This window comes from Streptosporangium sp. G12, from assembly GCF_052983175.1.
Genome location: NZ_JBRIQO010000005.1, coordinates 227,206 through 342,548, shown reverse-complemented (window position 1 = coordinate 342,548; position 115,343 = coordinate 227,206). Strand labels below are relative to the sequence as shown.

Here is a 115,343-nt window from a genome sequence, read left to right as displayed (position 1 = left end):
GCGTTCCCCGCCGGGATCTGGCCGCGAGTGGCGAACGCCGGGAACCGTGAGTGATGAACCTCCGGGAACCGCGGGCGGAGGATCCGGGCACCGCGACAGGCGAACCCCATTAGTTGGGAAAGAAACCCGGACAATTTGGACATGGGTAAGGGCTTACCGTTAGGGTTCGTGCAAGATGGCGCCAGTGGAAGCGGGAGACGGGGCACCGGTGTCAGGGGCGTGAGGGAATCGAAAATGATTGTGCTCATCGTGATGGTGGAGGTGCTGCTGGTGCTCGCGGCCTTCGCGGCGGTGTACAGGCTCACCCGCTACCGGAGCAGGCCGATGCGCCCGGAGGACCACCGCACACCCGGCACCCGTGCCGACCCCGATGACCAGGCGCCGCGGACCCGCGGGAGGTGACGGGCGCGAGCGGGCGCCACGCGTACCGCGGCGCCGCGCTCTCACGGGTGGACCCGCCGCGGGCGGCGGCACCAAGCCCCCGCACGGGAGGTGGTGTCGCGCTCCCGCGGGTGGATCACCAGCTCTGGTGGAGCGGCATACCCTCGGTGTAGCCGGACGAGCTCTGCACGCCGACCACCGCCCGCTCGTGGAACTCCTCCAGGGTGGAGGCGCCCGCGTAGGTGCACGAGGAGCGCAGGCCGGCCACGATGGCGTCGATCTGGTCCTCGACGCTGGGCATCGCCGGATCGAGATACATCCTGGAGGTGGAGATCCCCTCTTCGAACAGTGCCTTGCGCGCCCGGTCGAAGGGGGAGTCCTCGGCCGTGCGCAGCCGTACCGCGCGGGCCGAGGCCATGCCGAAGTTCTCCTTGTACTTGCGCCCGTCGGCGGAGGTGCGGGTGTCGCCGGGCGACTCGTAGGTGCCCGCGAACCACGAGCCGATCATCACGTTGGACGCCCCCGCGGCCAGGGCCAGGGCCACGTCCCGGGGGTGGCGGACACCGCCGTCGGCCCACACGTGGCGGCCCAGTCTGCGGGCCTCGGCGGCGCACTCCAGCACGGCGGAGAACTGCGGGCGGCCCACGCCGGTCATCATCCGGGTGGTGCACATGGCGCCCGGGCCGACGCCGACCTTCAGGATGTCCGCTCCGGCCTCGACGAGATCCCGCACGCCCTCGGCGGTGACGACGTTGCCCGCCGCGACGGGCACGTCGGGGCCGAGCGCCCGGACCGCCCTCAGGGCACTGATCATCTTCTCCTGGTGGCCGTGGGCGGTGTCCACGACCAGGCAGTCCACCCCGGCGTCGAGGATCTCCTTGGCCTTGGCGGCCACGTCGCCGTTGACCCCGACGGCCGCCGCGACGCGGAGCCTGCCGGAGTCGTCGACGGCGGGCCGGTACAGGGTGGCGCGCAGCGCGCCCGTCCTGGTCAGGATGCCGACCAGCCTGCCCTCCGCGTCCACGACCGGGGCGAGCCGGTGGCGGCCCCCGTGGAGGCGGTCGAAGGCCTCGCGCGGGTCGAGCCCGGCGGGCAGCGTGAGCAGGTGATCGGACATCACCTGGGACAGCTGGGTGTACATGTCCACGCCGGAACAGTCGCTCTCGGTGACCACGCCGGCCGGGCGGTTGTCCCAGTCGACGATGATGATCGCGCCGTGGGCCCGCTTGGGCAGCAGGTTGAGCGCCTCGCCGACGGTGTCGTGCGGGGTGAGCGTCAGCGGAGTGTCGTGGACCAGGTCGCGCTTCTTGACCCAGTCGACGACGTCGGCGACCACGTCGATCGGGATGTCCTGCGGGATCACGGTGATCCCGCCCCGCCGCGCGACGGTCTCGGCCATCCGCCGTCCCGCCACCGCCGTCATGTTGGCGACCACGACGGGGATGGTGGTTCCGGTGCCGTCCCGGCTGGAGAGGTCGACGGCGAGCCGTGAGCCGACGGAGGAGAGCGACGGGACCATGAAAACGTCGCTGTAGGTCAGGTCGTAGGCCGGTGCCATCTCATTGAGAAATCTCACGTTGATCCACCTTATCCCGTGAATTGCCAAAGATGAGCGTTCCCCTTTTCCGCTTCTTCGAAGAGGACCGGCAGGTCGGGCCGGAGGCTAAGATCCGGTTTGCGCGAATAAGTGGATGGCCATGAGGAGGCATTGTGATCGTGGTTGATCGGCCCGAGATGCTCGTCGTAGGTCATGCCGTACGGACGTCGAACGCCGACGAGGCGGAGCCGGGCCGGGGGAGGCTCGGCGCGCTCTGGGCGCGGGCGGGATCCCCGGGGGCCTTCGCCCACGTGCCGGGACGGGTCGACGAGAACATCTACGCGGTGCTCACCGACTATGAGAGTGATCATCACGGTGCCTACACCCAGATCGTCGGGGTCGCCGTGCGCAGCGCCGCGGCGCTGCCCGAGGGCATGGTGGCGGTACGGGTGCCCGGGGTGCCGTCGTTGAAGATCGAGGCCCGCGGGCCGATGCCGGGCGTCCTGCTGGAGGCGTGGCAGCAGCTGTGGAAGCACACCGAGTCGGGAGGCACCCCGCCGAGGGCCTTCACCACCGACGTGGAGGTGCACCACCCGGGAGGCGCCGACATCTACGCGGCGGTGCTGTCCCCGATGCGCTGAGCGGGACCGTTCCCGGCGCCCCGGGCCGGGCCGGCCGGTGTGCGGGGAGGGCTCCGGTACGGCCCCCGTGGCCGCACCGGGGCCCTCCCGTGTCCCGGCGCCCCGGGACCTCGCCGCCGCGCGGCTCCCTTCGCCGGACCGCCCGCCGGGGCGGGCTCAGGCGTCGTCGCCGGGCGGGTCGGGCAGCCGCCAGCCGGAGACGACCAGCGGAAGCATGAAGTGCGTCAGTCCCAGGGCGAGCGTCAGGGAAACGATCGCGTCCGCCGGCATGGAGTAGTCGGGGCCCCGGGAACTGCCCGCCACGAGGGCCGTGACGTAGAGGGCGACCAGGATGCCCGACGTGATCCGGTGCGAGATGGCGACGGCCCGCAGGCGCTCGCCCACCTGGCGCTCGTCCAGGTCCCGCTCGGACAGCTCGACGACACCACGGGTCGCGATGTTGAGCAGCGAGATCGCCGGTATGCAGAGGACCAGGCTGATCGCGAGGAGCGTGAAGTCGGACAGCTCGTCGCCGTCACCTGGCGCGTCGGCCCAGGAGACGGCGACGTCCGCCCACAGGAGCGCCAGCGCGAGGACCACCACCGAGGCGATCAGCCGCCTGCGGCCCCGGGTGGCGTACCAGCCGGGCAGGACGTCGTGCTGCATGATCTCGGCCCGGCTCTGGCGCCGGAGTTCTTTCCACGTGCTCATCGGATACCTCCGGGGGAGACCCGGCCCGCCGGCCGGGGAGGGAGTCAACCGGCCTGGTCGCTGCCGAGCCGGGGGAACGGTTTGAGGGAGAACACGACTTCCAGCGGCACCTCGAAGTGCTCGGCGATCCGCATGGCGAGGAACAGGCTCGGGCTGTACTCGCCGCGCTCCAGGTAGCCGATCGTCTGGTAGTGGACTCCCAGCGCGGCCGCCAGGTCCTTGCGTGAGATCCCGCGCTCGGCTCTCAGCACCGAGATCCGGTTGTAGATGTCTTCCGCTGGCATTCCGGCGCCCCCCTGCTCAGGAGAGCCGCGCGGCCGGTCGCGGGGACGGGGTGCGGATACGTGATGCAGTACTCATGTGAATGAATGTAGTACATCTACTACATATGAATCAACATGTACAACGAAAAGAGGTACGCCTACGGTAGGTGTATCCCTCGTGAGCAGGCCGGTTGGAGCGGGGAAGCCGATCGGGCACGGGAGATCGGGCCCGGGAAAGGAGCCGGGCCGCCCGGCCGTCGTCACCATCCGCACGACCTCCACCACCGCACCACCGGCCGGCGGCCCCGGCGGCACAGCGGCCGCCGGGCAGGAAAGAGAACGAGTCGAGCGACCGGTCCCTCAGCGATGGCATCGCGCGACGTCTCGACTCCTCCGAGCCGGGCTCGGAGTGAAATGTCTAATTGTCGGCGTGCATCGGTAAGGTCCCGGCCATGATCACTTGCCTGCGGGCGCACCCCCTCGCCCACGCCGTCGCGCCGCTCACCCCGTGCCCCTGCGGTCTCGAGGCGGTGGCGGCATGAGCCCGTGGAACGAGGTCCTCGCCCGCATCGAGGCGGAGAACGACGAGTGCCTGGCGGAGGTCCTGAACGGCCTCGGCGACGCGGACCGGCGCGAGGTGGCCGCCCGGCTGCCCGACCACCTGGCCGAGCGGTTCGCCGACGATGTCGTCAACCGGTTGCGCGTGCAGGAGCTGACCTCCGGTTACCGGCTCGCCGGCGCGGCCTGCATGGGCGGGGCCGCCCAGGTGGCGGCCTGGTTGAACCGCGGGGAGCTGCGCGTGACGCGTCACCACGAGCGCGACGCCGCGACCGTCATGTCCGTGTTGCGGTGCCGTCCCGAGGCGTGGCGGCGAGACCTCGCCGTGCGGCTGGTGCAGCGGTTGCGCCCGCCGGCGGGTACGACCTGGTGGCGGCTGCAGGGCCTGCCGGGTTGGGACCTGGCCGCCGCGCTGGTGATCGAGACCGGCGTCGAGCCGCCCGGCAGCGACCCGTTCACCGCGGGCTGGGCGTGGCGGATGGTCGCGCGGAGGCGTGAGGGCCACGGGCGGCCGGTCCTGGCCGCCGACCCGTTGCTCGACCACCTGGTCCCACGCCTGTTCCACGCCCAGGGCGTGGCCGCCGCGCTCACCGCGAGCGAGAGCACGGAGCCCGGCCGGGCGGCGAGTCCGGGCATCGCCGGCGAGCTGGCCGCCCTCGCCCAGGCGGGACGGCTCTCGCGGCAGGCGCTGGTCGCCGGGTGCGCGAGCCGGTTCATGGCAGGTGGCGAGGCCGCGGACATCGCCCCGTTCGTGAAATTGTGGCGGCTCCTGGAAACCACGGTGGCCGACGTCCCGGTGCTCGATTTCGTCCGTCTTCTTCCGTCCGGGTCCTCGTCGTTCGTGCAGCTCGCCGTGGACGAGCTGCACCGGGCCGAGGCCGCCGGAGCGCTGGGGGACGAGTTGTTCGCCGAGGCGATCGGCGCGCTGGTGTTCCGGCCGGAGAAGAAACACGTCGCGACGGCCGTGAAGTGGCTCGCGAAGGCGCCCGCGTCCAGGGGCGGTGCGGCGGCGGCCGCGCTGGCCACCGTGTTCGACGTGGAGACCCCGGCCCTGCGCGAACGCGCGGTGCGGCTGGCCGTCAAGTTGGCCCCGCACATGGACGACGCGGCCCGGGAGGCCGTCCGCGAGGCGGCGAGCCGCCTGCCCGCCGAACCACGCGACCGCGTGGCCGCAGCCTTCGGCGCGGTTGCGGCGGTGGCGGAGCCGCAACCGGCCGCCGTCCCGGTGCTCGTCGCGCCGCCGCCGCCCGCCCTCGCGCCGCCCATCACCGCGGTGGCCGACCTGGCCGGCGGGCTCGACACGGTGGGCTGGCCCGACGATCCCGGCCAGTACGAGCGCGTCCTCGCCGCCCTGGTCGAGCTGACGCACCGCGACCGTGACGGGGTCCTGGCCGTTCTGGAGCCGAAGTGGCGCGAACGCTGGGGACAGACCAACGTCCACGCCTACGCGGACTTCACCAGTGATCGCGATCCCCGTTTCCTGCTGAACCGCTGCGTGCTGGCCCTGACCTTGCCCGATGTCAGCCGCGAGCTCACCGCCGCGCTGGCCGAGCGCGCCGACCCGAGCTATGACTTCATCCTCGATCTGCTGCCTCAGCGTCTGGTCCAGCAGCGCCTGCGCGAGGTCGTGTCCCTGTTCGAACGCGGCGCGACGATCCCCGTGCTGCTGGCCACCCCGACCGCCGCCACCGGGCATCTCGACGCCGAGACCCTGATCGACCGCATGGAGCGGCTGGGCGACACCGAACCGCTCGAAGCCGACTTCCAGCAGGCGCTGTTGCGGCTGCCACGGCACGTGGACGAGTCCTTGCCGGTCCGGGCGGAGAAGTTACCCACGCGGGCGGGGCGGCGGCTCGCCGACTGGCTGCGCGCCGGCGTAATGCCCGATCCGGTGGTGCACTGCGAGGTGACGCAGGCACCGAGGGCCTTTTACTCCGGTCCCTCCCCGTACGAGGTGCACATCCGGGCCGTGCCGTCAGAAGGCCTGCCCGCCTGGCTGCACGACCTGTGCGCGGTGCGGCCCGCCAACGGATACGCCGCCTACCCCGACGAGGTGGTGTGGTGGCCGACGATCATGCCGTCCCATCGCGAGGTCATGGCCGCGTACATGGTGCAGTGCCTGCCCTGGATCGCCGTCCGCGGCGGCTCCCGCGTGGACGCCGTGGCGGCTCTGGCTCACGGCGACGGCCCGGTGGGCAGGGCGACCGCGATCACCATCGCCGCCTGCCTGGCTCACCCCCGGCCCGCCCAGCGTGCCGCCGCCGCCGAGGCGCTGATCACCCTGGCGGTACGCGAGCAGCTTCCGGCCTCGGACCTCGGCTGGGCCGTCGCGATGCTGGTCCGCGCCGAGCGCATCACGCTCAAACGGATCACGGCGGCACTGGCCGACCTGGTCGCGGCCGGGGCGCACGCCGAGATCTGGCAGGCCCTCGCCGTGACCGTCCGGCTCCTGCTGCCGACGGAGGCGGGCGAAAGGACGCGGAACGGGCTGGGCGAGCTGCTGGGCGTCGCCGCCCGGGCGGCTTTCCTGGCAGGGGCGCGTGGCGAGATCCCGGGGCTGGCGGAGCTGGCGGCACGCAAGGGGTCGAGCCTCGTCCTCCAGGAGGCTCGCCGTCTGCACGAAGCGATCTCCTCGGGAAAGGCGCCCATCTGATCCGGAACCGCACAGCAGGGGTCGGCCGCGGCCCGGAGGGCGCGCTCATCGAGACCAGGCTCCGCGCCGCCGGCATCCACACAGACCGGATTCATGGGCCGGATTCCCGCTGACCGTGCCGTGCTCCGGTCCTCCGGCACGACGACCGGCCGGATGCCTGCTCACGGACACCGCCGGAGCGACCGCACGGCGTCACGCCGGGAGTGCCGCCCACGGCCCGGCCCCGCCGGGGTTCAGCCCTCCTGCCTCCACAGGGGCTCGGGAACCTCGAAGCCGACGTCCTGGCCCCACCGGTTGCGGTAGCTCACCTCGTGCGCCGGGCGGCGGGGCGCGACGCCCCAGCGCCCGGTGGGATAGCCGAAGGTGACCGTACAGGCCAGGGTCCAGCCCTTGTCCTCGGGCACGCCGAGCACCCGCAGCGTCTCCTCGGCGTGGAAGATGCCGAGCACGCTGGTCAGCGCACTGCCCACCCCGTGGGCGCGGGCGGCCAGCTGCGCGCTCCACACCGAGGGGAAGATCGAGCCGCCGGACGGGTCGTTGCGGACGAACGCGAACAGCAGCAGCGGATAGCCCTCGAAGTGGTCGGCCAGGTGTTTGGCCGACTTCAGGACGTTGAGCGTCCGCGTGTCGCCCTCGGCCTCGGCCTTCTCGCGCATCGGCCGGTAGTGGCCCTCGAAGAGCCGCCCGAGCGCGTCCCGGTAGAGAGGGCCGAGCCGCTCCTTCACCGCGAGGTCGTCCACCAGCAGGAAGCGCCAGCTCTGCACGTTGCCGCCGCTGGGCGCGCGGACCGCGGCGTCCAGGATGCTCCGCTGGACCTCCTCGGGGATCGGGTCCGGCTTGACCCTGCGCATCGCCCTGGTCGTGTAGAGGGCCTCGAAAACGTCCATTCCCACCGGCCCGCCCGCGGCCCCGGTGCCCTCGGTGCCCTCGGTGCCCTCGGTGCCCTCGGTGCCCGCCGGCCCGTCCTCGGTCCTCATGTCCCGCGTGCCCTCCATACCTGCCGTGCCCTCCATACCTGTCGTGCCTGTCGTGCTCTCCGTCGCCTTCGTGTTCGCGAGACCGCCGCCCGCCGCCCCCCTGTCCGCCTCGCCGCCCATCAGGCCAGCACCCCGGCCTCGCGCAGCCGCGTAGCGGTCTCGTCGGGCAGCCCCCAGGAGGACAGGTCCGCCAGCCGGGTGGCGGGGGAGAGGTCCTGCTCGGGCACGCCGAGCAGTCGCGGCGCGGGCGCGGGCTGCCTGACCCCGCCGACCTCGACGAACATGCCCCTGGCCTTGTTGTGCGGGTGGTCCGCGGCCTCGCCCCCCTCCAGCACGGGGGAGACGCAGGCGTCCGTGCCGTCGAACACCGCCTCCCACTCGGCGCGGGTCCTGGACCTGAACGCCTCGGCCAGCCGCTCGCGGAGCGCGGGCCACTGCGACCTGTCGTCGCGGTCGGGCAGGTCCTCCAGGCCCATCAGGGTGGTCATCTCGTTCCAGAACTGAGGTTCCAGCGCCCCGACGGCCACGTACCGGCCGTCGGCGGTCTCGTAGGTGTCGTACATCGGCGCGCCGGTGTCGAGCAGGTTCGTGCCGCGCGGGCCCCAGCCGCCGGTCTGCACGCCGTGGTGGAACATCGCGAACAACGTCGCCGCGCCGTCCACCATGGCGGCGTCGATCACCCGCCCCTCGCCGGTCCGCTCCCGCTCGATCAGCGCCAGCAGCACGCCGTACGCGAGCATGAGACCGCCCCCGGCGAAGTCGCCGAGGATGTTGATCGGCGGGGTGGGGGGCTCGCCCGCGCGGCCCAGCATCGACAGCACGCCGGAGACGGCGATGTAGTCGATGTCGTGCCCGGCGGTCGTCGCGAGCGGTCCGTCCTGGCCCCAGCCGGTCATCCGCCCGTAGATCAGGCGCGGGTTGACCGCGTGCAGGTCGGCCGGGCCGATGCCGAGGCGCTCGGCGACGCCCGGCCGGAAGACCTCGACGACCACGTCGGCGTGGCGGGCCAGCTCCTTGAACGCGGCCACCCCCTCGGGGGACTTCAGATCCAGGCCGACCGTCCGTTTGCCCCGGTCCATCACGTCGGGGCGCGGCCTGTCCCCGGTCCTGGCGACGACGCTCGCGCGCTCGACGCGCAGCACCTCGGCCCCGTGGTCGGCCAGCATCATCCCGGCGAAGGGCCCGGGGGCCAGCCCCGCCAGTTCGAGCACGCGGACTCCGGCCAGCGGGCCCTTCCTGGTCACGTGCTCCATCGACATTCTCCTCGGGTGCGTTCCGGGTCTCGTCGGTACGGCGTGCCCAGGCGATCACCTGGTTGCGAGCACTGCCGCCCTCCCGCCCAAGTAGAACAACATTCGGCTTTCTGTGGCAAGACACATCGCGAGGAGTCGCGTGGCGCCCGCGCGCGTATGGGAAACTTGCGCCCTCTCCGAATGGGACCTAGGGGTTTTGCGATGACATATCCGCACAGTGAACGGGTGGTCGCTGGGCGCTATCGACTGCTGCGGGAACTCGGCAGGGGCGGGATGGGCGTCGTCTGGGAGGGCTACGACATCCTCCTCAACCGCTCGGTCGCCGTGAAGGAAGTGCTCCTACCGCCCAACCTCTCCCCGGCCGAGCACCAGGTCCAGCTGACCCGCACCTCCCGCGAGGCCAGGACGGCGGCCAGGCTCAACCACCGCGGCATCGTGGCGATCTACGACGTGGCGGAGCAGGACGGCCGCCCCTGGATCGTGATGGAGCTGGTCAGGGCCCGCGGGCTGGACGAGGTCGGCCTGCTGCCGGTGCGCCAGGTCGCCGACATCGGCCGCCAGGTCCTGTCGGCCCTGCGCGCGGCCCACGAGGCCGGGATCCTGCACCGCGACGTCAAGCCGAGCAACATCCTGCTGGACGCCGAGGGCCGCGCCGTGCTCTCCGACTTCGGCATCGCCGTCATCGAGGGCGACACCTCGCTCACCCAGACCGGCATGGTGACGGGCTCACCGAGCTTCCTGCCGCCCGAGCGCGCCACCGGGGTCGACGCCGGCCCCTGGTCCGACCTGTGGGCCCTCGGCGCCACCCTCTACGCGGCCCTGGTCGGCCAGGGGCCCTTCGAGCGCCGTGACGCCATCTCCACCCTCGGCGCGCTCCTCACCGAGGAGCCCGACTTCGGCGTGGTGCCCCTGGAGATGCGAGCGGTGCTCACCGGCATGCTCCAGCGGGAGCCCGCCCACCGGCTGACCGCGCAGCAGGCCGACGCCATGCTGGCGGAGGTCATCGACGACCCGTCGGCCGCCGCCCGCCGTACCGGGGAGACCGCCGTCCGCCAGGGGCGAGGGACCGGGGGCCACCGTACGGGAGGGGCCCCGAGCCGTACCGAGGAGAACTTCGGCCGCATCGGTAAGACCTCCCACCGCACCGGGGAGCGGGAAAGGCGCGAGACCAGGAATTCGGCCGTGCCCGGTCGCCGCGGCGGAGGGCGGCTCCCGCTGATCGTGGGGGCCGTCGTCCTGCTGGCGGCCGGAGGCGCCGCGGCGGCCGTGGCGATGTCGCAGCCCGAACAGCGGCCGGTGGCGCGCTCCGCGCCCACCGTCGCGGAGGCCACGCCGGAGCCGGTGGAGGAGACCGAGCCGGCGACCCCGACCCCCACTCCGACCCCCACCCCCACCAGGACCAGGACGGCCGCGTCCGCCGGAGGGCTGAAGACGTGGCGGGCCCGGCCTCCGGAGAACTGGTCGATCAAATACCCGGCCGGATGGAACGGCGACTGGGCGGCCGAGACGGGCTACACCCAATGGCTGCGCCGCGACGGGGCCGCCCACCTGTCGGTGGAGCCGCTGGAGGGAATCCCCGAGGGCCTGGACTCGCTTCGCGAGACCATCAGGGAGAACGTGGCCCAGTGGAGCGAGATCGACTTCGAGGACACGGCCGAGATCCCTCTCGCCTACGGCGCCGGGCTCCAGTGGGAGTTCACCTGGACCATGAAGGACAGCGGCGGAGCCCCCTGGGCCGAGGCCGGGGTGACCTACCGCGAGGTGCGGCGGTTCATCGAGGTGGGCGACTCGGTCATGGTGCTCAGCTGGACCACTCACGACGCCGACTGGGTGGCCCAGCAGGCGCTCATGACCCGCGTGTTCGACAGCTTCCACCCCCGCGGAGGTGAGTGACATGAACCGAAGGCGCTCGGACCGCGTGCTCGGCGGTCTTCACCCCGTGGAGGCGAACAGCACGCCCTGGAAGGTGCTCGCGCTGCCGCCCCTCCCCGAGGAGGCGTTGCGCAACCTGCTCGGCTCGCTCGGCGACCGGGTCGCCGTGTCGGTTCCCGCGGCCCGCGACCGGGAGTCGCTGCTCGCCGCCCTCGGCGGCGCCGAGATCGTGGTCGGCGACTGGAGCGGCGGGCTCGCCCTGGACGCCGAGGCCGTCCGGGCCGCGCCGGACCTGACGTTCGTCCAGCAGCCCTCCGTGGGCGTGGACGGCCACGATCTCGGCGCGCTCGCCGAGGCGGGCGTGCCGCTGGCCAACACCGCGGGGGTGAGCGCGATCGGGGTGGCCGAGTGGTGCCTCGCCGCCGCGCTCGCGCTGTCGCGGCGGCTGCTCGACGCCGACGCCGCGGTCCGCGCGGGACGCTGGCCGCAGCTGGACCTCGGACCCGCCGAGCTGTACGGCTCGCGCGTCGGCATCGTCGGGTTCGGCCCGATCGGCGAGGCCGCCGCCCGGATGTTCGCCGCCCACGGATGCGAGGTCTCCTACTGGACCCGCACGCCGCGCGAGGTGCCCTACACCTACCGGCAGATCGGCGATCTCGTCGCGAGCTCCCACGTGCTCGTCCTGGTCGTCCCGCTGACGGAGGAGACCAGAAGGCTGATCGACCCGTCCCTGATGCCCGCGGGCTCGCTGCTCGTCAACGCGGCGAGGGGGCAGGTGGTCGACTCGGCGGCGCTGCTTTCGGCCCTGGAGTCGGGGCACCTGGGCGGCGCCGCGCTCGACGTCTTCGACACCGAGCCGCTGCCGCAGGACGACCCGCTGCGCGGCAGTCCGAGGGTCCTGCTCTCGCCGCACGTGGCCGGGGTGACCCCTCAGTCGACCGGTCGTCTGATCCGGTGCGTGCTGGACAACCTGGAGGCGGCGATCGAGGGCCGACCTGTGGCGAATGTGGTCAACGGGGTTGATGCGGTGGTCGGCCGAAGATCGTAAGAAGGACGGTCGTAGAGTTTTCCCGTGTTTAACGCGCCCTGCCTGGCTCCGGAGACATCCGAGTTATAACGTGCCTAGGGGCGATCTTTCCAACGAGGTCATGGGGGTGATCACCGTGCGGCAGATGACGGGGATGTCTGCGCACCGGCAAGCGGTGGAGCAGATCAGGGAGTCCTACGCCGCCATCCCGGGAGACGCGGTGCCCCGGCTCTCCAAGGCCACCACCAACCTGTTCCGGTTCAGGGACGGCGCCCGGTCGGCGAAGCTGTCGGCCAGGGACCTGGACCAGGTCATCGAGGTCGACCCGGTGACGATGACCGCCGAGGTCCAGGGGATGACGACCTATGAGAACCTGGTGGACGCCACGCTCGCCCACGGGTTCATGCCGTACGTCGTGCCGCAGCTGAAGACGATCACGCTGGGCGGGGCGGTGACGGGGCTCGGCATCGAGTCCACCAGCTTCAGGGAGGGGCTGCCGCACGAGTCGGTGGAGGAGATGGAGATCCTCACCGGCGACGGCAGGATCGTGGTGGCCCGTGACGACAACGAGCACCGGGACCTGTTCCGGGCGTTCCCCAACTCCTACGGCACGCTCGGCTACGCCCTCCGGATCCGGATCAAGCTCAAACCCGTCCAGCCGTACGTCAGGCTGACCCACATCCCGTTCGGCGACGCCGACAAGTGCATGCTCGCGATGCGCGAGATCTGCGAGCGCGGCGAGTACGAGGGCGAGCGCGTCGACTTCGTGGACGGCACGTTCTTCGGCCCCGGGGAGCTCTACATCACGGTGGGCCGCTTCGCCGAGCGCGCCCCGTACCTCTCCGACTACACCGGGATGCGCATCTACTACCGGTCGATCCAGACCAGGACCCGCGACTGGCTGACCGTCCGCGACTACCTGTGGCGCTGGGACACCGACTGGTTCTGGTGCTCGCGCGCCTTCGGCGTGCAGACCGCGCTGGTGCGGTCCCTGATGCCGCGCAAGTGGATGCGCTCGGACGTCTACCGCAGGCTCGTCGGCCTCGACCGCAAGTACGGGGTGATCGCCAGGGTCGACCGCTGGCGCGACCTGCCCGTGCAGGAGTCGGTCATCCAGGACATCGAGGTGCCCGTCGAGCGCGGTGCCGAGTTCCTGGAGTTCTTCCACGACAAGGTCGGGATGGCGCCGGTCTGGATGTGCCCGCTGAGGTCCACCGGCGAGTGGCCGCTCTACCCGCTGGAGCCGGGACGGCTCTACGTCAACTTCGGCTTCTGGGGAACGGTCCCACTTCCCAGGGGGCAGTTCGACGGTTACCACAACCGTTTGATCGAGAACCGGGTCCACGAGCTGGAGGGGCATAAATCGCTGTACTCCACTTCGTTCTACCCGGAGGATGAATTCTGGCGGTTTTATAACGGAACCGCCTACTGGCCGGTCAAGCGGGCATACGACGGGGGTGGCCGGTTGCTCGACCTCTACGACAAGTGTGTTCGGGGGCGTTAAGAGAGGCTGATTCTGTGTTGCTCGCAGAGATCTTCGAGAAGGTCATGGGGCCCGAGGCGGACGTGCGCTTCGTCGCCTACGACGGAAGCAAGGCCGGACCGGCCGGCGCCGACATCAGTGTCGAGGTGAAGACCCCGGCGGCCGTCGCGTACCTGGCGCAGGCCCCCGGAGAGCTGGGTCTGGCCAGGGCGTACGTGTCCGGTCACCTCGACGTCGACGGGGACATGTACACCCTGCTGTCCCGAATGTGGTCGCTCACCGTCAACGACATCCCGGTCGGGCAGAAGCTCGCGGCCATCCGAGCCCTCGGGGTCCGCCCGCTGCTGACGCGGATGCCGCCGCCTCCGCAGGAGGTGCGGCGCAGCATGCTCGCCCGGATGGGCAGCAGGCACGCCAAGCAGCGCGACGCCGAGGCCATCCACCACCACTACGACGTCTCCAACAAGTTCTACTCGTGGGTGCTCGGCCCCTCCATGGCCTACACCTGCGCGGTCTTCCCCGAGCAGGAGTCCACGCTGGAGGAGGCGCAGCTCACCAAGTTCGAGCTCGTCGCCCGCAAGCTGGACCTCAAGCCCGGCATGAGGCTGCTGGACGTCGGCTGCGGCTGGGGCGGAATGGTCATCCACGCCGCCCGCGAGTACGGCGTGAAGGCGCTGGGGGTCACCCTCTCGCGCCAGCAGGCCGAGTGGGCGCAGAAGGCCATCGCGGAGGCCGGCCTCGGCGAGCTCGCCGAGGTCCGCCACATGGACTACCGCGACGTGCCGGAGACCGGCTTCGACGCCGTCAGCTCGATCGGCCTGACCGAGCACATCGGCAAGGACCAGCTGCCCTTCTACTTCCGCTTCCTGTACGACAAGCTCGTCCCCGGCGGGCGGCTGCTCAACCACTGCATCACCCGCCCGACGGGCACGGAGAAGACCCTCAACGCCGGCGGCTTCATCAACCGCTACGTCTTCCCCGACGGGGAGCTGGAGTCGGTCGGTTACCTGGCCCGCCAGATCGAGGACACCGGTTTCGAGATCCGCCACGAGGAGAACCTGCGCGAGCACTACGCGCAGACCCTCCGCTTCTGGTGCGCCAACCTCGACGCCCACTGGGACGAGGCGGTCAAGGAGGTCGGCGAGGGCACGGCGCGGGTCTGGCGCCTCTACATGGCGGCCTGCGTGGTCGGCTTCGAACGCAACAAGATCCAGCTCCACCAGGTCCTCGGGGTGAAGCTCAACGCCGACGGCACGGCCGGTCTCCCGCTCCGCCCCTCGCTCGACTGGCCCTGACGCCCGGAACACGCTCACGCGGGGAGCCCCCGCGCGGGAGACGCTCGTACGGGATGTTCCTCTACGAGAATCCGCGCGGGCGCTCACGCGAACGCGTTCCCACCGGACCGTACGGCCCCTGCCGCGGACACCTCGGGGCCGGGTTCCGGCGGCATGCCGCGCCGTCCGGAACCCGGCCCCGCCGCCGTGGCCTCATCGGCCGGGCGGATACGGGCCCCTCAGCGGAGCTCGCGCTTGAGGATCTTCCCGGTCGCGGTCATCGGAAGCGCGTCGCGGAACTCGACGATCCGCGGATACTTGTACCCCGCCATGTTCTCCTTGCCCCAGGCGATCAGCTCGTCCTCGGTGACCGTCGCGCCGGGGGTGCGGATGACGTACGCCTTGACCTCCTCGCCGTGCGAGTCGTGGGCGACCCCGACCACCGCCGCGAGGGAGACCTCGGGGTGGGTGATCAGGACCTCCTCGAGCTCGCGCGGGTAGACGTTGAAGCCACCCCGGATGATCATGTCCTTGGCGCGGTCGATGATGGAGTAGTAGCCGTCGGCGTCGCGGGTGGCGATGTCGCCGGTGCGGAACCAGCCGTTCCGCATGACCTCGGCGGTCGCCTCGGGCCGGTTGTAATAGCCCTTCATCACGTTGTGCCCGCGGATCGCGATCTCGCCGGGACCCTCGCCCTCGATCGTCTTCCAGTCGTTGTCGATCAGTTTCATCTCCACGCCCCAGATCGGCGTGCCGATCGTGCCGGGCTTGGTGGGCCTGCCGAGCTGGTTGAAGCTGGCCACCGGGGAGGTCTCCGACAGGCCGTACCCCTCCAGGATGCCGATCCCGAAGGTCTTCTCGAAGTCCTTGAGCACCTCGACGGGGGAGGAGGCGCCACCGGCGGCCGCGATCCTGAGAGAGGTGGGCACCTCGTCGCCGTCGGTGTGGATCTTCGTCAGCATGGCCCAGTACATGGTCGGCACGCCCGCGAACAGCGTGATGTTCTCGGCGCGCATCAGCTCCAGGGCCGGGCCCGGCTCGAAGCGCGGCAGGAGCACGACGGTCGCCTGGCGCCGGAACCCGGCGTTCATGACGACGGTCTGGCCGAAGGAGTGGAACAGCGGCAGCACCGCCAGGTAGGCGTCACCGCCCTCGGTGCGGGGGAACATCTCGTCGGAGACCATGGCGTTGAGCAGCATGTTCTGGTGGCTGAGCTCGGCGCCCTTGGGCTGGCCCGTGGTGCCGCTGGTGTACAGGATCACCGCGGTGTCGTCGGGCGAGGTCTGCACGGTCTCGAACTCGCCGGACACGCCGTCCAGCGCGGCCCACAGCGTCTCCCCGTACTCGGACTCGGTGGCGAACGCGGTGGCGGGCAGCACGAAGAAGTGTTCGGCGGAGGACCCCTCGAAGCCGGCTTTGCCCCGCTCGCCCAGTGGCAACTCGGGAGTGCCCTCGAAGCAGAACAACGCCTTGGCCTGGGAGTCCTCCAGGTGGTAGGCGATCTCCCTGGACTGCAGCAACACGTTGAGCGGCACGACCGTGGCGCCGGCCTTGAGGATCCCGTAGTAGACGAACGGGAAGTAGGGCAGGTTGGGGCAGGCCAGCGCCACCTTGTCGCCCTTGCCGATCCCGCGGGAGACCAGCAGGTTGGCAACCTGGTTCGCGACGGTGTTGACCAGGGAGTACGGCAGCCGCAGGTCACCGAAGACCAGTGCGGTGCGGTCGGGGGCCTCCCTGGCGCTGTCCTCCAGTGCGATCGACAGGTTGAGCATCGTACGTCCTCCTCCGAGCAAGCTCTGACCCGCTCATACTGGCAGTCCGAGATACCGACCGGTAGGTAACACGATGACAAATTGACGGGCAAACCGCGGGGGAGTAAGCAGATAAGAGCGCGCTTACGGGGAGGCGAGCTGGCCGACTGTGCGATGAAAGGTCAGTGAGCGTGGAGTACGACTACGTCATCGTGGGCGCGGGGTCAGCGGGATGTGTGCTGGCCAACCGTCTTTCCGCCGACCCCGGCACGAGGGTCGCCCTCATCGAGGCGGGCGGTTCCGACCGGAAGCTGGAGGTTCGGATGCCGGCCGGCTTCTCCAAGCTGTTCAAGACCGAGCGCGACTGGGACTTCACCACCGCCAAGCAGCCCGAGCTGTCCGGCAGGGAACTCTACTGGCCGCGCGGCCGGATGCTCGGCGGATCCTCCTCGATGAACGCCCAGATGTGGGTGCGCGGGCACCGCGCCGACTACGACGGATGGAACGTGCCGGGCTGGTCCTACGAGGAGGTCCTCCCGTACTTCCGCAGGGTCGAGCGCCGCGCCGGCTCCAACCGCGGCGGCGTGTACGGCACGGAGGGCCCGATCCACATCTCGGAGCTGCGCTCCCCGAACCCCGCCACCGCGCTCTTCCTGCGGGCCTGTGAGGAACTGGGCATCGCCCGCCTGGAGGAGCTGAACGGCCCCTCCAACGAGGGCTGCTCGCCGACCCCCGTCACCCAGCGCAGGGGCCGTCGCTGGAGCTCCGCGGACGCCTACCTCGCACCCGCGGCCAGGCGGCCCAACCTCACCGTGCTCACCTCCTCACGCGTACGCCGGGTGCTCGTCGAGGACGGGCGCGCGACCGGGGTGGAGTACGGCGGCGACGGCGACGGCGACGTCGGCGGTGACGGCACCGCGGTGGCGCGGGCGCGCGGGGAGGTCATCCTGTCGGCCGGGGCGATCGGCTCACCGCACCTGCTGATGCTGTCGGGGGTCGGTCCGGCGGACGAGTTGCGGTCCGCGGGTGTCGAGCCGGTCCACGAGCTGCCCGGGGTCGGCGCCAACCTCCAGGACCACCTCGCGTCGGGCGTCTTCCTGCACTGCCTCAAGCCGATCACCCTCGCCGGCGCCGAGTCGACCGCCAACCTGCTCCGCTTCCTGGCCGGCGGCCGAGGCATGCTCACCTCCAACATCGGCGAGGCCGTGGCGTTCATCCGCACCTCCGAGGAGGAGCCCGCCCCCGACATCGAGCTGATCTTCGCTCCCGGCTCCTTCGTCAACCACGGCCTCACCCCGCCGCCCGGCCACGGCCTGACCATCGCCTCGATCCTGCTGCGGCCGGAGAGCCGCGGCCGCCTCTCGCTGGACGGCCGGGACGTCGTGATCGACCCCGGCTACCTGACGGCGGAGGCCGACGTCCGGCGGCAGGTCGCCGGGCTGCGGAAGGCGAGGGAGCTGTTCACCACCGAGGCGCTCCGGCCGCTCGCGGGGCCGCCGATGGACCCGTACTGGGACCCGAGGACCGAGGAGGAGCTCGTCCGCTGGATCCGCGAGCGCAGCGAGACCCTCTACCATCCGGTCGGCACCTGCCGGATGGGCGACGATCCCGGGTCGGTGGTGGACCCCGCCCTGCGGGTCCGAGGGATCGCCGGCCTGCGGGTGGCCGACGCCTCGGTCATGCCGCTCATCACCCGGGGACACACCCACGCGCCCACCGTCATGATCGCCGAAAGGGCCGCCGACCTCATCGCCGCCGGCCACTGACGGCCGGGCCATCGGATCGCGTGATCGCGAGGCCGGGAGGCCGCCGTGGCCGCCGAGGGGCCGCGTGGGCGGATCGGCTTGGCCAGGTCGTGGCCTTCCTTTCGCGGGGTGCCAGGGAGGAGCATGTTCCCAGACCGGGCGCTTCCCGCATCGGGAGCGCTCCGGGAAGGTCGACGATCTCGTTCCGAGCTGGTTGAGCCGAGGGTCCTGTGGCAGGATCCATGAAAACAGAATGCGGTTCTAGTGGAGGCTGGCGTGACGGTTTCACTCGCGGACATCGATCTGTCGGACATCTCCTTCTGGGAGCGGCCGATGGCCGAGCGGGAGGCCGCCTTCGCAGTGCTCCGCGCGCAGCCGGGCCCCATCCTGTTCGCCGAGCCCGAGATCCCCTTCGCCCCGCTCGGCCCCGGCTACTACGCCCTGGTGCGGCACGCGGACATCATCGAGGCCAGCCGCCACCCCGACGTCTTCTCCTCGGGCCGGGGGGCGACGTCCATCCAGGACCTCGGCCCCGAGTTCGGCGAGTACTTCGGTTCGATGATCAATATGGACGATCCCCGGCACGCGCGGCTGCGCAGAATCGTGTCCCGGGCGTTCACCCCGAAGATGATCAAGCAGTTCGAGGTCGACGTCGACGCCGCGGCCGTGCGGATCGTGGACGACCTGATCGCGAAGGGGCCCGGCTGTGACTTCGTGACCGAGGTGGCCGCCAAGCTGCCCCTGAAGATCATCTGCGACATGATGGGCATCGGTCCCGAGCACTACCAGGCGGTCTTCGACGCCACGAGCATCATCCTGTCGGGCGGCGACCCCGAGTTCATCGCCGACGTCAGCCGTGCGGCCGAGTTGCTCCTCGGTGCGGGGCAGGGACTCCAGAACCTCGTCATCTCCCTGGCCGCCGAGGGGGGAGACAACCTCATCACCGCTCTGACCAGTGCCAACATCGACGGTGAGAAGCTGACGATGCAGGAGCTCGGCTCGTTCTTCATCCTGCTGGTGGTGGCGGGCAACGAGACCACCCGCAACGCCGTCTCCCACGGCCTGCACCTGTTCACCGAGCACCCCGGCCAGCGGGAGCTGCTGCTCCAGGACCTCGACGGGCGCCTGCCCGGTGCCGTCGAGGAGATCGTCCGCCTCGCCTCGCCCGTCGCCTGGATGCGCCGCAGCCTCACCCGCGACCACGAGATGAACGGCCACCTCTACCGCGCGGGGGAGAAGGTCCTGCTGTACTACTGGGCCGCCAACCGCGACGAGAGCGTCTTCACCGACCCGCACCGCTTCGACATCCGGCGTACCGAGGGGCCGCACGTCGGCTTCGGCGGCCCGGGACCGCACTTCTGCCTGGGCGCCCACCTCGCCCGCCGCGAGATCACCGTCATGTTCCGCGAGTTGTTCACCCGCCTGCCCGGAATCCGTTCCGTGGGGGAGCCCGACCGTCTGCGTTCCAGCTTCATCAACGGCATCAAGCATCTTGACTGCGACTTCTGAGCGCCGCCAGGGGGCCTTGCGTTGACGCGAGCGTTTGGTTTCCCAAATTCTGGGAGAGCCGCCAGGGGGCCTCGCATTGACGCAAGCGTTTGCTTTCCCAAATTCCGGGAGAGCCGCCAGGGGGCCTCGCATTGACGCAAGCGTTTGCTTTCCCAAAGGATGGGCGCCATGAACGTGACGCCAGCCGAGCGGAAGCCGATCGTCTCCGCCGGCGACTTCGACCTGTCGGACCACGACTTCTGGTCCAGGCCCATGCCGGAGCGGGAGCACGCCTTCCGGCTGCTGAGGGAGCTGGAGCGTCCCGTTTTCTACCAGGAGATGGAGAACCCGCTGATCCCGCGAGGGCCCGGCTACCACGCGCTGGTCAAGCACGCCGACATCCTGGAGGCCAGCCGCACTCCCGAGGTGTTCTGCTCGGGAGACGGCGGGGCCACCAACATCCTCGACATGCCCGCCGAGTTCGCCGAGTACTTCGGTTCGATGATCAATATGGACGATCCCCGGCACGCGCGGCTGCGCAGGATCGTGTCCCGGGCGTTCACCCCGAAGATGATCAAGCAGTTCGAGGTCGACGTCGACGCCGCGGCCGTGCGGATCGTGGACGACCTGATCGCGAAGGGGCCCGGCTGTGACTTCGTGACCGAGGTGGCCGCCAAGCTGCCCCTGAAGATCATCTGCGACATGATGGGGATACCGGAGACGGACTACCGCGCTGTCTTCGACAGATCCAACATCATCCTCGGAGGCTTCGACCCCGAGTACGTCGGCCTCGACATGAACACCGTCGCGGAGAGGCTGCTGACCGCAGGGATGGAGCTCCAGCAGCTCGTCCAGGACCTCGCCGCGCACCGGGCGGAACATCCCACGACCGACCTCACCTCGTCGCTGGTCAACGCCAACATCGACGGTGAGAAGCTGACGATGCAGGAGCTCGGCTCGTTCTTCATCCTGCTGGTGGTGGCGGGCAACGAGACCACCCGCAACGCCATCTCCCACGGCCTGCGCCTGTTCACCGAGCATCCCGGCCAGCGGGAGTTGCTGCTCCAGGACCTCGACGGGCGCCTGCCCGGTGCCGTCGAGGAGATCGTCCGCCTCGCCTCACCGGTCAACTACATGCGCAGGAAGGTCACCCGCGACCACGAGATGAACGGCCACCTCTACCGCGCGGGGGAGAAGGTCGTGTTCTACTACTGGGCCGCCAACCGCGACGAGACCGTCTTCACCGACCCGCTCCGCTTCGACATCACCCGCAGTCCCAACCCCCACATCGGCTTCGGCGGCCCGGGACCGCACTTCTGCCTGGGCGCCCACCTCGCCCGCCGCGAGATCACCGTCATGTTCCGCGAGTTGCTCCGCCGCGTCCCGCGGATCGAGGGCGGCGCTCCCGAACGGCTCCACTCCAGCTTCATCAACGGGATCAAGCGGATGGAGTGCACCTTCTAAGTCGTTCGCGGCTTTCGGGAATCCCTACGGAGTGGTCACTGCCCCGCCGCGCGGATCGACTTGAAGACGGTGTTGATGTCGGGGAGCAATTCCTTCCTGCTGTCCGGCACCGACATGTAGACGATCGAGGGCAGATCGGCGCCGGTGCTCACCGCCGCCACGACCATGGTCGTCTTCGAGTCGCCCGAGGTGATCTCGTACGCCGCGAGCTGGCCGGGCAGGCCGTTCACCGACAGGGTCTGCTGGGCGGTCTTACGGGCGGTGTTGCCCTCGGGGAAGAACTTGTTGCGCCCGTTGGAGGCCACCGCGTTGATCACCGGTGCGAGGTTCTCCGGCGAGGTGTACTTGCTCTTCAGGCGCGGGGAGAGCGGGCCCGACATCAGCTGCGCGAACTGGGTCTTGCCCGTGGAGTCCGTACCCGCCGGGAGATACTGACGGGTCGTGAAGCCGTAGGAGGCGGGCATGCCGGGACGCTGGTCCTGCCGCCAGGGGGCGCCGAGCCGTGCCAGGGTGATCCCCGCCTGCTGGTCGGTGAGCGTGCCGGCCACCGGCGACGCGTCGCCGGTGAAGCGCGGCAGGCGGCCGATGGCGGCGGGCTTGGCCGGCTTCTTGGTGACCGCCGCGGAGGGCTTGGGATCGGGGGCGATCTCCTCGCCGCCGGCCAGCGGCCCGGCCAGGAACGCCCAGAGCACCGCGCCGAGCAGCGCGATGACCACGGACCCGGCCAGCGCGAAGATCCAGACCGGCCGTCCCCGCTCGCCGAGCTCGTCCTCGTCCTCGATGGCCTGGTAGTTGTCGCCGAAGACCGTGTTCCACAGCTCCTGCTGGCGCTCGGGCGGAGGTGTCTTCGGGCCGCTGATCTGGCCCGCGGTGACGAACGGCTTGTTCGGGTCGGAGGGGTCGCGGCTCAGGTGATGGCCGGGCTGGCCCGGATGCCCAGGCTGGCCGGGGTGACCCCCATGTCCGGACTGGCCCGGGTGGCCCGGGTGGCCGGGCTGGGGCTGGGACGGCCCGGGGCCGGCTCCGGGATGAACGGGGGCCTGGGGGGCGGGTGCGCCGGAGGCCGCCGCGTTCGCGGCCTGGGCCCACATGGCGGGGGTGTCCGGCACGCCGTAGCTGCGCCGCGCGTTTCCGGTGCCGTCGCCGTTCGGGGTGCCGTTCGGGGCGCCGGCCTCAGGTGAGGCGCCCCCGAAAGGGGGACCACCGGGGGCGACGCCGGAAGGGGCGCCCTGGGCGTTTCCCTGAGCGGCGCCGGGATGGGCGCTCCCGAAGGGAACGGCCGGAGCGTCGGTGCCCGCCCAGGAGGGGGAGAACGCCGAGGTCTGCGCCTCGGCGGGACCCGCGTTCCCCGAGGAGAGGGCCGGAGGCCACGCGCCACCGCCCGCCGGGGCCGCGGGTGGCCAGGGGGCGTTCTCCGCCGGCGCGGGTGAGGGCGGCCACCCGCCGTTCTCCGTCGGCTGTGCCGGAGGCCAGGCGGGGGCGTCGTTTCCCGGGGCGGCGGCCTGCCACGTCTCGCCCGCCGGCGCATCGGAACCCTGCCGGCGCGCGTCCCCCTGCGGGCTCGACGCCTGTGCCCAGCCGTTGTTCTGCGGGCTGGTCGCCTGTGCCCAGCCGTTGGCCTGCGGGCTCTGCGCACGGCTGTCGTCGTGGGGCGTGGCGCTGGGCCGGCCGTCGTTGGTCGGTGTGCCGGCCTGCGCCCAGCCGTTGGAAGAGCCGGCCTGGAGGGCGGAGGTGGGCTGAGCGTTGCCGTCCTGTGGCGGCGTGGACTGCGGCCATCCGTTGTTCGGGGAGGACGGGTGGTGGCCGTCGCCGTCGGCCTGCGGGCCCGAGGCCTGCGCCCAGCCGTCCTGTGCGGAGGCGGGCTGCGGCCATCCGTTGCCGGGGGAGGTCTGGTGCGAGCCGTCGGTGCCCTGCGGGCCGGAGGCCTGTGCCCAGCCGTCACCTTGAGCGTTTGATCCCTGAGCGCCCGATCCCTGCGGGCCGGAGGCCTGTGCCCAGCCGTCGCTCTGGGGGGTGGTCGCCTGCGCCCAGCCGTCGTTGCGCGGGCTGGACGCCTGTGCCCAGCCGTCCTGTGCGGAGGCGGATTGCGGCCATCCGTTGCCGGGGGAGGTCTGGTGCGAGCCGTCGGTGCCCTGCGGGCCGGAGGCCTGGGACCAGCCGTCGCCCTGAGTGCCTGATCCCTGCGGGCCGGAGGCCTGGGACCAGCCGTCACCCTGGGGGGCGGACGCCTGCGCCCAGCCGTCGTTGCGCGGGCTGAAAGCCTCCGACCAGCTGTCGCTCCGGGGGTTCGACGCCTGTGCCCAGCCGTCGGCCTGCGGGCGCTGCGTGCGGCCGTCGTCGTGGGACGGGGGGCTCTGAGGCCGGCCGCCGGGGGGATCCGCCGGGGAGGCGGCGGGGCGCTGCCCCTCGCCGCCGGGTGAGGTCTGCCACGAGGAGCCGTTGCCGCCCTGCGACTCGTCCTGCGGGCGGGGGAGCCGAGGGCCGGTACCGAGGGGGTCGTTCGTCCACGAGGGCGACGGCTCGGCAGCCTCCGGCCATGCCGGAGGCAGGTGGGACTGGCTGGACTGCTCCGAGGCCATGCTTTCCTTACCTCCCGCGCGGGTGCCCGAATTAGGCGTATTGGGCATGGTCTCACGTGAGACGGGGGGGCTCGCAGGGAAACCGGAGAACGCCCCCCTGAACTGGAGTCCGGTGGGGTCGGTCGGCGGATCCTGCATGGGCAGGCCGACCTCCATCGGATCCGGGCCCTGCCCCGGCTCTGCTGAATGTGCCACGGTTAGAAGAGTAAACGTGAGAGACATACGAGGTCACAACAGGCCGCATAGCCATCGGGTCTCGTTGCCCCGCGAGTACGGGAACCCCATTCTGCCGACCTGGCCGGATCCTGTCCCCCGCTTGCCGCGATCGGCCCTGTTTTCCCTGGCCATGAATACGCCTTGCGGGCTGCGATAGTCTTGGTCTATGCGTGCCGCGACCCTGCTTATCGGGCCGCATCGGCTCTCCCGTCCCTGAGCGCCCTGCCGATGCGGCTGCCCTCCGCGTGAGCGGGGGGTTTTTGCATTGGGCCGGACGGGTCAGACCATCCACGCAGACACACCCCGAGGAAACCGACGTGAGCGAGCGAGCCGACATGCAGAGCGACGAGCAGCACTATGACCCGCAGGCCCTGCAGGTCAAGTGGCAGCGCAGGTGGGAGGAACTGGACCCCTTCCGGGCCTCCGACGACCCCGCCGACCCGCGTGAGCGGCGCTACATGCTCGACATGTTCTCCTACCCCTCGGGCGACCTGCACATGGGACACGCCGAGGTGTTCGCCCTGGGCGACGTCATCTCCCGCTACTGGGTCCAGCGCGGCTACAACGTGCTGCACCCCGTCGGCTGGGACTCCTTCGGCCTGCCCGCCGAGAACGCCGCGATCAAGCACGACGCGCACCCGGCGGAGTGGACCTACGCCAACATCGAGACCCAGGCCAACTCCTACCGGCGCTACGCGATCTCCTTCGACTGGTCCCGCCGCCTGCACACCAGCGACACCTCGTACTACAAGTGGACCCAGTGGCTGTTCAACCGCTTCTTCGAGCGCGGCCTGGCCTACCGCAAGGGCGGCCTGGTCAACTGGTGCCCGAACGACCAGACCGTGCTGGCCAACGAGCAGGTCAAGGACGGCAGGTGCGAGCGCTGCGGCGCCGAGGTCGTCCGCCGCGAGCTGACCCAGTGGTATTTCAAGATCACTGATTACGCCGACCGGCTGCTGGACGACATGGCCCTGCTGGAGGGCGGCTGGTCCGAGCGGGTGCTGACCATGCAGCGCAACTGGATCGGCCGGTCCGAGGGCGCCGACGTCAACTTCGTGATCGAGGGCCGCGACGAGCCGGTCACCGTCTACACCACCCGTCCCGACACCCTGTACGGCGCCACCTTCTTCGTGGTCGCCCCGGACGCGCCGCTGGCCGAGGAGATCGTCACCGACGACCGGCGCGAGGCGTTCGAGGCCTACCGGGTCGAGGTCTCCAAGCTGTCCGACATCGACCGGCTGTCCACCGAGAAGGAGAAGACCGGCGTCTTCCTGGGCCGGTACGCCATCAACCCGGTCAACGGCGAGCGCATGCCGGTCTGGGCGGCCGACTACGTGCTGTCCGACTACGGCCACGGCGCCATCATGGCCGTGCCCGCGCACGACCAGCGCGACCTGGACTTCGCCCGCGCCTTCGACCTGCCGGTACGGGTGGTCGTGCACACCGGCCTGGCCGATCCGGGCGAGACCGGCGTCGCCACCTCCGGTGACGGCGCGATGGTCAACTCCGGCCCGCTGGACGGCCTGGCCAAGGCCGAGGCGATCCGGAAGATCATTGAGGTGCTGAGCGAGCGGGGCACCGGACGGTTCACGGTCAACTTCCGGCTGCGCGACTGGCTGCTGTCCCGCCAGCGCTTCTGGGGCTGCCCGATCCCGATCATCCACTGCGCCGACTGCGGCGAGGTCCCCGTCCCCGACGACCAGCTGCCCGTCACCCTGCCCGACATGCGCGGCGAGGCCCTGGCACCCAAGGGCGTCTCCCCGCTGGCCTCGGCCGAGGACTGGGTGAACGTCTCCTGTCCCAAGTGCGGCGGCCCGGCCAAGCGCGACACCGACACGATGGACACCTTCGTCGACTCCTCGTGGTACTTCCTGCGCTACGTCGACCCGGCGTACGAGGACGGCCCGTTCGACGTCGAGCGCGTCCGCAGGTGGGGTCCGATCGACCAGTACATCGGCGGCGTCGAGCACGCCGTGCTGCACCTGCTGTACGCCAGGTTCTTCACCAAGGTCCTGCACGACATGGGGATGATCGACTTCGTCGAGCCCTTCACCCGCCTGCTGAACCAGGGGCAGGTCATCAACCAGGGCAAGGCGATGTCCAAGTCGCTGGGCAACGGCGTCGACCTGGGCCAGCAGATCGACGCCTACGGTGTCGACGCGGTCAGGCTGACCGTCGTCTTCGCTGGGCCGCCCGAGGAGGACATCGACTGGGCCGACGTCTCCCCGGCGGCGTCGCAGAAGTTCCTGGCCCGCGCGTTCCGGGTGATGGCCGAGGCCGGCGCGGCCTCGGCGCCCGGGGTGGACGTCACCGCCGGAGACCTGAACCTGCGCAAGGTCGTCCACCACACCATCGACGAGGTCACCAAGCTGGTCGACTCCCACCGCTTCAACGTCGCGGTGGCCCGCATGATGGAGCTGACGAGCGCGGCCCGCAAGGCCATCGACTCCGGGCCCGGCGCCGCCGACCCGGCGGTCAGGGAGGCCGCCGAGACCCTGGCGGTCATGCTGTCCCTGGTCGCGCCGTACGCGGCGGAGGAGGGCTGGGAGCGGCTGGGGCACTCCGCCTCGGTCGCCACCGCGGGCTGGCCGGTCGCCGATCCGGCACTGCTGGTCCAGGAGTCGGTCACCTGCGTCGTCCAGGTCGCGGGCAAGGTGCGCGACCGGCTGGAGGTCTCCCCGGAGATCTCCGAGGCGGACCTGGAGGCGCTGGCCCTGGCGTCGGAGAAGGTTCGGTCCTTCCTGTCCGGGGAGCCGCGAAAGGTGATCGTCCGCGCGCCCAAGCTGGTCAACATCGTCCCCTAGGCGGCCGGGGAAGCCCTGAGAACGCCGGATGGGCGGTATCCCGTGTCGGGACACCGCCCATCCGGCGTGTCGCGCGTCCTCCGGCGTGTCGCGTGGAGGCCGGAGGCGCGTGGTATGGAACTCGCCTCGGGACGACGTGTTTCGAAACTCGCTCAGCAGGCGCGGAGAAGAACGGTCCGGAGCTCGCCCCGGAACGCTCGCGTCAGAGCTTGCGGAGGACCGCGACGACCTTGCCGAGCACGGTGGCCTCGTCACCCGGGATCGGGTCGTAGTTGGGGTTGTGCGGGACCAGCCAGACATGGCCGTCTCTGCGCTTGAAGGTCTTGACCGTGGCCTCACCGTCGATCATCGCCGCGACCACGTCGCCGTTGTCGGCGACCGGCTGCTGGCGTACGACCACCCAGTCGCCGTTGGCGATGGCGGCCTCGATCATCGAGTCACCGGTCACCTGGAGGAGGAAGAGGGTGCCCTCGCCGACAAGCTGCTTGGGCAGGGCGAAGACGTCCTCGATGCTCTCCTCGGCGAGGATGGGACCACCGGCGGCGATCCGGCCCACCAGGGGGACGTAGGCGGCGGTCGGGCGGCTGACCGGGGCCTCGTCCTCGCCGGAGTCGGGATCCACCCACAGCACGGGCTCGCCGGGAAGGCGGACCTCCAGGGCGCGGGGGCGGTGCGGATCACGCCGCAGGTAGCCCTTGCGTTGCAAAGCCGTCAGCTGGTGCGACACGCTGGAGGTGCTGGTGAGCTGCACCGCCTCACCGATCTCCCGCATGGACGGCGGGTAACCGCGCTGCTGCACGGAATCGCGGATCACCTCAAGGATCTTCCGCTGCCTGGGGGTGAGGCCAAGGGAGTCACGCCTTCGCACCGCCAGGTCGCTGGCGGCCGAACCGTTCTCGTTGTGCTGGCTCATACGAACTCCTCGCCTCCCGGTCTGTATTTAACACGTCGCACACAGCGACCATACCTCGGCCGAAGATCATATTCAAACAATTGTTCGAATGTCCTCGAAATCGGCGACGCCGTGGTGTACAACATCGTACGGGAGTTCGATCGACATCGTGTTCGATTCGCCGATCTTTCTTCGACATGTGTTCGGCCAGGTCGAGGGGATGGGGGTCACCATGAAACCGACCACGACGACACCGCGATCCAGGACCGTGCCGGCATCCCGGGCGGCGCGGCGCTCACCGGAGGCGCCGCGCCTGCGGCTCGTGCCGCCCCCGCGACCGGAGCCGGAGCCGGAGGTCGCGCGAAGGTCCGAGGCGGGGCCCGGGCCGGGGTCCGGGCGGGGGTCGGCGCCGGTGTCGGGACCGCTGCCGGGGCCGCGCCCCGGCCGTGGGCCGGGGCGGAGGTCCGGGCAGGGCCTCGAGCGGGTGTCCGAGCGGGCGTCTGGGCGCGAATCCGGACAGGCGGCCGCCCGTGAGCCGGGGCGGAGGTCCGGGCAGGGGTCCCGGCCGGGGGCCGAGCGGCTGTCCGGGCGTGAATCCGGGCAGGGGTCCGGCCGGGAGTCCGGGCGGTCGTCCGGGCGCGAGCGGAGACGGCGACCCGGTCGCGAGCCGGGCCGGAGGCCTGGCCGTGAGCCGGAGCGGGGGCTCGGGAGCGGATCCGGGCCGAGGAGGGCGCCGGGATCGGCGGTGGCGCCCGTGGTGCGGGCCCGCCGTTCCGGCGTCGCCCGTCCGTCGTCCGTCCGGCGGCCACTCCGGCTCACCAGGCGTGGAAGGATTGTGGCGGTGACGGTGCTCGCGCTCCTCACCCTGGGGGTGCTCTGGATCGGCGGGCGCATCGACATGGCCTCGGCGGGCGGGCGACCGGACCTTGAGGGCCTTCCCCGGATCACGGTGCACGCGGGCGACACGCTGTGGGAGATCGCGGACGCGTTGACGGAGGAGGCCGACGCCGGCCCGATGGTCCGTCGTGTCATGGACCTGAACGGGCTGTCCGGCTCGACGGTCCGGCCGGGGACCCGGCTCTATCTCCCCGAGGGCCTCGTCCGCTGAGGCCCGGGAGGGCCTGTCCCCGAGGTGGACCCCCGAGGTGGGGGAGGGGCGGCGGCGTACGTGGGGGAGGGGTCCGAGAGGGCGGTCGGCGGGCGGGGAGGGGGAGTGCGGGGTGTCTCGCCTGACAGATCGCCCGGGGCGTTTGTGAGGGAAGAGGTGCCCGGGACGAGAGGGGTCTCGCCCGGGTGGCGACACGCCGGGATGTGACGGCTGATCAGCGACTTCGTCCGGCAAGGTCGTTTCAACTTGCGTTCATGGTCGCGCACTTCTACGGTTGGACCACAACATCTAGTGGCTGCATCGCAACCCTTCACCACAGATTGTGTTTCCATTACCGCACCTCGACTATTCGAAGGTGTGTGCGCGAGCGTCTGGGCGTGCGCGTGGTGGGTAGGTGAAGTGGGTCGGCCGCTTCGGTAGTCAAGGAGGCGACACGCGTGCATTGTCCGTTCTGTCGCCATCTCGACACGCGAGTCATCGACAGCCGGGCCACCGAGGACGGTGGGGCCATCCGCCGCAGGCGCACGTGCTCCGAATGCGGGCGCAGGTTCACCACGCAGGAGACCGTCCTGCTCATGGTGAGCAAGCGCAGCGGTGTGACGGAGCCGTTCTTCAGGGACAAGGTGATCGCCGGGGTCCGGCGGGCCTGCCAGGGGCGGTCCGTCAGCGAGGACTCCCTGGCGCAGCTGGGCCAGCGGGTCGAGGAGAGCATCCGGGCCACCGGGTGCGCCGAGATCGCGGCCCACGAGGTCGGGCTGGCCATCCTGGGCCCGCTCCGCGAGCTGGACGAGGTGGCGTACCTGCGGTTCGCCTCCGTCTACCGGGGGTTCGAGACCCTGGCCGACTTCGAGGCGGAGATCGAGCGGCTCCGGGCGGAGCGCTCCACCGAGCAGGACTGATGCAGACCCCGGGCGCCGGGGGTGAGGCGGCGCGTTGATGTGGTCCGATTCGAGGGTTCTGCGGAGCCCCAGGAGGGGGAAGTCATGACGGAGACTGTCGGCGCGGTGACACGTGGGGGCAAGAGGCCGCGCAAGGGCCTGAAGATGAAGCGCATCTTCACCACGCCAGGCGTGCATCCCTATGACGAGCTGACCTGGGAGCGCCGCGACGTCGTCATGACCAACTGGCGCGACGGCTCGATCAACTTCGAGCAGCGCGGCGTCGAGTTCCCCCAGTCGTGGTCGGTCAACGCCGCCAACATCGTGACCACCAAGTACTTCCGCGGCGCGGTCGGCACCCCGCAGCGGGAGTGGAGCCTCAAGCAGCTGGTCGACCGGGTGGTGGGCGTCTACACGCGTACGGCGGTCGAGCACGGCTACTTCGCCACCGACGAGGACGCCGAGATCTTCGACCACGAGCTCAAGCACGCTCTGGTCAACCAGGTCTTCAGCTTCAACTCGCCCGTCTGGTTCAACGTCGGCACCGCGTCGCCGCAGCAGGTCAGCGCCTGCTTCATCCTGGCCGTCGACGACCAGATGGAGTCGATCCTCGACTGGTACAAGGAAGAGGGCGTGATCTTCAAGGGAGGTTCGGGCTCCGGCGTCAACCTCTCCCGGATCCGTTCCTCCAAGGAGCTGCTCTCCAGCGGCGGCACCGCCAGCGGCCCGGTCTCCTTCATGCGCGGCGCGGACGCCTCCGCGGGCACCATCAAGTCCGGGGGCGCCACCCGCCGCGCCGCCAAGATGGTCGTCCTCGACGTCGACCACCCCGACATCGAGGAGTTCGTCGAGACCAAGGCGCGCGAGGAGGACAAGATCCGCGCCCTCCGCGACGCCGGGTTCGACATGGACCTGGGCGGCAAGGACATCGTCTCCGTCCAGTACCAGAACGCCAACAACTCCGTGCGCGTCTCCGACGAGTTCATGCGCGCGGTGGAGAACGGCGAGGAGTTCGGCCTGCGCGCCCGCCTCACCGGCGAGGTCATCGAGAAGATCGACGCCAGAGAGCTGTTCCGCAAGATGGGCAAGGCCGCCTGGGAGTGCGCCGACCCCGGCCTCCAGTACGACGACACGATCAACGACTGGCACACCAGCCCGGAGACGGGCCGCATCACCGCCAGCAACCCCTGCTCGGAATACCTGCACCTGGACAACTCCTCGTGCAACCTGGCGAGCATCAACCTGCTGAAGTTCCTGAAGGACGACGACACCTTCGACATCGCGAACTTCGTGAAGATCACCGAGCTGGTCATCACCGCGATGGACGTCTCCATCACCTTCGCCGACTTCCCGACCGAGAAGATCGACGAGACCACCCGCGCCTACCGCCAGCTGGGCATCGGCTACGCCAACCTCGGCGCGCTGCTCATGGCCACCGGCCACGCCTACGACTCCGACGGCGGCCGGGCGGTCGCCGGGGCCATCACCTCGCTGATGACCGGCGTCTCCTACCGCCGCAGCGCCGAGCTGGCCGCGGTCGTGGGTCCGTACGACGGCTACGCCCGCAACGCCGACGCGCACAAGCGGGTCATGCGCAAGCACAACGACGCGAACGACGCCCTGCGCACGTTCGACGAGATCGACGGGGCCATCCACCGCGAGGCCTCCAAGCAGTGGAACGAGTGCCTGCGGCTCGGCGACAGGAACGGCTACCGCAACGCCCAGGCCTCGCTCCTCGCCCCGACCGGCACCATCGGCCTGATGATGGACTGCGACACCACCGGCATCGAGCCCGACCTCGCCCTGGTCAAGTTCAAGAAGCTCGTCGGCGGCGGCTCCATGCAGATCGTCAACCAGACGATCCCCCGCGCGCTGCGGCGGCTGGGCTACCAGGAGGAGCAGGTCGAGGCGATCGTCGAGTTCATCGCCGAGCACGGCCACGTCGTCGACGCCCCCGGCCTGCGGCGCGAGCACTACGAGGTGTTCGACTGCGCCATGGGCGAGCGCGCGATCGCCCCGATGGGCCACGTCCGCATGATGGCCGCGGCCCAGCCGTTCCTGTCCGGAGCCATCTCCAAGACGGTCAACCTTCCCGAGTCCGCGACGATCGAGGACATCGAGCAGGTCTACATGGAGGGCTGGAAGCTCGGCCTGAAGGCCCTGGCCGTCTACCGCGACAACTGCAAGGTCGGCCAGCCCCTCTCGGCCTCGGGCAAGAAGACCGAGGAGAAGGAGACGCCCGCCGAGCCGGCGATCCAGGTCGTGGAGATCAGCCGCCCGACCCGCCGCCGGATGCCGAACCAGCGCCCCAGCACCACCACCCGCTTCACCGTGGGAGGCGCCAAGGGCTACATGACCGCCTCGTCCTACCCCGACGACGGCCTCGGTGAGGTCTTCCTGAAGATGTCCAAGCAGGGTTCGACCCTCGCGGGCGTCATGGACGCGTTCTCGGTGGCCATCTCCATCGGCCTGCAGTACGGGGTGCCGCTGGAGACGTACGTCGGCAAGTTCGTCAACATGCGTTTCGACCCGGCCGGCATGACCGACGACCCGGACGTCCGCATCGCCGCCTCGGTGATGGACTACATCTTCCGCCGCCTGGCCCTGGACCACCTGCCCTACGACGACCGCGCGGCCCTCGGGATCTTCTCCGCCTCCGAGCGCGCCGCCCAGCAGCGCGGTGAGGACCCGGCCCCGATCCACACCGACGAGGTCATCGCCGAACTCGCCACCTCGGCCCCCATCGAGCCGGCCCCCGCCGAGGAGCCGCGGTCCCGCCCCGAGGCGGTACCCGTGGAGACCCCGCGTCGCACCGGCTCCCTGGAGTCCCACCAGGGCCGCACCGCCGACGCGCCGCTCTGCATGACCTGCGGCACCAAGATGCGCCCGGCCGGCAGCTGCTACGTCTGCGAGGGCTGCGGCTCCACCAGCGGCTGCAGCTGATAATGGGCAAAGTTGTGGCAGATGCATCACTTGGTGTCTCTCGCTGCGGCATGTAATCCCTGATCGGAAGGGGCGTCAGCCTTGTGCTGGCGCCCCTAACTCTTGGGATCGGCTTCGTTCTGAGTCGTGTGGAGAAAACGCGCAACCGGCGAAGCGGGCGCGCCTGCAGGCCAAGGGCACCAGGTCCGCCAAGCGGCTCCTGAAGGCCCGCCGCCGCAAGGAGTCCCGCTTCGCCCGGAACGTCAACCATGTGATCAGCAAGCATCTGGTCGGCAAGGCCAAAGACACCCGGATGGGGATCGCCCTCGAAGACCTCGAGGGGATCCGCGAACGGGTAACGGTTCGTAAGGCTCAGCGTGCCGACCACCACTCGTGGGCGTTCCGCCGGTTCCGCACGTTCGTGACCTACAAGGCCGCCATCGCCGGCGTGCCCGTGCGTCTGGTCGACCCCCGCGATACCTCCCGCACCTGCCATCGGTGCGGGCACTGCGACAAACGTAATCGTCCCAACCGGGACGACTTCACGTGTCTCGGCCGCGGGTTCGCCGGCCCCGCCGACCACAACGCTGCGATCAACATCGGTCGCAGGGCAGTGAGTCACGCTGCCGACGACGCGGCCTGACCCGTGCACCCCATGCACGGTGAGGAGCTGCGAACTCGGCTCTTCAGGGCTGAGAAGCTGACAGGCGGTAGACCCGGCGGGCGGTGGCGGCGAAGACGTTCTGGACGACCTGGGCTGATCGGCCGGCGAGGACCTCCTGCCAGGTGGAGACCAGGGCGGGCAGGTCGGTCCAGATCTTCTCGATCGGGAAGTTGCTCCCCCACATGCAGCGGTGCGAGCCGAAGGCCTCCAGGCAGGTGTCCGCGACCGTCCCGATCAGTGAGCGGTCCACGCGGTGCACGAACGTGCCCTGGCCGGTGAGCTTCACCACGACGTTGGGCCGCTCGGCGAGCAGTCTCAGGCCGCGTTTCCACTCCGCCACCCGGGACACCTCGAAGTCGTCGAGCATCCCCGCGTGGACCAGGACGAACGTGATGTCGGGGAAGTCGTCGACGAAGCTCGCGGCGTCGGCCATCTGCCCGGCGAACACCTGGAGTTCGAACAGCCAGCCGAGGTCGGCGAGCGAGGCGATGTTGCGGCGGAAGACGGGATCCTTCATGCGGTCGGGGGCGGAGGCGAAACGGAACTCCGGCCGCTCGTGCCAGTGCAGCTGCAGCCGGGTGCCCCTCATGAGCGGGGTGAGCGCGGCCTGGCGGCGCATCACGTCGGCCGCGCCCTCGTCGAAGAGGTCGGCGGACCCGATCACGGCCGTGGGCCAGCCGGTCTCGGCGTGCGTCTCGCGCAGCCAGCGCACCTCGTCCAGGGAGCGGTCGAGCGGCCAGTTGGCCTGCACGTAGACCGCGGAGGTGATGCCGCAGGCGGTGGCCTCCTCGACGTACTCCGACACCGGGTAGTCGCGGCGGATCGATTCGTAGGGGCCGAAGATGCGCGGGATCATCTCGCCCTGGAGCCAGGGCAGGTCGGCGGCGCGCCAGATGTGGTGGTGCGCGTCGACGATCCCGGCGGGAGCCGGACTGGCGGTGGTGTCGTTCATCGGGTACCTCCGGCGTGGGGACCCCCGGCTTCGGCCCCGCGCAGGGGCCTGTCCGTGGGGGCTGTCATGAGCGGGCTCCCGCAGGGCGTGGAGTGGAGCGCGGAGTGGCCCACCGCCTGGCCGCCGCGCGCCGGGGGCCGGACAGGACCGCGGGGAGGCGGCGGACCTCCGCGAGGGCGGTGGGCAGGTCTCGTACGCCGCCGAGGTGGTCGAGGTGGGGGAGGAGGGCGGCCACGGCGCGCGTGACCGGGCTGTAGGCGGGAGAGCACGCCAGCGGTGACCACCAGACGAGCCGGTGACCCAGCCGGGACAGGCGGGCGGTCGCGCGGACCATGGGGACGTGGTCGCCGCGTTCGAGCCCGTCGGACAGCACGATCACGAGCGCGCCCCTCGCGAGCGCCACGAACCGCGGAACGCCCAGGAACTCCCGCAGCGCCGCCCCGATCGCGGTGCCGCCGTCGGCGTCCGTCACCCGCTCGGACACCGCTCGCAGCGCCCGGCCCGTGTGGGGGTACGACAGCGCGGAGGTGATCCTGGTGAGCCGGGTGCCGAAGGTGAAGACCTCGGTGCGGGCCGGTGCCGCGCGCAGTGCCGTGTGCGCCAGGCGGAGCAGGTCGGGGGTGTGCCGCCGCAGCGAGCCCGAGACGTCGACCAGGATGAGCACGCGGCGCGGGCGCGGGGGGCGGGCACGCCGGCGCAGCTCGATGATCTCCCCGTCGTGGCGGTGCGCCCGCCGCCAGGCGTGCCGCACGTCCAGCCGGTCGCCGGTCCGCGCCGGGCGCCGCCGCCTCGACGGGGTCGAGGGCAGCACGGCGGGCCAGGCGGCCTCCAGGGCCCGGGTGACCGAACGCCACCGGTCGCCGGCCGCGTCGAAGTCCCGCCTGCCGTACGTGCTGAGCGTGCTGGCCTCGACCCCGTCGCCGGGCAGCACCTCCCGCGGGGCGGGGTCGTCCTCGCCGGGTCCCTGGGGGGAGGGGACGTCGCTCTCCCCGGCGGGCGGCGGTGGCAGGGCGTCCGCGAGGCCGCCCTGCCGGAACCACGCGGCGAAGACCCGGTCGAACGCGGCGAGCTCCTCGATGTCGTGCAGCAGGGTGATCCGGGCGTACCAGTACAGGGCGGTCAGGTCGCGCGGCGGTGACTCGCCGACGACCCGCAGCAGGTCGGCCTGTTTCGGCAGTGCGGTGGTCACGCCCGCGGCGCGCAGCGCGGACAGGAACCCCCACACGTGACCGGCCGCGAGGACGGCGGGTTCGCCGTCGCCGGACGGTCCTTCCGTGAGGGTGGCGGGTTCGCCGTCGCCGGACGGCTCCCGCGCGAAGGTGGAGGGCTCAGGCATCGCCGAACAGCTCCTCCGCGTGCCCGAGGAGCAGCCGGGTGTCCTCCTCGTCCTTGATGAGCAGGCCGAGGGCGCGGCGCAGCGCCACGGGCCAGGGGCTTCCGCCCTCGGCCAGGGTCACCGCGCCCCTGGCCCACTCCACCGACTCGGCGATGCCGGGCCGCTTGAGCAGCGGCAGCCCGCGTACCCGCTGGACGGCGCGTACCAGCCCCTCCGCGGCCCGCTCCTCAAGGCCGGGTACGGCCGCGCGCAGGATCGCCCGCTCGCGGTCGACCTCGGGGAAGGCGATCCAGTGGTAGAGGCACCGCCGCTTGAGCGCGTCGTGCAGCTCGCGGGTCCGGTTGGAGGTCAGCACAACGACCGGCGGCGTGCGCGCCCTGATGGTGCCCAGTTCCGGGACGGTGATCTGGAAGTCGCCCAGGAACTCCAGCAGGAACGCCTCGAACTCGCTGTCGGCGCGGTCGATCTCGTCGATCAGCAGGACCGCGCCGCGGTCGGCCTCCAGGGCGCGCAGCAGCGGCCGCCGCAGCAGGAACTCCTCGCGGTAGAGGTCGCCGACCTCCTGGCCGCGGCTCTCGGCCACCCGGACCTGCAGGAGCTGCTTGGGGTAGTCCCACTCGTACAGCGCCTGTCCGGAGTCCAGCCCCTCGAAGCACTGGAGCCGGATGAGCTCGCGGCCCACGACGCGCGAGAGCACCGTGGCGATTTCGGTCTTCCCGACGCCCGGTTCCCCCTCGAGCAGCAGCGGCCGGCCCAGCCGCAGCGCCAGGTGGACGGCCGTGCACAGGCCCTCGTCGGCGAAGTACCCCTCCCGTTCGAGCGCCGCGGCGAGCGCGCGCTCGTCCAGGAGGCGGCCCACCGAAGCACTCCCACCGGCCCCCGGGACACCTCCGTCGGCCGCCGAGGAGGTCGCGCGGGCCGCAGAGGAGGCCCGGACGGGCGTCGAGGGCTCGCCGGGTGCCGAGAAGGACCCACCGGGCGCCGGGGGGAGCCCGCCGGCCACCGGGGAACCCCCGACAGGCGTCACAGTTGCGCGTACTCGGTCGTGAGCAGGTGGACCCGCTGGGTGGTGTGCGCGGCGGCGTCGGCCGCGGCGGCCTTGCCGTGCTCGGAGCCGAACGCGGCGGCGCGGGCGTCCTCGTCGTCGAAGTAGAGCTCGTTCACCGAGTCGAACGGCGCGTCCTCGCCGTTGCTGACGCTCACCGTGTACTTGCGCAGCCCGGGAAGCCTCCTGGCGAACTCGACGTGGTCCTCCACGACCCACTTCGCGAACTCCTCGTGGGACATGTTCTCCGCGCGCTTGAGCAGCGAGACGACTTTCAGCATGGGTATCGGTTCCTCCGGATCGGATGGGTGTTCAGGCGTTTCCGCGCGAGGACACCTCGCGCGGGGCGTCCCGCGCGAGGGCGTCCAGCCCGCGCAGGACGCGTTCGGGGGTGAAGGGCATCGCCGTGACGCGCACGCCGCAGGCGTCGAAGATGGCGTTGGCGATGGCCGGGATCGGCGCGTTGGCGGTCATCTCGCCGATGCCCTTGGCACCGTAGGGGCCGTTGCCCGCCGGACGTTCCAGGAACAGGCTGTGCTGTACGGGAATGTCGGCCGGCCCCGGCATGAGGTAGTCGGCGAAGTCGCGGGGTCCGTGGTCGCGCCGCGGGTAGTAGGGTTCGGTGGTCTCGAACAGGGCGTGTGACATGCCCATCCAGGCCCCGCCCTCGACCTGCTGGGTCGCCATCGCCGGGTTGAGCGCCCGGCCGATCTCGTAGGCGTTGTACAGCTCCAGCACCTCGACCACCCCGGTCTCGTCGTCCACCTCGACGACGGCGACCGTGCACGCGTGCGCCTGGCAGGAGTCGGGGTCCATCTCTCCCGTCTCGGGCACCGGCACGCTCGGTTCCTTGAGGAAGATGCCGCGCCCGGAGATCGTGCGGCCGTGCTTGAAGTGCGCGGCCAGGGCGAGGTCGGTGATGTGGATGCTCGGCTGGTCCGAGCCTTTGAGCTTGATGACGCCGGTGCCGTCGGTCTCCAGGTCCCCGGCGTCGACCTCCAGCTCCTCGGCGGCGACCTCCAGCATCACGGCGCGCGCCTCGGCCGCCGCCATGATGACGGCGTTGCCGACGCGGTGGGTGCCCCGGCTGGCGAAGGTCCCCATGCAGTGCGGACCGGTGTCGGTGTCGGCGGTGTTGACCAGGACGTTCTCGATCGGCAGGCCGAGCGTCTCGGCGGCGCACTGCGCGGCGATCGTCTTGATGCCCTGGCCGAGGTCCACCGAGGACAGCGTGATCACGAAGGTGCCCGTGGTCGTGGCGTGGATCAGCGCCTGTGAGGGATCGCCGCCGAGGTTCATGCCGGTCGGGTAGTTCACCGACGCGTATCCGCGCCCGCGCAGCCTGGCCATGGCCTACAGCCCCTCTCGTGTCGTCGACGACATCCGGCGGTACGCCTCGGGCAGCTCGTGCCCGGACATCTCCGCGGCCTTCTGGATCACTTCGACCAGGGCGGTGCCCTCGGCGACCTTGCGGTGGGCCTTGAGGTCCCCGTCGCGGTAGGCGTTGAGGAGGCGCAGCTGGAGCGGGTCCATGGACAGGGCCCTGGCGATCCGGTCCATCTGCGACTCCAGCGCGAAGTCGCCGATCGTCACGCCGAACCCGCGCATCGCGCTGGACGGCGTGCGGTTGGTGAACACGCAGTGGCAGTCGGCCCACACGTTCGGGATCGAGTACGGTCCCGGCAGGTGGGCGGCGGCCTTGGTGGTGCCGTACGGGGTGTGCCGGGCGTAGGCGCCGGAGTCGACGTACAGCGTGACCTTGCGGCCGATGATCCGGCCGTCGTCCATCACGGCGTCCCTGATGTAGATGCGCTCGGCCGCGCGCGGCGAGGAGACCTGCATCTCCTCGTACCTGCTGTAGACGAACTTGACCGGGCGGTCGGTCACCATGGCGGCCACGCACGCGACCGGCTCGACGACGACGTCGACCTTGCCGCCGAAGCCCCCGCCGACCGTCCCGCCGACGACGCGCAGCTTGTTGAACGGGGTCTGGAGGATCAGCGCGGTGTTGTCGAGGGTGAAGAAGCACGCCTGGGTGTCGGAGTGGATGCGCAACCGGCCGTCGGCCTGCGGTACCACCACGCAGCCGGTGGTCTCGGTGGGGGCCTGCTCGATCGGCGCGGACTCGTAGCGCCACTCGAAGACGTGGTCGGCCTGCCCGAACGCCTTCTCCACGTCGCCGAACCGGATCCGCCGGCAGTGGTGCCCCTCGTAGGTGAAGAAGTTGCGGCCGTGGTACTCGTTGACCAGCGGAGCCCCCTCCGCCAGGGCCTCCTCGACGTCGAAGACCGCCGGCAGGTCCTCGTAGTCGACCCTGATCCTGGCCGCGCCCTCCAGGGCCGCCGCCTCGGACTCGGCGACCACCGCGCAGATCGGCTCGCCGAGGTAGCGGACCTTGTCCACGGCCAGGATCGGCTCGTCGTCCGGCCCGACGCCGATCAGCTTGAGCGGGGTGTAGATGTTGTTCGGGATGTCGGCGTGGGTGAGGATCCGCACCACGCCGGGCACCTCGAGGGCGCCGGCCAGGTCGACGCTCCTGATCCTGGCGTGGTGGCGGGCCGAGCGGTGCATCTTCAGGTGCAGCATTCCCCGCGGGGCGACGTCCTCGAAGAACTCGGTCCTGCCGGTGACGTGTCCCCGCGCGTCGGAGCGCTGGACGACCGAGCCGATGACGGTGAAGTCGTCCTCGCGCTCGGAGGCGAAGGAGCCCTTGTCGATGGGGGCGAGCCGGTAGGTCATCGCGACACCGTTCCTTCCACGGGCTCCTCCACGGGCCGTCCCGGCTCCGTGCCCTCCCCGCGCCTGCGCCTGGCCGCGTCCAGGATGGCGATCATGATGGGCTGGTAGCCGGTGCACCGGCAGACGTTGCCCGAGATCGCCTCGGCCACGTCCTCCTTGGTCGGGTCGGGGTTGCGGTCCAGCAGGGCCTCGGCGACCATGATCATGCCCGCCGTGCAGAACCCGCACTGGGTGGCGAAGTTGTCGACGAAGGCGCTCTGCACCTCGTCGAGGTCCCCGCCGGCGGCCACTCCCTCGAGCGTGCGGACCGAGCAGCCCGAGACCGTTTCCACGGCGACCAGGCACGCCGTCACGGGCCGGTCGTCGACCAGTACGGTGCAGGTGCCGCAGCTGCCCTGCGCGCAGCCGCGCTTGGCCGCGGTGAGCCCCAGCGAGTCGCGCAGGGTCGCCAGGAGAGTGGTCCCCGGTCTGGCGATGAACTCCCGGGGTTCGCCGTTGACGACGAGCGAGACGATCTGTGACGACATTGTCCGGCCCTTTCTGGGGGGTGGGCGCGTATGAGCACGTGGGGGCGCGGGGACCGCTAGCCGGTGAAGGCCCGGCGCAGGTGCACGGGCAGGACGCGCGCCCGGTACCACGCGCTGGCGTAGGCGTCGTCGAAGGGCGCGGTGTCGGAGCGGGCGGCCTCCCCGGCCTCGGTCAGGACCTCGGGGCTCAACGGGCGGCCCGCCAGCAGCCGCTCGGCCGACACCGCGCGCACCGGGCGCGGGGCGACGCCGCCGAGGGCGATCCTGGTCGAGGTCACCACGCCGTCCTCGGTGCGCGTCACGGAGGCGACGGTCACGATGGACGCCGAGTTCAGCTTGCGGCGCATGGCCTTGTGGTAGTACCAGGTCCCCGGTTCCGGCAGGGCTATCACCACCGCCGTGACGAACTCGCCCGCGGCGACCCCCGAGGCGAGCACGTCGGCCACCGGGGCGTCGCGCCGCCCGCCGGGGCCCGCGATCTCGCACAGCGCGTCGAGGGCGAGCAGGCATACCGCCAGGTCGCCGTACGGCTGCGCGACGAACAGGTTGCCGCCCACGGTCGCCAGGTTGCGGATCGTGGGGGAGGCGATGGTGCGCACCGCCGGGCGCAGGAAGCCGAGCCCGGGATGCTCCTCGACGGAGGAGAGCGGAGCCGCCGCGCCGATCCTGGCGACGCCGTCGCGGACCTCGATCCCCGCCAGCCCGGCCCTTCGCAGGCTGATCAGCTCGCTCCCGGTCGCGGCCCCGCCGCTGACCAGCGGCATCACGACGGTGCCGCCACCCATGATCTGGCCGCCCCTCGCCGAGTGGACCGCCACGGCCTCGGCGGACTCCGGCACGTGGACCGCCTGGATCATCATGTCCGGACCCCCTGCGTTACAAGCGGGTTAAATATCGATAATTGATTATCGGAACCGTAGGCTGAGGCTCGTCCCTGAGTCAAGGGGAGGTCAAGAGGAGATCGATGAACGAGAATCGACGCTCGGTAGGATGCGCTCCATGACCGAGGAGATGACGGGGGAGCCCTCCATGCTGCCGCGGCTGACGCTGTCGCGGCAGATCCGCGACTCGCTGGTCAGCCGGATCGTCTCCGGCCAGTTCAGGCCCGGTGAGCGACTGGTGGAGACGCGTCTCGCGGCGACGTACGGCACGAGCCAGGCGCCCGTCCGCGAGGCGCTGCGCGAGCTGGAGGTCATGCGGCTGGTGGAGACCCAGCCGCGCAGGGGCACCTTCGTGCGCCCCTTCGTCCACGAGACGCTCAGGGAGAGCTACGTCGTGCGGGCCGCGCTGGAGGAGACGGCCATCCGGCTCGCCCTCCTCGCCGGGACCGTCCCGCTGGAGGCGCTCGGGTCGGACGTGGCGGCGATGCGGGCCGCGGCCGTCGAGGGCGACGGCGAGGCGTCCATGCGGGCGAGCGTGTCCTTCCACCGGCGCATCGTCGAGGCCGCTCGCAACGAGCTGCTCAGGCTCTCCTGGGAGGGGCTGCAGATCGAGGCGCGCACCTCGGTCACGATGCTCGCGACCGGCGTGGACCTCCACGACATCGCCCGCGACCACGCCGAGCTGCTGGCGGTGATCGAGCGCGGCGACCTGGAGACGGCCTGCAAGCACGCCCGCGACCACCAGTGGCACTACGCCGACCTCCCGCACGATGCCCACGGCAGGATCCGCGACACCGCCGCCGGCTGAATCCCGCCTGAATCCCGGCTGAATCACCGCGTATCCGGAGGATTCGCGGTTGGAAGCCGGTGACCGGGGTAGCCGGGCCGGGCTGTCGTCATCACCGGCCGGAACGGCGGGTCACCCGATCCTCATGAGGGGCCGGCGCCCGCCGCGGCACGGACGGCGAGATCGTGCGCGGCGCGGGAGCCCGCACGACCTCACCGCCCCGGCCGGGATGCGGGAAACGCGGATACGGTTCGAGGAAAGGTGAGATCGTGACGAGCAACTCTGGACAGACCGGTTCCGAGGCGGCGACGGCCGCGGCCAAGACGCTGGCCGACCCCAACGCGACCGACGAGGAGAAGTCCGCCGCGGCCAGCGCGCTGTCGCAGGCCCCGGAGAGCCACGGGGAGACCGGTGCCGAGGCGGCGTCGGCCTCGTCCAGGACGCTGTCGGACCCGGATCAGGGCGACGAGGAGAAGTCCGCCGCGGCCAGCGCGCTGTCGCAGACACCGGAGAACAACGGCGAGAAGTGACGATCGGAACTGCCCGGAGGCCGCCTCCGGGCAGTTCGCCGTTCGGGCCGTCGCGAGAGCCGTCGTGAGGCCGCCTCCGGGCGGCCCGCCGTACAGTCCGGCGTCCGGGGCGTCACATCGCCCAGCGCCGGAACCCGCCCTCGGAATTGATCACCTGGCCGGTGATCCAGGCACCGTCGTCGGAGGCGAGCCAGCGAACCAGCCGGGCGACGTCCTCCGGTCTCCCCCACCGGCCCGCGGGCAGCGCGCGGCCCACCCTGCGGGTGATGTCGGGATCGGCCCAGCCGGTGTCGACCGGTCCGGGGTTGACCGCGTTCACGGTGATGCCCCGGTCGGCGAGGGCGTCGGCGAGGCTGAGCGTCATCTGGTGGATCGCGCCCTTGCTGATGGCGTACGGCAGCTCCTGGCTCATCGGGGCGAGATGCTGTCCCGAGGTGAACAGGATCACCCGCCCGCCGGGCCGCCGGTCGTCGTGCCGGGCGGCGAAGGCCTGCGCCAGCAGCACGCTCCCGCGGGCGTTCACCGCCCAGGAGAGGTCGAGCTCGGCCGCGGTGACCTCCTCGAGCGTGCCCAGGGCGCTGCGGGCGTGGTTGGCCACCACCACGTCGACGTGCCCGAAGGACCGCACCGCCTGCTCGATCACCGACATCGGCGTCTCCGGATCGGCGAAGTCGGCCTCCACGTGCCGCAGGCGCTCGCCCACCCCGCCGAGTTCCCCGAGGACCCCCGCCATCCCGGCGGGGTCGACGCCCCACGGCTGATCGGCGTCGTGCGGCGTCCACGAGTGCACCAGCACGCTCGCCCCCTCGGCGAGCAGCTCGCGGGCGATCGCGAAACCGATCCCGGCCCGCCTGCTCACCCCGGTCACCACAGCGACGCGCCCCGCCAGCGATTTCCGGCCGTGGCCGTCGTTCGTCTCGATCGTCATGGTCCGATCCTGCCGGAGGGGACGGTGCGCCCGCGATCGGCCTCCGCGAGCGCACCGCCCCCTTCCGTGGCGGACGAGCGGCCGCGGCCCTACCCGCTCGAGAACGGGAGCCGTCGCTCCGTCTGGCACCCTGGTCGGGTGATTGAGGAGTTCGAGGCGGAGCGGCCGAGGATGTTCGGCCTGGCGTACCGGATGCTCGGGTCGGCCACCGAGGCGGAGGACGTCGTCCAGGACGCCTACCTGCGCTGGAGCGGCGCCGAGCGAGAGAACATCGGCTCACCCGGGGCCTGGCTGACCAAGGTGGTCACCAACCTCTGCCTCAACCGGCTCTCCGCCGCCCGCGCCACCCGCGAGCGCTACGTCGGCTTCTGGCTCCCCGAGCCCGCGCCGACCGGCGCGCTCGGCCCGCTGGAGAGCGCCGAGCGGCGCGACGCGGTGTCCATGGCCTTCATGCTCCTGCTGGAGCGGCTCACCCCGGCGGAGCGGGCCGTGTTCGTGCTGCGCGAGGCCTTCTCGTACGGGTACCGCGAGATCGCCGACGTGCTCGACCTGTCCGATGCCAACTGCCGCCAGCTGTACGGCAGGGCCCGGCGCAGGGTCGGCGAGGCTCCGCGGTTCGACGCCCCCGGCGAGCAGCGGCGAAGGATCGTGGAGCGGTTTCTGACGGCCGCCGCCGGCGGCGACCTGGCCGGGCTGGAGCGGCTGCTCGCCGACGACGTGGTCGCCTGGTCCGACGGCGGAGGCAGGGTGAACGCCGCGCTGCGGCCGGTCGCGGGCCGCGACCGGGTCGTCCGCTTCCTCGCCGGGGCCGCCGCCAAGTTCGGGCGGGGCGTGGAGTTCGACCATGTCGACGTCAACGGGCAGGAGGGGGTCCTCGCCCGGCGCGGGGGAGAGATCGTCACGGTCTTCGTGATCGAGATCTCCGGCGGCATGATCGTCGGGGTGCGCGCCGTGCTCAATCCGGAGAAGCTGTCACATTTGCGGGAGCTCACCGGTTCTTAAGGGTATGACGGAAAACATCCTTGTCACCGGCGGTACGGGCACTCTCGGCCGCCACGTCGTGGACCGGCTCGCCGCGGCCGGTCACCCCGCCCGCGTGCTGAGCCGCACGCGCGAGCCCCACATCGGGGACCTGCGGACGGGAGCGGGGCTCGACGCCGCCCTCGACGGGGTGGGCACGGTCGTCCACCTCGCCAGCGACCCGCGCGACTCCTCGGCGGACGTCGAGGGCACCCGGCGGCTGATCGCCGCGACGCCCGCGGGCACCCACCTGGTCTACATCTCCATCGTCGGCGTCGACCGGCACCCGTACTCGTACTACCGGCGCAAGTACGAGGCCGAGAGGATCATCGAGGAGTCGGGGCTGCCGTACACCATCCTGCGCGCGACGCAGTTCCACGACCTGGTCCTGTTCGCGCTGGAGGCGCTGGCGAAGGCGCCGGTCATGCTCGTTCCCGCACGGACGAGCCTCCAGCCGGTGGAGATCGAGGAGGTCGCGGATCGGCTGGTGGAGCTGGCGCTGGGCGCGCCCGCCGGGAGGGTGCCCGACATGGGCGGCCCCGAGATCGTGAGCGTCGCCGGGCTCGCGCGGACCTACCTGCGCGTCACCGGCCGGCGCAGGCCCGTCGTGCCGCTGCTCCTGCCGGGCCGGGTGGCCGCCGCCTTCCGGGGGGACGCGCACCTCGCGCCGGACCACCCCGACGGGCGCGGGACGTTCGCGGACTTCGTGGCGTCGGCCTCGGGCCGGAGCGGGTACGGGACACGGGCGCGGCGGTGACCGGGACGGTCCCCGCCGCGTGGGATCGCGACCCGGCGTGCGCGATGCCGCGCCGGATCACGGCCCGCGCCGGCTCCGGTTCTCACGAGGGAGACCTCCCGGGCCGGTGACCCCGTGCCCGCTTCGCCCGCCGGTGGGATCAGGTGGCCCGCGTGCCCGTCCGGGCGGCGATGTGGTCGGGAGGGGCGATTCCGGCCGGAAGCAGGGGATCGGGGACCGGGGCGAGCCAGGTGGTGGCCAGAGGCAGCCGGCCCGCCCAGAGCCCCAGCTCCGCGTCGGGCCCCTCGCCGTCGTCGGGCGGTCCGGAACTCACCTTGACCGACGCCTCGGCCAGGGAGATCGCGAGGATCGTCGTCGCGGCGAGCTCCTTGCGGCTGGGCCGCCTGGCGTAGTCCCACTGGCCGGGGGCGGCGCGCTCGGTCAGGATCCGCAGCGCGGCCAGTTTCTCCTCGCCCTCCAGGGAGCGGGGCACGCCGTAGACCATGGCGGAGCGGTAGTTGACGCCGTGCTCGAACACCGACCTGGCCAGGATGAGACCGTCCACGTGGGTGACCGTCACGCAGACCGTTCCCGTACCCGGGCCCGCCGGGCCCGCCGTGACTTCCGGGTCGTCCGTGCCGGCGCCCGTTGCGGTCCCGGGTCCGTCCGGGCCGGTCAGGCTCCTGCTGGCCACCGAGCCGTGCACGTAGAGGTGGTCGGCGTCGAAGCCGTAGACGGTGGGGACCACCATGGGCACACCACCTGAGATCACTCCCAGGTGGCAGACGAATCCGGCGCCCAGCACCTCGTACAGGGCGGCGCGATCTGTGCGGCCCTTCTCCCGCAGGCGTCGGTGCCGGGTGCGCTCGGTCGCGGACAATTCGCTCATGAGGCGATATTCAATCAGGTGACCTCGGAGTTCGGGTGTCGCGTGGTTCGTATGTCCCGTCGTGTGGATCGCCGGGAAGTCGTGTGGACCGCACGGAAGGGGATCCACGGCGAGCCCGCGGCCGGGACAGTGGCGGAACGGCGGCGGCGGAACGGCGGCCCGAACGGAGAAAGACCCGCCGTGGCGGGTCTTTCGCGAGGAGGGCCGGACGGGGTCAGGCGGCGGAGGTGGGGCCGCTCGTCCGTGGAAAGCGGAGGACGTTGCGGCCCGTGTAGGCGCTGAGGTCGATGACCTTGGTGTCGCCGCTCACCCTTCGGCGTGTCGCGGAACGAATGTCCCTGATCTTGAGCCGTGCGACATATGGTGGCACGACCACAAGTCTCTTCATTGAGCCCCCCGGCGTGATGGTTCCGTTATAAGAAGTATCTACAGATCGCCGCATAAGACTGCCGTAAAGGCCAGTTCAACAGGGACCAGGTCAGTAGGGGAGCGGGCGCCCCGAGGGGGAGCGCAGGTCCAGGCCCGAGGCGCGGTCGGGACGGCGTGGACGCCGCCGGATGATCTGGGTGCGTCGCCGCATGATCTTCCCCTTTTCCGGGCTCGCCGTGCTCCGCGTCCTATGACACCGGTTCGCCGGACGCTCGCGCGCCTGGCTCGCACGGTCGCCCGTGCGAGCCAAACCTAGTCCGCCGGGCCCCTCCCGATCAACCGTTTTCGCTACGCAGGGTTCCCGCGACCTTGCGGGTGGTGACGGCGATCCGGTTCCACGCGTTGATCGTCGAGATCGTCACGACCAGCGCGGCCAGCACCTCCGGTTCGTAGTGCCTGGCGGCCTCGTCCCACACCTCGTCCGGCACCGTCTCGCCGCGGTCGCTGAGCCGGGTGGCCTCCTCGGCCAGGGCGAGGGCCGCCCGCTCGGCGTCGCTGAAGAAGGGCGTCTCCCGCCAGGCCGCCACCGCGAACAGCCGCTCGTCGCTCTCCCCGGCCGCCTTCGCGTCGTGGGAGTGCATGTCGACGCAGAAGCCGCAGCCGTTGATCTGGCTGACCCGCAGCTTGACCAGCTCCTTCGTGGCGTGCGGCAGCCCGCTCTCCGTCAGGTATTTCTCCAGCCTCAGCATGGCCCGGTAGGCCTCCGGGGCGATCTCGCCGATGTTCATCCGCTCTTTCATCGGACACTCCTCAGTTTCTCGGGGTTCCTCACGATGTCGATCTCGGTGATCCGGCCCCCGGAGACGGTCAGCCCGTAGACGGCGAGCTCGCCGTTCCGCGCCCACAGCAGCCCGGCCCGGCCGTTGACCGTGGTCACCGTCAGCCTTCCGGTACCGCCGAACTTCCCGGCGATGCCGCGCATGAAGCGGCCCACCCGGTCGGAGCCGCGGACCGGCCTGCGGGCCGCGCCGACCACTCCGCCGCCGTCGCTGCGTATCACCACGTCCGGATCGAGCAGCGCCATCAGCGCGCCGATGTCGCCGTCCCCGCCCCGGATGATCCGCGCGAACGCCTCGACCACCCTGCGGTGCTCGGCCTCGTCGACCTCGAAGCGGGGTGCCCGCGCCGCGACGTGCCCGCGGGCGCGGGCCGCGAGCTGCCGGCACGCGGCGGCGGAGCGCCCGACCGCGCGCGCCACCTCCCCGAACGGCAGCCCGAACACGTCGTGCAGGACGAAGGAGGTGCGCTCGGCGGGACTGAGCGACTCCAGCACCACCAGCATCGCCAGGCTCATCGACTCGTCCAGGGTCACCCGGTCGGCGGGGTCGCCCCCGCCCACCACGGGCTCCGGCAGCCACGGCCCGACGTATTCCTCGCGCCGTACGCGCGCCGAACGCAGTACGTCCAGCGCGAGTCTCGATACTGTGACCACCAGCCAGCCCGTGACGTCCCCGATCTCAGAACGTTCCGCCCTGCCCAGCCGCAACCAGGCATCCTGGACCACGTCCTCGGCCTCGTCGAGGCTGCCGAGCAGGGCGTAGGCCACGCCGACCAGGCGTGGCCGGATGGCCCCGAACTCCGCCGCGAGGGCTTCGTCACCGTTCACGTAAGGAGGACGAGACATGTTCCAAGTCTGTGACATCGTCCGAACCCCACCGTCCTCCGGGGCGTCCTATCCACCGGTGAACGGAGTGTGAGTTGAGCACGACACTTATCGACGGTGATCCGCAGAGGCTGGGCGGCTACTGGCTGGCCGGGCGGCTGGGCGCGGGCGGCCAGGGCGTGGTCTACGAGGCGTACGACGCCGACGGCACGCGCGTGGCGGTGAAGGTCCTGCACGGTGACGCCGGGACCGACCCCGAGTTGCGCGACAGGTTCGGCCGCGAGGCCGCCGCCGCCCGCCGGGTGGCCTCGTTCTGCACGGCGGGCGTGCTGGACGCCGATCTCGACGGGCCCAGGCCCTACATCGTCAGCGAGTACGTGGAGGGCCCCAGCCTGCGCCGGGCCGTTGCGGAGGGGCGCCGCTTCACCGGAGGCGACCTGCACCGTCTCGCGACCGCGATCGCCACCGCGCTGACCGCCGTCCACGAGGCCGGGGTGATCCACCGCGACCTCAAACCCGACAACGTCCTGCTGGGCCCGGACGGCCCACGAGTGATCGACTTCGGTGTCGCCCGTACGGAGGACATGTCGCTGACCGCCACCGGCATGGTCGCGGGCACCCCGACCTACATGGCCCCCGAGATCTTCATGGGCCAGCGCGCGACCGCGGCCGTCGACGTCTTCGCCTGGGGCGGGATCATGGTCTTCGCCGCGACGGGCGCCGACCCGTTCCGTGCCGAGAGCCTGGGCGGGATCATGCACCGCGTGCTGTCGGTACAGCCCCAGCTGGACATGCTCCCCGAGCACCTGCGGCCGTTCGTCGCCGCCTCGCTCGCCAAGGACCCCGGGTCCAGGCCCACCGCCAGGGACCTGCTGCTCGCCCTGGTCAGCGGCGACGGGGCCCTCAACACCTCCGACACCCCGAGACTGCTCGCGGCCGGCAGCGACGCCGGGGCCCAGGTCCGGGTGGCCTCGGCCGACCCCGCGCTCGGCACCCTCGCCGAGGACGCCTACCTCGCGCTCGGCCCCGCCGAGCGGGAGCTGGCCCCGGAGATCTTCCTGCGGCTGGTCACCGTGACCGACGACGACCAGCTGGTCGTCCGCCGGGCGCAGTGGGCCGAGCTCCTCGACGGGCGCCGGGAGGGCGAGGCCGCCGCGGTACGGCGCCTGGTGGAGGTCTTCGCGTACCTGCTCACCCACGACGACCGGGAGGTGTGGCTGTCGCGGCCCGCGCTGCCGCAGGCCTGGCCCAGGCTGCGCGCGTGGGTCCAGGCCAACCGGGACGGCCTGGCCGTGCACCGGGGCATCCTCACCGCCGCGCGGCGCTGGCAGCTCCAGGGGCGCAGGGACGGGGACCTTTTCCAGGGCGGCAGCCTGGAGAACGCCATGCGCTGGGCGGCCACCGGGCGCCGCAACATCACGCTCAGCCCGGTCGAGCGCGACTTCCTGGAGGCGGGCGCCGCCCTCGCCCGGCGTCGCGTCCGCAGGGGCAGGGTGCTCTCCGGCACGCTGGCCGTGCTGCTGGTCGTCGCGCTGGCCGCCGGGGCGTTCGCCGTGCAGCAGAGCAGGGTGGCCGACGCGCGCAGCGCCGTCATCGCCTCCCAGCGCGACCAGGCGACGGCCGCCAGGCTCGCCGTGACGGCCGACACGTTGCGGATCGCCGAGCCGGTCAGGGCCATGCTGCTCAGCGTGGCCGCCTGGCGGCTGGCGCCGGTGGTCGAGGCGAGGGCGAGCCTGGCCGGTTCGCTGGCCCAGCGGGAGACGGCCGCCTTCCACGACCCGGCCACCGGGATACAGACCCTCCGGGCGCTGAGCGCCGACGGGCGCACCCTCGTCAGCGCGAGCGACGGCGAGGCGCGCGTCTGGGACGTGCGGACCGGCAGGCGCGTCGGCGGCTTCACCGGGATCGGCGGCGAGCTGCGCGGGATCGCGCTGAGCCCGCGAGGCGGCAGGCTCGCCGTGATCAGCGGTCAGAGGCTGAGGATCTGGGACGTGCGGACCGGCAGGCCGACCGGCGCCGTCATGGAGGTCCAGGGCCGGAACGCGGGCGGCGACACCACAGCGTCCTTCGGACGGTCCGACGACTGGCTCATGGTCGGCCAGGGGGAGGGGTTCACCGTCTGGAACATCGCGACCGGCCGGAAGCACTCCCCGCTGGGAGGGGCCGTCGGCGGCGACGTCTCGGCGGACGGGCGCGGGTTCGCGACCGGGGACATCAACGGCGAGGCGGCGGCCTTCACCCTGGACGGCCTGCGCAGGATCCCGCTGGGAAGCCGCTGCAACTTCTGCGTGCCGAGAGTGGCCTACAGTCCCGACGGCGCGACCGTCGCCGTCGGCAGGGGCAAGACCATCGAGCTGCGTGACGCGTTCACCGGGACGAAGCTGGACACCTCCTTCGACGAGGGCATGACCGAGGATCTCGTCTTCAGCCCCGACGGGCGCTTTCTGGCCTCGGCGGTCGACACGGCGCTGCGGGTCTGGCGGGTCGGGGACGGCAGGCTGCTGCTCACCCAGAGGATCGACGCGTACGAGCCCGTCGTGGCCTTCGACCCGGACGGGCGCACCCTGCGCTACCTCACGGAGGACGCGGTGACGAGCCTCGACGTCTCCGCGCTGACCAGGCCGGTCACGCTGAAGGGCCCGGGGACCCGCTGGGCGGCCCTCAGCCCCGGCGGGCGGCTGCTCGCCTCCAGGGCGGACGGGGCGAGCAAGATCGTGATCCGCGACGTCGGGCGGCGCGCCCGCCTGGGCTCGCTGGAGATCGGGCCCAAGGGCGCCGACAACTTCTTCCAGATGGCCTTCAGCGCCGACGGCAGGCGGCTGGTGGCCAACGAGGGCTCGGACAGCCCCCGGCTGACCGTCTGGGACACCGCCACCTTCAAGCGGATCGCCACCGTCACCCCCGCCCGCGGCGGCCAGACGCCCGCCGTGGCGATCAGCCCCGACGGCACCGCCGTGGCCTCGTACACCCTTTACTACGACGCCGCGACGCAGCCCGAGGGGGAGATCCACCTCTGGGACGTGCCCAGTGGCCGGCTCCGCTGGTCACGGCCCCAGGAGATAACCGAGGGGCTGGTCTTCACCCCCGACGGCGAGGCGCTCGCGGTCGCGGGCGGTGAGCATCGGCTGCTGGACGCGGGCACCGGCGAGCCGTTCGGCGAGACCTACGGCTCGCCCACCGTCGGCATCCCGGCGATCGCGCTGGCCTTCGGCGCGGACGGTGCCCGCTTCGCCGTCGCCGACAAGAAAGGGCGGATCTCGGTGTTCGAGACCCGGGGCAGGAAGCGGGTGGGCAGCATGATCAGGGGCGAGGAGGGAACGGGGGCCGACCTGACGTACTCGCCCCGAGGCGGCGTCATCGCCGCGGCGATGACCGAGCGGTCGGTGGGGATCTGGGACGCCGAGACCGGGCGCCGCCTCGGCCAGCCGATCATCGCCCAGCCCGGAGACCTCCAGACGCTGGCGTTCAGCCCCGACGGCGCCAGGCTGATCGCCGTCGACACGGCGGGCGCCCTGAGCGAGTACCCGGTCGAGCCGGAGGCGGTGGCGCGGGCGGTCTGCGAGCGCGCGGGCCGCACCCTGTCGCGCGAGGAGTGGCGAACCTACCTGGGGGACCTGCCCTATCGCGACGTCTGCCCTGCTTGAGTGATTCGTTCCGACGGCGACGTCACCGTGACGTCACCGTGATGTCATGGTGCCCTCCCGGCGGGAGCGGCACCTCCGGCCCCACCGCGACCGGGCCGGCGCCGCCAGCGCCGCCCGAGCCCATCGACATCACCCACCCGGCCATCCCTTCGAGATCATTCCAATGTGGATTTTGGACTCACTTGGGCGAGACCCCGCCCTGTGCCACCCCGGCACAGGGAATCCATTACCGGAGGGATTTCCGGCCGAGCCGTCACAGGTCGTGGGGCTGTCCTGTCTTAGCCGGTGACCGGGTGGCGAGGGGCACCTTCGGGGGACGGGAAGGGTTGTCATGAAGATCGTGGTGATCGGCGGTACCGGCCTGATCGGGTCGAAACTCGTGGCGAGGCTCGGCGAGCAGGGCCACGAGGCGGTGGCGGCGTCGCCGAACACCGGCGTCGACACCCTCACCGGCGAAGGTCTCGCCGACGTCCTGGCCGGCGCGGACGTGGTGATCGACGTGTCGAACTCCCCGTCCTTCGAGGCCGCCGAGGTCCTCGAGTTCTTCGAGACCTCCACCCGGAACCTGCTCGCCGCGGAGAAGGCGGCGGGCGTCGGCCACCACGTCGCGCTGTCTGTGGTGGGAACCGCGCGGCTGCCCCAGAGCGGCTACTTCCGGGCGAAGATCGCCCAGGAGAAGCTGATCGAGGACTCCTCGATCCCCTACTCCATCGTGCACGCCACCCAGTTCTTCGAGTTCACCCGCGGCATCGCCGACGCGGCCACCGACGCGGCCACCGACGGAGGCACGGTCCGGGTGGCACCGGTGTCCTACCAGCCCGTCGCGGGCGACGACGTCGCCCGGGTGGTCGGCGAGGTCGCGGTGGGCCCGCCGGTGAACGGGAGGGTCGAGGTCGCCGGGCCCGAGAGGTTCCGGATGGACAGGTTCTTCCTGGACGCCCTGGCCGCCTGGGAGGACCCGCGCGAGGTGGTCGCGGATCCGCACGCGCGCTACTTCGGAGCCGAACTGGCCGAGGGATCCCTGGTGCCGGAGGGCGACGACGCGATCCTCGGCGAGATCCGGTACGAGGACTGGCCCGGCCGGGCCACCGCCGCCACCGGAAAATAACGCGTCCCCGCCGGGCGCGGGCCCGGCTCCATCACCCATCCGTCACGGAGGTACCTCCCATGCAGGACAACGATCCGACGCCCGCCGGGCGCGAGCCGCGATCGACCGCGTGGCAGACGGCGCTCACCCTGCTGCAGGAGGTGGAGCCGCCGTTCATTCCGGAGGGAGCGCACGTGATGACCGTGGTCATCGAGTTCCCGCCCGGCGACCCCGGCACACCGCCGCACTGGCACTCGGGGCCGGCGTTCGGCTACGTGATGGAAGGCGAGATGCTGTTCGAGCTGGAAGGCGAGCCCGAGCGTGTCATCCGCGCCGGGGAGGCGTTCTGGGAGCCGGGCGGCGACGTCGTCCACTATCAGGACGGCAACAACCGCGACGACGTCCCGGTCCGTTTCACCGTCACGATGCTGTGCGAGCCCGGTAAGCCGATGCTCACCCTGGTGGACGACGAAGAACTCGCCCGGCGCGCGGGGCGCCGCGCCCCCCGGCGATCCTGACCCCGGACCGACCCCTGCCGAGGTGCCGCCGCGGCCGGCCCGTGAGGCCCGGCCGGGTGTACCTGAGGGGAGGCGCGCGGGCCGGCCGGGGCCGGGCGAAGGGACCGGGAACACCGGGCGCTCCTCGAGAGCCCGGGGCGACCCGACGTTCGTCCTCGTCGAGGGAAACATTTTTTCCGCGGGTCGCATCAAACACCGCATGAGAGTGGCGCGGGAGTTGATCGTGGGCGATCCCTGGCGGCTGGGCGGCTACCGTCTCGCCGGACGGCTGGGGGCCGGCGCCCTGGGCGTGGTCTACGAGGGGTACGGCCAGGGCGGGGAGCGGGTCGCGGTGACGGTCCTGCACGGCCGCCCGGGAGGTGAGGCGCCCGCCGAGGCCGCCGCCGCCCGCCGTGTCGCCTCGTCCTGCACGGCGAGCGTGCTGGACGCCGACCTCGACGGACCCAGGCCGTACATCGTCAGCCGGTACGTGGAGGGCCCCAGCCTGCGCCGGGCCGGGCGGGTCTTCGGCGGCGACGACCTGCACGGCCTCGCGGCCGCGATCGCCACCGCGCTGACCGCCCTTCACGACGCCGGGGTGGTCCACCGCGACCTCACGCCCGACAACGTGATCCTCGGCGGGGACGGTCCCAGGGTCATCGGATTCGGGACGGCCCCCGGGCGGGTGATGTCGCTGACCGCCACCGGGCTCAGGGCTCGGGTGCCGTCGTACACGGCGCCCGAGGTGTTCACCGGCGGCGCGGCGGGCACGGCCGCCGACGTGTTCGCCTGGGGCGGGATCGTGCTGTACGCCGCGACCGGCGAGGACCCGTTCGCGGCGGGCAGCCTGGGCGCGGTGATGCACCGGATCCTCTCGCTCGACCCCGACCTGGGCCCGCTGCCCCGGCTCCTGCGGCCGCTGGCCGCCGCCGCGCTCGCCAAGGACCCCCACTCCAGGCCGGCCGCCCGCGACCTGCTGATCGCCCTGCTCCCCGGGCGCGCCCCGGATCCCGGGACGGCCGCGCTGCTGCGGGCGGGGACCGAGATGGCGGCCCGGATCCGTACGGCCTGCGACGACCCCGGGCTGGGGGCGCTGGCCGAGTCCGCGTACGCCGCGCTCGGCCCGGCGGACCGGGAGCGCGCGCCCGCGGTGTTCCTGAGACTCGTCGCCATCGCCCCCGACGGCCAGCCGGTCGCCCGCGAGGCCAGGGTGCCCGCCGGATCCGAGCGCGTCCTGCGCGGCTTCGCGGGGCTGGTCGCGCATCGGCGGGAGGGGACGCGTCTGGTCCACCAGGCGCTTCCGTACGCCTGGCCACGGCTGGGGGAGTGGATCGAGGCCGACCGCGCCCGCCTCGTGGCGCGCGAGAGGTTCGCCCGGCTGCTTCCCCTGCTGCCGGTCGCGCTGGCGGTGCTGGCGCTGCTGGCCGCCGGGGTGATCGTGGCGGGACGGATTGTCTGACCTGCGGATACCTGGGTACGACTTTCCCTGGGAATGCCGATGATTTTCGGGGGGAAACATGGCGAGCTGTGAAACGTGCGGTAACGACTACGACATGAGCTTCGAGGTGCACGCCCAGGGCAAGGTGCACGTCTTCGACAGCTTCGAGTGCGCGATCCAGCGGATGGCGCCCATCTGCGAGCACTGCGGCGTCCGGATCGTCGGGCACGGTGTCGCGGCGGGGCAGCACTGGTTCTGCTGCGCCCACTGCGCGAGGAAGGAGGGGGCGACCGCGATCGTGGACCGGGTCGCCGCGGAGGTGTGAGGTTCCGGAGTCGCGTCGCGGCCCGTGCCGCGACGCGGTGACGGCGCTCGGTGCCGTCCGGACACCGGGGACGTCGAACTCACCCGACGGTGTGAGGCGGTGTTAACGAGACTGGCACGATCTGGTATTCCGTGAGTCTGGCTGAGACCGCCTCCTACCTTCACACTGGGGCCTATGTGGGATTTTGATGTCCTCGTTCTCGGTTCCGGGCCGGGCGGTCAGAAGGCCGCGATCGCCGCGGCGAAACTCGAACGGCGGGTCGCGCTCGTCGAGCGGCGCAACATGCTCGGCGGGGTGTGCATCAACACCGGCACCATCCCCTCCAAGACACTGCGCGAGGCCGTCCTGCACCTGACGGGCCTCAACCAGCGCGGCATGTACGGCCAGAGTTACCGGGTGAAGGACGAGATCACCGCGGCGGACCTGGGGATCCGTACCCAGCACGTGATCGGCCGGGAGATCGACGTGATCCGCAGCCAGCTGTCGCGCAACCACGTGGCGACGCTCAACGGGCACGGCCACTTCGTGGACCCGCACACGATCGGCGTCGTCGACGAGCACGGCCACGAGACCAAGGTCACCGCCGACAAGATCGTCATCGCCACCGGCACCCGGCCGGCCCGCCCCGACACCGTGGAGTTCGACGGCCACACGATCATCGACTCGGACGGCATCCTGCAGCTGCAGGACATCCCCGACTCGATGGTGGTCGTGGGGGCCGGGGTGATCGGCATCGAGTACGCCTCCATGTTCGCCGCGCTGGGCACCAAGGTGACCGTGGTCGAGCGCCGCGACCGGATGCTCGACTTCTGCGACCTGGAGATCGTCGAGGCGCTCAAGTACCACCTGCGCGACCTGGCGGTGACCTTCCGCTTCGGCGAGACCGTCGCCGCCGTGGAGCGCCGCCCCCGGGGCGCGCTGACCGTGCTGGAGAGCGGCAAGCGGATCCCCGCGGAGACGGTGATGTACTCGGCCGGACGCCACGGCATGACCGACGAGCTCGCCCTGGAGGCCGCTGAGCTGTCCGCCGACGCCCGGGGCCGCATCCAGGTCGACGAGCACTACCGCACCGCCGTGCCGCACATCTACGCCGTCGGCGACGTCATCGGTTTCCCCTCCCTGGCCGCCACCTCCATGGAGCAGGGCCGCATCGCCGCCCACCACGCCTGCGGCGAACCGCTGCGCGGCATCCACCACCTGCAGCCGATCGGCATCTACACCATCCCCGAGATCAGCTTCATCGGTCCCACCGAGGACGAGCTGACCGCCTCCCACGTCCCCTTCGAGGTCGGCATCTCCCGCTACCGCGAGCTGGCCCGGGGCCAGATCATCGGCGACACCTACGGCATGTTGAAACTCCTGGTCTCCCCGGACACCCGCGCCCTGCTCGGCGTGCACGTCTTCGGCACCGGGGCCACCGAACTCCTGCACATCGGCCAGGCCGTCATGGGCTGCGGCGGCACCATCGACTATCTGGTCGACGCCGTCTTCAACTACCCCACCCTGGCCGAGTCCTACAAGGTCGCCGCCCTGGACGCCATGAACAAGCTCCGCCGGGTGGCCCGCTTCGAGCTCTGATCCCTTTCCGAGTGGCTTTGCCCGGACCGGGGGACGTCACGGGCGCAGGAGGTAGTCTCCGGCGAGCCTGATGGCTTCGCGTTTGGTGTGCCCGGGGTGGTCCACGACGATGAAGTGGCGGCCGATCGCGAGCGCGAACGCCAGGGTGCTGCGAGCCTCGATCTCCTCGGGGTCGGTGACGAACGTGCCGAACATCCTCCGCAGGAACTCCATGCGCTCGTTGTCGACACGCCTCAGGCGCGTCGCGACGGACTGGTCCTGGCGGGCCCAGGCCCGGACCGCGAGGTCGATCCGGTGGAAGTCCTCCGAGAAGGTCAGCTGACCGGCGCGCCGGATCTTCTCGGCGGCGTCGCCACCGTCGGCGTCGACCTGGGCGAGGACCTCCTTGGTGCAGCGGCGCTCCCACTCGTCGAGCATCTCCGCGAGCAGCGCGGGACGGCCGTCGAAGTATCCGTAGAACCCGCCCTTCGTCACGCCGAGCCGGGTGGCGAGCGTCTCGACGCGGACCGCGTCGGGCCCTCCCTGGGCGAGGGCTTCGAGGCCCGCCTCTATCCAGCGGGTTCGTGGTGTACGGGCCACGGCGGGAATCCGGCTCCATCCATTGATCGCGTTGAAGTTGTACGGTACCGTATAAACGAAATATACGGCACCGTATAAGCGAAGGGCCGAACCGTGCCGCGACTCGCAGAGACCGCCCATACCGAGCGCCCATGGCGCGTCCACGAACTCACGAGTGACTTCACGGTCGAGGACGTGTGGTCGTTCCGCACCCCCGGAGCCGGGCCCGAGGACTTCCCGACGATGCTCGCGGCGATGCGCGCCGCGCTCGAATTCACCAAGCAGCCCTGGCCGGTGAGGTTCCTGTTCGCCGTCCGGTGGAAGCTCGGCGCGCTCCTCGGCTGGGACAGACCGTCGGCGGGCGTCGGCGCGCGGGTCGTCTCGCTCCGCGACCGCCTGCCGAGCGACCTCCGCGACGCTCCGCGCGGTCTGGACGACGTGAGAATGCCCCTCAAGGCGGTCTACGAGCTCGACACGGAGGCCGCGCGCGAGCTGGCGAACACGACCGTGCACGGCGTGATGCATCTCGGCTGGGTTCAGGGAGCGAGCGGCGACCACGAGCTGCGGATGGCCGTCCTCGTCAAGCCCAACGGATGGTTCGGGCGGCTCTACATGGCCGCCATTGCGCCTTTCCGGTATCTCATCGTCTATCCGGCTCTGACCCGGCAGTGGGAACAGGCCTGGCGCGACCGCGATCGTGCCCGCGCGGGGGCGGGGCACGAGGAAGGACGGTCACGATGAGATCCGGGAGGCGACTGCTCCGCTGGGCGAGCGGGATCATGATCGTGCTGGGAGCGGGGCATCTGTCCCTGGCGGTGCTCATCGCCAGGGAGGGCGTCGCAGGCTGGGTGGACCGGGGGATGTGGGCGGCCGTCCCGCTCGTGCTCACGGGCGGGGGCGCCGGCAAGACGGTGGAATCCCTCCGGAACGACCTCGCCTTCTGGGCCGGTCCGGGAAGCTTCTCCGTGCCGCTGGTCCTCCTGGGCTGCCTGACCTGGCACCTCGCCGGACGCGGGGTGGCCGTGCCGGCCGGGATCGGCTGGGGCCTCGCGGCGTGGTGCGCGCTGGGCGGCGTCCTTCTGGTGCCGTCCCCGTTCTTCGCCGGGACCGTCGCCGGGGCGCTCATCATCCTGGCGGCGCGGAGGGAGGACCGCCCTGTCACCCGGGCGACAGGGCGGGAACCCTCTCCCCGATCGGCATAGACGGATCACCCGGCCACCGGGGCGACGGCGGCGGTCGCCCGGACGTGCGACCTGTGACCCGCGCGCCGTTGGACCGCAGCGCGCACGCGGTCAGCCGGGGGCGCCGAAGGCGTACTCCAGGGGTGGCAGCACCGCGCGGGCGTCCGCGCCGCCGACCCAGAGGCCGATCATGAACGCCGCGGTCGCCTCCAGCAGGCCCGCGCGTTCCAGGCCGCCGCCGTCGACCGGCACGCATCCGAGATCGGTGACGAGGGAGCGTACGGCGGCCAGCGCGGCGGGGTCGTCACCGCAGAGGGGCACCGCCAGCGGGACGCCGCCGAAGGCGGGTGGCGTCATCCGCCAGACGTCCTCGTGACACAGGTTGAACGCCTTGACGACGCGGGCTCCGGTCGTCTCGGCGACGCGCCGCGCCATCGAGGGACCGCCCTCGGTGGCCAGGGTGAACCGCCCCTGCACGACCGGGTTGACGCAGTCGGCGAGCACCCGCCCGTCCAGCGTCCCCCGGGCGGCCCCGGCGGCCTCCAGGACCTCGGCCACGGCGTGGTCGCGGACGGCCAGCAGCGTCACCTCGCCGAAGACCGCCGCCTCCTCCCAGGTGCCCGCCCGCGCGGCGGGTCCGAGCCTGCCCGCCAGGGCGGCGGCCTTCGCCGGGTCCCGGCCGCTCACCGTCAGTTCGTGGCCCGCGCGGGCCCAGTGCGTTCCGAGCGCGTCCGCCATGCGGCCCGCCCCGAGGATGCCGATGCGCATCCGTCCTCCCCTGCTCGACTGCTGGTGTAGGACGAAGGTAGAAAGTCCGTCAGGCACCGTTCGGTGCGTGACGCCTCGGAAAGACTGGAGGACCCCGGAGTGTTCCTCGCCGACTGCCGCGCCCGGCTCGCCTTCGACCTGATCGGCAACACCTGGAACGCCGTCGTCGTCTGGGCCCTGCGCGCCGGTCCCAGGCGTCCCGGCGAGCTGCGCGAGGAGATCGGCGGGATCAGCGCGAAGGTGCTCACCGAGACACTGCGCAGGCTGGAGTACAACGGCCTCGTCTCCCGGCGGGCCTACGCCGAGGCGCCGCCCCGGGTCGAGTACGGGCTCACCGACCTGGGGCGGACGCTGGTGCCGCTGATCGGGGCCTTCGGCGAGTGGGCCTTCGACCACGGCGACGAGGTCCTCGACGCCCAGGACCGTGCCGAGGGTCTCGCCGGGTGACGCCGGGGACGGGCCCGCCACCGGGCCGATGAGGGCTTTTCGAGGTCGCCGGTGACGGGGGGAGCCGCGCGCTCCGCCGTACGGGAGCGGCGGGCCGGGACGTGCGGGAAAGGAGGGTGCGCCTCACGGAGCCGGAGCGGCGACGGAGGCCGCGCGGCGTTCCAGGACGATCACCGCGATCACCAGCGCGGTCAGCGCGGTGAGCTGCGCGAGGGCCGACCAGAGGCCGAGCGCGACCGTCAGGAGCGAGACCACCGCGCCCGCGGCCCGCAGCCCGTTTCCCGCGATGCCGAGGACACGCCGGAACCAGGCGTCGCCCGCGACGAACAGGGCGACCCCCGCGGCCAGGGTGAGGGCCGCGCTGAACTTCAACGGGTCCACCGGGTGGCCGATCGCCTTCTTGACGCCCGCGGCGACCGCGACGATGCCCAGCAGCATCGGGATGTGCGCGTAGAAGTAGGCGCCGAGGATCAGCCGGGTGCGCCGCACCGGCTCGGCCGCCTCCAGGGTGTGCTCGGCGCGCGTCTCGTCGTCGCCGCCGAAGTAGAGCCACCACAGGCTGGCGGCCAGCGCGAGGCCGAGCACCGCCGCCAGGCCGAGGGCGAAGCCGACGTGGAGCCCCTTGGCGCCGATGCCGATCGCCACGATCGACTCGCCGAGCGCCACGATCACCAGCAGGCCGTGGCGCTCGACGATGTGCCCGGCCCGGAGGTTGAAGCCCTTCTGCCCGATGAAGTACGGGCTGCCCCAGAGCAGGGCCACCGCGCCGGCCCAGAGCAGGTAGGTGTACGGCGCGGGGACCAGGGCGGCCAGGCCGATGAGCGCGACCCCGCCGAGGTTGAACGGGAGCACCCGGGCGAAGGCCGAGGTGACCTGCAGGTACAGCCCGGCGTGCACGGCGATCAGCAGCAGGTACCCGATGGCGAACGCCAGGCCGTCGCCGTCGAACACCGAGGGGATCGACAGTGCCACGATCATGAATCCGGCCATGCCCAGCAGGATCAGCACCCTGCGGGCGGGACGTGTCGGCGGGACGGCGTTGGTCAGCCAGGCGTAACCGGCGTACATCCACCAGATGGCGCCGAAGACCAGCAGCGCGCGCAGCGCGCTCTCGGCGGGCCTGCCGTCCTGCAGGCCGTCGACCATGAGGCCGGTGAGCTGGGTGACGGTGAAGACGAAGACCAGGTCGAAGAAGAGTTCGAGGGTGGAGACGCGGAGTTCGGTCTCCGGCGGGGCGGGCTCGACCCGCTCCGCGAACCAGCCGGGGAGGCGCATCCGATCATTGTGCGGGTACGGCGCCTCCCCGTGAATCTCATTAAATGAAGAAGAAAGCCTCTTGTCCCTAAAGGGAGGTATGTCGCCTAAAAATGGTCAGCTCCCGGAGGGCTCGTCCTTCTTTCCTGCCACGAGGGTGTCGCCGGTCTTGCCGGGCACGGGCGCCGGGACCGGCGTGGGCGTGGTCGCGGGCGTCGCGGGAGGCACGGACGCGGCGGCACCGGACGGGGGCTTGCGGGTGCGCGTACGGGGACGGGTGGCGGCGGGGAACTCCGCGGTGTCGGTCGCGCCCTCCGAGGCGGGTCCCTCCGAAGCGGGTCCCCCGGCGGGCCGCTGCGAGGCGGGCGGAGCGGACTCGCCGGGCTTCTTCCCCCCGGTGGGCCGGGCGGGCGCGGGGGGAGTCTCAGGCTCGCGCAGCGCGGCGATGACGTCGTCGGCCTCGGCCTCGGCGGCGAAGTCCTCGGCGGCCTCGGCCTCGCGGCGCTTGATCACCACCATGTGGTCGACCGACAGGCGGCCCGCGCCGCCGACCGCGAGCAGTATGGAGGCGGCCCCGAGCGCCACGATCAGCTTGGCGTCGCCGCCGGTGAGCGGCAGGCCCGCCTCGCCGCTGGCCAGGATGAACACGGCGAGGGCCTCGGCGAACAACAGGAGCCCGCACGCGGCCACCGCGAGGCCGGCCACCAGCAGGGCGCCGCCGATGAGTTCCGTCAGCATGGTGGTGGCGGCCCACACGTAGGCGTACGCCCCGGAGGCGCCCAGGGCCGCGAACTGCTCGGAGGTGGCGTTCAGGCCCGCTTCGAGCTTGTGCCAGCCGTTGGCGAAGAAGATCCCGCCCACGCCCAGTCTGGCCGCCAGGGAAGCAAGATCATGAAGGGTTTGTCGCACGGTTCCTCATTCTGGTTAGATTCCCCGTTCTTGCCCATGCTTGACCGATAAATGACCGAGCAGGGGCTTTCCAAACCCTTCACGAGGGGTCGTCCTCCTGTCCACCGGGCCGGCGGGGCACCAGGAGCGTCACGGCCAGCGCGGTGGCGCCGAGCAGGAACACGCTCACCGCCACCGTCGCGTGCAGGCCGGAGACGAACGCGACGCGGGCCGCGCCGAGCAGGGCGTCCCCCACGCCGCCGCCGATCTCCCGCGCCACGTGCGCGGCGGAGGCGAGCGACTGGCGGGCCTCGTCCATCATCGCGGGCGCGACGCCGTGGACCGAGGCGAGCGCGGGGGCGTACACGGCCGTGGTGATCGTGCCGAGCACCGCGACCCCGAGCCCCGCGCCCAGCTCGTAGGCGGTCTCCTCGATTGCGGCGGCGCCGCCAGCGTGGGACTCCGGAGTGGACGACATGATCGTGTCGGAGGCGGCCAGCAGGGCGACCTGGATGCCGAAGCCGATGCCGACGAAGCAGAGCGTCAGGGCCACCGGGTGCCCCTCGGTGTGCCAGGTCAGGGTGGGGGCGAGGGAGACGGCGGTCAGCGCCAGCCCGCCGCCCATCGTGGCGCGCAGCCCGAACCGGCGCAGCAGCCGCGCGCCGGCCAGGCCGCCCGTGATCGAGGCGATCATGAGGGGGAGCATCCGTACGGCCGCCTGGAGCGGGCTGTCACCGAGGACGAGCTGGAGATACTGGGCGAGCATGAGCTCCAGCCCGACCAGGGCGAAGACCGTGAGCAGCACGGCGCCCACCCCGGCGCGGAACGCCCGCCGCCGGAACAGGCTCAGGTCCAGCAGGGGGAAGGCCAGCCGCCGCTGCCTGCGGACGAACCAGACCAGCAGCCAAATCCCGCCCAGGAACGCCGCCAGCCCGCCCGGATGCCCGGCCCCGGCCTCCTTCAGGCCGAAGGCCACCCCGAGGATGCCCAGCACCGACAGCAACGCGCTGAGCGCGTCCCACGGCTGGCCGGCGCGCTTGCGGGACTCGGGAAGGAGCCTGGCCGCGACGGGCAGCAGGACCACCAGGATGGGAACGTTGATCAGGAAGACGGCGCCCCACCAGAAGTGCTCGACGAGCACCCCTCCGACGAGCGGGCCGACCGCGGCCCCGGCCGCGGCCACCGCGCTCCACACGCCCAGCGCGATCGCCCGCTCGTGCCGGTCGGTGAAGACCTGCCGGATGATCGAGAGCGTGGCGGGCATGATCATCGCTCCGCCGAGGCCGAGCAGCGCGCGTGCGGAGATCAGCGCGAGCGGGGTCGGCGCGAACGCCGCCGCGGCCGAGGCGACGCCGAAGACCAGGTATCCGGCCAGCACCAGGCGCTTGCGCCCGTAGCGGTCACCGAGGGTGCCGAAGGTCAGCAGCAGCGGCGCGACCATCAGCGAGTAGACGTCGATGATCCACAGCAGCTCCACGGAGGACGGTTCGAGGGCGGCCGTCAGCGCCGGTACCGCGATGTGCAGCACCGTGGCGTCCACCGCGATCAGCAGCAGGCTGAAGCAGAGGACGGCGAGGACCGACCACCGGCCGGCCCCGGACGCCCGCGGGTCGCCGTCCGCGCGCCTGGCCATGACGGTGGTCATGAGCCGCTCAGGATTTGCCGGCCTGGACGAACATGCGTCGCAGCTTAGGCGAAGTCGGGCAGTGCCCGGGGCGGCATTGGGTGATTGATTCACGTAGTTATGTCCGTTTTACGGCCCCGATTGGGCCAATATTCGGCCCTTCACGAGGTCGTCGGCGACCTCTCTAGAGAGATACAGGCATATACCGTCGTCTAGGCAAAAAGTGATCTCGCACGGACCATGGCGATCGTGGGGAGTCAGCGCGAGGCCCGTGAGCCGCCGTGGTGAGCGGGCCCGGCGGAAACGACTCCGCTCCGGTCCCGCCACCGCGGGACCCCACCGACCCCCGGCACGGGAAGGACTCCGGCCGGGTTTCCCCGCCACTGCGGGACCCCGCCGACTCCGGACACGGGAAGGACTCCGGCCGGGTTTCCCCGCCACCGCGGGACCCCGCCGACCCCCGGCACGGGTATGACCTCGGCCGGTCCCACGTGCCACCGCGGGACCCCGCCGACTCCCGGCACGAGCGCGAGCGCGACCCCGCCTCGGTCCCCGTTCCGCAGCCACGGGATCCCGCCGACCCCCGGCAGTGGTGCGCCGTGGCCGCCGCGTGGCTGGGCCGCGACCGGCCCGAGGCCGCGCTGGAGGCGGCCCGCAGGGCGCTGGATCTCGACCCCCGCTCGGAGTCCGGCGCGGACTGGGGATACCGCCTGGCCAGCCTCGCGTTCGAGCGGCTCGGCCGCGACGCGGAGGCCGTGGCGGCCGCCGAGGAGGCCGTACGCCTCGCGCCGGGCTCCTGGGCCGCGCGGATGCGCCTGGGAGCCGCGCTGCGCAGGGTGCCGGGGCGCTGGCGCGAGTCGCGGGCCCAGGCGGCCAGAGCCGTCCGCTACGCGCCGGAGGAGCCGGACCCGCACGTCCTCGCCGGTGACCTCGCGCTGCTGAGAGGTGAGTACGACCTCGCGGAGACCGCCTACCGCGAGGCGCTGCGCCGCCTGCCGGACCATCCCGGCGCCAGGATCAACCTCGGCCTGACCCGGCTGCGCTGGGAACGCCCGCGCGCCCACCACGACCCCGCCTGGCCGGTCGACCCGCGTGAGACCGGCAGGGCCAGGCGCGCCCTGGAGAGGTGGTCGCGGCAGACCCGCGTCCTGCTGGCCGTCGCCCTCGTCGTGGTCTGCGCGGCGGAGTTCGGGTTCGGCCTGGCCTCCGTGGCGAGGATCGGCGGCGGGCTGGTGTTGCTCGCGGTCCTGGCGATCACCCTCAGGCAGGCGCACCGGGTCAGGCTCTGGTCGTACGTGCCGCGCATGCTCGTACGCGACCTCTGGCTCGGCATGTCGGTCTCGATCACTCTGGTCGCCGTGGCCGCGTACGTCGCGGCCGTGGCCACCCTCCCCGCGGAGGCCCCACCCCTCCTCTCCGCCCCGGTGCCGGGCGCGCAGGGGGTGGTCTGGGCGGGTCTCGCCGGGCTGGTGCTCCTCAACGGGACGGTGCTGCTCGTCCTGCGCGTGCTCGTCGAGGCGTGGCGCGGGCGGCCGATCAGGGCGCTGGCCGAGTTCGCCGCCGCCGGTGGCGACCGCACGGCCAGGCGCGACGTGAACGTGACCCTCTGGCTGGTGGCGGGCCGGGTCTGGTCGGTGCCGGTGGCGGTCGTGGTGGCGGTCGTCGTGCTGGACGAGCGGAGCTGGGCGCCGGCCGCGCTCGTCGTGCCGCTCGCGCTCGGCTGGGCCCGCGGCCGGGCCGGCACGGCCCCCGGCCTCGCCCGCGCGCTGGCCTCGGACCACGGGCTGGCGGCGGCGCTGGCCCTGTCCGCCTCGGCGTCGGTCCTGCTCGGCGCGGCCGGAGCGGCACCTGCCCTCGGGCTCGTCACGGTGGGCGAGTGGGCCTGGTGGGCCGGGATCGCGCTGCTGGCCGTACCGATGGCGATATTCGCCGCGAGGTCGGTACGGGCGTGGTGGCGGGGCGCACCGGGGCCGTGGCGGGCCTCGCTGGTCATGTGCGACGGCCGCGGGAGCCGCCTTCCCGGCGACGCCGGGCCGCCGGTGGGGCTCAGCGGGGAGGTGCGCGCGGCCTTCACCTACGCGCGGGGAGTGGTGCTCGCCTACGCCGACCCCAGCGGCCCGCGCGCGCTCGCCGTCGGCGCGGTCAGCTCGGTCGGCCCGAGCGGCGAGCTGCGCCTGATCGCCGCCTCCGACGCCTGGGAGGCCGCCGAGCGCGACCCCAGGGTGGCGGTCTTCGTCGCCGATCCGCTCGACCGCCGCTTCTGGGCCGAGGTACGCGGCATCGCCATCGGCGACACCGAGGCCGACTTGCTGAGGATCACTCCCAAGGAGGTCGTGGTCGGCGAGTATCCCGGCCGCCACCAGGGCCGGGCACACCGCGGCTGAACCGCCTCCCGGAGCGCCGGGCACACCGCGGTTGAGCCTCCCTCCCGGAGCGCCGTGCCGCCTTGCCGGGCGGTGACATTTCCATGCCCGTCTCCCGGTGTGTCTCCCCGTGCGGACGGGCGACGGCCGGCGGCCGGGACCGGGCCGTGCCACCCGCGGGGAACGCGGGCGCGGGCCGCCGCGCGCGGGGCGCGGCGGCGGCACAGGGAAGTGTGGGGCCGGAGGGACGGCGCGGGGCGAGCTTGCTGCCTCGGACGCTGGTTTCATCCGTTCTCATCCGTATATCTGATCGTGCCCGCGCGACGGCGTGGCGTGACCCTCAGGCACGCGCAAACGTCCCCTTGTTGCGGTATAACCGGGGGCGGACCGGGGAGGCGTGATGCGGGAATCCAGCAGGGCCCGTCCGGCGGGGCGCGCGGCGGCACGGGATCTGTTCGAGCAGGTGCGGCTGGGATACTTCCGGCTCTCGCCGCCCCTGCGCAGGCTGATCTACGTCGCGGTGCTGGCCGGAGCGGTCGGGCTGGCGCTGGGACTCGGCTGGCCGATCCTCAACACGATCTTCGTCACGCTGACGCTGCTCGGCTTCGCGGCGCTGACCCTGAGCTTCCCCCGCGCGGCCGCCACCCTGCTCGTGGTGCTCGGCTGGCTGGCGGGAAACCTGATCTTCCAGACCGTCGTCTTCGGCCTGAACTCGCCGATCCCGACGGCGCTGATGCTCCTCGGCCCCCTGGTCGCCGGAGCCGCCCACCTCATCCGCTGGGTCCCCCCGTGGGTGACCACGGTCATGGCACTGGTACCCGCCGGGCTGACGGCCGTCCTGCTCGGCGTGGTCGTCCCCGGGGTCGGGGCGTACCCGGCCATCTGGGCCGCGTACGCCGTGGCGGCCGGGGTGCTGGTCCACCGGTTCCTGCAGGCCCGCCGGGCGCGGGTCGTGCTGGAGGCGGGGGAGCGGCACCAGGCCGGGCTCCGGGTCCGCGAGGGTGGCCACCTCCCCTCCGCCCAGGGGGCCGGCGAGCGGGACGCGCCGCCGCCCATCTCGGTGGAGGAGGCGCTCGGCGAGCTGGACGCCATGATCGGCCTCGCCCCGGTGAAGGAGCAGGTCCGCTCGATCGCCGCCTCGATCGAGGCGGCCAGGCTGCGCAAGGAGGCCGGATACTCCACCGAGCCGCCGATGCGGCACTTCGTGTTCGTCGGCCCGCCGGGCACCGGCAAGACCAGCGTGGCCAGGACCGTCGCGAAGATCTTCTATGCCTTCGGCCTGCTGGAGACCCCCTACGTGGTGGAGGCCCAGCGGGCCGACCTGGTGGGGGAGTTCCTCGGGGCCACCGCGATCAAGACGAACGAGCTGGTCGACCGGGCGCTCGGCGGGGTGCTGTTCGTCGACGAGGCGTACAGCCTGATCAACTCCGGTGACGGCCAGCCCGACAGGTTCGGCGCGGAGGCCGTGCAGACACTGCTCAAGCGGGCCGAGGACGACCGCGACCGGCTGATCGTCATCCTGGCCGGATACGAGAAGGAGATGGCCACCTTCCTGGCGTCCAACCCCGGCCTGTCCAGCCGGTTCTCCAGCAGGGTCCGCTTCCCCAGCTACGCCCCCGAGGAACTGCTCCAGATCACCGAACTGCTGCAGCGGCGCCGGGGCGACCGGATGGCGCCCGAGGCCGCGCCCGCCCTGCTCGCCCGCTTCGAGGACATCCACCGGCGCGCGATCGTCGACGACCTGGGCAACGCCCGGTTCGTCCGCAGTCTCGTGGAGGCCGTCGCGCAGGCCAGGGACGTGCGCGTGGTGGGGGCGGGCGGCGCGCCCACCACCGAGGACCTGGTCACCACGGTCGAGAGCGACGTCGTCAAGGCCTTCGACGAGCTCACCGCCCGCTACCGGGGCTACCAGGTCGCCCCCTCCCTCGAGGAGGCCCTGGCCGACCTCGACCGCATGGCGGGCCTGGAGCCGGTCAAGCGGCAGGTGCACGCGATCACCGCGCAGCTCAGGGTGGCGAAGATGCGCCAGGAGCGAGGGCTGCCGACGCCGCCGCAGATGCGGCACTTCGTCTTCGCCGGGCCGCCCGGCACCGGCAAGACCACCGTGGCCCGCATCCTGGGCCGCATCTTCGCCGCGCTGGGCCTGCTCGCCCAGCCCGACGTGGTGGAGGCCCAGCGGGCCGACCTCGTCGGCCAGCACCTCGGCGCCACCTCGATCAAGACGAACGAACTGGTCGACCGGGCGCTCGGCGGGGTGCTGTTCGTCGACGAGGCGTACGGCCTGGTCAACTCCGGCTACAGCGGGGGTGACGCCTTCGGCGCCGAGGCCGTGCAGACGCTGCTCAAGCGGGCCGAGGACGACCGCGACCGGCTGGTGATCATCCTGGCCGGGTACGAGCGGGAGATGAACGCCTTCCTGTCGTCCAACCCGGGCCTGGGCAGCAGGTTCAACCAGCGGGTGCAGTTTCCCTCGTACTCCCCGGGAGAGCTCACCGAGATCGCGGTGCTGCTCGCCGACGAGTCGGGCGACAGGTTCGACGACGCCGCCCGCCGCGACCTGGCCGAGGTCTTCACCTGGGTCTGCGACGAGGGCCTGATCGACGGTCTCGGCAACGGCAGGTTCGCGCGCTCGCTCTTCGAACGCGCCGCGATGCGCAGGGACGTCCGCCTGGCCGCCCTCGGCGGCGCCACCGCCAGCGCCGCCGACCTGACCACCATCACCAGCGCCGACCTGCGCGCCGCCGTGGACGAACTCGCCGGGAAGTGACCCGGCTCGCCGGGAGGTGACCCCGGCTCTCCGGGAGATGGTCCCGGACCAGCCCGGGTGTGCTCCGGGCCCGCCAGGCCCCATCGCGGATCCGGTCGGCTGACCCGCGGGCCCGGCGACGCCATCTCTCACCGAGATCCCTCCGATTCGGTACGCTATGCAGCCCACCGGTCGCCGAGTGTAGCAAGATGGTCACTGACAGCGGCGGGGCTCCGGAGGAGGAAAGATGGCGGGATTCCTTGCCCGCAGGCTGCTCAACTACCTGGTGCTGATCGTCGTGGCCACCAGCCTGGCCTACATGCTGGCCGCCTCCGCCCTCAACCCGCGATCCAACTACGAGGGCCGCAACCCCCCGATCCCCCCGGCCGTCGTCGACGCGCGCCTCACCGACCTCAACCTGAACGACCGCACCCCGCTGTTCGAGCGCTACCTGACCTGGGCGGGCGGTCTCGCGCGCGGCGACTTCGGCAAGACGGTGGCCGGAGGCTCGGTCGGCGACGACCTCGGGCGCCGGATCGGCGTCACGCTGCGCCTGATCACGATCGGGCTGATCCTCGGCAGCGTCACCGGCGTGCTCATCGGCGCCTACGCCGCGGTCCGGCAGTACGGCCTCTTCGACCGGTTGTCGACCGGCCTGTCCTTCGTCGTCCTCGCGGTCCCCACGGTGGTGCTGGCCAACATGCTGATCATCGCCGCGATCCGGCTCAACGAGGCGGCCGGCACCCAGATCCTCCTCGTCAGCGGCGAGGCGACCCCCGGCCTGCAGGGAGGGTTCGGCGCCGCCGCGCTCGACCGGATCCGGCACCTGGCCCTGCCCACGCTGTCGCTGTCGCTCGGACTGGTCGCCGTCTACAGCCGCTACCAGCGCAACATGATGCTCGACGTGCTCGGCGCCGACTTCATCCGCACGGCCATGGCCAAGGGGCTGAGCCGCCGCGCCGCGCTGACCCGGCACGCGCTGCGCACCGCGCTGATCCCGGCGGTCACCTACTTCGCCTTCACCTTCGGGTCGCTGCTGGTCGGCACCACCTTCACCGAAAAGATCTTCGGCTGGCACGGCATGGGGGAGCAGCTGGTCGACTCGATCTCCACCAACGACGTCAACACCGTCGCGGCGATCAGCTGCTTCGCCGCGCTGGCCGTGCTGCTGGCCTCGCTCGCCTCCGACGTGCTGCACGCCGTCCTCGACCCGCGCGTCCGGGTGGGGTGAGCCGGAGATGACCATCGCCGACGAGGAACTCGCCGAACAGCAGGCGTCCGTCGACAGGATCAAGGCGCCCTCGCGGCTGCGGGTGGTCATGGGCCGCCTCCTGCGCTCGGGCCGGGGCAGGACCGGCTTCGCGCTGCTCGTGCTGATCTTCCTGCTCGCCTTCGCCGGGCCCCACCTCACCCGCTGGACGTACGCCTCGAAGGACTACACGGCCTTCCTCGCGCCGCCCTCCGCCGAGCACTGGTGGGGAACCCTGCAGACCGGCGCCGACGTGTACGCGGTCACGCTGCGCGGCATGCAGAGGTCCCTGATCGTCGGCCTGCTCGCCGCGGTGGTCGGCACCGCGCTCGCGGCCGTGGTGGGAGCCTTCGCCGGATACTTCGGAGGCTGGACCGACCGGGCGCTGACCTGGCTGACCGACCTGCTGCTGGTGCTCCCGGCCTTCCTGATCCTGGCGATCATGTCCCCGCTCTTCACCGGGGGGCAGTGGCCGGTGTTCGTGCTGGTGCTGGCGCTCTTTCTCTGGATGGTCACCTCGAAGATCGTCCGGAGCATGACCATCTCGCTCAGGGAGCGGGAGTTCATCCACGCGGCCAGGTTCATGGGCGTGCCCCCGACGAGGATCGTCTTCCGGCACGTGATCCCCAACATGTCCTCGCTGCTGGTCGTCGACGCCACGCTCAACGTCAGCACCGCGATCCTCACCGAGACGTCCCTGTCCTACTTCGGGTTCGGCATCCAGCCGCCCGACGTCTCGCTGGGCAGCCTCATCGCCGACGGCGCGCAGACGGCCCTCTACGCCCCCTGGACGTTCTGGTTCTGCGCGGGCCTGCTGATCGTCACCGTGCTCGCGGTGAATCTGGTCGGCGACTCGCTGCGCGACGCCTTCGACCCCACGTCCCACCGGGGAGGGTGACCGGTGACGAGCGAGCGGCCCTCGGGCGCGACATCCCGGATCCACGGGACCGGCGGGCGCGCGGCCGCGCCGGACCCGGTCCCCCCCGTGCTCGAGGTGCGCGACCTCGACGTCACCTTCGGCTCGGGTCCCGGCGCGGTCCGCGCGGTAAGGGGCATGGGGTACGCGGTCCGTCCCGGCGAGGTGCTCGGTGTCGTTGGGGAGTCCGGCTCCGGCAAGTCGGTCACCTCGCTGGCCGTGATGGGCCTGCTCCCGGCGCACGCACGCGTCACCGGCTCGGTGCGGCTGCTCGGGCAGGAGATCCTGGGCGCCCCGGAGCGGACGCTCACCGCGTTCCGCGGCAAGACCGTCTCGATGGTCTTCCAGGACCCGCTCTCCGCGCTCACCCCCGTCTACCGGGTCGGCGACCAGGTCGCCGAGGCGATCCGCGTGCACCAGCGGGTGAGCGCCGGCCAGGCCGCCAGGCGCGCCGTCGAGCTGCTCGACCTGGTCGGCATCCCCAACGCCGCGCAGCGGGCCAGGGCGTTCCCGCACGAGTTCTCCGGCGGCATGCGCCAGCGCGCGGTGATCGCGATGGCGATCGCCAACGACCCCGACGTGATCCTCTGCGACGAGCCGACCACCGCACTCGACGTGACCATCCAGGCGCAGGTGCTGGAGGTGCTGAAGACGGCGCAGCGCGAGACCGGCGCGGCGATCGTCATCATCACCCACGACCTGGGGGTGGTGGCCGGGTTCGCCGACCGGGTCCTCGTCATGTACGCCGGGCGTCCCGTCGAGGTCGGCCCGGTGGACGAGGTCTACTACCGCAGCCGCATGCCGTACACCATGGGACTGCTCGCCTCGATCCCGCGCCTCGACCGCGGCCGGGAGCAGCCGCTGGTGCCCATCGAGGGCAGCCCGCCGTCACCGGCGGCGCTGCCGCCGGGCTGCCCGTTCGAGCCGCGCTGCCCGATCTCCGTCCCGGAGTGCGCCGAGGCCGAGCCGGAACCGGAGCCGGTGGGCTCGCCCGGCCACCTGGCGGCGTGCCTGCGCTCCGGAGAGATCGAGGCGGCGGGCTGGTCACCCGCCCAGGTCTACGGCATGCGCGGCCCCGCGGCACGTCTCACCCGGCGCCCCGGTGACCCGGCCGCCCCGGCCGCCCCGGTCACCGCGGTCACCGCGGTCACCGCGGCCGGCCCGGCCGCTCCCGCCGTCGAGGGGCCGCCGCGCCCGCGTGACGAGCGCGACGTGGTCCTGGCGGTCGAGGACCTGGTCAAGCACTACCCCCTGGTCAAGGGGACGCTCCTGCGGCGGCGGGTCGGCACGGTCCGCGCGGTGGACGGCGTCGGCTTCGACGTCCGCGGGGGCGAGACGCTCGGCCTGGTCGGCGAGTCGGGCTGCGGCAAGACGACCACCCTGATGGAGATCCTGGAGCTGGCCGCGCCGCAGCGCGGCAGGATCGTGGTGCTTGGTCGCGACACCTCGCGGATGGGCGCCCGCGACCGGATGGCCGTGCGGCGCGACATGCAGGTCGTCTTCCAGGATCCGCTGGCCTCGCTCGATCCGAGGATGACCGTCTACGACATCCTCGCCGAGCCGCTGCGCGCGCACGGCCGCCGGGACCCGGGGCCGAGGATCGGCGAGCTGCTCGGCCTGGTCGGGCTGGAGCCCGGCCACGCCGCCCGCTACCCGCAGGACTTCTCCGGGGGCCAGCGCCAGCGCGTCGGCATCGCCCGCGCCCTCGCCCTGGAGCCCCGGTTGGTCGTGCTGGACGAGCCGGTCTCGGCACTCGACGTGTCCATCCAGGCGGGGGTGCTCAACCTGCTGGAGGAGCTGAGGACCCGCCTGGGCCTGTCGTACCTGTTCGTGGCGCACGACCTGGCCGTGGTCCGGCACATCGCCGACCGGGTCGCGGTCATGTACCTGGGAAGGATCGCCGAGATCGGCCGGGCCGGCGGGGTCTACGACACCCCGATGCATCCCTACACGCGGGCCCTGCTGTCGGCGATCCCGCTGCCGGACCCGGTGCTGGAGCGTTCCAGGAGGCGTGTCCTGCTGGAGGGGGACCTGCCCAGCCCGGCCGACCCTCCCTCGGGGTGCCGCTTCCGCACGCGCTGCCCCCTGTTCAAGGCGCTCGACGAGACCGTCAGGCGGCGCTGCGTGGACGAGGAGCCCCAGGTGCGGCAGCTGGGGGACGACCACGGCGTCTCGTGTCACTTCGCCGAGAGGATCGACGCCGTATGACCCGGTCGCGCGCCCGTTCGAGCACCCGTCCACCACCCGGTCGCGCGCCCGTTCACACCCGGCCGGGTGCCCGGCCGCACGCCGGGACCGGACCGGTCGCCCGTCATTCGTACGCGCACCCGCACGTCCGTTCGCACGCCCATTCGTATGCCCCGGGAGGAACACCGTGATATCAATCCCGCGCGTGGGCGCGTTCGCCGCCGCGCTGGCCGTGGCCCTGGCCCTGGTGCCGGGGCTCGCCGGATGCGGGGGCGGGAGCGGGGGCGGCGGGACGCCGGGCGGGCCCGCCTCGGCGGTCAGGGCCTACGACATCAACCCGGTCGCCCGAGACCGGGTCGCGGACGGGGGCGTGCTCCGCTGGGGACTCAACGAGTATCCGTCCAACTGGAACCTCAACCACATCGACGGCAACCTGGCGACGGTCAAGAAGGTCATGGACGCCCTCATGCCCTCCCCCTTCCGCTCCGACGCCAAGGGGCAGATCTCTCCGAACACCGACTACCTGTCCGAGGGCAGGGTCACCGCGCGCAAGCCCGACCAGGTCGTCACGCTGACCCTCAACCCGCGCGCCAGATGGTCCGACGGCACCCCGATCACCTGGGAGGACTACCGCGCCCAGTGGCAGGCGCTGAACGGCCACGACTCCGGCTACCGGGTGGCGAGCACCACCGGTTACCGGGACATCGAGAAGGTCGTCAGGGGCAGGGACGACCACCAGGTCGTGGTGACCTTCGCCAAGCCCTTCGGCGACTGGCAGTCGCTGTTCGCGCCGCTGTACCCCCGGAGCACCAACGCCACCCCGGAGGCGTTCAACAACGCCTGGCTGAACCGCGTCCCGGTCACCGCGGGCCCGTTCGCGTTCGCCGCGTTCGACCCCACCGCCAAGACCGTCACCCTCGCGAGGGACGACCGCTGGTGGGGCGAGCGGGCCAAGCTGGACCGGATCATCTACCGGTCCCTGGAGAGCGACGCGCTGGTCGGCGCCTTCAGCAACGGCGAGCTCGACACCTTCGACGTCGGCCCGTCCGCGCCCGACTACGCGCGGGCCAAGAGCACCCCGGACGCGATCGTGCGGCAGGCGGCCGGACCCGACTTCCGGCACATCACGATGAACGGCGAGAGCGCCGTCCTGTCCGACCCGAAGATCCGCAGGGCCGTCGCGATGGGTATCAACCGCCAGGCCATCGCGCAGTCGGACCTCCAGGGCCTCGACTGGCCGATCGTCCTGCTCAACAACCACTTCTTCATGAACACCCAGGAGGGCTACCGGGACAACGCCGGTGAGATCGGGACGTACGACCCCGGCAGGGCCGGGCAGGAGCTGGACGCCGCGGGCTGGAAACTGGAGGGTCGGACCCGCAGGAAGGACGGCAGGGAGCTGAACCTGCGCTTCGTCCTGCCGTCCGGCCTGCAGGTCGCCAAGTCCGAGGCCGAGCTCGTCCAGGACATGCTCGGCCGGATCGGTGTCGGGGTCACCCTGCAGTCGGTGCCCGGGGACGACTACTTCACTAAATACGTAATTCCCGGCAATTACGACATCACCGCGTTCGCGTACGTGGGCACGCCCTTTCCCGTCTCCAGCTCCTACGGCCAGTACGCCGACGCCGTCATGCGCCCCGACGGCACCCGGCAGTGGAACGCCAACCTCGGCCGCATCGGCTCCCCGAGGATCGACGCCGCGATGAACAGGGCGACCGCCGACCTCGACGACGCCAAGGCCATCGCCGACACCAACGCGGCGGACAGGCTCATCTGGCAGGAGGTCAACGTGGTGACGCTCTACCAGAGACCGCAGAACGTCGCGGTCAAGAACACCCTCGCCAACTTCGGCGCCCGCGGCTTCCACGACCTGCGCTATCAGGACATCGGCTTCGTCCGGTAGTCCCCTGTCCCCGGCGGGCCGCGTTCTGTCGGGGGCGCGGTGTAGAAGTCGGTCATGGCTATCTCGGTGACCTGGCCCCAGGTGCTCGCCTGGCGGCTGAGGCGGCAGTTCGTCGACCCGGCCGACGGGCCCGACGCGGTGTCCGTGGTGCGGAGACTCGCCGGGGTGCAGGCGCAGGTGGCCTCCTCCGCCGCCCTGGCGGTGGCCGTGCGGAGCGCGCGGCCGGATCCCGGTGAGATCGACCGCGCGCTGTGGCGAGACCGCAGCCTGGTCAAGACCTGGACGGCGCGCGGCACCCTGCACCTCGTCCCCGCCGACGAGCTGGCCTCCTACGCGGCCGTTCTCGGCTCGTTCCGCACCTGGGACAAGGGCTCCTGGCAGCGCGGCCACGGCGTCACCGCCGCCGAGGTCGCCGCCATCCTCGACGCCGCGCCCAAGGCGCTCGCGGGCCGCGTCCTCACCCGAGAGGAGCTGGTCGACGGGGTCATCGAGATCACCGGCGACGCCCACCTGCGGGAGGCGCTCACCTCCGGCTGGGGCGCCCTGCTCAAGCCGCTGAGCTTCCTCGGCGAGCTCTGCTACGGCCCGCCGCGCGAGGGCAGGGTGACCTTCGCCGGCCCCCGCGACCAGGTGCCCGGCTGGCCAGGGGAGCTTCCCACGGCGGAGGAGGGCGGGGTGCGCCTGCTCCGCTCCTTCCTCGGCGCCCACGGCCCCGGCGCCCCCGAGACGTTCGACGGCTGGCTCTACCGGGGGGCCGTCCGCAAGGCGACGCTGCGCGGCTGGTTCCGCGACCTCACCCCCGAGCTGGCCGAGATCGAGGTGGACGGCCGGCCGATGGTCGTGCTCGCCGAGCACCTCGACGACCTGGCCGTGACCCGGCCCGCCACCGGGGTCCACCTCCTGCCCGGCTTCGACCAGTACATCCTGGCCGCCCCGCGCGACCTGGAGCCCCTCCTGCCCGCCGAGGCGAGGGCGAAGGTCAGCCGGGCCGCCGGCTGGATCTCCCCGGTCGTGATCCACCGGGGCCGGGTGGCCGGGGTCTGGGAGGCGAAGGACGGGAAGATCGCGGTTGATCTCCTGGAAGAGGTCCCCGCCGCCGCCCTCGCCGCCGAGATCGAACGGGTCTCCGCCCTCCTGCGCTGACCCGGTCCGCCGGGCGAAGCCCGCGACGCCGCATCACCGTGGCTCGCCGGCGACTCATCGGCACCGGACCGCCGCACGCCCGGCGGGGGCCGTCCGCCCGGCGGTCAGGCGAGGCGGAAGCGCACCCGGTCGCCGGGGCGGAGCTGGGCGGCCCCGGCGAGGCTCGCCGAGGTCAGGACGGCGATGACCGGGTAGCCGCCGGTCGGCGGATGGTCGGCGAGGAACACGATCGGCTGGCCGCTGGGCGGCACCTGCACCGCCCCGGCCACCATGCCCTCGCTGGGCAGCTCCCCCTCCCGGGCACGTTCCAGGCGGGCGCCGCGCATTCGCACGCCCACCCGGTTGCTGTCCTGGCTGACCTCGTACGGCTCCGCGCACAGGGCGGCCAGGGCTCCGGGGGCGAACCAGTCGTCCCGGGGGCCGGGCAGGACCCGCAGGACACCCGTCCCCGGTCCCGGCCGGGGCGCCGCGTCCACGGTGATCGGCGGCAGGCCGCCGGTCGGCCCCACCGGCAGGACCGTCCCGGTGGCGAGCGGGGCCGGGCCGAGCCCGGAGAGCGAGTCGGTCGATCGGCTGCCCATCGTGGCGGGCGCCTCCACACCGCCCCGGACGGCGACGTAGGTGCGCAGGCCGGCCCCGGGCATGCCCAGACACAGCTCGCCGCCCGCCGGGACCCAGAAGGGCGCGCACATCCCCTGAGAGACCGTCACGCGCCGGATCGCCTCGCCGGCGGACGCCCCGCCGGGAGAGGCCCCGCCCGCGGACACCCCGGCCGTGGGCGCCCGGCCCGCGGCGGTCAGGGCCCTTCCGCCCGGGACCGCCGCGCGCGGCCGTACGAGGTCCACAGGGCACGCCGCACCGGTGACGGCGATCCAGGCCCCGGCGGTGAGGCGCAGCCGGGCGCCGCCGAGGGTGAGCTCGATCCCCGCGGCCCCCTCCGGGTTGCCGACCAGGCGGTTGGCCAGCCGCAGGCTCGGCTCGTCCGCCGCACCCGAGCGGGGCACCCCGAGATGGGCGTACCCCGGCCGCCCGAGATCCTGCACGGTGGCGTACGGCCCCGGAGCGATCACCTCGATCATGGCTCACCGACCGCCAGGAACCGCACCCGCGTCCCCGGGGTGAGCAGGGCGGGCGGCTCGGCGGCCACGTCCCACACCGCGGTCGCGGAGCGGCCGAGCAGCCGCCAGCCGCCGGGGGAGGCAGAGGGGTAGACCGCCGAGTAGGGGCCGGCGACCGCCACCGCCCCGGCGGGCACCGAGGTCCGCGGGGTGTCCAGCCGGGGGACGTGCAGCGCCGGGTCCAGCCCCGTGAGGTAGGCGAACCCGGGGGCGAAGCCCAACCAGCCCACCACCAGCTCCCGCGCGGTGTGCCGCTCGACCACCTCCCCGGGGGAGAGCCCGCTCAGCGCGGCGACGTCGTCGAGGTCGGCGCCGTCGTACACGACGGGAAGGACCACCTCGGGCGCGTCCGCGGCCACCGTCGCGTCCGCGGCGGACGCCGTGTCCAGCAGGCGGGAGAGTTCCTCCCGCAGGCGCGCCGGGTCGGCTCCCGGCGCGGTGACGAGGACCGTGACGGGGCCGGGCACGATCTCGACCACCCCGGAGGGCCGGTCGGCCCGCAGCAGGGCGTCCAGCCGGTGGGAGACCTCCAGCGAGCCGGTCTCCACCAGCAGCGCGTGCTCCCCGGCCCGCCGGATCCTCACGTGAAGGACCTCAGCGTCACTCCGGCGTCCACCAAGCCGTCGCGGACGGCGCGGGCCATCAGCACGGCGCCGGGGGTGTCGCCGTGCACGCAGATCGAGCGCGCCTCGACGGGGACCAGCGAGCCGTCCACCGCCTCGACCACCCGCTCGGTCGCCATCCGCACGACCCGGTTCGCGACCGTGGCCGGGTCGTGCAACACCGCGCCGGGGGAGCGGCGGGAGACCAGGGTTCCCGCGCCGGTGTAGGCGCGGTCGGCGAAGGCCTCAACGACGGTGGCGACCCCCTCCCCGGCGGCGATCTCGTGGACGACCGAACCGGGCAGGGTCAGCAGCGGCAGGCTCCGGTCGTAGTCGGCGACCGCTGCCACGACGGCCCCGGCCTGCTCGGGGTCGCGGCAGATCCGGTTGTACAGCGCGCCGTGCGGCTTGACGTAGGAGACCCGGCCGCCCATCGCCCTGGCGATGCCGTCGACCGCCCCCAGCTGGTAGAGAACCTCGGCGCAGAGCTCCTCGGGGTCGACGTCCATCTCGCGGCGGCCGAACCCGGCCAGATCCCGGTAGGAGACCTGGGCGCCGATCGCCACCCCCCGGTCGACCGCCGCCGCGCACGTGCGGCGGATGGTCAGCGGGTCGCCCGCGTGGAACCCGCAGGCGACGTTGGCGCTGGTCACGATGTCGAGCAGGGCCTCGTCGTCGCCCAGCCGCCAGATCCCGAAGCCCTCGCCCAGGTCGGCGTTGAGATCGATCACCATGGCTCACCTACACCGGAGGTTCGTCGGGAATGTCCGCGATGTCATCGAGGGCGATGGCCAGTTCCTCGGGGTCGTCCCCGATGCGCTCGGCGATCTCGATCAGCACGTGCAGCACGTCGTGCCGGTCGTGGCCCAGATCCAGCAGCCGCTGCGCCGCCTCCCAGAGCTGCGGCGGGTCGCCCTCCCAGAGCCGGGCGGCGATCTCCTCGTGCCAGGCGAGGTGCTCGTCGTAGTCGCGCCGGTCGAGCTCACCGGCGTGGTCGATGCCCAGCAGGATCCGCCGGTCGGTGTCGTCGGCCGGGTTGAGCAGGCTGAGCTTGATCTCGCCGTGCGTGCCCTGCAGGAAAGGGAACGCGAACACCCGTCTGGCCAGTGCCGACAGGTCGCCGTCCGGCAGCAGCCGGTCGAGCAGGTCGCGGTCGAGCCCGAAGGTCGTCGGGTCGCGGTAGGACTCCGCGAACTTGCCGGTCGCCTCCCAGACCGCGTCGAGCGTGGCCCGCAGCCCCTCGTCGGGCAGGCCGGTCCGGCCGGCGGCGAACCGCGCCCACGCGCCCAGCACGTGCGGCACCGCCTCCTGCTCGGCGGTGGTGAGCATCACCTTGCGCGGCAGCCAGTCGAGGAGGAACGTCTCGCACTTGGTCGGGCTCACCCGGAGTGGGCGGCCGAAATCCTGGTCGCAGCCGTAGTCGATGATGTGGTCGGCGCACCGGGAGGCCGCCGAGGGGTCGGACAGGTGTTCGGCCGCGTCCGAGGAGAGGAACTCGGCCGCCAGCATCGCCCGGCGGTCGCGGCTGTAGGGGGCCTCGCTGTGCAGCGGGGCCGGCCGCTTCCTGCCGGGCGGCAGCGCCTTGATCCGGGACCTGGCGAAGGCGTGGTAGGCGCTGTAGCTGTCGCTGACCGGCGCGGACGTCCTGCGCTGGCCGTACTCGGCGGTGGCCTTCATGGCCGATTCGAGCAGCGCCCTGGCCTGCTGCGGCTCGATCTCCCCGAACCTGAGCATCGGGTTGCCCTCGGCCTCGGCCCTGGCCTGCTCCAGCAGCTTGTCGACGTGCGAGGAGACCCAGGCGTCGCGGGCGATGCCGCGCATGTTGTAGTCGACGATCACCACCAGCGCGTGCCGGTCCTCGACGCTGTCGGCACCCCGGTAGCCGAAGGTGCACACGACGGTGTCCTGGTCGCCGTACGCGTCGCGGGAGACGAAGCAGCCGTTCGTCTTGACCACGCCCAGCCGGTCGGCCCAGCGGGGCCTGGCCACGCCGCGCTCCATGAGCGCCAGCGCGGCGCCCTCCGCCTTGGCGGCCTGGCGGGCCGTGCCGAGATAGGCCAGCGCGATCAGCAGGGTGAGCGCGGCGGGCGAGCCGGCCTTGGCCGCGTAGTCGACCAGGCCCTCGCCGAGGACCTGCTCGGCGTCCCCGCGTCGCAGCCGGCGCCCCCACCAGGCTCCGACCATGTCGGAGACCATGAGCTCGGCGTCCAGCGGGCTGCGTACGGCCAGCAGCTCGCGAGCGGCGAGCAACATCTCGGAGAAGACCGCCTCGGGGGACTGGCTCTCCCTAAGGTCTCGACGATGTCGCCGGCTCAAGCAGCCTCCCCCGTCGGGCGCGCGAGCCCAGCGCGGACGCCGCCGCGTCGATTGGCCCGCTCGCTTCCCTCGCTCACGTCCCAACCTTCTCGCATTCCCGGTCCAAACGGTGCGTAGAAGACGGCCGGGTGCTCCCGATGCTACCGGGGACCGCGGGGCGGCGGCGCGGAGTTGACGAGGGCGAGCAAATGCTCGCGGGCGACGCGCTCGACGACCTCGGCCGTCGCCTCGATGCCGAGATGCTCGGCACAGGCGCAGACGTCGGCCACGCATCTGTCGACGGTGTCGACGGGAACCGTCAGGAACTCGGCGGCCAGGTGAGAGGTCACCGGCTCGTGGAGGACCGTCGAGGGCGCTGCGGGCGCTGCGGGCGCCGAGGACGTCGAGGACGTCGAGGACGTCGAGGACGCGGCGAAGGTCGGGGAAGGCCCGGCGAAGCGGGTGGTGAGAACGGGCATGGATGTCGCATTCCTCCGGAGTTTCCCGGGGGCATCCCCCGGATGTGTCGGCGAGGACGTGCGTTTTCATTCCACAACTTATCTCGGGAGTGTCAACCCTCGGCGCCGTGATATGGAAAGCTGGCCCCGTGTCTTGACTGAATCCTGCAACAGCGGAGTAAGTGAGTGTCCCCGAACAGGGAGCCGAATTGACGGCGAGTCAGTAGCCTGATCTCGCCTGCAAGCCCGACGGAGATGAGGTGGGCAGTTGCCGGGACGGTCCGGCCCGATCCTGCTATGGTCCTGGCCGCAAACGTTCGGAGGCACAACGCCGGCCGGTCGGCGCTCGTGCGGGAGCCCCCTCGCGCCGGTGCGAGGGTTCCGGTGATCGGAGCGGCGGTGTTCCCGGGGTGCGCGGACCGCATCCTGGGCGGGGCTTCCGTCCGCACCTGCCCATCGCCGATGATGTACTCCAGGATCCGGTCCCCCGGAGCCGCGCTACGCCAATTCGCAAGTTTGGAGATGTGCCTCGTGGGAGACCCTGGCACGCGACGGAGGTGCCGACCATGAGCGCCGAAACCTCCGTGCCCCGTCCCCGGGAGTCGGGTGTGGACATCTCAGACTCCGGCCTGCTGCAGGGCCTGCTGTCGCAGTCGCCGTTCGCCTTCGCGTTCTTCGACCCCGACGGCCGCTTCGAGCGCGTCGACGAGGTCTTCGCCGACGTGGTCGGCCTGCCCGCCGAGCGCCTGGTCGGCCGGGCCCCCGGCGAGTTGCTCTCCGCCGACCTGACCGCCCTGATCGAGGGTTCGGTGCGCGGCATCGTCGCGGGGGCCGAGGTCGAGGGCGACCAGCGGATCCGCGTGCGCACCGCCGACGGGCAGACCCACCACTGGTCGCTGACCTTCTCCCCGATCCACGACGACAAGGGCACGCTCCGCGCGATCTGCCTGGTCGGCGTCGACATCACCGACAGCAGGCAGGTCGAGGAGGACCTCAGGCGCAGCGAGGAGCGCTACCGCTCGCTGGTCGAGGCCCAGTCCCAGCTCGTGTGGATCACCGCTCCCAACGGCGTCGTGGAGGAGGACGCGCCGCAGTGGCGGGCCATCACCGGCCAGGGGCTCGAGGAATACCTCACCCACGGCTGGCTGGAGGCCGTCCACCCCGACGACCGCCCGCACACGGAGGAGGCGTGGCGCGAGGCGCTGCGCGGCCGGATCATGTTCGAGTGGAGCTACCGGGTCCGCACCCGGGCCAGCGGCTACCGGCACTTCGAGGTGCGCGCCGTCCCGATCATCCGGCACAACCGGGTCGTCGAGTGGGTGGGCGCCAACACCGACGTCACCCCGCAGCGCGAGGCCGAGGAGATGCGCGGCCGCCTGACCGACCAGCTCGGCGCCGCGGCCCTGCGGACCGCGCGCCTGCAGGGCGCCACGGCGATGCTCGCCGAGGCGCTCACCGTCGAGCAGGTGGTCCAGGTCATCATCGACGTGGGCCGTACGGCGCTGGCGGCCGACCGCTCGGCCGTGGCGCTGCTCGACGTCGACCGGGCCGCGCTGAAGCTGGTCAACAGCGGCGGCATCCCCGACGTCCCCGGTGCGCCCGGGGAGGAGATCCCGCTGTCGCACTCCAGCGTGATGACCATGGCGGTCAACAGCCGGCGCCCGGTCTTCGCCGAGTCGCCGGAGAGCCTGCGGTCCCAGCTGGTCGACGCGGGCGGCGACAACGAGGCCATCACCGGATTCATCGCCCACAGCGACGAGCGGGCCTGGGTGGGCCTGCCGCTGCTGGCCGCCGGTCGCGCGCTCGGCGCGCTGAGGTTCTCCTTCACCCGCCCGCAGAAGATCTCCCAGGAGGACGGGGTGTTCCTGGAGGCTCTCGCGGGGCAGTGCGCCCTCGCCGTGGAGCGGGCCACCCTGTTCGAGCGCGAGCACCGCACGGCCGAGACGCTCCAGCGCAGCCTGCTGCCCGACCGCCTGCCGGTGGTCCGGGGCCTGGTCCTCGCCCAGCGGTTCCGTTCGGGAAGCCGCCACGTGCAGGTCGGCGGCGACTGGTACGACGCGTTCGTGCTCCAGGACGGCCGGGTCGCGGCGGTGGTCGGCGACGTCATGGGCAAGGGCGTCAAGGCCGCGGCCGGGATGGGCCGTATCCGCAACGCCATGCGGGCCCTGGCGCTGACCAACCCGCCGCCCGCGGCGGTGCTCACCGGCCTCGACAGGGTCTTCGAGGCCACCGAGGAGGAGGAGCAGGTCACGACCCTCGCCTACATGGTCGTCGAGCCGGGAACCGGAGAGGGCACGCTGGCGCTCGCCGGCCACCCGCCGCCCCTGCTGGTCTCCCCGCAGGGCGTGCCGTTGCTGTGCGACGGTGAGCCCGGCACCCCGCTGGGCTGGCCCACGAGCCGCCGGCAGTTCAGGTTCTGCGTCCCGCCGGGCCACACCGCTGTCCTGTATTCGGACGGTCTGGTGGAGAACCGGAAGCGTGGGCTCGATGCCGGACTTGCCGATCTTTGCTCTGTTGTGACCGAAGCGCCGGCCGAAGTGGTGGGAAGCCCCCACATGTTGCTAGATTTTCTTGTCGATCGCATGCTGTCCGGGTATGAGCAGGATGACGACGTCACGGTGCTCGCGATCCACGTTCCCCTCGCCACGAAGAGTGACTGAATGAAACAGTCATAACGGTTGCTTTCGGGTATCGGTGCCTCGCTTCCGTACGCACTACTCTCTTGGTCGGCCTAGGGTGGAGGGCAACCGCCAGGAGGCGGCCGTATGGATCACGGTGTCATGCCACAATGCTGGACAGGTACGTCGCGGTTCGCGCGGCCTCGTTAATCACAACTAGAGGTAAAACTGCCCCTAGTTGGGCATCTGGGTCCATTCTCGTCACGCTTTCCTTCGAGAGGTGTTCGTGTCGCCTGCAAGTTCGACTCGCTCGAAGCCATCCGAGCTGAACGAGCCCGTCATTCAGCAGCTGATGGAGCGGGGGCGCTCGCAGGGGTTCCTCGAGTCCGAGGATGTCCGCAAGGCCGTCGAGGAAGCGGACATTCCGATGGCGCAGGTCGCTGGAATCCTGCGAAGCCTCAGCAAAGAGGGCATCACAGTACGGCTGACCGCCGAGGACTCCGCGGCTCCCAAGAAGCCCCGCACTCCCGCCAAGCGCCGCACTGCCCCGGCCGCGCCCGCCGCCGTCAAGAAGACCAAGACCGCCGCGGCGGCCAAGGAGCAGCCGGAGACCGTCACCGCGGTCGTCAGCGGCTCCGAGTCCGCCGCGACCGCGGCCAAGAAGCCGGCGGCCCCCGCCAAGGCGGCCCCGGCCAAGAAGGTCGCCCCGGCCGCCAAGAAGCCGGTTCCCGCCCCGCCGCCGAAGAAGGCCGGGTCCGAGGCCGGAGGCCCTGCTCCGGCGTCCGCGCCGAAGCCGGTCACCGGTGACGACGACGAGGTCATCGACCTCGAGGACGTCGAGATCGAGGACTTCGACCTGGAGACCGTGGCCGAGGTCGAGGTGGAGGTGGAGGTCGAAGCCGAGGTCGAGGTGGAGGCCGAGGCCGAGGAGGAGCCCAAGGTCGAGGCCGTCGAGGTGAACGAGGACGAGGTCCTCATCCTCACCGACGACGACGATGACGCCCCGGTTCCCCAGGTCGCCGCCGCCGGTGCCACCGCGGACCCGGTCAAGGACTACCTCAAGCAGATCGGCAAGGTTCCGCTGCTCAACGCCGAGCAGGAGGTCGAGCTCGCCAAGCGCATCGAGGCCGGCCTGTTCGCCGAGGAGCAGCTCGGCACCGACGGCGAGAAGCTCCCGGTCGACGTCCGCGCCGAGCTGGAGTGGATCGCCGAGGACGGCCGCCGGGCCAAGAACCACCTGCTGGAGGCCAACCTCCGCCTCGTGGTCTCGCTGGCCAAGCGCTACACGGGGCGCGGCATGCTCTTCCTGGACCTGATCCAGGAGGGCAACCTGGGCCTGATCCGCGCGGTCGAGAAGTTCGACTACACCAAGGGCTACAAGTTCTCCACCTACGCCACGTGGTGGATCCGGCAGGCGATCACCCGTGCCATGGCCGACCAGGCGCGGACCATCCGCATCCCGGTCCACATGGTCGAAGTGATCAACAAGCTGGCCCGCGTCCAGCGGCAGATGCTCCAGGACCTGGGCCGCGAGCCCACCCCGGAGGAGCTGGCGCGCGAGCTCGACATGACCCCCGAGAAGGTCGTCGAGGTCCAGAAGTACGGTCGCGAGCCGATCTCACTGCACACCCCGCTGGGTGAGGAGGGGGACAGCGAGTTCGGTGACCTCATCGAGGACTCCGAGGCCATCGTTCCCGCGGACGCGGTCAGTTTCACGCTTCTGCAGGAGCAGCTCCACTCCGTTCTGGACACGCTGTCCGAGCGCGAGGCGGGCGTGGTCTCGATGCGTTTCGGCCTGACCGACGGTCAGCCGAAGACGCTGGACGAGATCGGCAAGGTCTACGGGGTGACGCGCGAGCGCATCCGGCAGATCGAGTCCAAGACGATGTCCAAGCTCCGCCACCCGTCCCGGTCGCAGGTGCTGCGCGACTATCTCGACTGAGCCTTCCTGGCGACGGGTCCGCACCGTACGGTGCGGACCCGTTGTCGTTAACGCCGGTGTAACGGGTCGGTAGCACGTCGGGTGAAACGGGCTTCTAGGCTGCCGCCTCATGGGTGTGGCCGAGGCTGACAGGATTCGCGCCCGGGGGCTGCGGGTGATCGTCGATCGTCCGTGGGCGGACGCGATGCTCGACGACGCGGTCGCCGCGGTCCGCCGGAAGGCGTTCGAGGCCGGTCCGATCACGATCGGCGCGGCCCGCGGCGATCCGGAGAGGCGCGCGCTCAGGGTCGAGGCGCTGGCCAGGGCGGCCGTCGGCCACAGCCGTGCCATAGAGGCGCTGGCGGCCCGCGACCGGGCCAATCCCGACCTCTGGCTCTGGCTCGGGCGCACCCGCATCGAGGAAGCCTGGACGATCAAGCCGGATGTCAGGGCGCGGGCCGTGCAGGCGCGGCGCGTGCAGGCGTTCCAGGAGGCGATGGAGTCGGCCAGGGGGCCGCTTTTCACCGCGGCGTCGCTCGAGCCGTCCGATCCGGTGCCCTGGGAGTCGATCATGTGGCTCTACCTCGGTCTCGACCGGCCGCGCCAGGAGAAGGACGCGGTCTGGTACGAGGCCGTTCGCCGTTATCCGACGCTGTTCCCGGCCAACGTGGCCCGGCTCATGATGCTGTCCCCCGCCTGGGGCGGCAGTGCCCAGGAGATGCTGGCGTTCGCCAGGCAGGCCGTCTCGCGGGCGCCGGACGGGGATCCGATGGCGTCCCTGATGCCGTTGGCCCACTTCGAGCGGGTGGCCGCCGAGCGGTCGCCGATGTCGCGCGGCGGCTGGTTCTCCGACGAGGCGCTGCGCGAGGTCGTCTCGCACTCGGGTCGCTGGCCGGGCCGGGACGGCCATCCCCGGTCGGTCGAGGCGCACAACCTGTTCGGGGCCGCCTTCTACCTCGCCGACCTGCGGCGGCCCGCGCGCGGGCACCTGATGCGGACGGGAGGCAGGGTCAGCCGGTTGCCGTGGTCCTACCTCGGAGATCCCGCCCAGCAGTTCCAGCGGGCCTGCGGGCGGCTCCACCTCGTCGCGGCGTGAACCCGGCCGGGGTCCTCAGGCGCGGCGGGACACGCCGGATCCCGTCCCCGGCGCGTCCCCGGCGCGCCCGCGGAGGATCACACCATGACGTCGAGTGTCCACGGCCGTTTCCCCGCGGGCGGCGCGCCGAGGGTGACGGAGTGGCCCAGGTGATCCAGAACCTTGGCGAGCTCCTCGGGGCTCCCCGGATCGACGCCCCCCTCGAGCAGGGAGCGGGCGATCACACCGCGGGTGGCCTTGGCCATGTGGCTGACCACCTTCCCGTCCCTGAGCACCCGTACCGCCACCGCCCGCCCGCCCGGCTGCCACGCCGCCGCGTACGTGCTGGAGCGCAGGTCCACGACCAGGCCCGGCTCGGCGTCGAGCAGCGGCGTGACCGACCGGCGCCAGAAGGCGCCCAGGCCGCCGAGCGGCGGCAGCCGCACCCCCATCGACAGCCGGTACGGCGGCACGCGGTCGCCGATCCGCAGCAGGCCCCAGAGGCCGGAGAAGATCAGCAGGCTCTCCGAGGCCCGCGCCGCCGCCTCGGGGGACAGCGAGGCCAGGCCGAGGTTGTCGTAGAGCACGCCGGTGTACAGGTCGGCCGCGGCCAGCGTCGGCGCGGTCCGCAGGAGCAGGTTCCTGCCGACCTCACCGGCCTGTCCCGGCGACAGGCCGAGGGTGTCCCGCGCGGCAGGGTCCCGGCACAGCTCGGTGAGCGCGTCCAGGACGGTCTCCCTGGGCGAGCCGAGAGCGGGAAAGCTCAGCCCGGGCAGGTCGAGGGCCGGGCCGTCGCCCCGCGCGGCCTTCCCCTCGGACGGAGGCAGCAGAATCAGCACAGTCGCCGAGCGTAGTGGGGCGATCGGGGAGTTAGGATCCTTCAGCATGATCGATGAGGTCTTCGACCGGCTGGTCGACCAGGCCTGGCCGGCGATCCAGCGGGTGGACGCCGGAGGCTGGACGCTGCGCGCCGCGGACGGGGTGACCAAGCGGGCCAACTCCGTGCTGCCGCTGGGCGAACCGGAGGATCTTCGAACGGGCATCGAGAGAGCCGAGAAGTTCTACGCCGACCGGGGCCTGCCCTGTGTCTTCTCGGTGGGGCGCGGCGCCACGCCCGGCCTGGACGCGTCGCTGCGGGCGCGCGGCTACCGGGTGGTGGACCCCACACTGATCATGACGGCGCGCCTCGCGCCCGGGGACGGGCCGCCTGAGGAGCCCGGAAGCTCGTGGGAGGCCGGAGAGCACGAAGGGACCGGGGAGAGGGTCGAGCTCGCTGAGGCGCCCTCGCAGGCGTGGCTGGACGCCTGGTGGAGCGTGGACGGGAGGTTCGGTGGCGACGGCCTGGTGACGGCCGCGCGGATCCTCACCGGCGTGCCCGCCGTATACGCCTCGCTCGGCCGTGAGGCCGTGGGACGGGGCGTGGTCCAGGGGGAGTGGTTCGGGATCTACTCCATGGCCGTACTGCCGCACGCGCGGCGCCGGGGTCATGGACGGAAGATGTTGCGTGCCCTGCTCTCGCATGCGCGGGCGCAGGGCACACAGCGGGCATATTTAGTCGTGGTGGAGTCGAACACCGTTGCCAGGGCGCTCTACGAGCGGCAAGGCTTCACGGTGGCGGGCCGATATCACTATCGGGTCCGATGATGGCTCCATTCGTCTGGTTATCGTTCGTCGTTGCCTGCCGTTGCCGGGGCGTCGCTGAGACGAGCGGACTCGTCCTGGATGTTGGCGCCCTTGTCTCTCAGCACGGCCACGTGCTGCCGCCCGTGGTGGGCGCAGAACAGCAGCTCCCCACCTACGGGCAGGGTCGCGCGGATGTAAGCCTGGGCGCCGCACCGGTCACAGCGGTCAGCAGCTGTGAGCTGCTTGGCGGGGGCGAGGGTTCCAGTCACGTATCGCCTTTCAGGTCATCCCCTGAGGTGGAGGATCTGGCGTCAGTCACTTGAGAGAACATCTAACCCGATACGAACGTTCCCAACCGACCCCCTGCTACGCCCAGAGCGGAAAGTGTCCGAAAGTAACGATGATCACGCCGGATGTAACACCTGTGCCCACCGGATGGCAAGCTTGTACGCGTCGTGGTGGGAAGAACGGTAAGCTGCGCACACGTGTTCGACAGAGTGGGAGTGGGCGTGACCGCAGTTAGCGCGGAGACGGGTTATACGGCCCGCCACCTGTCGGTGCTGGAGGGTCTGGAAGCCGTCCGCAAGCGTCCAGGCATGTACATCGGGTCGACCGACAGCCGCGGTCTCATGCACTGCCTGTGGGAGATCGTGGACAACGGGGTCGACGAGGCCCTGGCCGGTTACTGCAGCCGCATCGAGGTCGAGCTTCACCCCGACGGCTCCATCGAGGTCCGCGACGACGGCCGGGGCATCCCGGTCGACGTCGAGCCCAAGAGCGGTCTGGCGGGCGTGGAGCTCGTCTACACCAAGCTCCACGCGGGCGGGAAGTTCGGCGGCGGCTCCTACGGCGCCTCGGGCGGCCTGCACGGCGTCGGCGCCTCCGTCGTCAACGCCCTGTCCTCGCGGCTGGACGTCGAGGTCGACCGCGACGGCCGGATCCACGAGATCAGCTTCCGCAGGGGCGTTCCCGGTGTCTTCGACGGCGACGGCCCTAAGGCCAAGTTCAAGAAGAAGTCCGGGCTGCGCGACGGCGGCGCCGTGGCGAAGAACGTCACCGGCACCCGCGTGCGCTTCTGGGTCGACCACCAGATCTTCCTTCCCGAGGCCGAGGTCTCCCTCGACGAGATCCACGTCCGCCTCCGCCAGACCGCGTTCCTGGTCCCCGGCCTGACCCTGGCCGTGCGCGACAGCCGCGGCGAGGAGGCCGTCGAGGAGGAGTTCCACTTCGACGGCGGCATCTCGGAGTTCACCGAGTTCCTCGCCCGCGACGAGGCCGTCTGCGACGTGCTGCGCCTGCAGGGCGTCGGCCACTTCCACGAGACCGTCCCGGTCCTCGACGACCTGGGGCACATGACCCCGACCGAGGTCCAGCGGGAGCTCACCGTCGACGTGGCGGTGCGCTGGGGCAAGGGCTACGACAGCACCGTCCGCTCCTTCGTCAACGTGATCGCCACCCCCAAGGGCGGCACCCACGTCAACGGTTTCGAGCGCGCCCTCGTCCGCACCCTGAACGAGCAGTTGCGTGAGACCCGCCTGCTCAAGAACGGCGACGCCCCGGTGACCCGCGAGGACATCATGGAGGGTCTCACCGCCGTGGTGACCGTCCGGGTGCCCGAGCCGCAGTTCGAGGGCCAGACGAAGGAGGTCCTGGGCACCTCTGCGGCCTCCAGGATCGTCGCCCACGTCGTCTCGCGGGAGCTCAAGGAGCTGCTCGCCAACCCGCCGCGCAACGCCAAGGCGCAGCTCCGCGCGGTCCTGGAGAAGATCGTCGCGGCGGCCAAGGCCCGCATCGCCGCCCGGGAGCACCGCGACAACCAGCGTCGCAAGACCGCCCTGGAGAACTCGGCGCTCCCCGCCAAGCTGGTCGACTGCCGCAGCGACGAGGTCGACCGCAGCGAGCTGTTCATCGTCGAGGGCGACTCGGCGCTGGGCACCGCCCGCGCGGCCCGCAACTCGGAGTTCCAGGCGCTGCTGCCGATCCGGGGCAAGATCCTGAACGTGCAGAAGGCGTCCGTCGCCGACATGCTCAAGAACGCCGAGTGCGCCGCGATCATCCAGGTCATCGGCGCGGGTTCCGGCCGCTCCTTCGACATCGAGGCCGCCCGCTACGGCAAGGTCATCCTGATGGCCGACGCCGACGTCGACGGGGCGCACATCCGCTGCCTCCTGCTGACCCTGTTCCACCGCTACATGAAGCCGATGGTCGAGGCCGGACGGGTCTTCGCCGCCGTGCCGCCGCTGCACCGCATCGAGGTCATCAACCCCACGCGCGGTCACGGAAAGTACGTCTACTGCTACTCCGACGCCGAGCTGCAGCGGGTGCTGCGCGACCTGGAGCGCCGGGGCAAGCGCTGGAAGGACCCGATCCAGCGCTACAAGGGCCTGGGTGAGATGGACGCCGACCAGCTGGCCGAGACGACCATGGAGCCTCGGCACCGCACCCTGCGCCGGGTTCGCATCGAGGACATCGAGGAGGCCGAGCGCATCTTCGCCCTCCTGATGGGCAGCGACGTGGCCCCTCGCCGGGAGTTCATCGTGAGCAGCGCGGCCGAGATCGACCGCGACCACATCGACGCGTGACCGTGACCGTCCCCGCCGGGTGATTCCCCGGCGGGGACGGCTGACGGCGAGCTCCGCGGCACCGATCGGCCGATCGGGCGTGCCCGTGAGTCGTTCGCCCCGCCCGGCGCCTTCGAACGCCGGCGAGCACGGCCGATCGTGAAACCGTGATCCGGCCCCTGCCGGGACCGGATCACGAGGACCGGATCACAAGGTTCAGGTCACGAGGTTCAGATCTCGACCGGCACCAGCTTGCCGGTGCGCACGTCGTAGATGGCCCCGCCGACCGGCATGCCGACGGGCAGGAACGGGCTCGTCCTGATCCGTACGAGATCATGGCGGAGCGCCGCGTCCTGGTCGGGGACGGTGTGGAAGTCCAGGCTGCGGGTGTCGACGCCGCGCCGGGCGGCGATCGCGTGCACCTCGTCGTCGGTGACCTTGGTCATGCCGCAGTCGGTGTGCGGCATGACCAGCACCCGCTCCACGCCCAGCAGGTTGACCGCCAGGACGAGCGTGCGCAGGACGTCGTCGGTGACCCGGGCCCCGGCGTTCCGGAGGATCTTGGCGTCGCCCGGCTTCAGGCCGAAGAGCCCCAGCGGATCGATCCGCGAGTCCATGCAGGTGACCAGGGCGAGGCCGCGGGCGGCCCTGCCGGTCAGTCCGGCGTTGGTGAACGTGGCGGAGAACTCCTCGTTGGCGGTCAGCAGGTCGTCAAAAGCACTCACGTGCGCACCCTTCGGTCGGCGCAATCAACGGACTAATGATGCTTCATGCCCGTTTCCGGAACGTTGCCGGGGGCGCACCTGGTGACGACTTCACCAAGATCCCGTCGTCGCCTCTCACTCTCGGTCATGATGTCGTCACCCAACGTCCGGAAGTGTGGAGAGGCTGATGAGCAGGACCGAATCGCTGGCCGACTATCTTCGTGACCAGGGCAGGCGGAAGCTGGACCGGGTCGAGGTCAGGGACGGGGGCCGCAACGCGCGCTCGGCGCTGGCCCTGCTCGACGCGGCGGTCTACACGCGGTCGCTCAGGGACGACGACCCGTTCGTGGCCGTTCTCGCTGAGGCGGGGTGTTTCGGCCCCCAGGGGACCGGTGAGTTCGAGCCGACGGACCGGGTCGCCCGGGTCGTCCGCTTCTGGGAGTCGGGTGAGCCCTGGCAACTGCTGATGGCGATCCGGTTCGCGCTCCAGGGCGTGCTCACCTGAGAGCCCGGGTTTCAGTCCGTCCGCCGGGGAAAGGCGGACCTGGACCGTGGCCATGGCACCGGGCCGGGGCGCCCCGCGTGCCCCTGGCTGATCGGTACGGCGGCCGTTGAGGCTCCCGGTGACACCGCCATAGGATCTTCGTCGGTGCCGAGTCTGGGAGGAAGCATGGGAATCGCGCAGCTGAGGTCGATCGTTCTCGATTGTCCGGACCCCAAGCAACTGGCCGACTTCTACAGCGCGCTCCTGGGCTGGCAGATCGCCAGCGTCGAGGACGAATGGGTGGTGGTCACCGGGGGCAGGCCCGGACGCCTCTGCTTCCAGCTGGTCCACGACTACCGGCCGCCGGAGTGGCCCACCACCGAGCGGTCCCAGCAGTTCCACCTCGATCTGACGGTCGAGAACCTCGACGAGGCCGAGAAGGAGGCGCTGGCGCTGGGCGCGTCCAAACACCCGTACCAGCCGGGCGAGAACGAGGGTTTCCGGGTCTTTCTCGACCCCGCCGGGCACCCGTTCTGCCTGTGCGTCGACTGACCCTCCTGAGTGATCTCAGGGCCTCCGGGCCGATCCGGGCGTCCGGCGCGCTCCCGGCGTCGCGGCCGACCGGCCGTCCCCGTGCATGTCGCTCCGCGTGCGCGGGGGCCTCAGGGCCGGAAGCCTCACGGAGGCCCTCACGGCCCGCCTGCCGTCTTCCGTGATCTCGGAGCCCGCGAGGGTTCGCCGCGCGAGGCCCCGGGAGTCTCCGCCGTTCTGGCGGGGCTCCCGGGGCCTCGTCGCGGGCGGGTGGTCACTCCTCGGGGGCGGGAGCCGCCGCTGAGCCCTCCTCGCCGCCTCCGGCGCCGAGGGCGCCGCCCACGGCCGCGACGGTGTGGGTGAGCCGTACGCCGGAGCCGTCACGGCGGCCCAGCTCCTCGGGCAGGGGCACGGGCTTGCCGACGGCAGAGACCGCGCGGGCCGGTCCGGGACCCGCCCAGGCGAGCAGCAGGACGTCCTCGCCCTTGAGGAACCGCTGGACGCGGACCCCGCCGGTGCCCCGGCCCTTCGGCGGATATTCGGCGAAGTCGGAGATCTTGGCGCCGCCGATCTGGGTGCCGGGCAGTGCCGTCGAGGAACCGGCGATGGTCACGACCTGCGACTCGCGGGCCGGATCGACCGCGCCGAACCAGATCACCACGGCATCGCCGTCCAGCCGTACACCGGCCATGCCGCCCGCGGGACGGCCCTGCGGGCGGACGACGGAGGCGGAGTAGCGCAGCAGCTGGGCCTCGGAGGTGATGAAGACGAGATCGTGGTCCTCGCTCTCCAGCTCCACCGCGCCCACCACCGTGTCGCCGTCCTTGAGGGTGATCACCTCGAAGTCGTCGCGGTTGGCCGGGTAGTCGGGAACGACCCGCTTGACCACCCCCTGCGCCGTGCCCAGCGCCAGGCCAGGCCCGTCGGGATCGAGCGAGCCGATGCCGACGACCGTCTCGCCCGGGTTGAAGGTGACGTACTCCGCGACCGGGTGGCCCCCGGACAGCGACGGCGGGTTGGCCGAGCGGGGCAGTGTGGGCAGGTCGACCACCTGGACCCGGATCATCCGCCCCTGGTTGGTGACCACGCCCACCTCGCCCCTGACCGTGCTCCGCACGGCGGAGACCAGCACGTCGTGGGACGAGCGGTCACCGTCGCCGGCCAGCGGCGAGGCATCGAAGGTGCGGGCCAGCAGGCCGGTGGAGGAGAACAGCACCAGGCAGGGGTCGTCGGCCACCTCCAGGGGGGCCGAGACGTTCCTCGTGACCCCCGAGGACTCCAGCAGCACCGTGCGGCGCGGGGTGCCGAAGGTCTTGGAGACCTGGGCGAGCTCGTCGGAGACGACCTTGCGGAGCCTGTCGTCGGAGGACAGGATCGCGGTCAGCTCGGCGATCTCGTCGCGCAGGGTCTGGCTCTCGCGGTCGAGCTCCAGCTTGTCGTAGCGGGTCAGGCGGCGCAGCGGGGTGTCGAGGATGTAGTTGGCCTGGGTCTCCGACAGCTCGAAGACCTCCGTCAGGCGCTCGCGGGCCTGGGCGGAGTTGTCGGAGGAGCGGATGACCTGGATGACCTCGTCGATGTTGAGCAGGGCGACGATGAGGCCCTCGACGAGGTGCAGCCGCTCCTCGCGCCTGCGCCGGCGGTACAGGGAGCGGCGGCGGACCACGTCGATGCGGTGGTCGACGTAGACCTGGAGCAGCTCGCGCAGGCCCAGCGTGCGCGGCTCGCCGTCGACCAGGGCGACGTTGTTGATGCCGAAGGTCTCCTCCATCGGCGTGAGCCGGTAGAGCTCCTCCAGCACGGCCTCGGGGATGAAGCCGTTCTTGATCTCGATGACCAGGCTCAGGCCCTTGTGCCGGTCGCTGAGGTCCTTGAGGTCGGAGATGCCCTGGAGCTTCTTGGCGGTGACCAGCTCCCTGATCTTGGTGACCACGCGCTCGGGACCGACGTTGAAGGGCAGCTCGGTGACGACGATGCCCTTGCGGCGGGGGCTGACCTGCTCGACGGCGCACTTGGCGCGCATCCGGAAGGTGCCCCGGCCCTTGGCGTACGCGTCGCGGATGCCGTCGAGGCCGATGATCGTGCCGCCGGTGGGCAGGTCGGGGCCGGGGACGAACCGCATCAGGTCGTCGAGCGTCGCGTCGGGCTTCTTGATCAGATGACGGGCGGCGGCGACGACCTCGACGAGGTTGTGCGGCGCCATGTTGGTGGCCATCCCGACCGCGATGCCGGTGGCACCGTTGACCAGCAGGTTGGGGAAGGCCGACGGCATGACCGTGGGCTCGGTCTCCTGGCCGTCGTAGTTGGGCTTGAAGTCGACCGTGTCCTCGTCGATCGACTGGACCACGGCCATGGCCGCCGAGGCCAGCCGGGCCTCGGTGTAGCGCATCGCGGCGGGCAGGTCGTCGGGGGAGCCGAAGTTGCCGTGCCCGTCGATGAGCGGCAGGCGCATCGAGAACGGCTGGGCCATGCGGACCAGCGCGTCGTAAATAGCGGTGTCGCCGTGCGGGTGGAGCTTGCCCATCACGTCGCCGACGACGCGCGACGACTTGACGTGGCCCCGGTCGGGCCGCAGGCCCATCTCGCTCATCGAGTAGAGGATGCGGCGCTGGACCGGCTTGAGGCCGTCCCTGGCGTCCGGCAGCGCACGCTGGTAGATCACCGAATATGCGTATTCGAGGAAGCTGGTGCGCATCTCGGTGGAAACGTCGATGTCGACGATCCGCTCCTCGAAGCCCTCGTCGGTCGGGGGTGTGGTCGTCCGTCGAGCCATCTGATTTCCTGCGCGCGCGCCCCGGCCGTCAGGCCGAGGGGAGGCGCATCCTCCTTCTGTCTTCGTGGTCCAACCGTTGGTGCCGGCTCCCCGGGGAGCCTTGGCCGGGATGTCCGGTGGGAGGCCGGTGACGGGGGCGACCGGGCATCATACCGAGACTCGATACCATACCCAGCCCATCCGACACTTCCGGGCCTTCCCCGGCCTGCCCGTGGATGCCGCCGCCGCTACGGCGCCGTGCCCGGGGCGGCCGATGTGCCGGGGAGGTCTCGGGTCCTGGGGCCCGCGCCCGGCCAGGGGCCGGGGGTCTCACCCTCGTACTCGTCGCCGGGGACGTTCACCCTGGTGTCGTAGACCCTGAAGCCGCGCGCCTTGTAGTTGGCGAGCGCCACCGGGCTGTCGAGGGAGCAGGTGTGCAGCCACACCCGCCGGGTCGCCTCCCGCTCCGGCTGCCGGTCGGCCAGGTCCCAGGCCCTGGCCGCGCCGATCTCGAGGAGGTGGCCGCCGATACCCTTGCCGATCGCCCACGCCAGGAGACCGAAGGAGGCGATCTCGACGGTCCCGCCGTCCTGGGGGACGAGCTCGACATAGCCCGCGGGGGTGCCGCGGTGGTAGGCCACCCAGGTCTCCACGCCGCCGGCCAGCCAGTCCGCCCACTCGTTCCAGGTCCACGGCAGCTTGTTGGTCCAGTGCCAGTCTCCGCCGACGGCCGTGAGGAGGAACCGGTTGAACTCGGGCGAGGGCAGCTCGGCGCGCACGACGTCGACCTCGACCGACGGCGGCTTGGCGGGCAGCAGGTCCGAGCGTGAGGTCTGTTCGAGGTACCAGGTGGTGACGTCCATAGTGGATGCATCAAATCACGGCTCGGAGCCCGTCAGGTCCCCAGCTCCCGGCGTCGCGGGTGCCGGTGGCGCCGGTGGAACGGGCCGCGGCCCCCCGGCGGCGCCTCACGGAGTCCCGCCGCGCACCCGCCGGGCACTCATCGGGCACCCGTGGGGCACTCATCGGGCGCCCGTCGGGCGCCTGGAGGCCCGCCGACCACTCCTCTCGGCTCCCGTCCGGTACGGCCCGCGCCGGGCGCCGTTCCCCTCCCGGGTACGGCAAGTGCCGCCCGTGTATGCCGTACCGGGGAAAAACAGTCGGCGAGACCTGGTACCAATGACCGGGTGAGCGAAGAGCTGATGCTGCGCGAAGAGGCCGAGGAGCGGCTGCGGGCGCTCGCCGGGGAGCACGCCCGGCTGCGCGAGGACCAGTGGGCGGCGATCAAGGCGCTGGTCATGGACCGGCGCCGGGTGCTCGTGGTGCAGCGCACCGGCTGGGGCAAGTCGGCGGTCTACTTCATCGCCACCGCGCTCCTGCGCGAGCTGGGCGAGGGGCCGACCGTCATCGTGTCGCCGCTGCTGGCCCTGATGCGCAACCAGATCGCCGCCGCCGAGCGCGCCGGGATCACCGCGGTCACGGTCAACTCGGCCAATCCCGAGGAGTGGGAGCGGGTCTACAACCAGGTCGCCGAGGGCGAGGTCGACGTGCTGCTCGTCAGCCCCGAGCGGCTCAACAACCCCGACTTCCGCGACCACGTGCTGCCCGAGCTGGCCGAGAGCGCGGGCCTGATCGTGGTCGACGAGGCACACTGCATCTCCGACTGGGGCCACGACTTCCGCCCCGACTACCGGCGGCTGCGCACGCTGTTCGAGGAGCTCACCGAGGGTGTGCCGATCCTCGCGACCACCGCCACGGCCAACGCCAGGGTGACCCGCGACGTCGCCGAGCAGATGGGCGAGGAGACGCTCGTGCTGCGCGGCGCGCTGGAGCGCGACAGCCTCCATCTCGGGGTCGTGCGCCTGCGCGGCGCCGAGCAGCGCCTGGCCTGGCTCGCCCGCACGCTGCACGAGCTCCCCGGCTCCGGCATCGTCTACACGCTCACCGTGGCCGCCGCCCAGGAGATCGCCGCCTACCTGCGCGAGCAGGGCCACGAGGTGATCGCCTACTCCGGGCAGACCGAGCAGGCCGAGCGGCTCGCCGCCGAGCAGGCACTGCTCGACAACAAGATCAAGGCACTGGTCGCGACCTCCGCCCTCGGCATGGGCTACGACAAGCCCGACCTCGGCTTCGTGGTGCACGTCGGCGCGCCCCAGTCCCCGGTGGCCTACTACCAGCAGGTCGGCCGTGCGGGCCGAGGGGTCGAGCGGGCCGAGGTGATCCTGCTGCCCGGCGCGGAGGACCGCGACATCTGGGCCTACTTCGCCTCGCTCGCCTTCCCTCCCGAGCCCGTCGTGCGCTCCGTGCTGGCCGCGCTGGAGGAGGGCGGCGTGATGTCCACGGCCGCCCTGGAGAACCGGGTGGACCTCAGCCGCAGCCGCCTGGAGACCATGCTGAAGGTCCTCGACGTCGACGGCGCGGTGCGCCGGGTCAAGGGCGGCTGGGAGTCCACCGGCGAGCCCTGGGGCTACGACGCCCCGCGCTACGCCAGGGTCGCCGCCGAGCGCGAGGCCGAGCAGCGGGCCATGCTCGAATACCTCGACACCACCGGCTGCCGGGAGGAGTTCCTGCGCCGCCGCCTCGACGACGACACCGCCTCCCCCTGCGGCCGCTGTGACAACTGCACCGGCCTCCATCGCTCGCCCGAGGTGGACGAGCAGGCCGTACGGTCGGCCGCCGACCGGCTCCAGCGGCCCGGGGTGGACGTCGAGGCGCGTAAGCAGTGGCCGACCGGGCTGGCCGACCTCAAGGGACGGATCAGGCCGGAGCTGGGCGCCGAGCCCGGCCGGGCGCTGGGCAGGCTCACCGACATCGGCTGGGGCAACCGCCTGCGCGGCCTCCTCGCCGACGGCGCCGCCGACGGGCCGGTCCCCGACGACGTCTTCGCCGCCGTGATCAAGGTGCTGTCGTCCTGGGAGTGGGCCCAGCGCCCGGTCGGCGTCGTCGCGGTGCCCTCGGGCAGCCGCCCCCAGCTCGTCCGAAGCCTCGCCGAGCGGCTGGCCCAGGTGGGGCGCCTGTCCTACCTGGGCGATCTCGGTTACCGGTCGGGACCGCCCGGACGGCAGTTCAACAGCGCGCAGCGCGTCCAGGCGATCAGGGGCACCCTGGCCATGCCCGCCGCCCTGGGCCCGGCCGTCGCCGGGGCCGGAGGCCCGGTCCTGCTCGTCGACGACCTGGTCGACACCGGCTGGACGATGACGCTGGGAGCCGCCATGCTCCGCCACGCCGGGGCCCCCGCCGTGCTGCCCCTCGCCCTCGCGGTCACCAGCTAGAAGCCGGTCGGGAGCCCGCCGGGAATCGCCTGGAAGGGGGCGGCGGGCTCCCGGGAAGGCGCGGCCCAACGAAAGGCGCGGCCCTCAAGAAGGCCTCAAGGCCTCAAGAAGGTACGTCCCCCAGGAAAGGCGCGTCCCTCAGGAAAGGCCGAGATCGACGTAGTCGTAGTCGGAGAAGGCGTGGCTGACGTGCACGTTCGTCAGGCGCTTGCCGCGGAGCAGGACGCGGGTGTCCCACTGGACGGGCAGCACGACTGCCTGCTCCATGACCGTGCGGTCGACCCGCGCCCACAGCTCCTCGCGCCGGCCGGTGTCGAGCTCGGCGCCGGCCTGGTCGATGAGGTGGTCGGCCTCGGGCAGGCGCACGCTCACGTTGAACGACAGGCCGTCCTCCAGGATCTCCCGGCTGTCGGTCAGGTACGGCAGGTAGCTGGCGCCCTCCGGCCAGTCGGCGGTCCAGGCCCGGATGGAGAGGCCGATCTTCTCCTTCCGCAGATAGGAGGGGCTGCCGCCGTGCTGGGCGGTGTGCTCGGCCTGGGACATGCCCCTGAGCGTGAGCCGGATCCCGACGCGTCCCAGGGCCGCCTTCAGGGCCTCGGCGGCCTTCCGCTCGGCGGGCTGTCCGGCCCGGAAGACGATCGTGGCCGCGAAGCCGCCGGGCCGCCCGCACGCGGCCAGCTGCCCGCGAGCCGCGGCCACGTCGCCCTTGCCGGTCTGGTACAGGTTCAGCGGGCGGTGCCCGGAGATGGTCGGCGGGAGCAGCCCGGTGGCGATCGTGCCCGCGCGCAGGCCGCGGCCGTAGGCGTCGCGCAGGGCCTCCCGGTCCGCCGCGGCGAACACGGCCCTGCGGCAGGCCACGTTGTCGAAGGGCAGCACCTGCGGGTTGATCGCGACGTACCGCAGCCAGCCGATCGTGGGCGCGTCGGCCCGCGCCCTGAGCGCGGGATCGGCCGCGATCCGCTCCGGCAGCTTCGCGCTCGCGCCCGAGTCGAGGTCCAGGTCGAGGTCGCCGGAGACGAGGCCCTTGTCGACGGCGTCCTGGTCCATGTCGAAGGTGATCTCGTAGCGGTCGGGGAGCGCCCGGCGGTTCGGGTCGGTCGCCGGTGACCAGTGCGGGTTGCGGACCAGGACGAGCCGCTTGCCCCGCTCCGCGCTCTCGAACATGTAGGGGCCCGAGGAGAGCACGTGCTTCTCGTACGCCGCGCCGGTGTCCTTCGCCTCGGGGACCGGCATGGTTTGGGGGACCTGGGCGACGTGGTCGAACGCCCCGTGTGGCTTTCTGAGGTGGAACACGACGGTCCGGTCGTCCGGGGTCCGGATCGCCCCGTCGGTGTCGGCCTTCGGCGACGCGAAGTAGCCCCGGTAGCCCGAGGGCAGGTTCAGCAGCTCCTCGAAGTGGTACGGGCCCCGGCTGAGCGTGTCCTTGCCGATCGCGCGGAGCACGGCGTGCTTGACGTCCGCGGCGACGATCGGCGTGCCGTTCTCGTACTTCAGGCCCTCCCTGAGCCGGTACGTCCACGTCCTGCCCCCGTCGCTGGGCACGCCGGGGCCCTCCGCCAGGTCGCCCACGAGTTCCCGGCTCCCGGCGCCGGGAACGGGCCGGTACATCGTCAGCGAGCGTCCGTAGAGCCGCGCGACGTTCCACAGCGACGGGTAGTAGGTGTTGCCCGGATCGAAGGAGTCGGCGACGAAGCCGGCGCCGAACCGCATCGTCCCGCCCCTGCGTGCCGAGGGGTTGACGACCGAGGCCGAGGCCGCGTCGAAGCCGGTCGGCGCCGGCTTCGGCGTCACCCGCGAGACGGCTTCGGGCTCGCCGGACGGCAGGACCAGCCAGGTGGTGACGCCCAGCACGCAGGCGGTCGCCAGGGCCGAGGCGGCGAGCAGGATCCGCCGGCGCCCCACCGTGCAGGCGAGCCGGGCGAGCCGGCCCGGTGACGGCGAGGAGAACCCGGTGGAAGGCGTCGCGGGAGAAGGCGCCCGAGACAGCGCCCCCGACGGAGCCCCCGACGGTACCGGGGACGGGACGGAGGACCGGGCCGGGACCGGCGCGCGGCCCGGCAGGGGAGCCGGTGCCGGGAACGCGGAGGAGGAGCGGGCCGTTCCCGGCGCGCGGGGTGGCGGGGGAGACGCGGGGGGCGGGAACGTTCCGGAGACCGGCTCGGGACCACCGGCCGCGTTCAGCAGCATGTCCAGCACGTCGGCCGAGCCGGGCCGGGAGCGGGGGTCCTTGGTGAGGGCCGCGCCCAGCAGCGGGCGCAGCGACTCCGGCACGCCGGACAGGTCCGGTTCCGCGATGAGGATGCGGCGCATCACCACGGCCAGGTTGCCCAGCCCGAACGGGGGCTGCCCGGTCGCCGCGAACACCATGGTCCCGGCCCAGGCGAACACGTCGCCCGCCGGTCCGACCTCCTGCTCGTGGAACTGCTCGGGCGCCATGTAGGCGGGCGTGCCGACCAGGTCCGTGGTCAGGCTGTACGCGGCGTCCAGGGCTCTGGCGATGCCGAAGTCGATGACGCGGGGGCCGTCGGGGCCGAGCAGGACGTTGCTGGGCTTGAGGTCGCGGTGCACGATCCCGGCACGGTGGATCGCGGCCAGCGCGGTGGCGGTGGCGACGGCCAGCCTGACCAGCGCGTACTCCTCGCGTGGCCCCTCCCTGGACACCACCTGCTGCAGCGACTCGCCGTCGACGTACTCGCTCAGAATGTACGGCCGGTCGCCGGTGGCGTCGGCCTGCAGCACCCGGGCGGTGCAGAACGGGGCGACCCGCCGGGCGGCGTCGGCCTCCCGCTGGAAGCGCCGCTTGGCATGCGCGTCGTCGGAGAGCCTGGCGTGCAGCACCTTGAGCGCGACGCGCTCTCCCTCGGGGGTGCGCGCCAGGTAGACCACGCCCTGGCCGCCCTCACCGAGGAATCCGACCAGCCGGTGCGGGCCGATCAGCTCCGGGTCACCCGGCCGCAGGGGGCGGGGCTCCGGCATGCGTCACTCCAGGGGGTCGCCGCGAACATGGTCCCACCACATTATTGGATCACCGTGGAGAGCGGGGAAAACCCCGGGACCGCACCCGGCGCGGACCGGTGGCCTGCAGTGGTACGGGCGGCCAGCGGCGCGGGCGGTCAGGCGGGGACGGTCAGAGGCGGGGGCGGGCGCCCAGGTGCGAGATGGCCCGGGAGGCCAGGTGGCAGCCGGAGGCGAGAGCCTCGGCAGGGGGCTTGCCGCCGAGCCAGGCGGGCAGGAAGCCGGCGGTGAAGGCGTCACCGGCACCGGTGCCGTCGACCACGCGCTCCACGGACTCGGCGGGAACCCTGATCGGGTCGGGGCGGTTGTTGGCGTACCAGAGCGCGCCCTCGTCGCGGAGCTTCACGACGACCTGGGGGAACCAGGCGGTGAGGACCTTGGCGGCGGCGGCGGGGTCGTCGCGGCCGGTGAGGACCTTGGCCTGGTCGGCGTTGGCGAACAGCAGCTTGGCGCTCTGCGTCCACTCGAGGAAGGGCTCGGCGCCGGTGCGCTCCAGGGGGGCGGAGGAGGAGCAGTCGACCGAGACGGTCATCCCCGCGCGGCGGGCCATCTCCAGGGCGGCCATGCCGGCGTCGCGGGAACCCTCGTTGATCAGGGTGTAGCCGGACAGGTGCAGGTGCCCGCCCTGGGAGAACAGGTCACGGGGCAGGTCCTCGGGGGACAGGGCCGCGTTCGCGCCCGGGTCGGACAGCATGGTGCGCTCGCCCTTGTGGGTGACGAGCACCACGCAGGTGCCGGTCGGGCGCTCGGGATCCATGACGAGGCGGGCGTCGACGCCGTAGCCCATCAGCTCCATGTCGCGGTTACGGCCCGTGATGTCGGCGCCGCGCCGCCCGATGAAGGCGACCTCGGTGCCCTCGACGGCGAGCCAGGAGGCGATGTTGGCACCCGAACCACCGCCGTGCATGGTGACGATCGCCGGTGTGTCGCTGGCCCTGGCCAGCGGGTAGCGAGCCCGCGCGACCGCGTCGGTCATGAGATCGCCCACCACGACCACCCGCGTCATGATGTCACCACCTTGCTGCCTTCGATGCCGACGTGCCTCTAGACATGCTTCAAGCCATACCTCTGGTCGTGCCTCTAACCGCGAAAAACTTAACAGCTTCCGGCCAGCGTATGGGGTCTTGACCGGACACCGGACCACAGTCGATGCACAAGCGTTGCGTGAATCCGTCCGGGTGGTCTGCCATATGAGATTCGCGTCTACTCTCGGGACTGTGGAGGCTGCTCAGTATCCCGCTCACTGGGAGGCGGACGTCGTTCTCTCGGACGGCGGCACCGCCCACGTACGCCCGATTCGGCCCGCCGACGCCGACCGGTTGCGTTCCTTCTACGGCCGGCTGTCCGACGAGTCGATCTACTTCCGCTTCTTCGGTCCCCGGCCGCGGCTGTCGGAGCGGGAGATCACCTGGTTCACCAACGTCGACTACGAGAGCCGCGTGGCGTTGATCGCCACGATCGGCACCGAGATGGTGGCGGTCATCCGCTACGACCGGATCGAGCCCGGTGAGGCTGAGGTCGCCTTCCTCGTCGAGGACGCCCACCAGGGCCGGGGGGTCGCCTCGGTGCTCCTCGAACACCTGGCCGCCACCGCCAGGGAGCAGGGGATCGCGCGTTTCGTCGCCGACGTCCTGCCCGCCAACCAGAAGATGATGGCGGTGCTCAAGCAGGTCGGCTACACCGCGCAGAGCCGCTTCGCCGACGGCGTGGTCAGGATGACCCTCGACCTCACCCCGACCGAGACCGCCCAGGAGGTGACCACCGCCCGCGAGCACCGCGCCGAGTCCCGCTCCATCGAACGGCTGCTCTCCCCGGGTTCGGTGGCGGTCGTGGGAGCGGGCCGCGAGCCGGGCGGCGTCGGCCAGACCGTGCTGCGCAACCTGCTCGGCGCCGACTTCGCCGGTCCGGTCTACCCCGTGCACCGCGAGGCGCGGGCCGTCGCGGGGGTGCGGGCCTACCCGAGCGTGACGGCCATCGACGGCGAGGTGGACCTCGCCGTGCTCGCCGTACCCGCCGACGGGGTGATCGAGGTGGTCAAGGAGTGCGCGGAGAAGGGCGTACGCGGGCTGATCGTGGTCTCCTCGGGGTTCGGCGAGACCGGACCCGAGGGCCGGGCCAGGCAGGACGAGCTGGCGCGCATCGCCCGCGCGTACGGCCTGCGGGTCGTCGGTCCCAACTGCCTCGGCATCGCCAACACCGACCCCGCGGTACGGCTGAACGCCACCCTCGCCGCGACCCTCCCGGGGCTCGGCCGGGTCGGCTTCTTCAGCCAGTCGGGCGCCCTGGGCACCGCGCTGCTGCAGCGGGTGGCCCAGCGCGGCATGGGCATCTCCTCGTTCGTCTCGGCGGGCAACCGCGCCGACGTGTCGGGCAACGACCTGCTCCAGTACTGGGAGGAGGACCCGCGGACCGACGTGATCCTGCTCTACCTGGAGTCGCTGGGAAACCCCCGCAAGTTCGCCCGCCTCGCGCGGCGCATCTCGCGCCGCAAGCCGATCGTGGTCGTCAAGAGCGGCGGCACCACCCAGGACGTGCCCACCGGCCACGCCGCGCCCGTGCTCGGCCTGCCCGACACCGCGCTCAGCGCGCTGTTCGAGCAGGCGGGGGTGATCAGGGTCGACGACCTGATCCAGCAGTTCGACGTGGCGCAGCTGCTGGCCTACCAGCCGCTGCCGGCCGGGTCCAGGGTCGGGCTGGTCAGCAACTCCGACGCGATGGCGCTCCTCGCGGCCGACGCCTGCGTGCGGGTGGGCCTGGAGCCGAGCCCGCCGGTCAACCTCGGCGCGCGGGCCTGCGCGGAGGAGTTCGGCGCGGCCCTGACCTCGGTGATCCCGGACGTGGACGCCGTGGTCGCGATCTACATGCCGCCCATCCCCGGCGACGGCGCGAAGGTCGCCGCCGAGCTGCTGCGCGCCTCCCGCGACTGCGGCAAGCCGGTGCTGGCCACCTTCGAGGGCAGGATCGGCATGCTCGACGAGCTGCGGGTCGGCGCCGTACCCGGGCGGGGCTCCATCCCCTCGTACGCGGCGCCCGAGGAGGCGGTCCGCGCGCTCGCCCACGTCGTGCGGCACGCGCGCTGGCTGGAGCGGCCCGCGGGACTGCCCGAGGAGATCGAGGGCGTCGACGCCGGCGCCGCGCGCGACCTCGTGCTCGCGACGCTCGGAGACGCCCCGGCCGAGATCGACGCCTCGGAACTGCTCGCCCGCTACGGGGTGGAGGTATGGCCGTCGGAGACGGTGGAGTCGCCGGAGGAGGCCGTCGAGGCGGCGTCGAGGCTCGGCTGGCCGGTCGTGCTGAAGGCGGCGGGCCCCGAGGCGGCCATGCGCGCCGGGACCGTGCGCCTGGGGCTGTCCGGGCCCGACGGGGTGCGCGACGCCTACGCCGACCTGACGCGCCAGCTCGGACCGGAGGCCGTGCTCGCGGTGCAGCGCATGGCCCCGCAGCCCGCGGTGCCGACCGTGGCCGGGGTGATGGACGACCCGGCCTTCGGCGCGGTGGTCTCCTTCGGGCTCGGCGAGATCACCGCGAGGCTGCTGCGCGACGAGGCGTACCGGCTGGCCCCGCTGACCTGTGAGGACGCCGCCGCGCTGGTGAGGTCGCCGCGCGCCGCGCCCCTCCTCCTCGGCGAGTACGGCTACCCGCCGGTCGCCGTCGAGGCCCTGGAGGATCTGCTGATCCGGCTCGGGCGGCTGGCGGACGACCTCCCCGAGGTGGCGCGGCTCACCCTCGACCCGGTGCTGGTGGGGGAGTCGGGGGTGATCGTGCTGGGCGCCCGCGCCGTGCTCCGCAGCCACGAGGGCCCGCGCCCCGACGGCGGCCCCCGGCGCCTCGGCTAGAGGACTTACCCGTTCTGGCCCGTCCGCCGGGCCGCGGGGACGATCTGGACCGTGCTGGCGACGGTGGCCGGCGCGGGACCGGTCTCCATCGCGGCCTCCGTGCCGGTCGTCGTGCCCGTCTCCGCGCTGGGGTCGACCATGTCCTCCATGTCCTCCACGCCGTCCCGGACGGTATGGACGGCCCTGCCGGACGCGGTCAGCGTCCCCGAGGCGTTCCGCGACACGGCCACGCCGACCGTGATCCGGGGAAGCTGGAACCCGGGGGCGACCAGGCCGCGCGTGCCGCAGCCGACGATCCTGGCCGTGATCCGGCACCTCCAGCCCGTGCCCGAGGCGCTCACCGGGGTCAGGCCGGAGGGGAAGTGGTAGGCGACCTCGGTCGGACGGGTGATCCCGGCGGAGCCGGGGGCCGCGGTGACGTCGATGGAGAACGTGCCGGCGCCGCCCGCCTGGAACGGGCCGTCGTGAACCGTGGTGAGGATCAGGTCGCCGGGGAGCTCCGCCCCCGAGGTGGGCGGGCCCACGGCGGTCGCCGCCGCGGCCGTCATGGCGGCCGTGACGACGGTCACCGGGACGGTCGCCGCGAGGCGCGAGAGGCCGGTCCGCCACGCGGGCCGGGCCCGTTGTGACGAATCCGGCTGTGCCCCTCCGGCCATCCCGGCCCGTCCGGCTGAATCCGGACCTTCACCGGCCATATTCCTCGCCCCCGATTCCGGTAGGAATGCACCGCTTCCGATTTCGGCGCGGTGAAAAGCATTCCCAGATATGTAAAGCAAGGCGGAGAATGCGGAGAATCGCCCGTTACCGCTCCTCGGACGTACGCGCACGCCACCGCTATCGCTCCCGATAACCCCGACGGGATCACGCCAAACCGATCGGAGGGTAAAGCCGCGGGCGGGAACGGGCTCCCGGCGGCTCCCGGATCGCCCCGACGACGCCTTTCCGGCCGGAGAAGCCGATGGCGGGCCGCATCACGATTTGCACCGTGGGCCGAAGCTCACGTGCTCCCGGTGAAAGCGCTGCCCCGGACAGGGCAGGATGGACCCATGAGGGAAACCCGACTCTCGTCCGCCGGCCTGCGCGACGCCATCGACCGCAGTGGCTACTATCCCGACCTGGTCGCCGACGCGGTCGAGTCCGCGCTCGGCAAGGAGCAGGTGGACGCCTACGTCGTGCACCACGAGGCCACCTTCGACCCGGCCATGGAGGTGCGCAGGCACGTCACCGTGCTGGTGCTCTCCCCCACCCGGCTGCTCGTCTGCCACACCGACGAGCACCCGCCGGTGGAGGGGGTGTCGGCGTCCCACGCCTCCACGACCACCGAGGCCGTGCGCCTCAGCCGGATCCAGTCGGTCGCGGTCACCCGGGTCGTCCCCGACCCCGCCTCCTACGTGCCGGGAGTGCCGCCCACGGAGGTCACGCTCACCATCGGCTGGGGGGCCATCTCCCACGTCGACCTGGAGCCGGCCACCTGCGGCGACGAGAACTGCGAGGCCGACCACGGATACACCGGCGCCATCACGGCCGACGACCTCTCCCTGCGGGTGAGCGAGGCGGCCGACGGGCCGGAGGCCGTCTCCCACGTGCTGGCCTTCGCCAAGGCACTGTCGGAGGCCACCGCCCGCACCGCCTCATGAACCCCCTGGTCCCCGCGTACGGGACGGCCTCGCTCGCGGACCTGTCCTCCTCGCTGCTCGCCGCGGTCGGGGTGGACGGCGGCAACCCGCTGGATCTCGCCCCGGCGGGGCGGGTCCTGCTGTTCCTCGTCGACGGCATGGGCGCCGAGCTGCTCCGCGCCCACCCCGACGTCGCGCCGTTCCTGTCCTCCCTGTCCGGCGGGGTGTCCGGCGGGGTGCTCACCGCGGGCTTCCCCGCCACGACCGTGACCAGCCTGGGCACCCTCGGCACCGGCATGCCGCCGGGCGGGCACGGCATGCTCGGCTACCAGCTCGCCGTGCCCGGCGCCGGATACATGCTCAACTGCCTGCGCTGGACCGCCCCGGGGCCCCTCGTCGAGCCCGGGGAGTGGCAGCCGGCCCCGACCGTCTACGAGCGCGCGGCGGCGGCCGACGTCACGGTCAGCTACGTCGGCCCTGCCAAGTTCGAGACCACCGGTTTCAACAGGGCCGTCTACCGGGGCGTGCGCTTCGTCGGGGCCGACGAGGTCGACGACCGGATCGCCGGGGTCCGCCACGCGCTGGCCGAGCCCCGGGCCCACGTCTCGGTCTACTACGGCGACCTCGACTCCGCCGGCCACATCAACGGCTGGGGCTCCCCGGCCTGGCTCGACCAGCTCGCCTCGGTCGACCGGATGGCCGAGCGGCTGGCGGAGACGCTCCCGCCGAACTCGGCGATGTACGTCACCGCCGACCACGGCATGATCAACGTCACCGATCGCGTCGACGTCGACGCCCTCCCCGAGCTGCGCGAGGGCGTCACCCTGCTCGGCGGGGAGGCCAGGGCCCGCCACCTCTACACCGCCCCCGGCGCCTCGGCGGCGGTCCTCGACACCTGGCGCGACGTCCTCGCGGGAAAGGCGTGGGTGGTGTCCCGGGAGGAGGCGGTCGAGTCCGGCTGGTTCGGGCCGGAGATCCGCCCGGAATGGCTGCCCAGGATCGGTGACGTCCTCGCGGTGCCGTACACCGACTGCGCCGTCGTCGCCTCGGTCGCCGAGCCGCACGAGGCGGGGTTCCTCGGCTGCCACGGCTCGCTGACACCCGCCGAGCAGTACGTTCCCCTTCTGGAGGTAAGCACCCGATGAGCCCGCTGATCACCCCCGCCGAGCTGGAGGGCATGACCGGGGTGAGCGTTCTCGACGTGCGCTGGAAGCTCGCCGTCCTGCCCACGGGACCGGCCGGGATCGACTCCTACCGCGAGGGGCACATCCCCGGCGCGGTCTTCTGCGACCTGGAGACCGACCTCGCGGCCCACGCCGGGCCGGGGGGCGAGGGCGGCCGCCACCCGCTGCCCTCCGCCGAGGCGTTCCAGGAGGCGATGCGCCGGCTCGGCGTGTCCGGCTCCCGGACCGTCGTCGTCTACGACGGGGCCGACTCCACCGCGGCCGCCGCCCGCGCCTGGTGGCTCCTTCGCTACTTCGGCCACCCCGACGTGCGGGTCCTCGACGGCGGCCTGCGCGCCTGGGTCTCGGAGAACCTGCCGGTCTCCGTCGAGGAGCACCGCCCCGAGCCCGGCGACTTCGAGGCGCGGCCGGGAGGGATGCCGGTGCTCGACGCCGCACGGGCCGGCGAGCTCGCCGCCGACGGGGTGCTGCTCGACGCCCGCGCGGCCGAGCGCTACCGGGGCGAGGTCGAGCCGATCGACCCGGTCGCCGGGCACATCCCGGGCGCGGTCAGCGCCCCCACCGGCGAGAACGTCGACCCCTCCGGCCGCTTCCACCTGCCCGACTTCCTGCGCGAACGCTTCAACACCCTGGGCGTCGTCCCCGGCGTGGAGGTCGGCGCCTACTGCGGATCCGGCGTGACGGCCGCGCACGAGGTGCTGGCCCTGGAGGTGGCCGGCATCCCGGCCGCGCTCTACGTCGGGTCGTGGTCCGACTGGGTGACCGACTCCTCCCGGCCGGTCGCCACCGGCTGACCGCCCCGGACGATCAGCTCCTTCCGGCCGGTCGCCACCGGCCGACCGCCCCGGGTGACCGGCTCCCGCGGGCCGGTCGCCACCGGCCGGTCCCCGCACCCGAAGCAGACGAAGCCCGCCACGCCGGTCTTCCCGCTCGCGACGGCCAGCGCCCGCGCGGGCGGGTCACCGGCGGCCAGCGCCCCGTGGAAGGCGGTCATCAGCGTCAGCGTCTCCTCGTCGCGCACCGGCACCAGGCTGGCCACCACGCATCGCGTCCCCAGCGACAGGAACGTGCCCGCCAGCCCCAGGGGCGCCCCGTCCGCGGGGGCGTGCGCCATCCCCGCGTCGCACGCCGACAGCACCACCAGCGCGGGCGGGGTGCGCAGCCGCAGCAGGTCGTACGCCATCAGCGGGCCGTCGTCGAGATCGATGCTCGACAGCAGCGGGCTGCGCGGGGAGAACATCCCGTGCGCGGCCAGGTGGGCCACGTCGGCCCGCTCCAGCGCCGCCATCACCTCCGCCCGCCGCGCCGCCACCCGCCCGGTCCCCGGATGGCACTCGCCGACCATGCGGGCCTCGGCCTCCGCGTACCGCAGCCCCGGTCCCGCCACCACCACCGGCACCGCCGCCTCCCGCCCGTCCCGTACGGCCGGCACCCGCCACCCGGCCAGCCAGGCGGCGGCGCTGGCCGCCACGGTCACCGGCCGGTCGGCGTTCATCGGCAGCAGCGGCCAGGGCAGGGTGTGCAGCGTCCCCGTCGGCACGATCACCAGCGGCCGGCCGCCCAGCCGGTCACGCAGCGAGCCGAAGAGGAGCCGCTCCAGCTCCGCGGCCTCCGCGCCGGGCTCGGGGGCGCTCCCGTCGAGCAGGTGCGTCCTGCGCAGCCCGTACCGGAGGCGGACGGTGGCCTCGGCGACGGCGGCGAACGGTCCGAGGCGGCGCAGCGTCACGCGGTCCCGGGCGACCACGACGGCCGCCAGATCACCCTCGTGGCGGACGAACTCCACCAGGATCGACTCCCCGAGCGCCGCCCGCAGCGCGGCCAGGCCGGGCGCGAGCGGCCGGCCGGCACCCCCGGTGACCGCCCGCCACCGCTCGGCCCAGGCCAGGACCGCGCGGCCCCGCCCGGTCCGCATCGCCAGGGCCAGCCCGAACCCGGCCAGCGGCTCACCGGCCCTGGCGGCGTGCGCGCGCACCACCGGATCCTCGAACGTCCTCGTCCCGGCGCCCACCTCCGCCAGCCCGGCCAGCACCGCGGCGAACGCCCCTCTCCGGTCTCCCGCCAGGGACCGTCGCAGCGCCGTCGCCTGAAGGGCGACCACCCCTCGGCCCGATCGGGCCAGGAGGGCCAGCTGGTCCTCGGCGGACGGCCGGTCGCCCAGCCCGAGCGAGACCTCGGCGGCGGTGAGCCTGAGCGCCGCCGAGGTGTCCCCGTGCCCGGCGGCGTCGAGGGCGTCGGCGCACGAGAGCATCGCCGCGGGCAGCTCCGCCGAGGGCGGGTCCAGCGCGAGCCGGGCCCGCAGGATGATCTCGTCGGCCACCGGAGCCAGCACCGTCCGCCCCTGCGCGGCCAGCTCGCGGGCGGCCAGTTCGGCGCTCTCCCGGGCGCGGCGCGGATCACCGGTGCGCAGCTCGACCCTGGCGAGCAGGAGGAGGGCCTCGGCCAGCGCCGTCCCGGCGCCCGCCGCCGCCAGCTCGGGAACCGCCATCTCCAGCAGCACCCGCGCCTCGCCGGGCAGATGGGCGCCGACCAGGGCCTCGGCCAGGTCGCAGCGCACCGTCGCCAGCCGTTCCGGGTAGCCGACCAGGATGCTTTCCGCGCGCCGGTAGGCGCTGAACGCGGCGGGCAGGTCACCGCGCCGCGCGGCGAGGAACGGCAGGTTCCCCTCGGCGAGCGCGAGAACGTGTTCCAGGCCCGCGTCCCTCGCCAGCTCCGCGCACCGGTTCAGATCGGCCTCCGCCGCTTCGAACTCCCCCAGGAACACCCGGGCGAGCCCGCGGTTCAGCATCGCCCCGGCGAGGAACCTGACGTCGCCGCCGAGGACGGGCACGGCCCGGTCGCAGTGGTCGACGGCCTCGCGGTAGCGGCCGAGCCGCGCCAGGGCCACGGCCCGGTGCACGCCGAGCTTGCCGACCTCGGCCGGGGTCAGGCCGGGCTCGGCGTCGGCGGCGACGGCCAGCGCCTGCTCGGGGTGCCCCAGCTCCGTGCGGACGTGGACCAGCGACAGCCGCGCCTGGGCCGCCCGGTGCGGCAGCCCCGCCGAGAGCGCGATCCGCACCGCCCGGCCCAGCCGCTCCTCGGCGAACGGCAGGTCGCCCAGTTCGCGCGCCGCCACCGCCAGCGCCCGGTGCGCCACCGCCTCGGCCTCGCAGTGCCCGCACCCCGCGACCGCGCCGCCGTCGGGACCGCTCTCCGGATCACGTTCCGGGGTGCCGCTGTTCGAAGCGCCACCCGGGCCGGGCCGATCGGCCACCTCCCGGCAGGACGCGGGAAGCGCGGCGAGCACGGTACGGGCGAGCGCGAGGGCGCGGGCCGGGTCGCTGCCCGAGAGCTCGACCGCGTGCTCGGCGGCGGCGAGCGCCTCGTCGGAGGTCACCTACGGGCGGATCCGGGTCCAGCTGGTGACCACAGGGCAGCCCTCGGGCCGGTGGCACACCACGCTGAACCAGCCCGGCGGCAGGCCGGTGACGGCGAACTGGCCCGTCGCGGACAGCGCGCGTGACTCGGTGAGATGCAGGGTGCGGACCTCGACCAGCGTGCCCGCCTCGGGGCAGGGGGAGATCTGGCCCGCCAGGTCGACCAGGCCGTCCACGGAGGTGATCTCCAGCTCCACCGTGAGCTCGCCGGCGGTGAACCTCAGCAGCCGGGGCTCCTCTGCGGACCGGACGCCTCGCGGCACGGGCGTGGCCACGGGGCGGGCCGTGGTGGCGTCGGGCAGCCGCAGGCCGAAGGCCGCGCGGGCGGCGGCCGTCACCCGCGCGGGCACCGGGTCGTTCCCCGAGGCCAGGCGCAGCGCGGCTATCAGGGACTCGTCGTCGATCGCCGTCGGATGTCGCGTCACGGTGTCGCCTCCCGGGCGGTGAGCAGGGTGCGGAGCCGGTTCAGGCAGCGGCCCCGGGTGGGGCCGTAACTGCCGCTGGGCATGCCCAGACGCCCGGCCAGCTGGTGGACGCCCGCGTCGGGGGCCGTGGCCATCAGCCGGAACAGCGAGCGGCACGGCTCTTGCATCTCGTCGACGGCCTGCCACAGGCGGCGGCCCTCGTCGGCGCTCAGCACGGCCAGCGCGGGATCGGCGTGGGCGTGCCCGGCGCCGGCCGGGGCGAGGTGCGCGTGCTCGGCGTCCGCCGGGTCGGCGACCAGCCGCTCGCCCCGGTGCCGCCGGCTCAGCAGGGACGCCTCGCGCTTGGCCGTGGTGAACAGCCAGGGACCGATCCTGTCCGGATCGCGGATGGTGTGCAGGCTCTCCAGCAGCCGCAGCCAGGTGCCCTGCACCGCGTCGGCGGCGTCGGCCGGGCTCAGGTCGTAGGCGCGCACGGCCGACCACAGCAACCCTTCGAAACGGGTGACCAGCTCGTCCCAGGCAGCCTGGTCGTCCACCAGGATGGCGTCGATCGTGTGCTGATCGCCCACCGGCACCTCCATGGCCGCGTAGAACACTTTGAGTGTTCACGTGAGTACTTTGGGTGAGACTTTAGCCGGGCATGGGCACGACGACTCCCAAATCGGGGATCCGCCTGGTCCCGGACGGGTCGAGGACGTGCTTCACGGCCTCCGGGGAGGGCCGTTCCGCGCACGCCGCGGCGATCGCCCCGCTCACCAGGGCGGTGGCGAAGGAGGTCCCGCTCCAGCGCGCGTAGCCCTGGAACGCGCCGTGCTCGAGGAAGGTGCTGGACAGCCACTCGCCGGGGGCGCACGCGTCCACCCACGGGCCGTACGCAGAGAACGGGGCCCTCGCCTCCCCCCGGGCGTCCAGCGCTCCGACGGCGATCACTCCGGGTGACGCGGCGGGCCAGAAGGGGCGGTCGGAGGCGGTGTTGCCCGCGCAGGCCACCGTGACCGTACCGGCCAGCCCTTCCAGGGCGGCCTCCACGAGCGGGGAGGGCCGGTCGTCGAAGGTGTGCCCGCCGAAGGACAGGTTGAGCACCCGCGGCGGTTCGGCCCGCAGCCGTCCCAGGACGCGCAGCAGCCCGGCCTCGTCCCCGATCCCGTGGCCGTCCAGCACCCGGATCGGCTGCAGCCGTGCCAGCGGGGCCGCTCGCAGGACCAGTCCGGCGACGAACGTGCCGTGCCCCGCCTGGAGGTCCAGCTCGCCGTCGCCGTCCGAGTCGGGTATCTCGGCGGACTCCCGTCCCCGTTCCAGGAACCACGGCCTCTCCTGCCACCAGGGGTGCTCCGCCAGGCCGGTGTCGGCCAGCGCCACCGTCACGGCGCTCGCCGAGGGCCCGGCCGGGGCGGGCTCGGGCGCCGGGAGGGCCGCGCGGGGGAAGGGGCGGGAGGCCGGGCCCCCGAAGTAGAGCGGCTGGCCCGTCAGGACGTGGTTGGGGGAGGCGCGGACGCCCCGTGCCCGCACCGACGCCACCAGGTCGCAGACGTCCACGCCCGGTGAGAGCCGCACCCGGTAGATTCCCCCGGTCTCGGTGACGGCGTCGGCCCAGCGGGCGGTGGCCGCGAGGCCGGAGGCGTCGGTGAGCATCTGGCCTTTCCTGATCAGGGTGGGCGAACCGGGGATGGGTTCGACCCGTTCGATACCGGTATTCATCTGGTCCTCCGGGGGGGCGATCACCAGTTCGTGGGGTTTCCCTCATTCCCGAGGATGCCCCGGCCAAGTGCCCGCGCCGCAACATCTCGGTATGACCCCCCTCTGGTGCGACGTCACAACCGACGGTAGTCTCTCCTTCAGTCACTTGTGATCATCCTGGTATGAGGCCGTTGGGGAAGGCGCACCTCGTACGAAACGGGAGGTCCGGTGTCTGCTCGTGGCGTGCTTTACGTCCACTCGGCTCAGCCTGCGCTGTGCCCTCATATTGAATGGGCGGTCGCAGGTGTCCTTGGCGTGCCCGTAGACCTGACCTGGACGCCACAGCCCGCCGCGCCCGGTCACGTGCGCGCGCAGGCCGAGTGGGAGGCCCGTGTCGGTACCGCGGCGGCCATCACCTCGTCACTGATGGGCTGGCAGCGGATCCGCTTCGAGATCACCGAGGACGCCTCACCGGGCGCCGACGGCACCCGGCACGCCTACACCCCCTCCCTCGGCGCCTTCACGGCCGTGGTCGGGGCCACCGGAGACATCCTGATCCCGGAGGACCGGCTGCGCTCCGCCATGCTGATGGCCCGCCAGGGCCGCGTGGTGCTCGAGGAGGAGCTCGACCGCCTGCTGGGCAAGCAGTGGGACGCCGAGCTGGAGTCGTTCCGCTACGCGGGCGAGGGCGCTCCGGTCCGCTGGCTGCACGCCGCCGTCTGACCGGGCATGTCCCTGCCGGTGCCTTCCGTCTTCTCGCGGGGGACGGCCGCCGCGGACACCGGTTTGGAACGTGCCCGGCGGCCGTTCCGCCGGGACGGAGGCGGCCCGCGGCGACACCCTCGCGGCCTCGCGGCCCGTTTCGATCCCTCGCGCGGACGGCTCCCGCGGGCCGCCCGGCCACGATCGTCCCGCTCCGGGGAACGGTGTCATCGCGCGAAGGCCTCTCCCGCCGCGGGGGAAGGGCGGCGGGAGAACGGGTGAGCCCCCGCCGGCGGGACCGGCGGGGGCTCGTCGGACGACCGCGAGAAGGGGATCAGAGAGGGATGTAGCCGTGGGCGCCCCTGGCGGGGGTCGCCTGGGCCAGGACCCTGGCGATGGCGCCCCGGGTCTCCTCGGGCTTGACGACCTCGTCGATCACGCCGAGCTCGACGGCCCGGTCGAGGCCGCCGGCGAGGATCTCGTGCTCCTCGGCGAGCCTGGTCTCCAGGGCGGCGCGCTCCTCCTCGGGAGCGGCCGCGAGCTCGCGGCGCTTGAGGACGCGGACCGCGGCGACCGCGCCCATGACCGCGATCTGGGTCGTCGGCCAGCCGAACACCTTGGTCGCGCCCAGCGAGCGGGAGTTCATCGCGATGTAGGCGCCGCCGTACGCCTTCCTGGTCACCAGGGTGATCCGCGGTACGGAGGCCTCGGCGAAGGCGTGCAGGAGCTTGGCGCCGCGGCGGACCACGCCGTCGTGCTCCTGGCCGACACCAGGCAGGTAGCCGGGGACGTCCACCAGGACGACCAACGGCACCCCGAAGGCATCGCACATCCGGACGAACCGCGCGGCCTTCTCCGCCGAGGCGGAGTCGAGGCAGCCGCCCAGCCGCAGCGGGTTGTTGGCCACCACGCCCACGGTCCGGCCCCCGAGGCGGCCCAGGGCGGTGACGATGTTGGGCGCCCACTTGGCGTGCAGCTCCACACCCGGTTCGTCGAGCAGGCCCGTGACGAGCGGCTTCACGTCGTAGGCGCGGCGCACATTGTCGGGCAGCAGGCCGGAGAAGTCGACCTCCTCGACCTCGGTGCGCGCCCGGCCCTGATGACCGAGGAGCACCGCCAGGCGGCGGGCCTGCACGTAGGCGTCCGTCTCGGTCCCGGTGACCACGTGGACGACGCCGCTTCGCCTGCTGTGCGGCTCGGGACCGCCCAGGGCGGCCATGTCGATCTGCTCGCCGGTGACGCTGCGGACCACGTCGGGGCCGGTGACGAAGATGCGCCCCTCGTCGGCCATGATCACGATGTCGGTCAGCGCCGGGCCGTACGCGGCACCGCCGGCGGCGGGGCCCACGACCACGGACAGCTGCGGGACCACGCCGGAGGCGCGGGTCATCGCGGCGAAGACGCGGCCGACCGCGTGCAGCGACTCCACACCCTCGGCGAGGCGGGCGCCGCCGGAGTGCCAGACGCCGATGACGGGAACCCGCTCGCGGACCGCGACGTCGTAGGCGTGCACGATGTGCTCGCAGCCCTCGCCGCCCATCGCACCGCCCTGGACGCGGGCGTCGCTGACGAACGCGACGACCGGCACACCCTCCACGCGGCCCGTCGCGGCGAGGATGCCGCTGCGGTCGACCGGCGAGATCAGGCGCACCGAGCCCTCGTCGAGCAGGGCGGAGAGACGCACCTGGGGGTCACGGGGATCGAGAGGGTCCTGTCCGGACTCCTCGCTCACCACCCTGTTGCCGAGCACGGTCATCAGCTACCTCCAGCGTGGAGACCCCGGAGCTCAGTCCTGGGCGGGGAACGCGGCGCGTCGCCGCACGGTGTTGGCGGACTTCCGGCCGTCCGGCGGCGAGAACCGGGCCGCCGGACCTACCGCCGGGCCGGCGAGACGTGCGGCCGGTGAAGGCCGCCGGACGGTTTCCCGTCCCTCGCCTCGACCGGGACGGCGACCGCCCGCGAAGCGGGGAGGCCCGGCCCGTGAGGGCTGGAGCTCCCCGGCTCGCGTCGCGGGAGGGAGGCCGGCACGGGCTTCCTGTCAGAGGCTGGTGAAGACCACGGCTCAGAGGCTGGTGAAGGCCACGGCGACGTCGTGTCCGCCGAACCCGAAGGAGTTGTTGATCGCGGCGATCTGGCCGTCGGGCAG

General features: G+C 72.3%; 92 protein-coding genes (1 of these 92 running past the window's edge). 48 read left to right on the top strand and 44 right to left on the bottom strand.

Annotated elements, in window-relative coordinates; genetic code table 11:
- The first annotated feature begins 234 nt into the window (after positions 1–234).
- Positions 235–402, top strand: coding sequence for a hypothetical protein (locus tag ACVCAG_RS10580; RefSeq protein ID WP_440085193.1), 168 nt, complete (start codon positions 235–237; stop codon positions 400–402).
- 115 nt (positions 403–517) lie between these two features.
- Here ACVCAG_RS10580 and ACVCAG_RS10575 read toward each other — a convergent pair whose 3' ends face one another.
- Entirely contained in the window at positions 518–1,957 is a 1,440-nt protein-coding gene (locus tag ACVCAG_RS10575; protein ID WP_440085192.1) for a GuaB1 family IMP dehydrogenase-related protein, read from the bottom strand.
- A 134-nt stretch (positions 1,958–2,091) separates the two neighbouring features.
- On the opposite strand from ACVCAG_RS10575, the gene ACVCAG_RS10570 reads away from it, so the two are divergent.
- Positions 2,092–2,559: an effector binding domain-containing protein gene (locus tag ACVCAG_RS10570; RefSeq protein ID WP_440064722.1), complete on the top strand. Its 468-nt coding sequence runs from the start codon at positions 2,092–2,094 to the stop codon at positions 2,557–2,559.
- 156 nt (positions 2,560–2,715) lie between these two features.
- Here ACVCAG_RS10570 and ACVCAG_RS10565 read toward each other — a convergent pair whose 3' ends face one another.
- Entirely contained in the window at positions 2,716–3,249 is a 534-nt protein-coding gene (locus tag ACVCAG_RS10565) for a hypothetical protein (RefSeq protein WP_440085191.1), read from the bottom strand.
- Positions 3,250–3,293: 44 nt separating this feature from the next.
- Positions 3,294–3,533, bottom strand: coding sequence for a helix-turn-helix domain-containing protein (locus ACVCAG_RS10560; protein WP_440085190.1), 240 nt, complete (start codon positions 3,531–3,533; stop codon positions 3,294–3,296).
- A gap of 517 nt (positions 3,534–4,050) precedes the next feature.
- On the opposite strand from ACVCAG_RS10560, the gene ACVCAG_RS10555 reads away from it, so the two are divergent.
- Entirely contained in the window at positions 4,051–6,723 is a 2,673-nt protein-coding gene (locus ACVCAG_RS10555) for a DUF7825 domain-containing protein (RefSeq protein ID WP_440085189.1), read from the top strand.
- Between the two features lie 233 nt (positions 6,724–6,956).
- Here the strand turns inward: ACVCAG_RS10555 and ACVCAG_RS10550 are convergent, their stop codons facing one another.
- On the bottom strand, positions 6,957–7,700 hold the full coding sequence (locus ACVCAG_RS10550; RefSeq protein WP_447189781.1) for a nitroreductase family protein: 744 nt from the start codon (positions 7,698–7,700) through the stop codon (positions 6,957–6,959).
- A gap of 119 nt (positions 7,701–7,819) precedes the next feature.
- Positions 7,820–8,953 (bottom strand): CoA transferase, encoded by a 1,134-nt coding sequence (locus ACVCAG_RS10545; RefSeq protein WP_440085187.1) that lies wholly within the window; start codon positions 8,951–8,953, stop codon positions 7,820–7,822.
- Positions 8,954–9,178: 225 nt separating this feature from the next.
- Here ACVCAG_RS10545 and ACVCAG_RS10540 point away from each other — a divergent pair, with 225 nt between their 5' ends.
- The 4 genes from ACVCAG_RS10540 to ACVCAG_RS10525 all read left to right on the top strand — a co-directional run bounded on the left by ACVCAG_RS10540 (position 9,179) and on the right by ACVCAG_RS10525 (position 14,630).
- Positions 9,179–10,846 (top strand): protein kinase domain-containing protein, encoded by a 1,668-nt coding sequence (locus ACVCAG_RS10540; RefSeq protein WP_440085186.1) that lies wholly within the window; start codon positions 9,179–9,181, stop codon positions 10,844–10,846.
- Between the two features lies 1 nt (position 10,847).
- Positions 10,848–11,873: an NAD(P)-dependent oxidoreductase gene (locus tag ACVCAG_RS10535; RefSeq protein ID WP_440085185.1), complete on the top strand. Its 1,026-nt coding sequence runs from the start codon at positions 10,848–10,850 to the stop codon at positions 11,871–11,873.
- Positions 11,874–12,006: 133 nt separating this feature from the next.
- Positions 12,007–13,356 carry an FAD-binding protein gene (locus tag ACVCAG_RS10530; RefSeq protein ID WP_440085239.1) on the top strand — a complete coding sequence of 450 codons (1,350 nt, stop codon included), beginning with the start codon at positions 12,007–12,009 and terminating at the stop codon, positions 13,354–13,356.
- Between the two features lie 14 nt (positions 13,357–13,370).
- The gene (locus ACVCAG_RS10525) at positions 13,371–14,630 is read left to right on the top strand and encodes a class I SAM-dependent methyltransferase (RefSeq protein ID WP_440085184.1); all 1,260 of its coding nucleotides are present in this window, start codon (positions 13,371–13,373) and stop codon (positions 14,628–14,630) included.
- Positions 14,631–14,848: 218 nt separating this feature from the next.
- On the opposite strand, the gene ACVCAG_RS10520 is transcribed toward ACVCAG_RS10525, so the two are convergent.
- A complete protein-coding gene (locus ACVCAG_RS10520) occupies positions 14,849–16,381 on the bottom strand; it encodes an AMP-binding protein (protein ID WP_440085183.1) in 1,533 nt (510 codons plus the stop codon).
- Between the two features lie 170 nt (positions 16,382–16,551).
- Between ACVCAG_RS10520 and ACVCAG_RS10515 the strand changes: the two genes are divergently transcribed.
- The 3 genes from ACVCAG_RS10515 to ACVCAG_RS10505 all read left to right on the top strand — a co-directional run bounded on the left by ACVCAG_RS10515 (position 16,552) and on the right by ACVCAG_RS10505 (position 21,057).
- Positions 16,552–18,126, top strand: a complete 1,575-nt coding sequence (locus tag ACVCAG_RS10515) for a GMC family oxidoreductase N-terminal domain-containing protein (RefSeq protein WP_440085238.1) — start codon at positions 16,552–16,554, stop codon at positions 18,124–18,126.
- A 312-nt stretch (positions 18,127–18,438) separates the two neighbouring features.
- Positions 18,439–19,614: a cytochrome P450 gene (locus ACVCAG_RS10510; protein ID WP_440085237.1), complete on the top strand. Its 1,176-nt coding sequence runs from the start codon at positions 18,439–18,441 to the stop codon at positions 19,612–19,614.
- A 168-nt stretch (positions 19,615–19,782) separates the two neighbouring features.
- Entirely contained in the window at positions 19,783–21,057 is a 1,275-nt protein-coding gene (locus ACVCAG_RS10505; protein ID WP_440085182.1) for a cytochrome P450, read from the top strand.
- Between the two features lie 35 nt (positions 21,058–21,092).
- Here ACVCAG_RS10505 and ACVCAG_RS10500 read toward each other — a convergent pair whose 3' ends face one another.
- On the bottom strand, positions 21,093–23,636 hold the full coding sequence (locus tag ACVCAG_RS10500; RefSeq protein WP_440085181.1) for a hypothetical protein: 2,544 nt from the start codon (positions 23,634–23,636) through the stop codon (positions 21,093–21,095).
- A gap of 551 nt (positions 23,637–24,187) precedes the next feature.
- Here ACVCAG_RS10500 and leuS point away from each other — a divergent pair.
- Positions 24,188–26,656, top strand: coding sequence for a leucine--tRNA ligase (leuS, locus tag ACVCAG_RS10495; protein WP_440085236.1), 2,469 nt, complete (start codon positions 24,188–24,190; stop codon positions 26,654–26,656).
- A gap of 202 nt (positions 26,657–26,858) precedes the next feature.
- Here the strand turns inward: leuS and lexA are convergent, their stop codons facing one another.
- A complete protein-coding gene (gene lexA / locus ACVCAG_RS10490; RefSeq protein ID WP_350975199.1) occupies positions 26,859–27,569 on the bottom strand; it encodes a transcriptional repressor LexA in 711 nt (236 codons plus the stop codon).
- An 820-nt stretch (positions 27,570–28,389) separates the two neighbouring features.
- Here lexA and ACVCAG_RS10485 point away from each other — a divergent pair.
- The 4 genes from ACVCAG_RS10485 (at position 28,390) to ACVCAG_RS10470 (ending at position 33,099) form a co-directional block, all read left to right on the top strand.
- Positions 28,390–28,656: a LysM peptidoglycan-binding domain-containing protein gene (locus ACVCAG_RS10485; RefSeq protein WP_440085180.1), complete on the top strand. Its 267-nt coding sequence runs from the start codon at positions 28,390–28,392 to the stop codon at positions 28,654–28,656.
- A 437-nt stretch (positions 28,657–29,093) separates the two neighbouring features.
- The gene (gene nrdR, locus ACVCAG_RS10480) at positions 29,094–29,555 is read left to right on the top strand and encodes a transcriptional regulator NrdR (protein ID WP_362682135.1); all 462 of its coding nucleotides are present in this window, start codon (positions 29,094–29,096) and stop codon (positions 29,553–29,555) included.
- A gap of 84 nt (positions 29,556–29,639) precedes the next feature.
- On the top strand, positions 29,640–32,477 hold the full coding sequence (locus tag ACVCAG_RS10475; RefSeq protein ID WP_440085179.1) for a vitamin B12-dependent ribonucleotide reductase: 2,838 nt from the start codon (positions 29,640–29,642) through the stop codon (positions 32,475–32,477).
- A 25-nt stretch (positions 32,478–32,502) separates the two neighbouring features.
- On the top strand, positions 32,503–33,099 hold the full coding sequence (locus ACVCAG_RS10470) for an RNA-guided endonuclease TnpB family protein (RefSeq protein ID WP_440085235.1): 597 nt from the start codon (positions 32,503–32,505) through the stop codon (positions 33,097–33,099).
- 43 nt (positions 33,100–33,142) lie between these two features.
- Here ACVCAG_RS10470 and ACVCAG_RS10465 read toward each other — a convergent pair whose 3' ends face one another.
- The 8 genes from ACVCAG_RS10465 to ACVCAG_RS10430 all read right to left on the bottom strand — a co-directional run bounded on the left by ACVCAG_RS10465 (position 33,143) and on the right by ACVCAG_RS10430 (position 40,579).
- Positions 33,143–34,072 carry an amidohydrolase family protein gene (locus tag ACVCAG_RS10465; RefSeq protein WP_440085178.1) on the bottom strand — a complete coding sequence of 310 codons (930 nt, stop codon included), beginning with the start codon at positions 34,070–34,072 and terminating at the stop codon, positions 33,143–33,145.
- A gap of 64 nt (positions 34,073–34,136) precedes the next feature.
- Positions 34,137–35,408, bottom strand: a complete 1,272-nt coding sequence (locus ACVCAG_RS10460; RefSeq protein ID WP_447189780.1) for a vWA domain-containing protein — start codon at positions 35,406–35,408, stop codon at positions 34,137–34,139.
- On the bottom strand, positions 35,401–36,267 hold the full coding sequence (locus ACVCAG_RS10455; protein WP_440085176.1) for an AAA family ATPase: 867 nt from the start codon (positions 36,265–36,267) through the stop codon (positions 35,401–35,403). Before ACVCAG_RS10455 ends, ACVCAG_RS10460 begins: the two co-directional genes overlap by 8 nt.
- A gap of 164 nt (positions 36,268–36,431) precedes the next feature.
- A complete protein-coding gene (locus ACVCAG_RS10450) occupies positions 36,432–36,734 on the bottom strand; it encodes an EthD family reductase (protein ID WP_447189779.1) in 303 nt (100 codons plus the stop codon).
- Positions 36,735–36,765: 31 nt separating this feature from the next.
- Positions 36,766–37,803: a xanthine dehydrogenase family protein molybdopterin-binding subunit gene (locus ACVCAG_RS10445; RefSeq protein WP_447189778.1), complete on the bottom strand. Its 1,038-nt coding sequence runs from the start codon at positions 37,801–37,803 to the stop codon at positions 36,766–36,768.
- 3 nt (positions 37,804–37,806) lie between these two features.
- Entirely contained in the window at positions 37,807–39,192 is a 1,386-nt protein-coding gene (locus ACVCAG_RS10440) for a molybdopterin cofactor-binding domain-containing protein (RefSeq protein WP_440085173.1), read from the bottom strand.
- On the bottom strand, positions 39,189–39,719 hold the full coding sequence (locus ACVCAG_RS10435) for a 2Fe-2S iron-sulfur cluster-binding protein (protein WP_440085172.1): 531 nt from the start codon (positions 39,717–39,719) through the stop codon (positions 39,189–39,191). Before ACVCAG_RS10435 ends, ACVCAG_RS10440 begins: the two co-directional genes overlap by 4 nt.
- 56 nt (positions 39,720–39,775) lie before the next feature.
- Positions 39,776–40,579: an FAD binding domain-containing protein gene (locus ACVCAG_RS10430; RefSeq protein ID WP_440085171.1), complete on the bottom strand. Its 804-nt coding sequence runs from the start codon at positions 40,577–40,579 to the stop codon at positions 39,776–39,778.
- A 139-nt stretch (positions 40,580–40,718) separates the two neighbouring features.
- Here ACVCAG_RS10430 and ACVCAG_RS10425 point away from each other — a divergent pair, with 139 nt between their 5' ends.
- Together ACVCAG_RS10425 and ACVCAG_RS10420 are read left to right on the top strand one after the other, a co-directional pair.
- Entirely contained in the window at positions 40,719–41,408 is a 690-nt protein-coding gene (locus ACVCAG_RS10425) for an FCD domain-containing protein (RefSeq protein WP_440085170.1), read from the top strand.
- A gap of 248 nt (positions 41,409–41,656) precedes the next feature.
- Positions 41,657–41,917, top strand: coding sequence for a hypothetical protein (locus tag ACVCAG_RS10420; protein WP_440085169.1), 261 nt, complete (start codon positions 41,657–41,659; stop codon positions 41,915–41,917).
- A gap of 112 nt (positions 41,918–42,029) precedes the next feature.
- Here the strand turns inward: ACVCAG_RS10420 and ACVCAG_RS10415 are convergent, their stop codons facing one another.
- The gene (locus tag ACVCAG_RS10415) at positions 42,030–42,845 is read right to left on the bottom strand and encodes an SDR family oxidoreductase (protein WP_440085168.1); all 816 of its coding nucleotides are present in this window, start codon (positions 42,843–42,845) and stop codon (positions 42,030–42,032) included.
- Between the two features lie 138 nt (positions 42,846–42,983).
- On the opposite strand from ACVCAG_RS10415, the gene ACVCAG_RS10410 reads away from it, so the two are divergent.
- Together ACVCAG_RS10410 and ACVCAG_RS10405 are read left to right on the top strand one after the other, a co-directional pair.
- The gene (locus ACVCAG_RS10410) at positions 42,984–43,847 is read left to right on the top strand and encodes an RNA polymerase sigma-70 factor (RefSeq protein ID WP_440085167.1); all 864 of its coding nucleotides are present in this window, start codon (positions 42,984–42,986) and stop codon (positions 43,845–43,847) included.
- Between the two features lie 4 nt (positions 43,848–43,851).
- Positions 43,852–44,622: an NAD(P)H-binding protein gene (locus ACVCAG_RS10405; protein ID WP_440085166.1), complete on the top strand. Its 771-nt coding sequence runs from the start codon at positions 43,852–43,854 to the stop codon at positions 44,620–44,622.
- 139 nt (positions 44,623–44,761) lie between these two features.
- Here the strand turns inward: ACVCAG_RS10405 and ACVCAG_RS10400 are convergent, their stop codons facing one another.
- The 3 genes from ACVCAG_RS10400 to sigJ form a co-directional block, all read right to left on the bottom strand.
- A complete protein-coding gene (locus ACVCAG_RS10400; RefSeq protein ID WP_440085165.1) occupies positions 44,762–45,490 on the bottom strand; it encodes a pyridoxamine 5'-phosphate oxidase family protein in 729 nt (242 codons plus the stop codon).
- 704 nt (positions 45,491–46,194) lie between these two features.
- Positions 46,195–46,659, bottom strand: a complete 465-nt coding sequence (locus tag ACVCAG_RS10395; RefSeq protein ID WP_440085164.1) for a carboxymuconolactone decarboxylase family protein — start codon at positions 46,657–46,659, stop codon at positions 46,195–46,197.
- Complete coding sequence (gene sigJ, locus ACVCAG_RS10390) at positions 46,656–47,543, bottom strand: RNA polymerase sigma factor SigJ (RefSeq protein WP_440085163.1); 888 nt, start codon at positions 47,541–47,543, stop codon at positions 46,656–46,658. The genes ACVCAG_RS10395 and sigJ overlap by 4 nt, the downstream gene beginning before the upstream one ends.
- Positions 47,544–47,617: 74 nt before the next feature.
- Here sigJ and ACVCAG_RS10385 point away from each other — a divergent pair, with 74 nt between their 5' ends.
- The 6 genes from ACVCAG_RS10385 (at position 47,618) to sthA (ending at position 56,091) form a co-directional block, all read left to right on the top strand.
- Positions 47,618–51,166, top strand: coding sequence for a protein kinase domain-containing protein (locus ACVCAG_RS10385; protein WP_447189777.1), 3,549 nt, complete (start codon positions 47,618–47,620; stop codon positions 51,164–51,166).
- Between the two features lie 331 nt (positions 51,167–51,497).
- The gene (locus ACVCAG_RS10380; RefSeq protein WP_447189776.1) at positions 51,498–52,274 is read left to right on the top strand and encodes an SDR family oxidoreductase; all 777 of its coding nucleotides are present in this window, start codon (positions 51,498–51,500) and stop codon (positions 52,272–52,274) included.
- A gap of 59 nt (positions 52,275–52,333) precedes the next feature.
- Entirely contained in the window at positions 52,334–52,771 is a 438-nt protein-coding gene (locus ACVCAG_RS10375; RefSeq protein ID WP_440085160.1) for a cupin domain-containing protein, read from the top strand.
- A 199-nt stretch (positions 52,772–52,970) separates the two neighbouring features.
- Positions 52,971–54,209 (top strand): serine/threonine protein kinase, encoded by a 1,239-nt coding sequence (locus ACVCAG_RS10370; RefSeq protein ID WP_447189775.1) that lies wholly within the window; start codon positions 52,971–52,973, stop codon positions 54,207–54,209.
- Between the two features lie 58 nt (positions 54,210–54,267).
- A complete protein-coding gene (locus tag ACVCAG_RS10365) occupies positions 54,268–54,513 on the top strand; it encodes a hypothetical protein (RefSeq protein WP_440085158.1) in 246 nt (81 codons plus the stop codon).
- 174 nt (positions 54,514–54,687) lie between these two features.
- Positions 54,688–56,091, top strand: a complete 1,404-nt coding sequence (gene sthA, locus ACVCAG_RS10360) for a Si-specific NAD(P)(+) transhydrogenase (protein WP_362838380.1) — start codon at positions 54,688–54,690, stop codon at positions 56,089–56,091.
- 36 nt (positions 56,092–56,127) lie between these two features.
- On the opposite strand, the gene ACVCAG_RS10355 is transcribed toward sthA, so the two are convergent.
- Entirely contained in the window at positions 56,128–56,670 is a 543-nt protein-coding gene (locus ACVCAG_RS10355; RefSeq protein WP_447189774.1) for a TetR/AcrR family transcriptional regulator, read from the bottom strand.
- 93 nt (positions 56,671–56,763) lie between these two features.
- Between ACVCAG_RS10355 and ACVCAG_RS10350 the strand changes: the two genes are divergently transcribed.
- Positions 56,764–57,390 carry a DUF2867 domain-containing protein gene (locus ACVCAG_RS10350; protein WP_440085156.1) on the top strand — a complete coding sequence of 209 codons (627 nt, stop codon included), beginning with the start codon at positions 56,764–56,766 and terminating at the stop codon, positions 57,388–57,390.
- Positions 57,387–57,851: a DUF6463 family protein gene (locus ACVCAG_RS10345; protein ID WP_440085155.1), complete on the top strand. Its 465-nt coding sequence runs from the start codon at positions 57,387–57,389 to the stop codon at positions 57,849–57,851. The genes ACVCAG_RS10350 and ACVCAG_RS10345 overlap by 4 nt, the downstream gene beginning before the upstream one ends.
- Positions 57,852–57,941: 90 nt before the next feature.
- On the opposite strand, the gene ACVCAG_RS10340 is transcribed toward ACVCAG_RS10345, so the two are convergent.
- Complete coding sequence (locus ACVCAG_RS10340; protein ID WP_440085154.1) at positions 57,942–58,598, bottom strand: NAD(P)-binding domain-containing protein; 657 nt, start codon at positions 58,596–58,598, stop codon at positions 57,942–57,944.
- Positions 58,599–58,661: 63 nt separating this feature from the next.
- Here ACVCAG_RS10340 and ACVCAG_RS10335 point away from each other — a divergent pair, with 63 nt between their 5' ends.
- On the top strand, positions 58,662–59,045 hold the full coding sequence (locus tag ACVCAG_RS10335; RefSeq protein WP_440085153.1) for a winged helix-turn-helix transcriptional regulator: 384 nt from the start codon (positions 58,662–58,664) through the stop codon (positions 59,043–59,045).
- 123 nt (positions 59,046–59,168) lie between these two features.
- On the opposite strand, the gene ACVCAG_RS10330 is transcribed toward ACVCAG_RS10335, so the two are convergent.
- The 3 genes from ACVCAG_RS10330 to ACVCAG_RS10320 all read right to left on the bottom strand — a co-directional run bounded on the left by ACVCAG_RS10330 (position 59,169) and on the right by ACVCAG_RS10320 (position 62,832).
- Positions 59,169–60,320: a low temperature requirement protein A gene (locus ACVCAG_RS10330; protein WP_447189773.1), complete on the bottom strand. Its 1,152-nt coding sequence runs from the start codon at positions 60,318–60,320 to the stop codon at positions 59,169–59,171.
- A gap of 96 nt (positions 60,321–60,416) precedes the next feature.
- Positions 60,417–61,208, bottom strand: a complete 792-nt coding sequence (locus ACVCAG_RS10325; protein ID WP_440085151.1) for a DoxX family membrane protein — start codon at positions 61,206–61,208, stop codon at positions 60,417–60,419.
- A gap of 79 nt (positions 61,209–61,287) precedes the next feature.
- On the bottom strand, positions 61,288–62,832 hold the full coding sequence (locus tag ACVCAG_RS10320) for an MFS transporter (protein ID WP_440085150.1): 1,545 nt from the start codon (positions 62,830–62,832) through the stop codon (positions 61,288–61,290).
- Between the two features lie 470 nt (positions 62,833–63,302).
- Between ACVCAG_RS10320 and ACVCAG_RS10315 the strand changes: the two genes are divergently transcribed.
- The 7 genes from ACVCAG_RS10315 (at position 63,303) to ACVCAG_RS10285 (ending at position 75,318) form a co-directional block, all read left to right on the top strand.
- Positions 63,303–65,195 carry a hypothetical protein gene (locus ACVCAG_RS10315; protein WP_440085149.1) on the top strand — a complete coding sequence of 631 codons (1,893 nt, stop codon included), beginning with the start codon at positions 63,303–63,305 and terminating at the stop codon, positions 65,193–65,195.
- Between the two features lie 379 nt (positions 65,196–65,574).
- Positions 65,575–67,941, top strand: coding sequence for an AAA family ATPase (locus tag ACVCAG_RS10310; protein WP_440085148.1), 2,367 nt, complete (start codon positions 65,575–65,577; stop codon positions 67,939–67,941).
- A 226-nt stretch (positions 67,942–68,167) separates the two neighbouring features.
- Positions 68,168–69,151 (top strand): ABC transporter permease subunit, encoded by a 984-nt coding sequence (locus tag ACVCAG_RS10305; RefSeq protein WP_440085147.1) that lies wholly within the window; start codon positions 68,168–68,170, stop codon positions 69,149–69,151.
- Positions 69,152–69,158: 7 nt separating this feature from the next.
- A complete protein-coding gene (locus ACVCAG_RS10300; RefSeq protein ID WP_440085146.1) occupies positions 69,159–70,067 on the top strand; it encodes an ABC transporter permease subunit in 909 nt (302 codons plus the stop codon).
- Between the two features lie 3 nt (positions 70,068–70,070).
- Positions 70,071–72,293 (top strand): dipeptide ABC transporter ATP-binding protein, encoded by a 2,223-nt coding sequence (locus ACVCAG_RS10295; RefSeq protein ID WP_440085145.1) that lies wholly within the window; start codon positions 70,071–70,073, stop codon positions 72,291–72,293.
- A gap of 184 nt (positions 72,294–72,477) precedes the next feature.
- Complete coding sequence (locus ACVCAG_RS10290) at positions 72,478–74,175, top strand: ABC transporter substrate-binding protein (protein ID WP_440085144.1); 1,698 nt, start codon at positions 72,478–72,480, stop codon at positions 74,173–74,175.
- 54 nt (positions 74,176–74,229) lie between these two features.
- Positions 74,230–75,318: a DNA glycosylase AlkZ-like family protein gene (locus ACVCAG_RS10285; RefSeq protein WP_447189772.1), complete on the top strand. Its 1,089-nt coding sequence runs from the start codon at positions 74,230–74,232 to the stop codon at positions 75,316–75,318.
- A 104-nt stretch (positions 75,319–75,422) separates the two neighbouring features.
- On the opposite strand, the gene ACVCAG_RS10280 is transcribed toward ACVCAG_RS10285, so the two are convergent.
- The 5 genes from ACVCAG_RS10280 to ACVCAG_RS10260 all read right to left on the bottom strand — a co-directional run bounded on the left by ACVCAG_RS10280 (position 75,423) and on the right by ACVCAG_RS10260 (position 79,812).
- Entirely contained in the window at positions 75,423–76,397 is a 975-nt protein-coding gene (locus ACVCAG_RS10280) for a 5-oxoprolinase subunit C family protein (protein WP_447189771.1), read from the bottom strand.
- Positions 76,394–77,020 carry a 5-oxoprolinase subunit B family protein gene (locus ACVCAG_RS10275; RefSeq protein WP_447189770.1) on the bottom strand — a complete coding sequence of 209 codons (627 nt, stop codon included), beginning with the start codon at positions 77,018–77,020 and terminating at the stop codon, positions 76,394–76,396. Before ACVCAG_RS10275 ends, ACVCAG_RS10280 begins: the two co-directional genes overlap by 4 nt.
- On the bottom strand, positions 77,017–77,772 hold the full coding sequence (locus ACVCAG_RS10270; RefSeq protein WP_447189769.1) for a LamB/YcsF family protein: 756 nt from the start codon (positions 77,770–77,772) through the stop codon (positions 77,017–77,019). The genes ACVCAG_RS10275 and ACVCAG_RS10270 overlap by 4 nt, the downstream gene beginning before the upstream one ends.
- Before the next feature lie 7 nt (positions 77,773–77,779).
- Entirely contained in the window at positions 77,780–79,291 is a 1,512-nt protein-coding gene (locus ACVCAG_RS10265; RefSeq protein WP_440064782.1) for a hypothetical protein, read from the bottom strand.
- Positions 79,292–79,494: 203 nt separating this feature from the next.
- Positions 79,495–79,812, bottom strand: coding sequence for a hypothetical protein (locus ACVCAG_RS10260; RefSeq protein ID WP_447189768.1), 318 nt, complete (start codon positions 79,810–79,812; stop codon positions 79,495–79,497).
- Positions 79,813–80,357: 545 nt separating this feature from the next.
- Between ACVCAG_RS10260 and ACVCAG_RS10255 the strand changes: the two genes are divergently transcribed.
- The 3 genes from ACVCAG_RS10255 (at position 80,358) to ACVCAG_RS10245 (ending at position 85,426) form a co-directional block, all read left to right on the top strand.
- Positions 80,358–82,451, top strand: coding sequence for a SpoIIE family protein phosphatase (locus ACVCAG_RS10255; protein WP_447189767.1), 2,094 nt, complete (start codon positions 80,358–80,360; stop codon positions 82,449–82,451).
- Positions 82,452–82,695: 244 nt separating this feature from the next.
- A complete protein-coding gene (locus ACVCAG_RS10250; RefSeq protein WP_440085136.1) occupies positions 82,696–84,351 on the top strand; it encodes an RNA polymerase sigma factor in 1,656 nt (551 codons plus the stop codon).
- A 109-nt stretch (positions 84,352–84,460) separates the two neighbouring features.
- On the top strand, positions 84,461–85,426 hold the full coding sequence (locus ACVCAG_RS10245; RefSeq protein WP_440085135.1) for a hypothetical protein: 966 nt from the start codon (positions 84,461–84,463) through the stop codon (positions 85,424–85,426).
- 77 nt (positions 85,427–85,503) lie between these two features.
- Here ACVCAG_RS10245 and ACVCAG_RS10240 read toward each other — a convergent pair whose 3' ends face one another.
- Positions 85,504–86,244, bottom strand: coding sequence for a YaaA family protein (locus ACVCAG_RS10240; protein ID WP_447189766.1), 741 nt, complete (start codon positions 86,242–86,244; stop codon positions 85,504–85,506).
- Between the two features lie 46 nt (positions 86,245–86,290).
- On the opposite strand from ACVCAG_RS10240, the gene ACVCAG_RS10235 reads away from it, so the two are divergent.
- Positions 86,291–87,049, top strand: a complete 759-nt coding sequence (locus ACVCAG_RS10235; RefSeq protein ID WP_447189765.1) for a GNAT family N-acetyltransferase — start codon at positions 86,291–86,293, stop codon at positions 87,047–87,049.
- Between the two features lie 17 nt (positions 87,050–87,066).
- Here ACVCAG_RS10235 and ACVCAG_RS10230 read toward each other — a convergent pair whose 3' ends face one another.
- Positions 87,067–87,297: a DUF7455 domain-containing protein gene (locus ACVCAG_RS10230; protein ID WP_030920243.1), complete on the bottom strand. Its 231-nt coding sequence runs from the start codon at positions 87,295–87,297 to the stop codon at positions 87,067–87,069.
- A 240-nt stretch (positions 87,298–87,537) separates the two neighbouring features.
- Here ACVCAG_RS10230 and ACVCAG_RS10225 point away from each other — a divergent pair, with 240 nt between their 5' ends.
- On the top strand, positions 87,538–89,610 hold the full coding sequence (locus ACVCAG_RS10225) for a DNA gyrase subunit B (RefSeq protein ID WP_440085132.1): 2,073 nt from the start codon (positions 87,538–87,540) through the stop codon (positions 89,608–89,610).
- A gap of 209 nt (positions 89,611–89,819) precedes the next feature.
- On the opposite strand, the gene ACVCAG_RS10220 is transcribed toward ACVCAG_RS10225, so the two are convergent.
- Complete coding sequence (locus ACVCAG_RS10220; protein WP_440085131.1) at positions 89,820–90,314, bottom strand: carbonic anhydrase; 495 nt, start codon at positions 90,312–90,314, stop codon at positions 89,820–89,822.
- A 166-nt stretch (positions 90,315–90,480) separates the two neighbouring features.
- Here ACVCAG_RS10220 and ACVCAG_RS10215 point away from each other — a divergent pair, with 166 nt between their 5' ends.
- Both ACVCAG_RS10215 and ACVCAG_RS10210 read left to right on the top strand, forming a co-directional pair.
- The gene (locus ACVCAG_RS10215) at positions 90,481–90,798 is read left to right on the top strand and encodes a hypothetical protein (RefSeq protein ID WP_440085130.1); all 318 of its coding nucleotides are present in this window, start codon (positions 90,481–90,483) and stop codon (positions 90,796–90,798) included.
- Positions 90,799–90,963: 165 nt separating this feature from the next.
- On the top strand, positions 90,964–91,329 hold the full coding sequence (locus tag ACVCAG_RS10210; protein WP_440085129.1) for a VOC family protein: 366 nt from the start codon (positions 90,964–90,966) through the stop codon (positions 91,327–91,329).
- 253 nt (positions 91,330–91,582) lie between these two features.
- Here ACVCAG_RS10210 and ACVCAG_RS10205 read toward each other — a convergent pair whose 3' ends face one another.
- Together ACVCAG_RS10205 and ACVCAG_RS10200 are read right to left on the bottom strand one after the other, a co-directional pair.
- Positions 91,583–94,078, bottom strand: coding sequence for a DNA topoisomerase (ATP-hydrolyzing) (locus ACVCAG_RS10205; protein WP_440085128.1), 2,496 nt, complete (start codon positions 94,076–94,078; stop codon positions 91,583–91,585).
- A 227-nt stretch (positions 94,079–94,305) separates the two neighbouring features.
- Complete coding sequence (locus ACVCAG_RS10200; protein ID WP_440085127.1) at positions 94,306–94,920, bottom strand: GNAT family N-acetyltransferase; 615 nt, start codon at positions 94,918–94,920, stop codon at positions 94,306–94,308.
- A 339-nt stretch (positions 94,921–95,259) separates the two neighbouring features.
- On the opposite strand from ACVCAG_RS10200, the gene ACVCAG_RS10195 reads away from it, so the two are divergent.
- Positions 95,260–97,329, top strand: coding sequence for a RecQ family ATP-dependent DNA helicase (locus ACVCAG_RS10195; protein WP_440085234.1), 2,070 nt, complete (start codon positions 95,260–95,262; stop codon positions 97,327–97,329).
- A 138-nt stretch (positions 97,330–97,467) separates the two neighbouring features.
- Here ACVCAG_RS10195 and ACVCAG_RS10190 read toward each other — a convergent pair whose 3' ends face one another.
- Positions 97,468–100,305: an ABC transporter substrate-binding protein gene (locus ACVCAG_RS10190; RefSeq protein WP_440085126.1), complete on the bottom strand. Its 2,838-nt coding sequence runs from the start codon at positions 100,303–100,305 to the stop codon at positions 97,468–97,470.
- A 151-nt stretch (positions 100,306–100,456) separates the two neighbouring features.
- Entirely contained in the window at positions 100,457–101,350 is an 894-nt protein-coding gene (locus tag ACVCAG_RS10185; RefSeq protein ID WP_440085125.1) for a PfkB family carbohydrate kinase, read from the bottom strand.
- 184 nt (positions 101,351–101,534) lie between these two features.
- Between ACVCAG_RS10185 and ACVCAG_RS10180 the strand changes: the two genes are divergently transcribed.
- Positions 101,535–104,180, top strand: a complete 2,646-nt coding sequence (locus ACVCAG_RS10180) for a GNAT family N-acetyltransferase (protein WP_440085124.1) — start codon at positions 101,535–101,537, stop codon at positions 104,178–104,180.
- 5 nt (positions 104,181–104,185) lie between these two features.
- Here ACVCAG_RS10180 and ACVCAG_RS10175 read toward each other — a convergent pair whose 3' ends face one another.
- Positions 104,186–104,749 carry a hypothetical protein gene (locus tag ACVCAG_RS10175; RefSeq protein WP_440085123.1) on the bottom strand — a complete coding sequence of 188 codons (564 nt, stop codon included), beginning with the start codon at positions 104,747–104,749 and terminating at the stop codon, positions 104,186–104,188.
- Between the two features lie 477 nt (positions 104,750–105,226).
- On the opposite strand from ACVCAG_RS10175, the gene ACVCAG_RS10170 reads away from it, so the two are divergent.
- From ACVCAG_RS10170 to ACVCAG_RS10160, 3 genes are read left to right on the top strand one after another with little or no spacing between them, the layout of a single operon-like run.
- Positions 105,227–105,817: a DUF5998 family protein gene (locus ACVCAG_RS10170; protein WP_344918415.1), complete on the top strand. Its 591-nt coding sequence runs from the start codon at positions 105,227–105,229 to the stop codon at positions 105,815–105,817.
- Positions 105,814–106,941, top strand: a complete 1,128-nt coding sequence (locus ACVCAG_RS10165; RefSeq protein WP_440085122.1) for an alkaline phosphatase family protein — start codon at positions 105,814–105,816, stop codon at positions 106,939–106,941. Before ACVCAG_RS10170 ends, ACVCAG_RS10165 begins: the two co-directional genes overlap by 4 nt.
- Entirely contained in the window at positions 106,938–107,774 is an 837-nt protein-coding gene (locus ACVCAG_RS10160; protein WP_440085121.1) for a rhodanese-like domain-containing protein, read from the top strand. The genes ACVCAG_RS10165 and ACVCAG_RS10160 overlap by 4 nt, the downstream gene beginning before the upstream one ends.
- Here the strand turns inward: ACVCAG_RS10160 and ACVCAG_RS10155 are convergent.
- The 4 genes from ACVCAG_RS10155 to ACVCAG_RS10140 form a co-directional block, all read right to left on the bottom strand.
- Positions 107,714–110,353 (bottom strand): CHAT domain-containing protein, encoded by a 2,640-nt coding sequence (locus ACVCAG_RS10155; RefSeq protein ID WP_447189764.1) that lies wholly within the window; start codon positions 110,351–110,353, stop codon positions 107,714–107,716. The two genes, ACVCAG_RS10160 and ACVCAG_RS10155, sit on opposite strands and share 61 nt — an antisense overlap.
- Positions 110,354–110,818, bottom strand: coding sequence for a hypothetical protein (locus tag ACVCAG_RS10150; protein ID WP_440064626.1), 465 nt, complete (start codon positions 110,816–110,818; stop codon positions 110,354–110,356).
- On the bottom strand, positions 110,815–111,387 hold the full coding sequence (locus ACVCAG_RS10145; RefSeq protein ID WP_440085118.1) for a sigma-70 family RNA polymerase sigma factor: 573 nt from the start codon (positions 111,385–111,387) through the stop codon (positions 110,815–110,817). The genes ACVCAG_RS10150 and ACVCAG_RS10145 overlap by 4 nt, the downstream gene beginning before the upstream one ends.
- A 61-nt stretch (positions 111,388–111,448) precedes the next feature.
- Positions 111,449–112,516, bottom strand: a complete 1,068-nt coding sequence (locus ACVCAG_RS10140; protein ID WP_447189763.1) for a S8 family peptidase — start codon at positions 112,514–112,516, stop codon at positions 111,449–111,451.
- 207 nt (positions 112,517–112,723) lie between these two features.
- Here ACVCAG_RS10140 and ACVCAG_RS10135 point away from each other — a divergent pair, with 207 nt between their 5' ends.
- On the top strand, positions 112,724–113,218 hold the full coding sequence (locus ACVCAG_RS10135; RefSeq protein WP_344747901.1) for a DUF3145 domain-containing protein: 495 nt from the start codon (positions 112,724–112,726) through the stop codon (positions 113,216–113,218).
- Positions 113,219–113,531: 313 nt separating this feature from the next.
- Here ACVCAG_RS10135 and ACVCAG_RS10130 read toward each other — a convergent pair whose 3' ends face one another.
- Positions 113,532–114,953 (bottom strand): acyl-CoA carboxylase subunit beta, encoded by a 1,422-nt coding sequence (locus ACVCAG_RS10130; RefSeq protein ID WP_447189762.1) that lies wholly within the window; start codon positions 114,951–114,953, stop codon positions 113,532–113,534.
- Positions 114,954–115,259: 306 nt separating this feature from the next.
- Positions 115,260–115,343, bottom strand: the final stretch of a protein-coding gene (gene fabF / locus ACVCAG_RS10125) for a beta-ketoacyl-ACP synthase II (RefSeq protein WP_440085115.1). The gene runs 1,149 nt beyond the window's last position; the window shows 84 of its 1,233 coding nt (coding positions 1,150–1,233); its start codon lies off the right edge, out of view — the gene reads right to left on this strand; its stop codon occupies positions 115,260–115,262.

Bases quoted from the DNA above. Each gene is read 5' to 3' on its own strand.
- ACVCAG_RS10345 (WP_440085155.1), top strand. From the start codon at position 57,387: ATGAGATCCGGGAGGCGACTGCTCCGCTGGGCGAGCGGGATCATGATC.
- ACVCAG_RS10535 (WP_440085185.1), top strand. From the start codon at position 10,848: ATGAACCGAAGGCGCTCGGACCGCGTGCTCGGCGGTCTTCACCCCGTG.
- ACVCAG_RS10170 (WP_344918415.1), top strand. From the start codon at position 105,227: ATGAGGGAAACCCGACTCTCGTCCGCCGGCCTGCGCGACGCCATCGAC.
- ACVCAG_RS10395 (WP_440085164.1), bottom strand. From the start codon at position 46,659: ATGAAAGAGCGGATGAACATCGGCGAGATCGCCCCGGAGGCCTACCGG.
- ACVCAG_RS10580 (WP_440085193.1), top strand. From the start codon at position 235: ATGATTGTGCTCATCGTGATGGTGGAGGTGCTGCTGGTGCTCGCGGCC.
- ACVCAG_RS10425 (WP_440085170.1), top strand. From the start codon at position 40,719: ATGACCGAGGAGATGACGGGGGAGCCCTCCATGCTGCCGCGGCTGACG.
- lexA (WP_350975199.1), bottom strand. From the start codon at position 27,569: ATGAGCCAGCACAACGAGAACGGTTCGGCCGCCAGCGACCTGGCGGTG.
- ACVCAG_RS10245 (WP_440085135.1), top strand. From the start codon at position 84,461: ATGGGTGTGGCCGAGGCTGACAGGATTCGCGCCCGGGGGCTGCGGGTG.
- ACVCAG_RS10200 (WP_440085127.1), bottom strand. From the start codon at position 94,920: ATGGACGTCACCACCTGGTACCTCGAACAGACCTCACGCTCGGACCTG.
- ACVCAG_RS10380 (WP_447189776.1), top strand. From the start codon at position 51,498: ATGAAGATCGTGGTGATCGGCGGTACCGGCCTGATCGGGTCGAAACTC.
- ACVCAG_RS10500 (WP_440085181.1), bottom strand. From the start codon at position 23,636: ATGGCCTCGGAGCAGTCCAGCCAGTCCCACCTGCCTCCGGCATGGCCG.
- ACVCAG_RS10215 (WP_440085130.1), top strand. From the start codon at position 90,481: ATGAGCAGGACCGAATCGCTGGCCGACTATCTTCGTGACCAGGGCAGG.
- ACVCAG_RS10520 (WP_440085183.1), bottom strand. From the start codon at position 16,381: ATGCTCAACCTGTCGATCGCACTGGAGGACAGCGCCAGGGAGGCCCCC.
- ACVCAG_RS10280 (WP_447189771.1), bottom strand. From the start codon at position 76,397: ATGATCGAGGTGATCGCTCCGGGGCCGTACGCCACCGTGCAGGATCTC.
- ACVCAG_RS10430 (WP_440085171.1), bottom strand. From the start codon at position 40,579: ATGATGATCCAGGCGGTCCACGTGCCGGAGTCCGCCGAGGCCGTGGCG.
- ACVCAG_RS10435 (WP_440085172.1), bottom strand. From the start codon at position 39,719: ATGTCGTCACAGATCGTCTCGCTCGTCGTCAACGGCGAACCCCGGGAG.
- ACVCAG_RS10510 (WP_440085237.1), top strand. From the start codon at position 18,439: ATGGCCGAGCGGGAGGCCGCCTTCGCAGTGCTCCGCGCGCAGCCGGGC.
- ACVCAG_RS10555 (WP_440085189.1), top strand. From the start codon at position 4,051: ATGAGCCCGTGGAACGAGGTCCTCGCCCGCATCGAGGCGGAGAACGAC.
- ACVCAG_RS10270 (WP_447189769.1), bottom strand. From the start codon at position 77,772: ATGGTGATCGATCTCAACGCCGACCTGGGCGAGGGCTTCGGGATCTGG.
- ACVCAG_RS10415 (WP_440085168.1), bottom strand. From the start codon at position 42,845: ATGACGATCGAGACGAACGACGGCCACGGCCGGAAATCGCTGGCGGGG.
- ACVCAG_RS10445 (WP_447189778.1), bottom strand. From the start codon at position 37,803: ATGGCCAGGCTGCGCGGGCGCGGATACGCGTCGGTGAACTACCCGACC.
- ACVCAG_RS10450 (WP_447189779.1), bottom strand. From the start codon at position 36,734: ATGCTGAAAGTCGTCTCGCTGCTCAAGCGCGCGGAGAACATGTCCCAC.
- ACVCAG_RS10210 (WP_440085129.1), top strand. From the start codon at position 90,964: ATGGGAATCGCGCAGCTGAGGTCGATCGTTCTCGATTGTCCGGACCCC.
- ACVCAG_RS10550 (WP_447189781.1), bottom strand. From the start codon at position 7,700: ATGAGGACCGAGGACGGGCCGGCGGGCACCGAGGGCACCGAGGGCACC.
- ACVCAG_RS10460 (WP_447189780.1), bottom strand. From the start codon at position 35,408: ATGCCTGAGCCCTCCACCTTCGCGCGGGAGCCGTCCGGCGACGGCGAA.
- ACVCAG_RS10130 (WP_447189762.1), bottom strand. From the start codon at position 114,953: ATGACCGTGCTCGGCAACAGGGTGGTGAGCGAGGAGTCCGGACAGGAC.
- ACVCAG_RS10160 (WP_440085121.1), top strand. From the start codon at position 106,938: ATGAGCCCGCTGATCACCCCCGCCGAGCTGGAGGGCATGACCGGGGTG.
- ACVCAG_RS10305 (WP_440085147.1), top strand. From the start codon at position 68,168: ATGGCGGGATTCCTTGCCCGCAGGCTGCTCAACTACCTGGTGCTGATC.
- ACVCAG_RS10190 (WP_440085126.1), bottom strand. From the start codon at position 100,305: ATGCCGGAGCCCCGCCCCCTGCGGCCGGGTGACCCGGAGCTGATCGGC.
- ACVCAG_RS10235 (WP_447189765.1), top strand. From the start codon at position 86,291: ATGATCGATGAGGTCTTCGACCGGCTGGTCGACCAGGCCTGGCCGGCG.
- ACVCAG_RS10140 (WP_447189763.1), bottom strand. From the start codon at position 112,516: ATGAATACCGGTATCGAACGGGTCGAACCCATCCCCGGTTCGCCCACC.
- ACVCAG_RS10265 (WP_440064782.1), bottom strand. From the start codon at position 79,291: ATGTTGCTCGCCGCTCGCGAGCTGCTGGCCGTACGCAGCCCGCTGGAC.
- ACVCAG_RS10565 (WP_440085191.1), bottom strand. From the start codon at position 3,249: ATGAGCACGTGGAAAGAACTCCGGCGCCAGAGCCGGGCCGAGATCATG.
- ACVCAG_RS10560 (WP_440085190.1), bottom strand. From the start codon at position 3,533: ATGCCAGCGGAAGACATCTACAACCGGATCTCGGTGCTGAGAGCCGAG.
- ACVCAG_RS10180 (WP_440085124.1), top strand. From the start codon at position 101,535: ATGAGATTCGCGTCTACTCTCGGGACTGTGGAGGCTGCTCAGTATCCC.
- ACVCAG_RS10530 (WP_440085239.1), top strand. From the start codon at position 12,007: ATGTCTGCGCACCGGCAAGCGGTGGAGCAGATCAGGGAGTCCTACGCC.
- ACVCAG_RS10400 (WP_440085165.1), bottom strand. From the start codon at position 45,490: ATGAGCGAATTGTCCGCGACCGAGCGCACCCGGCACCGACGCCTGCGG.
- ACVCAG_RS10320 (WP_440085150.1), bottom strand. From the start codon at position 62,832: ATGACCACCGTCATGGCCAGGCGCGCGGACGGCGACCCGCGGGCGTCC.
- ACVCAG_RS10310 (WP_440085148.1), top strand. From the start codon at position 65,575: ATGCGGGAATCCAGCAGGGCCCGTCCGGCGGGGCGCGCGGCGGCACGG.
- sigJ (WP_440085163.1), bottom strand. From the start codon at position 47,543: ATGTCTCGTCCTCCTTACGTGAACGGTGACGAAGCCCTCGCGGCGGAG.
- ACVCAG_RS10285 (WP_447189772.1), top strand. From the start codon at position 74,230: ATGGCTATCTCGGTGACCTGGCCCCAGGTGCTCGCCTGGCGGCTGAGG.
- ACVCAG_RS10255 (WP_447189767.1), top strand. From the start codon at position 80,358: ATGAGCGCCGAAACCTCCGTGCCCCGTCCCCGGGAGTCGGGTGTGGAC.
- ACVCAG_RS10330 (WP_447189773.1), bottom strand. From the start codon at position 60,320: ATGCGCCTCCCCGGCTGGTTCGCGGAGCGGGTCGAGCCCGCCCCGCCG.
- ACVCAG_RS10300 (WP_440085146.1), top strand. From the start codon at position 69,159: ATGACCATCGCCGACGAGGAACTCGCCGAACAGCAGGCGTCCGTCGAC.
- ACVCAG_RS10165 (WP_440085122.1), top strand. From the start codon at position 105,814: ATGAACCCCCTGGTCCCCGCGTACGGGACGGCCTCGCTCGCGGACCTG.
- ACVCAG_RS10205 (WP_440085128.1), bottom strand. From the start codon at position 94,078: ATGGCTCGACGGACGACCACACCCCCGACCGACGAGGGCTTCGAGGAG.
- ACVCAG_RS10340 (WP_440085154.1), bottom strand. From the start codon at position 58,598: ATGCGCATCGGCATCCTCGGGGCGGGCCGCATGGCGGACGCGCTCGGA.
- leuS (WP_440085236.1), top strand. From the start codon at position 24,188: ATGCAGAGCGACGAGCAGCACTATGACCCGCAGGCCCTGCAGGTCAAG.
- ACVCAG_RS10475 (WP_440085179.1), top strand. From the start codon at position 29,640: ATGACGGAGACTGTCGGCGCGGTGACACGTGGGGGCAAGAGGCCGCGC.
- ACVCAG_RS10405 (WP_440085166.1), top strand. From the start codon at position 43,852: ATGACGGAAAACATCCTTGTCACCGGCGGTACGGGCACTCTCGGCCGC.
- ACVCAG_RS10440 (WP_440085173.1), bottom strand. From the start codon at position 39,192: ATGACCTACCGGCTCGCCCCCATCGACAAGGGCTCCTTCGCCTCCGAG.
- sthA (WP_362838380.1), top strand. From the start codon at position 54,688: ATGTGGGATTTTGATGTCCTCGTTCTCGGTTCCGGGCCGGGCGGTCAG.
- ACVCAG_RS10195 (WP_440085234.1), top strand. From the start codon at position 95,260: ATGCTGCGCGAAGAGGCCGAGGAGCGGCTGCGGGCGCTCGCCGGGGAG.
- ACVCAG_RS10370 (WP_447189775.1), top strand. From the start codon at position 52,971: ATGAGAGTGGCGCGGGAGTTGATCGTGGGCGATCCCTGGCGGCTGGGC.
- ACVCAG_RS10465 (WP_440085178.1), bottom strand. From the start codon at position 34,072: ATGAACGACACCACCGCCAGTCCGGCTCCCGCCGGGATCGTCGACGCG.
- ACVCAG_RS10185 (WP_440085125.1), bottom strand. From the start codon at position 101,350: ATGACGCGGGTGGTCGTGGTGGGCGATCTCATGACCGACGCGGTCGCG.
- ACVCAG_RS10375 (WP_440085160.1), top strand. From the start codon at position 52,334: ATGCAGGACAACGATCCGACGCCCGCCGGGCGCGAGCCGCGATCGACC.
- ACVCAG_RS10505 (WP_440085182.1), top strand. From the start codon at position 19,783: ATGAACGTGACGCCAGCCGAGCGGAAGCCGATCGTCTCCGCCGGCGAC.
- ACVCAG_RS10545 (WP_440085187.1), bottom strand. From the start codon at position 8,953: ATGGAGCACGTGACCAGGAAGGGCCCGCTGGCCGGAGTCCGCGTGCTC.
- ACVCAG_RS10365 (WP_440085158.1), top strand. From the start codon at position 54,268: ATGGCGAGCTGTGAAACGTGCGGTAACGACTACGACATGAGCTTCGAG.
- ACVCAG_RS10260 (WP_447189768.1), bottom strand. From the start codon at position 79,812: ATGCCCGTTCTCACCACCCGCTTCGCCGGGCCTTCCCCGACCTTCGCC.